This window comes from Candidatus Saccharibacteria bacterium (genome assembly GCA_034521515.1).
Lineage (GTDB): Bacteria > Patescibacteriota > Saccharimonadia > Saccharimonadales > JAXHMH01 > JAXHMH01.
This window is the reverse complement of record JAXHMH010000002.1, coordinates 401,925-513,715: the sequence shown is the minus strand read 5'-3', so window position 1 is coordinate 513,715 and position 111,791 is coordinate 401,925. Positions and strand designations below refer to the sequence as shown.

The 111,791-nt window shown below is 44.8% G+C and carries 130 protein-coding genes and 4 tRNA genes (2 of these 134 cut by a window edge); 61 read left to right on the top strand and 73 right to left on the bottom strand.

Translation table 11 applies throughout. The features are described from left to right. The 3 genes from rny to tsaE all read right to left on the bottom strand — a co-directional run. Window positions 1-672, bottom strand: the 5' portion of a protein-coding gene (gene rny / locus U5K77_02695; protein ID MDZ7744647.1) for a ribonuclease Y. It extends 843 nt beyond the left edge of the window; only the first 672 of its 1,515 coding nucleotides appear in the window; it begins with the start codon at window positions 670-672; its stop codon lies beyond the left edge, outside the window. Between the two features lie 181 nt (window positions 673-853). Continuing rightward, complete coding sequence (gene tsaB / locus U5K77_02690; GenBank protein ID MDZ7744646.1) at window positions 854-1,246, bottom strand: tRNA (adenosine(37)-N6)-threonylcarbamoyltransferase complex dimerization subunit type 1 TsaB; 393 nt, start codon at window positions 1,244-1,246, stop codon at window positions 854-856. Continuing rightward, the gene (gene tsaE, locus U5K77_02685) at window positions 1,243-1,695 is read right to left on the bottom strand and encodes a tRNA (adenosine(37)-N6)-threonylcarbamoyltransferase complex ATPase subunit type 1 TsaE (GenBank protein MDZ7744645.1); all 453 of its coding nucleotides are present in this window, start codon (window positions 1,693-1,695) and stop codon (window positions 1,243-1,245) included. Before tsaE ends, tsaB begins: the two co-directional genes overlap by 4 nt. Before the next feature lie 52 nt (window positions 1,696-1,747). Between tsaE and U5K77_02680 the strand changes: the two genes are divergently transcribed. Beyond that, window positions 1,748-2,281 (top strand): hypothetical protein, encoded by a 534-nt coding sequence (locus U5K77_02680; GenBank protein ID MDZ7744644.1) that lies wholly within the window; start codon window positions 1,748-1,750, stop codon window positions 2,279-2,281. A gap of 167 nt (window positions 2,282-2,448) precedes the next feature. Here U5K77_02680 and U5K77_02675 read toward each other — a convergent pair whose 3' ends face one another. The 4 genes from U5K77_02675 to recA are packed head-to-tail and all read right to left on the bottom strand — an operon-like array spanning window position 2,449 to window position 4,769. After that, window positions 2,449-3,045, bottom strand: coding sequence for a RecX family transcriptional regulator (locus tag U5K77_02675; protein MDZ7744643.1), 597 nt, complete (start codon window positions 3,043-3,045; stop codon window positions 2,449-2,451). After that, complete coding sequence (locus tag U5K77_02670) at window positions 3,042-3,560, bottom strand: NUDIX domain-containing protein (protein MDZ7744642.1); 519 nt, start codon at window positions 3,558-3,560, stop codon at window positions 3,042-3,044. Before U5K77_02670 ends, U5K77_02675 begins: the two co-directional genes overlap by 4 nt. A gap of 28 nt (window positions 3,561-3,588) precedes the next feature. Then, window positions 3,589-3,735 carry a hypothetical protein gene (locus U5K77_02665; protein ID MDZ7744641.1) on the bottom strand — a complete coding sequence of 49 codons (147 nt, stop codon included), beginning with the start codon at window positions 3,733-3,735 and terminating at the stop codon, window positions 3,589-3,591. A gap of 2 nt (window positions 3,736-3,737) precedes the next feature. Next, window positions 3,738-4,769, bottom strand: a complete 1,032-nt coding sequence (gene recA, locus U5K77_02660) for a recombinase RecA (protein ID MDZ7744640.1) — start codon at window positions 4,767-4,769, stop codon at window positions 3,738-3,740. 118 nt (window positions 4,770-4,887) lie between these two features. Here recA and U5K77_02655 point away from each other — a divergent pair, with 118 nt between their 5' ends. The 7 genes from U5K77_02655 to U5K77_02625 all read left to right on the top strand — a co-directional run bounded on the left by U5K77_02655 (window position 4,888) and on the right by U5K77_02625 (window position 11,214). Next, complete coding sequence (locus U5K77_02655; protein MDZ7744639.1) at window positions 4,888-6,642, top strand: GspE/PulE family protein; 1,755 nt, start codon at window positions 4,888-4,890, stop codon at window positions 6,640-6,642. 4 nt (window positions 6,643-6,646) lie between these two features. After that, window positions 6,647-7,873 (top strand): type II secretion system F family protein, encoded by a 1,227-nt coding sequence (locus U5K77_02650; protein ID MDZ7744638.1) that lies wholly within the window; start codon window positions 6,647-6,649, stop codon window positions 7,871-7,873. A gap of 106 nt (window positions 7,874-7,979) precedes the next feature. Continuing rightward, window positions 7,980-8,483 carry a prepilin-type N-terminal cleavage/methylation domain-containing protein gene (locus tag U5K77_02645; GenBank protein MDZ7744637.1) on the top strand — a complete coding sequence of 168 codons (504 nt, stop codon included), beginning with the start codon at window positions 7,980-7,982 and terminating at the stop codon, window positions 8,481-8,483. Between the two features lie 141 nt (window positions 8,484-8,624). Further along, window positions 8,625-9,686 carry a type IV pilus assembly protein PilM gene (gene pilM, locus U5K77_02640; protein MDZ7744636.1) on the top strand — a complete coding sequence of 354 codons (1,062 nt, stop codon included), beginning with the start codon at window positions 8,625-8,627 and terminating at the stop codon, window positions 9,684-9,686. Further along, entirely contained in the window at window positions 9,683-10,279 is a 597-nt protein-coding gene (locus tag U5K77_02635; protein MDZ7744635.1) for a hypothetical protein, read from the top strand. The genes pilM and U5K77_02635 overlap by 4 nt, the downstream gene beginning before the upstream one ends. After that, the gene (locus U5K77_02630) at window positions 10,276-10,875 is read left to right on the top strand and encodes a hypothetical protein (GenBank protein ID MDZ7744634.1); all 600 of its coding nucleotides are present in this window, start codon (window positions 10,276-10,278) and stop codon (window positions 10,873-10,875) included. The genes U5K77_02635 and U5K77_02630 overlap by 4 nt, the downstream gene beginning before the upstream one ends. A gap of 42 nt (window positions 10,876-10,917) precedes the next feature. After that, window positions 10,918-11,214, top strand: a complete 297-nt coding sequence (locus tag U5K77_02625) for a hypothetical protein (protein ID MDZ7744633.1) — start codon at window positions 10,918-10,920, stop codon at window positions 11,212-11,214. Between the two features lie 15 nt (window positions 11,215-11,229). Here the strand turns inward: U5K77_02625 and ruvB are convergent, their stop codons facing one another. Together ruvB and ruvA are read right to left on the bottom strand one after the other, a co-directional pair. Next, a complete protein-coding gene (ruvB, locus tag U5K77_02620) occupies window positions 11,230-12,267 on the bottom strand; it encodes a Holliday junction branch migration DNA helicase RuvB (protein ID MDZ7744632.1) in 1,038 nt (345 codons plus the stop codon). Next, window positions 12,264-12,845 carry a Holliday junction branch migration protein RuvA gene (ruvA, locus tag U5K77_02615; GenBank protein ID MDZ7744631.1) on the bottom strand — a complete coding sequence of 194 codons (582 nt, stop codon included), beginning with the start codon at window positions 12,843-12,845 and terminating at the stop codon, window positions 12,264-12,266. Before ruvA ends, ruvB begins: the two co-directional genes overlap by 4 nt. A 76-nt stretch (window positions 12,846-12,921) precedes the next feature. Here ruvA and U5K77_02610 point away from each other — a divergent pair, with 76 nt between their 5' ends. Next, window positions 12,922-13,533, top strand: coding sequence for a transposase (locus U5K77_02610; GenBank protein MDZ7744630.1), 612 nt, complete (start codon window positions 12,922-12,924; stop codon window positions 13,531-13,533). A gap of 79 nt (window positions 13,534-13,612) precedes the next feature. Here U5K77_02610 and ruvC read toward each other — a convergent pair whose 3' ends face one another. Both ruvC and U5K77_02600 read right to left on the bottom strand, forming a co-directional pair. After that, entirely contained in the window at window positions 13,613-14,104 is a 492-nt protein-coding gene (gene ruvC, locus U5K77_02605) for a crossover junction endodeoxyribonuclease RuvC (protein ID MDZ7744629.1), read from the bottom strand. Continuing rightward, a complete protein-coding gene (locus tag U5K77_02600) occupies window positions 14,094-14,825 on the bottom strand; it encodes a YebC/PmpR family DNA-binding transcriptional regulator (protein MDZ7744628.1) in 732 nt (243 codons plus the stop codon). The genes ruvC and U5K77_02600 overlap by 11 nt, the downstream gene beginning before the upstream one ends. A gap of 312 nt (window positions 14,826-15,137) precedes the next feature. Here U5K77_02600 and U5K77_02595 point away from each other — a divergent pair. From U5K77_02595 to U5K77_02585, 3 genes are all read left to right on the top strand, one after another. Continuing rightward, a tRNA-Lys gene (locus U5K77_02595) sits at window positions 15,138-15,214 on the top strand. A gap of 325 nt (window positions 15,215-15,539) precedes the next feature. Continuing rightward, on the top strand, window positions 15,540-15,776 hold the full coding sequence (locus U5K77_02590) for a GIY-YIG nuclease family protein (protein MDZ7744627.1): 237 nt from the start codon (window positions 15,540-15,542) through the stop codon (window positions 15,774-15,776). A gap of 114 nt (window positions 15,777-15,890) precedes the next feature. After that, a complete protein-coding gene (locus U5K77_02585; GenBank protein ID MDZ7744626.1) occupies window positions 15,891-16,493 on the top strand; it encodes an HAD family phosphatase in 603 nt (200 codons plus the stop codon). Window positions 16,494-16,532: 39 nt separating this feature from the next. On the opposite strand, the gene U5K77_02580 is transcribed toward U5K77_02585, so the two are convergent. From U5K77_02580 to tilS, 15 genes are all read right to left on the bottom strand, one after another. Beyond that, window positions 16,533-17,015 carry a hypothetical protein gene (locus U5K77_02580; protein MDZ7744625.1) on the bottom strand — a complete coding sequence of 161 codons (483 nt, stop codon included), beginning with the start codon at window positions 17,013-17,015 and terminating at the stop codon, window positions 16,533-16,535. Window positions 17,016-17,038: 23 nt separating this feature from the next. Further along, on the bottom strand, window positions 17,039-17,506 hold the full coding sequence (locus U5K77_02575) for a DUF192 domain-containing protein (protein MDZ7744624.1): 468 nt from the start codon (window positions 17,504-17,506) through the stop codon (window positions 17,039-17,041). A 45-nt stretch (window positions 17,507-17,551) separates the two neighbouring features. After that, window positions 17,552-18,466, bottom strand: a complete 915-nt coding sequence (locus tag U5K77_02570) for a RimK family alpha-L-glutamate ligase (protein ID MDZ7744623.1) — start codon at window positions 18,464-18,466, stop codon at window positions 17,552-17,554. 10 nt (window positions 18,467-18,476) lie between these two features. Then, complete coding sequence (locus U5K77_02565) at window positions 18,477-18,893, bottom strand: RimK/LysX family protein (protein MDZ7744622.1); 417 nt, start codon at window positions 18,891-18,893, stop codon at window positions 18,477-18,479. 542 nt (window positions 18,894-19,435) lie between these two features. Further along, window positions 19,436-20,545 (bottom strand): molecular chaperone DnaJ, encoded by a 1,110-nt coding sequence (gene dnaJ, locus U5K77_02560; protein ID MDZ7744621.1) that lies wholly within the window; start codon window positions 20,543-20,545, stop codon window positions 19,436-19,438. Window positions 20,546-20,650: 105 nt separating this feature from the next. Beyond that, the gene (locus U5K77_02555; protein ID MDZ7744620.1) at window positions 20,651-20,908 is read right to left on the bottom strand and encodes a hypothetical protein; all 258 of its coding nucleotides are present in this window, start codon (window positions 20,906-20,908) and stop codon (window positions 20,651-20,653) included. A 3-nt stretch (window positions 20,909-20,911) separates the two neighbouring features. Next, window positions 20,912-21,037, bottom strand: coding sequence for a hypothetical protein (locus tag U5K77_02550; GenBank protein ID MDZ7744619.1), 126 nt, complete (start codon window positions 21,035-21,037; stop codon window positions 20,912-20,914). Between the two features lie 112 nt (window positions 21,038-21,149). Then, window positions 21,150-23,087, bottom strand: coding sequence for a molecular chaperone DnaK (gene dnaK / locus U5K77_02545; protein ID MDZ7744618.1), 1,938 nt, complete (start codon window positions 23,085-23,087; stop codon window positions 21,150-21,152). 62 nt (window positions 23,088-23,149) lie between these two features. Beyond that, window positions 23,150-23,722: a nucleotide exchange factor GrpE gene (locus tag U5K77_02540; protein ID MDZ7744617.1), complete on the bottom strand. Its 573-nt coding sequence runs from the start codon at window positions 23,720-23,722 to the stop codon at window positions 23,150-23,152. A 19-nt stretch (window positions 23,723-23,741) separates the two neighbouring features. After that, entirely contained in the window at window positions 23,742-24,455 is a 714-nt protein-coding gene (locus U5K77_02535; protein MDZ7744616.1) for an HTH domain-containing protein, read from the bottom strand. Window positions 24,456-24,896: 441 nt separating this feature from the next. Next, window positions 24,897-25,631, bottom strand: a complete 735-nt coding sequence (locus U5K77_02530; protein ID MDZ7744615.1) for a hypothetical protein — start codon at window positions 25,629-25,631, stop codon at window positions 24,897-24,899. Window positions 25,632-25,669: 38 nt separating this feature from the next. After that, window positions 25,670-27,490 (bottom strand): translation elongation factor 4, encoded by a 1,821-nt coding sequence (gene lepA / locus U5K77_02525; GenBank protein MDZ7744614.1) that lies wholly within the window; start codon window positions 27,488-27,490, stop codon window positions 25,670-25,672. A gap of 39 nt (window positions 27,491-27,529) precedes the next feature. Next, a complete protein-coding gene (locus U5K77_02520) occupies window positions 27,530-29,116 on the bottom strand; it encodes a lipid II flippase MurJ (protein ID MDZ7744613.1) in 1,587 nt (528 codons plus the stop codon). A gap of 166 nt (window positions 29,117-29,282) precedes the next feature. Continuing rightward, window positions 29,283-31,154 carry an ATP-dependent zinc metalloprotease FtsH gene (ftsH, locus tag U5K77_02515; GenBank protein MDZ7744612.1) on the bottom strand — a complete coding sequence of 624 codons (1,872 nt, stop codon included), beginning with the start codon at window positions 31,152-31,154 and terminating at the stop codon, window positions 29,283-29,285. Window positions 31,155-31,190: 36 nt separating this feature from the next. Then, the gene (tilS, locus tag U5K77_02510; protein ID MDZ7744611.1) at window positions 31,191-32,183 is read right to left on the bottom strand and encodes a tRNA lysidine(34) synthetase TilS; all 993 of its coding nucleotides are present in this window, start codon (window positions 32,181-32,183) and stop codon (window positions 31,191-31,193) included. 17 nt (window positions 32,184-32,200) lie between these two features. Between tilS and U5K77_02505 the strand changes: the two genes are divergently transcribed. Further along, window positions 32,201-32,755 carry a non-canonical purine NTP pyrophosphatase gene (locus U5K77_02505; GenBank protein MDZ7744610.1) on the top strand — a complete coding sequence of 185 codons (555 nt, stop codon included), beginning with the start codon at window positions 32,201-32,203 and terminating at the stop codon, window positions 32,753-32,755. On the opposite strand, the gene U5K77_02500 is transcribed toward U5K77_02505, so the two are convergent. Continuing rightward, window positions 32,745-32,966, bottom strand: coding sequence for a hypothetical protein (locus U5K77_02500; GenBank protein MDZ7744609.1), 222 nt, complete (start codon window positions 32,964-32,966; stop codon window positions 32,745-32,747). The two genes, U5K77_02505 and U5K77_02500, sit on opposite strands and share 11 nt — an antisense overlap. Window positions 32,967-33,110: 144 nt before the next feature. On the opposite strand from U5K77_02500, the gene U5K77_02495 reads away from it, so the two are divergent. Then, the gene (locus tag U5K77_02495) at window positions 33,111-33,734 is read left to right on the top strand and encodes an HD domain-containing protein (protein ID MDZ7744608.1); all 624 of its coding nucleotides are present in this window, start codon (window positions 33,111-33,113) and stop codon (window positions 33,732-33,734) included. Between the two features lie 224 nt (window positions 33,735-33,958). On the opposite strand, the gene U5K77_02490 is transcribed toward U5K77_02495, so the two are convergent. Beyond that, a complete protein-coding gene (locus U5K77_02490) occupies window positions 33,959-34,363 on the bottom strand; it encodes a hypothetical protein (protein ID MDZ7744607.1) in 405 nt (134 codons plus the stop codon). A 59-nt stretch (window positions 34,364-34,422) separates the two neighbouring features. On the opposite strand from U5K77_02490, the gene U5K77_02485 reads away from it, so the two are divergent. The 3 genes from U5K77_02485 to U5K77_02475 all read left to right on the top strand — a co-directional run bounded on the left by U5K77_02485 (window position 34,423) and on the right by U5K77_02475 (window position 36,676). Then, entirely contained in the window at window positions 34,423-35,229 is an 807-nt protein-coding gene (locus U5K77_02485) for a hypothetical protein (protein MDZ7744606.1), read from the top strand. A gap of 283 nt (window positions 35,230-35,512) precedes the next feature. Next, window positions 35,513-36,265 (top strand): hypothetical protein, encoded by a 753-nt coding sequence (locus tag U5K77_02480; protein MDZ7744605.1) that lies wholly within the window; start codon window positions 35,513-35,515, stop codon window positions 36,263-36,265. Window positions 36,266-36,277: 12 nt separating this feature from the next. Next, on the top strand, window positions 36,278-36,676 hold the full coding sequence (locus tag U5K77_02475; GenBank protein ID MDZ7744604.1) for a hypothetical protein: 399 nt from the start codon (window positions 36,278-36,280) through the stop codon (window positions 36,674-36,676). Here U5K77_02475 and U5K77_02470 read toward each other — a convergent pair. From U5K77_02470 to U5K77_02460, 3 genes are all read right to left on the bottom strand, one after another. Continuing rightward, complete coding sequence (locus tag U5K77_02470; protein ID MDZ7744603.1) at window positions 36,659-37,000, bottom strand: hypothetical protein; 342 nt, start codon at window positions 36,998-37,000, stop codon at window positions 36,659-36,661. The genes U5K77_02475 and U5K77_02470 overlap by 18 nt on opposite strands. After that, window positions 36,978-37,304: a hypothetical protein gene (locus U5K77_02465; GenBank protein ID MDZ7744602.1), complete on the bottom strand. Its 327-nt coding sequence runs from the start codon at window positions 37,302-37,304 to the stop codon at window positions 36,978-36,980. The genes U5K77_02470 and U5K77_02465 overlap by 23 nt, the downstream gene beginning before the upstream one ends. 2,035 nt (window positions 37,305-39,339) lie before the next feature. Next, window positions 39,340-39,414, bottom strand: a tRNA-Met gene (locus U5K77_02460). A 163-nt stretch (window positions 39,415-39,577) separates the two neighbouring features. Between U5K77_02460 and U5K77_02455 the strand changes: the two genes are divergently transcribed. Then, on the top strand, window positions 39,578-40,255 hold the full coding sequence (locus U5K77_02455; protein MDZ7744601.1) for an RNA polymerase sigma factor: 678 nt from the start codon (window positions 39,578-39,580) through the stop codon (window positions 40,253-40,255). 46 nt (window positions 40,256-40,301) lie between these two features. Here U5K77_02455 and U5K77_02450 read toward each other — a convergent pair whose 3' ends face one another. Next, window positions 40,302-40,604, bottom strand: coding sequence for an RNA-binding protein (locus U5K77_02450; GenBank protein MDZ7744600.1), 303 nt, complete (start codon window positions 40,602-40,604; stop codon window positions 40,302-40,304). A gap of 701 nt (window positions 40,605-41,305) precedes the next feature. On the opposite strand from U5K77_02450, the gene U5K77_02445 reads away from it, so the two are divergent. The 3 genes from U5K77_02445 to U5K77_02435 all read left to right on the top strand — a co-directional run bounded on the left by U5K77_02445 (window position 41,306) and on the right by U5K77_02435 (window position 42,680). Next, window positions 41,306-41,382: transfer RNA gene (locus tag U5K77_02445), tRNA-Met, on the top strand. A 294-nt stretch (window positions 41,383-41,676) separates the two neighbouring features. Then, complete coding sequence (locus U5K77_02440; protein MDZ7744599.1) at window positions 41,677-42,105, top strand: hypothetical protein; 429 nt, start codon at window positions 41,677-41,679, stop codon at window positions 42,103-42,105. 326 nt (window positions 42,106-42,431) lie between these two features. Beyond that, window positions 42,432-42,680 carry a hypothetical protein gene (locus tag U5K77_02435; GenBank protein ID MDZ7744598.1) on the top strand — a complete coding sequence of 83 codons (249 nt, stop codon included), beginning with the start codon at window positions 42,432-42,434 and terminating at the stop codon, window positions 42,678-42,680. Here U5K77_02435 and U5K77_02430 read toward each other — a convergent pair. Next, a complete protein-coding gene (locus U5K77_02430) occupies window positions 42,634-44,382 on the bottom strand; it encodes a hypothetical protein (GenBank protein MDZ7744597.1) in 1,749 nt (582 codons plus the stop codon). The two genes, U5K77_02435 and U5K77_02430, sit on opposite strands and share 47 nt — an antisense overlap. A 313-nt stretch (window positions 44,383-44,695) precedes the next feature. Here U5K77_02430 and U5K77_02425 point away from each other — a divergent pair, with 313 nt between their 5' ends. After that, window positions 44,696-45,202 carry a hypothetical protein gene (locus U5K77_02425; GenBank protein MDZ7744596.1) on the top strand — a complete coding sequence of 169 codons (507 nt, stop codon included), beginning with the start codon at window positions 44,696-44,698 and terminating at the stop codon, window positions 45,200-45,202. Between the two features lie 150 nt (window positions 45,203-45,352). Here the strand turns inward: U5K77_02425 and U5K77_02420 are convergent, their stop codons facing one another. Beyond that, entirely contained in the window at window positions 45,353-45,682 is a 330-nt protein-coding gene (locus tag U5K77_02420) for a DUF2752 domain-containing protein (GenBank protein ID MDZ7744595.1), read from the bottom strand. Further along, window positions 45,654-45,902 carry a TM2 domain-containing protein gene (locus tag U5K77_02415; protein MDZ7744594.1) on the bottom strand — a complete coding sequence of 83 codons (249 nt, stop codon included), beginning with the start codon at window positions 45,900-45,902 and terminating at the stop codon, window positions 45,654-45,656. The genes U5K77_02420 and U5K77_02415 overlap by 29 nt, the downstream gene beginning before the upstream one ends. Before the next feature lie 191 nt (window positions 45,903-46,093). On the opposite strand from U5K77_02415, the gene U5K77_02410 reads away from it, so the two are divergent. Beyond that, entirely contained in the window at window positions 46,094-46,816 is a 723-nt protein-coding gene (locus U5K77_02410) for an HDIG domain-containing protein (GenBank protein MDZ7744593.1), read from the top strand. A gap of 51 nt (window positions 46,817-46,867) precedes the next feature. After that, window positions 46,868-47,410 carry a hypothetical protein gene (locus U5K77_02405; protein ID MDZ7744592.1) on the top strand — a complete coding sequence of 181 codons (543 nt, stop codon included), beginning with the start codon at window positions 46,868-46,870 and terminating at the stop codon, window positions 47,408-47,410. Window position 47,411: 1 nt separating this feature from the next. Here the strand turns inward: U5K77_02405 and U5K77_02400 are convergent, their stop codons facing one another. Then, on the bottom strand, window positions 47,412-47,588 hold the full coding sequence (locus U5K77_02400; GenBank protein ID MDZ7744591.1) for an AbrB/MazE/SpoVT family DNA-binding domain-containing protein: 177 nt from the start codon (window positions 47,586-47,588) through the stop codon (window positions 47,412-47,414). A 149-nt stretch (window positions 47,589-47,737) separates the two neighbouring features. Between U5K77_02400 and U5K77_02395 the strand changes: the two genes are divergently transcribed. From U5K77_02395 to U5K77_02350, 10 genes are all read left to right on the top strand, one after another. After that, entirely contained in the window at window positions 47,738-49,135 is a 1,398-nt protein-coding gene (locus U5K77_02395) for a serine hydrolase domain-containing protein (GenBank protein MDZ7744590.1), read from the top strand. After that, window positions 49,132-50,082: a prolyl aminopeptidase gene (gene pip, locus U5K77_02390; protein MDZ7744589.1), complete on the top strand. Its 951-nt coding sequence runs from the start codon at window positions 49,132-49,134 to the stop codon at window positions 50,080-50,082. The genes U5K77_02395 and pip overlap by 4 nt, the downstream gene beginning before the upstream one ends. A gap of 87 nt (window positions 50,083-50,169) precedes the next feature. Continuing rightward, window positions 50,170-50,544, top strand: a complete 375-nt coding sequence (locus tag U5K77_02385) for a hypothetical protein (GenBank protein MDZ7744588.1) — start codon at window positions 50,170-50,172, stop codon at window positions 50,542-50,544. 39 nt (window positions 50,545-50,583) lie between these two features. Further along, entirely contained in the window at window positions 50,584-50,970 is a 387-nt protein-coding gene (locus U5K77_02380; protein MDZ7744587.1) for a hypothetical protein, read from the top strand. Between the two features lie 105 nt (window positions 50,971-51,075). Continuing rightward, entirely contained in the window at window positions 51,076-51,576 is a 501-nt protein-coding gene (locus U5K77_02375) for a metalloregulator ArsR/SmtB family transcription factor (protein MDZ7744586.1), read from the top strand. 1 nt (window position 51,577) lies between these two features. Next, window positions 51,578-53,629, top strand: coding sequence for a heavy metal translocating P-type ATPase (locus U5K77_02370; protein MDZ7744585.1), 2,052 nt, complete (start codon window positions 51,578-51,580; stop codon window positions 53,627-53,629). Between the two features lie 27 nt (window positions 53,630-53,656). Continuing rightward, window positions 53,657-54,250, top strand: a complete 594-nt coding sequence (locus U5K77_02365; protein MDZ7744584.1) for a DNA-3-methyladenine glycosylase — start codon at window positions 53,657-53,659, stop codon at window positions 54,248-54,250. Between the two features lie 97 nt (window positions 54,251-54,347). Continuing rightward, window positions 54,348-54,914, top strand: a complete 567-nt coding sequence (locus U5K77_02360) for a hypothetical protein (GenBank protein MDZ7744583.1) — start codon at window positions 54,348-54,350, stop codon at window positions 54,912-54,914. An 89-nt stretch (window positions 54,915-55,003) separates the two neighbouring features. Further along, a complete protein-coding gene (locus tag U5K77_02355; GenBank protein MDZ7744582.1) occupies window positions 55,004-56,206 on the top strand; it encodes a serine hydrolase in 1,203 nt (400 codons plus the stop codon). 85 nt (window positions 56,207-56,291) lie between these two features. Further along, complete coding sequence (locus U5K77_02350) at window positions 56,292-56,945, top strand: Crp/Fnr family transcriptional regulator (GenBank protein MDZ7744581.1); 654 nt, start codon at window positions 56,292-56,294, stop codon at window positions 56,943-56,945. A 15-nt stretch (window positions 56,946-56,960) separates the two neighbouring features. Here the strand turns inward: U5K77_02350 and U5K77_02345 are convergent, their stop codons facing one another. Further along, entirely contained in the window at window positions 56,961-57,446 is a 486-nt protein-coding gene (locus U5K77_02345; GenBank protein ID MDZ7744580.1) for a pyridoxamine 5'-phosphate oxidase family protein, read from the bottom strand. A gap of 148 nt (window positions 57,447-57,594) precedes the next feature. Between U5K77_02345 and U5K77_02340 the strand changes: the two genes are divergently transcribed. From U5K77_02340 to U5K77_02325, 4 genes are all read left to right on the top strand, one after another. Further along, window positions 57,595-58,155 carry a PH domain-containing protein gene (locus tag U5K77_02340; GenBank protein ID MDZ7744579.1) on the top strand — a complete coding sequence of 187 codons (561 nt, stop codon included), beginning with the start codon at window positions 57,595-57,597 and terminating at the stop codon, window positions 58,153-58,155. Between the two features lie 52 nt (window positions 58,156-58,207). Beyond that, entirely contained in the window at window positions 58,208-58,549 is a 342-nt protein-coding gene (locus tag U5K77_02335) for a potassium channel family protein (GenBank protein MDZ7744578.1), read from the top strand. A gap of 131 nt (window positions 58,550-58,680) precedes the next feature. After that, window positions 58,681-59,319 (top strand): hypothetical protein, encoded by a 639-nt coding sequence (locus U5K77_02330; protein MDZ7744577.1) that lies wholly within the window; start codon window positions 58,681-58,683, stop codon window positions 59,317-59,319. 178 nt (window positions 59,320-59,497) lie between these two features. Beyond that, window positions 59,498-60,238: a TIGR00730 family Rossman fold protein gene (locus tag U5K77_02325; GenBank protein ID MDZ7744576.1), complete on the top strand. Its 741-nt coding sequence runs from the start codon at window positions 59,498-59,500 to the stop codon at window positions 60,236-60,238. A 15-nt stretch (window positions 60,239-60,253) separates the two neighbouring features. Here U5K77_02325 and U5K77_02320 read toward each other — a convergent pair whose 3' ends face one another. From U5K77_02320 to U5K77_02290, 7 genes are all read right to left on the bottom strand, one after another. Continuing rightward, window positions 60,254-60,730, bottom strand: a complete 477-nt coding sequence (locus U5K77_02320) for a septum formation initiator family protein (GenBank protein MDZ7744575.1) — start codon at window positions 60,728-60,730, stop codon at window positions 60,254-60,256. Window positions 60,731-60,829: 99 nt separating this feature from the next. Then, window positions 60,830-60,905 (bottom strand) — tRNA-Ile (locus tag U5K77_02315). A 99-nt stretch (window positions 60,906-61,004) separates the two neighbouring features. Continuing rightward, entirely contained in the window at window positions 61,005-61,532 is a 528-nt protein-coding gene (locus U5K77_02310) for a hypothetical protein (GenBank protein MDZ7744574.1), read from the bottom strand. A 27-nt stretch (window positions 61,533-61,559) separates the two neighbouring features. Beyond that, on the bottom strand, window positions 61,560-61,829 hold the full coding sequence (locus U5K77_02305; protein MDZ7744573.1) for a WhiB family transcriptional regulator: 270 nt from the start codon (window positions 61,827-61,829) through the stop codon (window positions 61,560-61,562). Between the two features lie 48 nt (window positions 61,830-61,877). Beyond that, window positions 61,878-62,912: a tRNA-dihydrouridine synthase gene (locus U5K77_02300; protein MDZ7744572.1), complete on the bottom strand. Its 1,035-nt coding sequence runs from the start codon at window positions 62,910-62,912 to the stop codon at window positions 61,878-61,880. Next, window positions 62,913-63,629, bottom strand: a complete 717-nt coding sequence (locus U5K77_02295) for a hypothetical protein (GenBank protein ID MDZ7744571.1) — start codon at window positions 63,627-63,629, stop codon at window positions 62,913-62,915. A 37-nt stretch (window positions 63,630-63,666) separates the two neighbouring features. Next, the gene (locus U5K77_02290) at window positions 63,667-64,023 is read right to left on the bottom strand and encodes a hypothetical protein (GenBank protein ID MDZ7744570.1); all 357 of its coding nucleotides are present in this window, start codon (window positions 64,021-64,023) and stop codon (window positions 63,667-63,669) included. A gap of 108 nt (window positions 64,024-64,131) precedes the next feature. On the opposite strand from U5K77_02290, the gene U5K77_02285 reads away from it, so the two are divergent. Further along, on the top strand, window positions 64,132-64,815 hold the full coding sequence (locus tag U5K77_02285) for a carotenoid biosynthesis protein (protein ID MDZ7744569.1): 684 nt from the start codon (window positions 64,132-64,134) through the stop codon (window positions 64,813-64,815). Here U5K77_02285 and U5K77_02280 read toward each other — a convergent pair. The 4 genes from U5K77_02280 to U5K77_02265 form a co-directional block, all read right to left on the bottom strand. Beyond that, window positions 64,812-65,432 (bottom strand): hypothetical protein, encoded by a 621-nt coding sequence (locus U5K77_02280; protein ID MDZ7744568.1) that lies wholly within the window; start codon window positions 65,430-65,432, stop codon window positions 64,812-64,814. The genes U5K77_02285 and U5K77_02280 overlap by 4 nt on opposite strands. 477 nt (window positions 65,433-65,909) lie before the next feature. Then, window positions 65,910-67,010: an ABC transporter permease gene (locus U5K77_02275; GenBank protein ID MDZ7744567.1), complete on the bottom strand. Its 1,101-nt coding sequence runs from the start codon at window positions 67,008-67,010 to the stop codon at window positions 65,910-65,912. Window positions 67,011-67,014: 4 nt separating this feature from the next. After that, window positions 67,015-67,773, bottom strand: a complete 759-nt coding sequence (locus U5K77_02270) for an ATP-binding cassette domain-containing protein (protein ID MDZ7744566.1) — start codon at window positions 67,771-67,773, stop codon at window positions 67,015-67,017. A gap of 82 nt (window positions 67,774-67,855) precedes the next feature. Beyond that, window positions 67,856-68,050, bottom strand: a complete 195-nt coding sequence (locus U5K77_02265; GenBank protein MDZ7744565.1) for a hypothetical protein — start codon at window positions 68,048-68,050, stop codon at window positions 67,856-67,858. 240 nt (window positions 68,051-68,290) lie between these two features. On the opposite strand from U5K77_02265, the gene U5K77_02260 reads away from it, so the two are divergent. Then, window positions 68,291-69,037, top strand: a complete 747-nt coding sequence (locus tag U5K77_02260; protein MDZ7744564.1) for a hypothetical protein — start codon at window positions 68,291-68,293, stop codon at window positions 69,035-69,037. A 122-nt stretch (window positions 69,038-69,159) separates the two neighbouring features. Here U5K77_02260 and U5K77_02255 read toward each other — a convergent pair whose 3' ends face one another. Together U5K77_02255 and U5K77_02250 are read right to left on the bottom strand one after the other, a co-directional pair. Further along, window positions 69,160-69,786 (bottom strand): hypothetical protein, encoded by a 627-nt coding sequence (locus U5K77_02255; protein MDZ7744563.1) that lies wholly within the window; start codon window positions 69,784-69,786, stop codon window positions 69,160-69,162. Window positions 69,787-69,798: 12 nt separating this feature from the next. Next, the gene (locus tag U5K77_02250) at window positions 69,799-71,010 is read right to left on the bottom strand and encodes an MFS transporter (GenBank protein MDZ7744562.1); all 1,212 of its coding nucleotides are present in this window, start codon (window positions 71,008-71,010) and stop codon (window positions 69,799-69,801) included. 514 nt (window positions 71,011-71,524) lie between these two features. On the opposite strand from U5K77_02250, the gene U5K77_02245 reads away from it, so the two are divergent. Further along, window positions 71,525-72,820 (top strand): Mur ligase domain-containing protein, encoded by a 1,296-nt coding sequence (locus U5K77_02245; protein MDZ7744561.1) that lies wholly within the window; start codon window positions 71,525-71,527, stop codon window positions 72,818-72,820. A gap of 31 nt (window positions 72,821-72,851) precedes the next feature. On the opposite strand, the gene U5K77_02240 is transcribed toward U5K77_02245, so the two are convergent. Genes U5K77_02240 through U5K77_02230 form a run of 3 tightly spaced genes read right to left on the bottom strand, consistent with a single transcriptional unit; the run spans window position 72,852 to window position 74,228 of the window. Next, on the bottom strand, window positions 72,852-73,301 hold the full coding sequence (locus tag U5K77_02240) for an NUDIX domain-containing protein (GenBank protein MDZ7744560.1): 450 nt from the start codon (window positions 73,299-73,301) through the stop codon (window positions 72,852-72,854). Then, on the bottom strand, window positions 73,298-73,639 hold the full coding sequence (locus U5K77_02235; protein ID MDZ7744559.1) for a nucleoside triphosphate pyrophosphohydrolase family protein: 342 nt from the start codon (window positions 73,637-73,639) through the stop codon (window positions 73,298-73,300). Before U5K77_02235 ends, U5K77_02240 begins: the two co-directional genes overlap by 4 nt. Beyond that, window positions 73,626-74,228 (bottom strand): L-threonylcarbamoyladenylate synthase, encoded by a 603-nt coding sequence (locus U5K77_02230; GenBank protein ID MDZ7744558.1) that lies wholly within the window; start codon window positions 74,226-74,228, stop codon window positions 73,626-73,628. The genes U5K77_02235 and U5K77_02230 overlap by 14 nt, the downstream gene beginning before the upstream one ends. A 57-nt stretch (window positions 74,229-74,285) precedes the next feature. Between U5K77_02230 and U5K77_02225 the strand changes: the two genes are divergently transcribed. After that, complete coding sequence (locus tag U5K77_02225; protein MDZ7744557.1) at window positions 74,286-75,131, top strand: mechanosensitive ion channel family protein; 846 nt, start codon at window positions 74,286-74,288, stop codon at window positions 75,129-75,131. Window positions 75,132-75,237: 106 nt separating this feature from the next. Here the strand turns inward: U5K77_02225 and U5K77_02220 are convergent, their stop codons facing one another. Next, window positions 75,238-75,891, bottom strand: coding sequence for a hypothetical protein (locus U5K77_02220; protein ID MDZ7744556.1), 654 nt, complete (start codon window positions 75,889-75,891; stop codon window positions 75,238-75,240). 3 nt (window positions 75,892-75,894) lie between these two features. After that, complete coding sequence (locus tag U5K77_02215; GenBank protein ID MDZ7744555.1) at window positions 75,895-76,587, bottom strand: hypothetical protein; 693 nt, start codon at window positions 76,585-76,587, stop codon at window positions 75,895-75,897. A 164-nt stretch (window positions 76,588-76,751) separates the two neighbouring features. On the opposite strand from U5K77_02215, the gene U5K77_02210 reads away from it, so the two are divergent. The 3 genes from U5K77_02210 to U5K77_02200 all read left to right on the top strand — a co-directional run bounded on the left by U5K77_02210 (window position 76,752) and on the right by U5K77_02200 (window position 78,760). Further along, complete coding sequence (locus tag U5K77_02210) at window positions 76,752-77,585, top strand: LssY C-terminal domain-containing protein (GenBank protein MDZ7744554.1); 834 nt, start codon at window positions 76,752-76,754, stop codon at window positions 77,583-77,585. A 69-nt stretch (window positions 77,586-77,654) separates the two neighbouring features. After that, window positions 77,655-78,104, top strand: coding sequence for an SRPBCC family protein (locus U5K77_02205; GenBank protein ID MDZ7744553.1), 450 nt, complete (start codon window positions 77,655-77,657; stop codon window positions 78,102-78,104). A gap of 203 nt (window positions 78,105-78,307) precedes the next feature. After that, complete coding sequence (locus U5K77_02200; GenBank protein ID MDZ7744552.1) at window positions 78,308-78,760, top strand: type II toxin-antitoxin system death-on-curing family toxin; 453 nt, start codon at window positions 78,308-78,310, stop codon at window positions 78,758-78,760. Window positions 78,761-78,885: 125 nt separating this feature from the next. Here the strand turns inward: U5K77_02200 and U5K77_02195 are convergent, their stop codons facing one another. Together U5K77_02195 and U5K77_02190 are read right to left on the bottom strand one after the other, a co-directional pair. Continuing rightward, window positions 78,886-79,584: a type I restriction enzyme HsdR N-terminal domain-containing protein gene (locus tag U5K77_02195; GenBank protein MDZ7744551.1), complete on the bottom strand. Its 699-nt coding sequence runs from the start codon at window positions 79,582-79,584 to the stop codon at window positions 78,886-78,888. Window positions 79,585-80,139: 555 nt separating this feature from the next. Further along, window positions 80,140-82,368: a hypothetical protein gene (locus tag U5K77_02190; protein MDZ7744550.1), complete on the bottom strand. Its 2,229-nt coding sequence runs from the start codon at window positions 82,366-82,368 to the stop codon at window positions 80,140-80,142. Between the two features lie 65 nt (window positions 82,369-82,433). Between U5K77_02190 and U5K77_02185 the strand changes: the two genes are divergently transcribed. After that, window positions 82,434-82,625, top strand: a complete 192-nt coding sequence (locus U5K77_02185) for a hypothetical protein (protein ID MDZ7744549.1) — start codon at window positions 82,434-82,436, stop codon at window positions 82,623-82,625. Window positions 82,626-82,639: 14 nt separating this feature from the next. Here U5K77_02185 and U5K77_02180 read toward each other — a convergent pair whose 3' ends face one another. The 4 genes from U5K77_02180 to U5K77_02165 all read right to left on the bottom strand — a co-directional run bounded on the left by U5K77_02180 (window position 82,640) and on the right by U5K77_02165 (window position 86,828). Next, window positions 82,640-83,179 (bottom strand): hypothetical protein, encoded by a 540-nt coding sequence (locus tag U5K77_02180; GenBank protein MDZ7744548.1) that lies wholly within the window; start codon window positions 83,177-83,179, stop codon window positions 82,640-82,642. A gap of 408 nt (window positions 83,180-83,587) precedes the next feature. Next, a complete protein-coding gene (locus tag U5K77_02175) occupies window positions 83,588-84,253 on the bottom strand; it encodes a GDSL-type esterase/lipase family protein (GenBank protein MDZ7744547.1) in 666 nt (221 codons plus the stop codon). Continuing rightward, window positions 84,253-85,560 carry an aspartate--tRNA(Asn) ligase gene (gene aspS / locus U5K77_02170; GenBank protein ID MDZ7744546.1) on the bottom strand — a complete coding sequence of 436 codons (1,308 nt, stop codon included), beginning with the start codon at window positions 85,558-85,560 and terminating at the stop codon, window positions 84,253-84,255. The genes U5K77_02175 and aspS overlap by 1 nt, the downstream gene beginning before the upstream one ends. 197 nt (window positions 85,561-85,757) lie before the next feature. After that, complete coding sequence (locus U5K77_02165; protein MDZ7744545.1) at window positions 85,758-86,828, bottom strand: CBS domain-containing protein; 1,071 nt, start codon at window positions 86,826-86,828, stop codon at window positions 85,758-85,760. A 59-nt stretch (window positions 86,829-86,887) separates the two neighbouring features. On the opposite strand from U5K77_02165, the gene U5K77_02160 reads away from it, so the two are divergent. From U5K77_02160 to U5K77_02150, 3 genes are all read left to right on the top strand, one after another. Beyond that, window positions 86,888-87,517, top strand: a complete 630-nt coding sequence (locus U5K77_02160; GenBank protein MDZ7744544.1) for a thioredoxin domain-containing protein — start codon at window positions 86,888-86,890, stop codon at window positions 87,515-87,517. A 48-nt stretch (window positions 87,518-87,565) separates the two neighbouring features. Next, entirely contained in the window at window positions 87,566-87,925 is a 360-nt protein-coding gene (locus tag U5K77_02155; GenBank protein ID MDZ7744543.1) for a four helix bundle protein, read from the top strand. A gap of 398 nt (window positions 87,926-88,323) precedes the next feature. Continuing rightward, window positions 88,324-90,018 (top strand): cation:proton antiporter, encoded by a 1,695-nt coding sequence (locus U5K77_02150; GenBank protein ID MDZ7744542.1) that lies wholly within the window; start codon window positions 88,324-88,326, stop codon window positions 90,016-90,018. Here the strand turns inward: U5K77_02150 and U5K77_02145 are convergent. Together U5K77_02145 and U5K77_02140 are read right to left on the bottom strand one after the other, a co-directional pair. Next, a complete protein-coding gene (locus U5K77_02145) occupies window positions 89,991-90,593 on the bottom strand; it encodes a nicotinate-nicotinamide nucleotide adenylyltransferase (protein MDZ7744541.1) in 603 nt (200 codons plus the stop codon). The two genes, U5K77_02150 and U5K77_02145, sit on opposite strands and share 28 nt — an antisense overlap. A gap of 411 nt (window positions 90,594-91,004) precedes the next feature. Next, complete coding sequence (locus tag U5K77_02140; GenBank protein ID MDZ7744540.1) at window positions 91,005-92,324, bottom strand: hypothetical protein; 1,320 nt, start codon at window positions 92,322-92,324, stop codon at window positions 91,005-91,007. A gap of 280 nt (window positions 92,325-92,604) precedes the next feature. Here U5K77_02140 and U5K77_02135 point away from each other — a divergent pair, with 280 nt between their 5' ends. The 3 genes from U5K77_02135 (at window position 92,605) to U5K77_02125 (ending at window position 94,224) form a co-directional block, all read left to right on the top strand. Further along, complete coding sequence (locus tag U5K77_02135) at window positions 92,605-93,615, top strand: hypothetical protein (protein ID MDZ7744539.1); 1,011 nt, start codon at window positions 92,605-92,607, stop codon at window positions 93,613-93,615. Between the two features lie 63 nt (window positions 93,616-93,678). After that, on the top strand, window positions 93,679-93,882 hold the full coding sequence (locus tag U5K77_02130; protein ID MDZ7744538.1) for a hypothetical protein: 204 nt from the start codon (window positions 93,679-93,681) through the stop codon (window positions 93,880-93,882). Then, entirely contained in the window at window positions 93,883-94,224 is a 342-nt protein-coding gene (locus U5K77_02125) for a sortase (GenBank protein ID MDZ7744537.1), read from the top strand. Between the two features lie 384 nt (window positions 94,225-94,608). Here the strand turns inward: U5K77_02125 and uppP are convergent, their stop codons facing one another. After that, complete coding sequence (gene uppP, locus U5K77_02120; GenBank protein ID MDZ7744536.1) at window positions 94,609-95,400, bottom strand: undecaprenyl-diphosphatase UppP; 792 nt, start codon at window positions 95,398-95,400, stop codon at window positions 94,609-94,611. Window positions 95,401-95,574: 174 nt separating this feature from the next. Between uppP and U5K77_02115 the strand changes: the two genes are divergently transcribed. Both U5K77_02115 and U5K77_02110 read left to right on the top strand, forming a co-directional pair. Then, window positions 95,575-96,480, top strand: coding sequence for an ABC transporter ATP-binding protein (locus tag U5K77_02115; protein MDZ7744535.1), 906 nt, complete (start codon window positions 95,575-95,577; stop codon window positions 96,478-96,480). Then, entirely contained in the window at window positions 96,480-98,180 is a 1,701-nt protein-coding gene (locus U5K77_02110; protein MDZ7744534.1) for an anibiotic ABC transporter, read from the top strand. The genes U5K77_02115 and U5K77_02110 overlap by 1 nt, the downstream gene beginning before the upstream one ends. A gap of 1 nt (window position 98,181) precedes the next feature. Here the strand turns inward: U5K77_02110 and U5K77_02105 are convergent, their stop codons facing one another. Next, the gene (locus U5K77_02105; GenBank protein ID MDZ7744533.1) at window positions 98,182-98,664 is read right to left on the bottom strand and encodes a hypothetical protein; all 483 of its coding nucleotides are present in this window, start codon (window positions 98,662-98,664) and stop codon (window positions 98,182-98,184) included. 44 nt (window positions 98,665-98,708) lie between these two features. Beyond that, complete coding sequence (locus U5K77_02100; GenBank protein ID MDZ7744532.1) at window positions 98,709-99,173, bottom strand: GtrA family protein; 465 nt, start codon at window positions 99,171-99,173, stop codon at window positions 98,709-98,711. Window positions 99,174-99,485: 312 nt separating this feature from the next. Here U5K77_02100 and U5K77_02095 point away from each other — a divergent pair, with 312 nt between their 5' ends. From U5K77_02095 to U5K77_02085, 3 genes are read left to right on the top strand one after another with little or no spacing between them, the layout of a single operon-like run. After that, window positions 99,486-100,907 (top strand): sugar transferase, encoded by a 1,422-nt coding sequence (locus tag U5K77_02095; protein MDZ7744531.1) that lies wholly within the window; start codon window positions 99,486-99,488, stop codon window positions 100,905-100,907. 22 nt (window positions 100,908-100,929) lie between these two features. After that, window positions 100,930-101,298: a four helix bundle protein gene (locus tag U5K77_02090; protein MDZ7744530.1), complete on the top strand. Its 369-nt coding sequence runs from the start codon at window positions 100,930-100,932 to the stop codon at window positions 101,296-101,298. Next, entirely contained in the window at window positions 101,253-102,440 is a 1,188-nt protein-coding gene (locus U5K77_02085) for a glycosyltransferase (protein ID MDZ7744529.1), read from the top strand. The genes U5K77_02090 and U5K77_02085 overlap by 46 nt, the downstream gene beginning before the upstream one ends. Before the next feature lie 10 nt (window positions 102,441-102,450). On the opposite strand, the gene U5K77_02080 is transcribed toward U5K77_02085, so the two are convergent. The 7 genes from U5K77_02080 to U5K77_02050 all read right to left on the bottom strand — a co-directional run bounded on the left by U5K77_02080 (window position 102,451) and on the right by U5K77_02050 (window position 108,585). Further along, complete coding sequence (locus U5K77_02080) at window positions 102,451-103,761, bottom strand: cohesin domain-containing protein (protein MDZ7744528.1); 1,311 nt, start codon at window positions 103,759-103,761, stop codon at window positions 102,451-102,453. After that, window positions 103,758-105,269 carry a S8 family serine peptidase gene (locus U5K77_02075; GenBank protein MDZ7744527.1) on the bottom strand — a complete coding sequence of 504 codons (1,512 nt, stop codon included), beginning with the start codon at window positions 105,267-105,269 and terminating at the stop codon, window positions 103,758-103,760. Before U5K77_02075 ends, U5K77_02080 begins: the two co-directional genes overlap by 4 nt. Window positions 105,270-105,356: 87 nt before the next feature. Beyond that, entirely contained in the window at window positions 105,357-105,749 is a 393-nt protein-coding gene (locus tag U5K77_02070; protein ID MDZ7744526.1) for a type II toxin-antitoxin system VapC family toxin, read from the bottom strand. 1 nt (window position 105,750) lies between these two features. Further along, a complete protein-coding gene (locus U5K77_02065; GenBank protein ID MDZ7744525.1) occupies window positions 105,751-106,023 on the bottom strand; it encodes a hypothetical protein in 273 nt (90 codons plus the stop codon). 132 nt (window positions 106,024-106,155) lie between these two features. Further along, window positions 106,156-106,659 carry a phosphoheptose isomerase gene (locus U5K77_02060; GenBank protein ID MDZ7744524.1) on the bottom strand — a complete coding sequence of 168 codons (504 nt, stop codon included), beginning with the start codon at window positions 106,657-106,659 and terminating at the stop codon, window positions 106,156-106,158. After that, complete coding sequence (locus tag U5K77_02055; protein MDZ7744523.1) at window positions 106,656-107,411, bottom strand: HAD-IIB family hydrolase; 756 nt, start codon at window positions 107,409-107,411, stop codon at window positions 106,656-106,658. Before U5K77_02055 ends, U5K77_02060 begins: the two co-directional genes overlap by 4 nt. A 124-nt stretch (window positions 107,412-107,535) precedes the next feature. Continuing rightward, window positions 107,536-108,585 (bottom strand): mannose-1-phosphate guanylyltransferase, encoded by a 1,050-nt coding sequence (locus tag U5K77_02050; GenBank protein ID MDZ7744522.1) that lies wholly within the window; start codon window positions 108,583-108,585, stop codon window positions 107,536-107,538. 123 nt (window positions 108,586-108,708) lie between these two features. Between U5K77_02050 and U5K77_02045 the strand changes: the two genes are divergently transcribed. From U5K77_02045 to U5K77_02030, 4 genes are all read left to right on the top strand, one after another. Continuing rightward, window positions 108,709-108,939: a hypothetical protein gene (locus U5K77_02045; protein ID MDZ7744521.1), complete on the top strand. Its 231-nt coding sequence runs from the start codon at window positions 108,709-108,711 to the stop codon at window positions 108,937-108,939. Between the two features lie 12 nt (window positions 108,940-108,951). Next, a complete protein-coding gene (locus U5K77_02040; GenBank protein ID MDZ7744520.1) occupies window positions 108,952-109,197 on the top strand; it encodes a hypothetical protein in 246 nt (81 codons plus the stop codon). A 71-nt stretch (window positions 109,198-109,268) separates the two neighbouring features. Further along, on the top strand, window positions 109,269-110,624 hold the full coding sequence (locus U5K77_02035; protein MDZ7744519.1) for a UDP-glucose/GDP-mannose dehydrogenase family protein: 1,356 nt from the start codon (window positions 109,269-109,271) through the stop codon (window positions 110,622-110,624). Window positions 110,625-110,629: 5 nt separating this feature from the next. Beyond that, on the top strand, window positions 110,630-111,791 hold the 5' portion of the coding sequence (locus U5K77_02030; protein ID MDZ7744518.1) for an SLC13 family permease. 599 nt of this gene lie beyond the right edge of the window; the window shows 1,162 of its 1,761 coding nt (coding positions 1-1,162); its start codon is at window positions 110,630-110,632; its stop codon lies beyond the right edge, outside the window.

Here is a 111,791-nt window from a genome sequence, read left to right as displayed (position 1 = left end):
AGTAGCTCGCTGCAGCGCCTGGATGTTTCGGCCTTCTTTACCGATAATCCGACCCTTCATTTCTTCGTCTTCTAGCTTAATGGCGGACACGGTGCGTTCGGCCGTTACTTCACTGGCCATTCGTTCCATAGCACCAACTAAAATTGCACCGGCCTTTTCTTCCGCCAGATCCTTGGTATCATTTTGAATCTTGGAAACTAATCCGGTCAGATCGTCACGAATATCTCGTTCGGTCATCTTCATGAGTTTTTCCGACGCATCGGCTTTACTCAACTTGGCAATCTTCTCCAGTTTTTCTTGCTGACGAGTGCGTATATCACGAATCTCGTTCTTGAGCTCCTCAACTTCCGACTCGCCTTTGCGTAGAGCCTCGGCACGCTTGTCAATATCGTCTAGCTTCTTATCAAGGGCTTCTTCACGCCCAAGCAATCTTTGCTCAACCTCTTTAATTTCTTTACGTCGCGAAGTTTCTTCTTTACGCGCGGCTTCAGAGAGCTGTGCCGCTTCTTCGCGAGCTTCGTTGACTGCCTTTTCGGCTTCTTTCTTAGCTTTTTTTAATTCTTTATCGGCAGCTGCTTCGGCCGAGCCTAAGCGACGTTTTGTAACAATATTACTTGCACCAAAACCAACAACAGTACCTGCAGCCAAAAGCCCCAAGGTGATTGGATCCATAGTTTTTACCTTTCTATCGGTCTAAAGCCTTTTCTAGCAATCACTATCACTTCATTAGCTAAACAACGGCTCTAGGAAATCAAAAATTAATATAAATTGATCGGATGCTGCTCCCAAAAAATGACACGCTAGCAAATCCTGTATCTAATTATACGCCGGTTTTTCACGCTCGGTCAACGAGTTATTTTTTTGGTGTAGTAGTGCGAGCTGGTTGACCGTACTGTGGTTTGGCATACGAGCTGGTTCTAGTTGAAGCTAGGATATTAAAGCCAGTTGTTCGCCAATTATCGCCTGACGCGCCAACAACCGGAACCTGCAAACTGTAGGCAAGTGCATTGGCTACGCTAAAACCGATGCGTAAACCCGTGAAACTGCCTGGGCCTTCAAACACCACAATCGCTTGAATATCCGACCAATCTTTACTATGCTTTTGCAAAAGATTTGCAATTTTGCTGTGCAACGTTTCGGCTAACTGACGATGTGCCTGCCATAACTGATAGCCTAGTTCTTTCTCATCCTCGTACAAGCCAATTTCGGCTTCTGGTTTATCGGTGCGCATGGTCAAAATAATCATAGCTCCTCCATCAGGTACGCGAGTTGTTTGGGATACTCCAGAGTTATTACCCTAGAGTTATCACCAGAATTATCCAGAGTAATTTTAAGGCGTTTTTCTGGCAGAACGTGGGCGACCACTTCGCTCCACTCGACCACAACCACACCGCTTTCATCCTCTAACGAATCATCTAACTCGTGCGCGATAAGACCAGCCTCGTCCAATCTGTACAAGTCATAGTGGTAAATGCAAACTGATGGCGTATCGTACTGTTTGCTTATCGTAAACGTTGGGCTGGCAACCATGTCTGAGCTGCCGGCTCCACGAGCCAAGCCGCGCACAAATGTGGTTTTACCGCCACCTAAGTCGCTGCTTAGTTCAATGATTTCACCGCCACGCAATTGTTTGCCTATTTTCTCGGCAAGCTGCTCGGTATCTTGAGCCTTGTGGCTTTTAACCCGTTTTTGCATATTGTTATGATACCGCGTTTTTATTACGTGAACGAGAAGTTATACTAGATTTATGCTACGTCTTAGCAATACACTACTCAATAAACCCGTCATGAGCTTGCGTACCGGAGGTCAAGTGGCGACCGCAATCGAGCCAATCATTAATCCCAATAATCTAAAGATTGAGGGCTTTTATTGCCAAGACAACTTCAGCAAAAATAAGCTAGTGCTGCTCAGCCAAGATATACGTGACGTACTACCTCAGGGGTTTGCCGTAAACGACCACGAAGTTTTATCGGAGCCAGTTGAACTCATTCGCCTTAAAGAAACAATGGAGATTGACTTTAAACTGCTTGGCAAGCCTGTCGCAACAGTTCATAAAAAACGGATCGGTAAAGTAAATGATTATGCTGTTGAGGTAGAGACTATGTTTATTCAAAAACTCTATGTTTCGCAATCGATTCTAAAGTCACTTAATAATGGACAGCTGAGCGTTGATCGCAACCGGATTGTAGAGATAACCGGACGTAAAATTATTATAAAAGACCCTCTGGAGCCGATTAAGTCTGGCTCGCGAGCACCTGCCACAACGCCGGCAACTTCTTAAATTGACTTGGTTCTCCTCTATCCATTTTCGTCAAGGACAGTTTTGATGTCGTCGTAGTTGAAGCCTTGGCGGGCGAGGTATTGCATGCGGCTGCGCCTTATGAGAGGGGATATTCCCCTCTCATCGCGCCGAGCGCGGAATGAATCCGCGTCTCGGGCTGCTCTCCCCTAACTCATTTCCTCAAGGACAGTTTTGATGTCGTCGTAGTTGAAGCCTTGGCGGGCGAGGTATTGCATGAGTTTTAGTTTGTCGGGGTAGCGATCTCGTTTTTTGTCTACAATTTGCCGCAAGACCTCGCGTTCGTCGGTTTCGTCTTCTGATAATACTTCGTCGATGATGCTGCTGTTAATACGTTTTTGTTGTAATTCTTGGCGCAGTTTACGTTTGCTGGTGCTTTTAAGCAAACGGCGACTCTCTATCCAACGTCGGGCAAAGTCCATATCGTCTACATAACCTAAATTACTTAACTTGTTAAGTATTATGTCTATCGTTTCTTGATCGTTATCTTTGCGCTTTAGGTAATCCCTAAGCTCCCACTCGCTACGCGGGCGGCGTGACAATAAATCTAGAGTACGCATATAGGCTTTATCCTGCTGGGAGCTGCGTTTTAAATCCTGAACTTCTGATTCGGTAACTTCTTGCCCAACGCGCAAACCCAAATTTAACAGCTCGCTATCAGAAAACGAGCAAGCATACTTCTCGTCTACATAGACTGAGTACCTGTCATTTCTTTTAACCTGTTGTTTTATATCGGTAATTTTCATTTTGAGTAATACCGTTGTATTACGTCAGACAATCCGTCGGTGACTGAGTTTGGGTTTTTATTAATAAGTTGTTTGATTTTGTTGAGCGTAAACCAGCGAACTTCTGACACTTCTGCTTGGTTAATAGTAAATTTAGTGTCTTTCGATGCTGTAGCTTCATAGACCATATTGAATCGTTTCACGATTATCGAGCCATCTTGCTTGCCTTCAGTGTAATATTTTCCCAGTTCTTTGAGTTCTACATCCTTAAGACCTATTTCTTCACTCATTTCTCTTTTGGCAGCCGTCAAGTAATCCTCGCCTTCATCAACGTGCCCGGCGGCGGAATTATCCCATGCGCCTGGATACACTCGGCTATCCGCTGCGCGTTTCTGGAGTAGTATATCGCCATCAGAGCTGAGCACCATAACCCTGACAATCTGGTGAATCAACCCCTGTTCGTACACCTCATCAATCGGGACTGCTCCGAGGATTTTATCCTGCTCATCAACAATCTGTACAGGTGGCTGCGGCATACAATATACCCTCTACAAAATCCTTGCCTTAGTTTTCCCCAAGGATGATGTTATCTTCGCTGTCCCATATTTTGTCTTGGGGAGAGCTGTCTGGATCTGGAGCGTCAACCTCTTTAGACTGCGGTGTTTCAAATTCTTCCCCAGACCCTTGTGTAATTTTTTTCTCTTCATTCATAATTACTCCTCCTTTTCGGATTCCTTGATGACTTTATCGGCAATCTCTTTTAGGACTTTAGGATTTTCCTCAAGGTAGGTCTTGGCGGCTTCACGGCCCTGGCTAATCTTTTCACCGTTGTAGCTAAACCAGGCGCCGGATTTTTCCACGATACCTTTGTTTGTAGCAAGATCTAAAATATCACCGCTGGCACTGATGCCTTTGTTATACATGATATCGAACTCTGCCTGCCTAAACGGGGGTGCGACCTTGTTTTTGACTACTTTGACACGGGTTCGGTTGCCGATTATTTCTTCACCCTGCTTAATTTGGCTGGTTCGTCGGATGTCCATACGCACACTGGAGTAGAACTTCAACGCATTACCACCGGTTGTAGTTTCAGGATTTCCAAACATTACGCCAATCTTCATACGTATCTGGTTAATGAATATCACAGTGGTGTGCGAACGACTAATGACACCTGTCAGCTTACGTAACGCCTGGCTCATAAGCCGAGCTTGTAAGCCCATATGGCTGTCACCCATATCGCCTTCTATTTCTGCTCGTGGCACTAAAGCCGCGACTGAATCGACCACAATCAGATCAACTGCATTGGAACGTACCAGCGTCTCGGTAATCTCCAATGCCTGTTCGCCGTTATCAGGTTGCGATAAAAGCAAGTTTTCAGTGTCAACACCGATTCGACGCGCATAAGCCGGATCTAAAGCATGCTCTGCATCAATGAATGCCGCCGTACCACCTTGTTTTTGAATCTCTGCGATAGCATGTAGCGTAAGTGTTGTTTTGCCGGAGCTTTCCGGTCCGTAGACCTCAATAATACGGCCTTTGGGGATACCACCGCCCAGTGCTATATCCAGGCTGATTGATCCGGTCGGGATACAGTCAACCTCGGCCTTGTGTGCTTCGCCGAGCTTCATAATAGAACCCTTGCCGTACTGTTTCTCTATTGTCTCTAGAGCCAGCCCAAGTGCTTTACTCTTACCTTCTTGCGCTTTATCTTGTGCAGTAGTTTTTGCGGTATGCTTCGCAGACATATATATGTACCCTCCAACAATTAGTATCTACCAGTATAGACAACTATGCCTCAATATGACAATCGAAGGTTGGCTATAGTCTTTATGCTTTTATACCGTTATAATCAAGACTCAGATTATGCGAGTATCAGACGCTTTCGTTGAACAACTATTACGAGACACTAGTCGGGCAACAGACAGCCAGTTGTCTGATTTACGGGAGCGTGAAAAAAACGAGAAAAAACCAATGCAGGACTTAGCGATCGCTTCAAACCTTATATCGGAAAGCGACCTAACTAAAGCTTATGCCGAGGATATCGACGTACCGTTTGTTGAAATTGACCCAAAAACGCTTAAGAAAGAGGTTCTATACCTGATACCTGAACGAATTGCCCGGCAGTATAACGCCGTTGTGTTTGAAATTGACAAGGACGGTATCAAACACTTAGCACTGTCTGATCCAGATGATGTCCAAGCTATTAACTTTCTTCAAAAACAGCTTGGACCAGATCTTAAGATTTTTGTGGCTACCAAGACCAACATACTCGCCGCACTTGATCAATACCGCGGAAATATCAGCAACGAGATCAGTAAAGTAGTCTCTGAGGGCGGAGAAGGTGGTGAACTCGAAGAAGAAATTAGTGAAGAGGACTTGACCGAAGACTCGCCAATTGCACAAACCGTCAACCTAATCATTGAATACGCGGTAAAATCTGGGGCAAGTGACATTCATATCGAACCGCGCGATAAATACGTTCAAATCCGCTACCGAATCGACGGTGTACTACGTGAAGCCAACAAGTTACCAAAGCGCACTTTGGCTGCGCTAGTATCACGGATTAAAATCTTGTCCAACCTTAAGATTGATGAACGTCGAGCCCCGCAAGACGGACGTTTTAAAATTAACATGAACGGCCGTATATTTGCTTTCCGCGTTTCTACGTTACCTTTAACCGAGGGTGAGAAGGTAGTTATGCGAGTACTTGATGAATCAAGCGAACCACTATCACTCAAGCAGCTTGGATTCTGGGGTCTGGCTCTAGACAACATTAATAACGCCATAACTCAACCGCACGGTATGTTACTGGTTACTGGCCCGACCGGATCTGGTAAATCGACCACGCTGCACAGCGTTTTGAATATTCTCAATAAACCCGATGTCAACATCTCGACTGTTGAAGACCCGGTTGAATACCGCCTAGAGGGCGTGAATCAGACACAGGTTAACCCGATTGCCGGCATGACATTTGTCAACGGCTTACGCGCTCTTCTCCGTCAGGATCCTAATATTATTATGGTTGGCGAGATACGCGATAGCGATACCGCCGGTCTCGGCGTACAGGCAGCCTTGACCGGACACTTGGTCTTTAGCACCCTTCACACCAATAACGCAGCTACCTGCTTGCCTCGTTTACTTGATATGAATATAGAGCCGTTTTTGATTGCCAGTGTGGTACGAGCAGTGGTGGGTCAGCGCCTGGTTCGACGTTTAGTCCAAGAAGAGTGCGAAGAATACACGCCTGACGAAAAGGAGCGTAAAGAATTAGAAAGAGCCTTTGGTATTGAGGGTAATGACGGATGGAAACGAGTCATGACTCTTGCCGATCAAGCACGAGAGGTGTTTGATAAACCAAAAACCAACAAACTAACATTGTGGCGTCCAAAGAAAGACCTTGCCGAGGGACACAGCGGTTATCGGGGTCGGATGGGTATCTACGAGGTGCTGGATGTATCACCAGAAATCCAAAAGATGCTCGTTGCCAACGCCACCAGCGAGCAGATTCAAGAACAAGCCATTAAGGAAGGCATGATCACTATGCAATTGGATGGGTTAATAAAGGCCATGTTGGGTATGACTACGATTGAAGAAATATTACGAGTGACAAGAGAGTAGTTTGATGGCATCTTTTGAATACGTTGCAATCGACAAAACCGGCAAACGCGCTGCCGGTATTATTGAAGCTCAAGATAATGAGCAAGCTACACTACAATTACAACAGCGTGGGCTGCGCCCCGTTAAAGTAGCTGCTTCAAAAACAAGTCCTGACATACTGGCTAAGCTTGGTATAGGAGCAGGCAACAAAAAAATAAAGCTTAAAGATATGGTGATCTTCACTAGACAGCTCGCCACTATGATAAATGCTGGTGTACCGCTCGTTCGGTCTCTGGCGACTTTACAAACTCAAACAGAAAACCCCAACTTCAAACGCACAGTTAGTGATGTTACCAAAGACGTTGAGGGAGGTATGACGTTCGCTGACGCTCTAGAAAAGCATCCGCACGTATTTTCACCGGTATACATCAACATGGTTAGGGCTGGTGAAGCCGGAGGTATATTGGATGCGATACTAAAAAAACTCGCTACCCAACAAGAGAAAGATGCCGAGATACGCGGCAAGTTCAAAAGTGCACTTACCTATCCAACTATCTTGCTTACTATTACGTTTTCGGTGTTTATGATATTGATGATTTTTGTCATGCCCGGTATTGGCGAGATTATACTGGATCTTGGTGGCGAAAACGCCGAACTTCCGCCACTAACCGAGGTGATGCTTGGTATTAGTGATTTTATGGTCAATCAATGGTACGTAGTCCTGGGTGTCATATTTGGTGGTGGATTTATACTGCGCAAATACACCAAAACACCAGCTGGACGCATGAAGAAAGATAAATTTTTGCTACGCACGCCCATCTTAAAAACAATTGTCCGAAAAGTAGCAATTGCTCGTTTTGCCCGTATATTTGCCAGCCTTATGAGTGCCGGAGTTACTGTAATTGAATCTATCAACATCACTGCCAAGGCCATTGGTAACGCTGTTATTGAGGAAGAATTGACCGATGCTGCCAAAGAAGTCGCCAATGGCAAGCAACTTTCCACAAGTCTTAGCGAAAGCTCTGTGTTCCCGCCCATTGTCAGTCAAATGCTTGCCATAGGTGAAGAAACCGGCCAAACTGATGAGATTCTCGTAAAAGTTGCTGATTTTTACGAAGCAGAGGTTGACGCAACCGTTGATGCACTTAGCTCCATATTGGAACCAATTATGATTGTTATATTAGGTACCATGGTCGGATTGATTGCAATTAGTGTTATCGGCCCAATTAGCGACCTATCTAGCCAAATCTAAAAGTAGCCATAAAAACTATTGCACCAAGTGTAAGTTGTGCTACTGTATAAGCATAAGCCAAAGAGGCTTTACTAAGTCAAAAAATCTAAGGAGGGTGGGCATACCTATGTTCAAAACACTCAAAACAGTACAAAAAGGCTTCACGATTATCGAACTATTGATTGTGATTGCCATTATCGCCATTTTGGCGGGAATAGTTCTTAACAGCGTTCAAGGCGCACAGGCTAAGGCTCGTGATGCGCAGCGTGTTTCTAAAATTGGCAACATACAAACACACCTTGAGCAATACTACAATGAGGAAGGAGCCTACGTGGCACCGACCAACACGGAGCTTAACGATCCAAGTGATCTCTTTCCTGGCATCGATGCAGAAACTTTTGTTGACGCAGACGGTGATCTAATCACAGTCACTAATGTTGCTGACGAAGCTGCAGCCAACACTGCTATTGCCGGTGCTAATGCGCCAACCAATGATGATGAGTTTCAGCTCGTACTTTGGGATGATACATGTGTAACTAATTGTACTGGCTACTTGCTCGGAACCTACATAGAAGCACCCGGAGATGGTGGTTCAAATGTGGAAATTAAATCTGGTCTAAACAACGACTAATCAGATGTAACCAAACAACATTAAAACTCCGCCTGAAAACGGCGGAGTTTTAATTGTAAATACATACACGCCTTACGGTAGTCTTTGCTATACTAGACTATAATCGCTTATGCTTATAGATATATATTTGAACAACTAATTATGAATACACCTCTACTTTATAAAGACAAACCAATATTTGGCATTGACATCGGTTTTAGTAGCGTCAAAGTCATGCAACTAAGAACCCATGGCAAAAACCGAACAGTTACCGGTTACGGCGTGGCTCAATTTGACGAAAACGCAATAAAAGACGGTGTTATAACCGATCCTGAATCCATAGCAAAAAGCACGTTGAATTTGTTCAAAAACAAGATTGTTGGAGATATAACAAGCCATCGCGTTACCGTATCAATTCCGGCCACCAAAGCCTTTAGCCGCACGATGCAACTACCTAAACTTTCTCCAAAGGAGCTTGCTGAAGCTGTACGTTCCGAAGCTGAACAGTATATACCGCTACCAATAAACGATTTATACATTGACCATGAGATTACTCGCCGTAGAAGCGACGGTGTTGAACTGCTGGTTGTGGCGGTACCTAAAAAAGTGGTTGATTCTTACACGTTTCTAATGAGATTGCTTGGGTTAGAGGTTGTGGCTATTGAAACTACAATTGGATCCGGTAGCAGACTGTTTCTGGAGGCGGAAAAAAGTGATGTTCCGACGGTGTTGCTTGATTATGGTTCTATATCATCCGATATTACGATATTCGATAAAAGTTTAATAGTCACCGGTACCGTACCTGGCGGTGGCGATAGTTTTACTCACTTGATTGCCGATAAACTGGGTGTTACTAAACAGGAAGCTCACGTTATAAAGACTAAATACGGTCTTGGTGTCAGCAAAAAACAAAAAGAAATTATTAGCTGCCTCAAGCCACTTCTTGATCAACTTATTAAAGAAGTTAGACGCAACGTCCGGTACTATGAAGAGCGCGCGGAGAATGATAAAAAAATTGGCCAAATCGTAACTATGGGCGGCGGAGCTAACATGCCGGGTCTGTCTGATTATATGACCGACCAACTGCGCTTACCGGTACGTATGTGCGATCCCTGGGACAAAATTACCTTCGATAAGTTGCAGCCACCGCATGAAGTAGAGCGATCAATGTACATTACTGCGGCAGGCTTAGCGCTCATTAAACCGCAGGAGATATTTGCATGATAAACCTACTTCCTCCCGACTTACGAGAGAGTATTGCTTATGCACGTAAGAATTATTTCTTACTGCGTTGGTCAATCGCGACTTTTATCGGGTTTGTAGGAATCTTGGTTGTTATATCTGCTGGCTACTTTTATATGAATGTCCAAACTGATGCGTATGCTGCGCAAGTGGAACAAGGTAAAGATAACTTAACTCGTCAAGATCTCACCGAGACACAAGAACGAGTCCAAGAGATTGACAGTAGCATTCAACTTGCCCTACAGGTGTTATCACGTGAGATTCAATTTTCACAGCTTCTTCGCGCCATTGGCGGGATTATTCCATCCGGAGCAGCTCTACAAAGCTTAAGTATTAGTAACGTAGAGGGCGGACTTGACCTGCAAGTCGTTGCAGTAGACTTTCAGACCGCCACACAAGTTCAGGTTAACTTAGAAGATCCCAATAACCAGGTATTCTCTCAAGCTGACATCAATAATGTCAGTTGTTCAGAAAATCAGGACAGCCAGTACCCTTGCCAAGTGAGTGTCCGCGCTCTGTTTTCAGATGATAGTCCGTTTCTGTTTAGTAATGTCTCGGATGGGAGAAACGAATGACGAGTAAACGCTTGTATATGCTCCTTCTTGTTTTGTTGGCTATCCTTGGTGTTCTCAGTGTAAGTGGGGCTGTATACGGTAATGACTGGCTTAAGGAGCAGTCCGAGGAACTAAATACACTAAAAGCTCAAAGTGAAATGTTTGATGAGCAGCTTGTTTCGCTTGTACAAGCCAAACAAGACGTACAAACATACAGCGACCTTGAGACAGTAGCTCGTACGGTAGTTCCGCAAGAGAAGGATCAAGCGAGAACCGTCAGAGAAATAATTGCTTTAGCCGACAGTGCCGATGTTGGCATTGCCAGCATATCCTTTCCATCCTCAGAACTTGGATCCGATGACGCTCCAACCTCAAGTTCCGATGATGTTAGTATCACCCAACTTGAAAAGGTCGACGGAATCCCAAACCTATATCATATGAATATCAGCGTTCAGGGGGCAAATAGTGTTCCCTATGAAAGATTGTTAAATTTCTTAGAAAAGCTTGAACAGAACCGCCGTACTGCACAAGTAACCAACATTACCGTGAATCCGTCTACCGAAAACCGTAATAATGTTAATTTTAGTATTACACTGCAGGTCTATATAAAGCCATGATAAATTTACGCCGCATAATCACCAGTCCAGAAAGGTCAACTTATGAAGCTTGATATTTCTACAATACTCAACAAACTCACGCCTGTCATAGACATATTTAAGCGATACCATATGTTTCTGTTCATTATATGTTTTTTGGGCATATACACGTTTCTTGTTATGCAAATCAACACGCTTGTCCACAGCGATCCGCCAGCTCAGACCGCAACAGAGGCGGAATCGATAAAAAGACTGCAAGTTGACGAGGATGCCATTGAGCGAATTTTGGAACTTGAAGAACAAAACATAGAGATTCAAACACTTTTTGAGCAAGCACGCGAAAATCCGTTCAACGAATAGTCCTGCTTTGTCTGCTTAGTCTTCGAGTAAAGAGGCTTGCTCTGAGTCCTTTGGCTTTTTAATGCCTAGGTGTTTATAAGCTCGGTGAGTAACCTGTCGGCCGCGTGGCGTCCGCTCAAGTAGGCCGGACTGCATAAGAAAAGGTTCGTAAAAATCCTCTATTGTAGTGGTTTCGTCTCCGGTAAGTGCGGCAAGTGTGTTGAGTCCGACTGGTTTATTACCGTAATTTTCTATTATTTTACCAAGCAGATGCCTGTCTGCCGGATCAAGACCGAGTTCGTCTATTTCAAGCAAATTTAACGCTGCATTAGTAGTTGATTCATCAATTATACCGTCACCGTTTACATCAGCGTAATCTCGCACACGTTTAAGCAGCCGGTTGGCGACTCGCGGAGTCAAGCGAGCTCTGGTTGATAGTAGTGTTGCAGCTTCTGGATGGATTTTACTTTCTAGGATTTTGGCCGCTCTGGCTATAATTTGAGAAATCTGCTCTGGTGTATAAAATTCCAGCCGATGAATCATACCAAAACGATCGCGGAGCGGCGCAGCTAATGCACCGGTTCGGGTCGTAGCACCAATCAATGTAAACTTTGGAACATCCAGCCTTAAACTTCGGGCGCTTGGCCCCTTACCGAGCATGATGTCTATTTTGTAATCTTCCATAGCACTGTATAGAACTTCTTCGACGCTTCGATGAAGCCGGTGTATTTCATCAATAAACAGTACATCACCATCGGCCAAATTGGTCAGCAAGCTCGCCAGATCGCCTGCCCGCTCAATTGCCGGACCGCTAGTCACCCGTAAATTAGCCCCCATCTCGTTAGCGATCACTGTTGCCATAGTCGTTTTACCAAGGCCTGGCGGGCCATAAAGCAACACGTGATCGAGCGGTTCGCTGCGCTTTTTAGCAGCATCAATTGCCAGCTGTAGATTTTGCTTAAGTCTTTCTTGACCTACGTAACTAGCAAAGTCTCGCGGCCTCAGATTATTCTCTAGCTCCTGCTGCTCTGCATCACTTGTATCCGCCGTAGTATTGGTAATTCTCTCGATCATTTTTGACCTTTCAATGCCTGTTTAACCTTGTCTTCGGTCGGCAGGGAACTGTCAACTCCTTTAAGCGCAGCGACTGCGTCCTGCACGTCGTAGCCAAGTGCCATTAAGGCTTGCACCGCCTCGTCCTGTTCCGCTGTTGCCGTGCCGATAAACAAACTGTCTTCATTAGCCGTACTAAGTAGACCAACCTTGTTTTTTAACTCAATTACAATCCGTTCTGCAACTCGCTTACCTACCCCTTGTGCCGTTGTAATAAACTTAGTATCTCCAGCAGCAATTGCTTGCCTAACGTCATCAGCCGAGCCAATGCCCATAATTCCTAGAGCCATTTTGGGGCCTACACCGTTCACACCCAAAAGCTGCTCAAACAGCCGCATGGTGTCCATACTTGTAAAACCGAACAAATCATGAGCGGCTTCACGAATATGCTCATAAATATAAACCTTTATCTCGTCACCCTTGTTAAGCTTAGCGTAATCTTCTAGCGCAACCAGAACCCCATAGCCTACACCAGAAACGTCTATTACTATTTTATCCGAAAATTTTTCTGTAATCTTTCCTCTAAGTGTCGCAATCATAATTTCATTATCTCATCTTTTCCCCAATTCCAAGACCTGGTCTTGGAATTGGGGTTTTTATTGTATAATTGTGTTAATGGCTAGCCGGAATTCTCGAAAAATCTACATAGAAAATACGCATTACCATGTTTATAACAGAGGGGTTGATAAGCGGAAGATATTTTTAGACGACGAAGACTACTCAGTTTTTTTAAATCTACTCAAACGTTATCTTTCGAGGGAACCAGCAAAAGATACAAAGGGTCGACAATATCCGTGGCTTTATAACGATATTGAACTATTGGCTTTTTGCCTTATGCCAAACCATTTCCACCTGCTTGTTTACCAGCTAGAGGAGAATGCCCTGAAAAATCTGATAAAAAATGTTTGTGGTAGCTACACCTCGTATTTTAATAAAAAACATAAACGTGTCGGTCCTCTTTTTCAAGATAGGTTTAAGGCCAGTATGATCACTTCTGATGAGTATTTACACCATATTTCTCGTTATATACACCTCAATCCGGTTGCTTACAAAGAGTGGCCGTATTCAAGTCTTCCCCACTATCTTGGGTATAAGTCTGTCGAGTGGATACAGCCAACCCGAATTTTGGAACTGTTTACGGATGCTCACGATTATCTGAAATTTGTTGAAGACTATAAGGAACACAAGGATATGTTAACGGAGATCGAGCACTCGCTAGCAAGCTAAACCTATGATTTATTTTTGTATGTATACCATAATTCCTGCTATTCCAAGACCTGGTCTTGGAAACCGAGGAAATGTGGTCTTATAGGTTTAGTTTGCGGTGCATGGTGTGGCAAAGGGCGGTAGCCAATGCATCAGCACAGTCATCAGGCTTTGGTACATCTTTTAGGCTGAGAAGTACGCGCACCATTTCTTGGATTTGTTTCTTATCAGCGCGGCCGTATCCTGTTAGCGCCTGTTTGATTTGCAGGGGAGTGTACTCACTCAGAGGAAGTTCACTTTTTTCACCCGCTAAAAGTACAACTCCCCTAGCCTGAGCCACCGTCATTGCCGTAGTCACATTTTGTGCAAAAAAGAGCTTCTCTACCGCCATGCATGTAGGATTAGTCTGAGCTATGATTTCTGATAATTCATCATAAATAATTAGCAATCGCTCACTATCAGGCTGATTGGGTTTAGTTCTTATGACGCCGGCGTCAACCAAACTTGCCTTACCTCGACTGTCTATATCAATAAGCCCGAAACCGAGTATGCCGGTGCCGGGATCAATACCCAAGATACGATCAGTTCGCAAGAAGTTCCTCCGCTATATCAAAGTTTGTATGCGTCGTCGTAACGTCATCAAGCTCCTCTAGCGCGTTCATCATGCGCATGATTTTACCAGCCGTAGACTCATCTGTAACCTCTACCGTATTGTTTGGGACAAAAGTTAACTCCGCCTCAGTGACCTCTAGCCCGACATCTTTGAGTGTGTCACGAACTTTTGCAAACTCTTTTGGGGCAGTATAAACAATCGATTCGTTATCCTCTTCCTGCACGTCTTCAGCTCCTGCCTCTAACAACTTCATCATGAGGTCATCGCCCGTTCCTTTGACACGAATCATCCCTTTTTGTTCGAACTGAAAGGCTACGGCGCCTTTTTCTGCAATATTACCGCCGTGTTTAGAAAACGCTAATCGAACCTCCGGATAAGTCCGGTTTAAGTTATCCGTCGCCGCTTCTACAAGCACCGCCACGCCACCTGGACCGTACCCTTCGTATAAAACTTCTTGGATTTGTTCGCCACCGAGTTTTCCAGAGCCACGGTCAATAGAGCGCTGTATGTTTACTGAAGGCATATTGGCCGCCTTGGCGCGGTCTATCGCCAGGCGCAAAGCAAAGTTCATATCCGGATCAGTACCACTTTTTGCGGCTACGGCAATGGCGTTTCCTAGCTTGGTAAAAATGGCGCCACGCTTAGCATCATTTGCACCTTTTTGCCGTTTGATGGTTGACCATTTACTATGTCCAGACACAATTACTCCTCTGCTAACTCATTTTCATCTGTTATTGTAACACGGGATTGTACCGCTAACAGATGCACATCAGATTGACTTTTTATGTAAAATCAGCATAATGTTAGAAGTTATTTCCCTGTTAGGGTTAAATCACGGACCTCCAGATTTTTGCACTTGTATGAAGTGCACGGCGCCGGTGAGGAGCGACCGGAGACGTAGTTTAGCTACGTTGAGGACGCACCACAAGCCAGGCAACACAGCAGTTCGCCAAGAGTGTCGGCGGAGTTCTGGCTTTGCCAGAAGCAGTGACAACACGGTGCAAAGATCTGGGGGCCCATAGCTCAGCCGGTTAGAGCACCTGCCTTTTAAGCAGGGTGTCCTGGGTTCGAGTCCCAGTGGGCCCTCCAAAGAAAAGACCCTACCCTTTAGTGGTGGGGTTTTTTCTTTGATGCCCTCCGGGCACGAGAACCCAGGTCTTTTGCCCAAAAGCAAAAGTGGGTTCGGTGCAGCGAGTGAAGCCCAGAGAAAGCGTCGTAGGCATTTTCTCTGGCGAGCGAGCGGAAGAGGACGAAGTCCGCTGTCCCAGCCTGCCCGTTCTGTCTAACAGACAGGCAGGATGGCCCTCCACACTTCGCATAAAGCTTCGTGTGGCAGGCCAAGTTGGTCTGTCACACTTTTTATTTGCGATGTGTGCCCCTCGTAGCTTTAACGTAGTGGGGCTAAAATTAATCTATGTATTATGTATATCTATTAAAGCTCGGTGATGGCTCTATATATACGGGCTCAACAAATGACTTACAAAAACGTGTAAGCAAACACTCTAAGGGTGACGTTCTTGCCACGAAAGGTAAAAGACCGGTCGAGCTAATTTATTATTGTTCTTTTGTGGCAAAGTCAAAGGCTTTGGAATTTGAAAAATATCTGAAAACCGAATCAGGGCAAGCTTTTCGCAATAAGCGTTTGATTTAGTTATTGTGCGGAGAAGCGACCGAACGAACTGAGGGGAAGCGCTGTCCCAGTGAATCATTACTTTGAGAATCTCATTCTGAGATTTCAAGCCCAGCAGTTTGTTATAGTCATTGCATGATCTACAAAGCTATCGGATTTGATTGGGGTGGAGTATTAAACGGAAAGCCGGGTAAACATTTAGGTCAAGAAATTTCTAGGCTGTTGGGTATTAGCGCCGACAGCTATCTGGAGGCATACTACACCCATAATAAAAAATTCAATCGCGGAGATATTACGCGTGAAGAGTTGTGGCCGTTGATTCTCGCCGATTTAAACAAACTTGATAAGGTTGATGCCGTTATGAAGCTAAGTTTGGACTTTGGGGATTATAATCCAAATTATCATGTCCTAAAGCTAGCAGACCAACTCCGCACTAAAGGCTACAAAGTAGGTCTACTTAGTAATAATTCTCAAGAAAAAGCCGACATGATGCGGCAAAAAGGTCTTGATAAGCACTTTGATGTTTTTCACATATCCGCCGAAACAGGTTTTGTGAAACCCGAACCAGAAGCGTTTAATATTTTTGCTAAAGATCTGGGGGTCGAGTTAAAAGAGCTGATATTTATTGATGATTCAGAAAAAAGCTTGAGTACAGCCAATGTCTGCGGCTACACTCCTATTTTATTTGACTCGTATCAGCAGCTGGTACTTTATTTAAAGGAAAAAGACGTACTTTAAGGCCAGGAATAAACTGTTAGCTTAGACCAGTCTACTGAGCTACTTCTTCTTGCCGTGTTTATCTGAGCCACGGTTAAACAACCATAGTGCAACCAACTGCAGAAATATCATTACACCGACAATGAAGTTAATACTATCGTTTAACATGTTGCCATAATGAGTTGAAGTAACTTGAGCTTGAACCGACTCGGGTAATAGCGGTAAAGCAAAGGCCGCGAACACCACGCCCGTAATAACTAGCGGCAGCATGTGTAGTAGCGTCTTGTTTTTACCGATCGTCCGGCGCAAAAAGATTGCAGTCAGCACCATAGGTATGACCAAGATAGCGAAGCCGAGCCATTGCAAAACGCTTTCGTTGCGAACTACCGTACTAAGTGCGAGCTCGGCGTCTTCTTTAAAATAGCGTTCTAATAACTCGCCCGCTAGCAGCGATAAAAACAGGTGAGGCGTCGCTACGCGGGAAAATACCCCCAGCAGAAGCGGCGCAACAAGCATGGCTATAAGCAATATATAAGCTGACATTACCTGCCTATCATATCAAACTGCTAAAGATTGGGTACATCAAGCACCGTTTCGCCAGAGACGCCCAGTGCCTCAGCTTGGCCTTCAAGCAGCTCTACAGCGTATTGTGCGGGCTCTGAAGGGCAAAATGAGGCCGGATACGTATCTGGAGCAACCGAGTCCTCTACGTGCACTAAACGCTTATCGGCATCGAACCACAATATATCAATTGCGTAATCTACATCCTTCATCCAAAAGCACTCAAAATCAGGCTTATCAAACACAAATAACATACCTTCACCCGGTTCAAGTTGCGGCCTGCCACCCAAACCTTGGAGTCTTAACTCGTTTGTATCTGCCACCAGCAAATCAAACGACGCACCTTCTAATTGTCCGCGAACGATTCGCATTTCATCATTTAGAGTGCGCACAACATCGTCTAGAGCAAAAGCCAACAGACACGCTAAAAGTATAGCTCCAACAATAATAAACCATTTATAATAGCGTTTCATATAACGCTTATTGTAACAGTAGCCGAGTACAGCTAGATTTAAAGGCTAAGCACCTACGCGGTCTCGTTTGCGTTTACCGCGAGCATTTTGTTCAACATAGTCAATAATTTTACCGGCAACATTGCGACCAGTTACGTGTTCTATGCCAAGACCGGGGCTTGGATTAACCTCCAATATTAACGGCCCTTTATCGGAACGCATCATATCAACGCCACATATAGATAACCCGAGAGATTTAGCCGCTTTCTGAGCGGTTTTCTTTTCTTCGTCAGTCAACTTAACGGGTTTACCTTCACCCCCTTGGTGTAGGTTCGATCTAAAATCATCGTCCAAACTTTGTCTCTGCATACTAGCAACAACTTTGCCACCAACAATAAACGCTCGGATGTCAGTACCAGCAGATTCAGCGATAAATTCTTGCAGTAAAATATTAGTGCCATCATCATCCATAACGTAAAAGGCCTGCAGTACAGACTTAGCAGCCTTTTTGGTTTCCGCGAGAACAACACCATTGCCGTGAGTACCACGAGCTAACTTAATAATCACAGGTGTTCCACCAATATCATCGATTAACTCATCAATGTCTGTAGTTACACCGCGCGAGAAGACTGTTTTAGGTATTCCCACACCAGCACGCGCTAACACCTGCATACTTCGCAATTTATCACGTGAACGAGTAAGCGCAATAGAACTAGTAGTAGTAAACACGTTGCGCATCTCAAACTGACGTACAATTGCACTACCATAACGCGTATAAGACGACCCAATTCGTGGGATGATTACGTCCAAGTCATTGAGATCTAACCCCTCATAGCTAACGATTGGATTGCTCTTTTCGATCGTCGCGAAACACTTGGTATAATCAACTACTAAAACTTCATGACCTCGATCAACAGACTCTTGCATAAACCGTTTGACTGAGTAGTTACCCGGGCCTCGTGATAATATTGCTATCTTCATAGGATTGACCTTACTTTTTTCCTCTATTAACGTCAACTAAGAAATTATACTTCTGTAAAAACCTACGACCAATCAAGACCTCATATCTCATCTCGGCTCTATCGGCTAAACTGATGGTAATCGGGTATATCACACCCTGTAACTTAATCTTAGTTTTAATAAAATAGCGTTCCTGTTTACTGCCATTGCTACTTTTGACGTCCTTTGCACTAAACTTTCGTGTCTCCATAACTATTTCCGGATGGTCAAATGGTGAGAATTTAAGTACAGCTCTCCCTTTACTGTCTTTCTCCTCAAAGACTTTAGTGCAATGCAGCGCGCCGGTGTAAGCGCCAGTGTCGATTTTTGCGCATGCAGTATAATTATTAAATTCAGTAAATAAGATGGTCTCAAATGAACCAACTACCTTGCGCTTATCTTTAGGCATTTTGGTACCTTGCGATCTCTGGCTCAGAGTCTACAATAGCTTCGATATATTGGATTTTTTCAATAGGAGATAAGGCTTCTAATGACATTTGTATATTATAGCACTTACGATTTACTCTGTCAATCTTTCGTTCCCTATTTTGCACCTAAAGCTGGGCGTTATAAACACGCATGAAAGCGAGAATAAACGCCGCGACTAGAATCACTAGCATGACGACGACCATCGTAATAAACCCGTTCTGGTTTTGTTTGAGCTTCATCTATGCGCAATTATGGCATTAACTCTAGTGTTTTGTACAGAGTATTTATCTGTTTTTAGATTGGGTCTTTTCTTCGTACATGTCCTCGTCAGCAGTTGCTGCAAGAGTCTGCCTTACCTCAAGGTCTATTTCTCGCAGACTTTTTCTTTGTTCGAAAGTTTCTATACCTAAACTACGTTTAAAATCCTCAAAAGCCACTCTGTTCCCCGCCGTAAAGCAATAACAATCCTAGTTAATCATATTGATTGCCATGATTTTGCAAATTTAGAAATGCTCATGCTTGCTATGCAAAGAAAGGACGTTTACCAGATTCCTCTTTAAGTTGTTCTAGTAGCTCTTTTTGTTTTTTGGTGAGCTTGGTTGGGGTTTCTACGTGGATGGTGACGATATGTGCGCCGCGAGTATCACGCTTTAGATGCGGTACGCCGTGATTTGATAACTTGAAGTCCGTGCCGCTTTGTGTGCCGGCTGGTATCTTCATTTTCACCGGGCCATCAATAGTATCGACCTCAATAGTTGTACCGAGCGCCGCATCAGCCATACTAACCGTCTCATCACTCAAAATTAGATCACCTTCCCTAATGAACTTCTTGTGTGGCTTAACCCTTACATTTACGTATAAATCACCTTTTGGACCATTAGCTACCGCCTCGCCATGTTCACGCAAACGAATCGTAGCACCATCATCTACGCCGGCCGGTATTTTAAGCCCGATAGATTGCTTCTTTTCCTGTGTACCTTTACCGCGACATACCGAGCAAACTTTTTCGGGAACTTTGCCCCGTCCCTCACATTTCGGGCATACCGTTGCTTGTTGGATGTTACCAAACACGGTGCGCATTACCCGGACTGTTTGACCGGAACCCTTACATTCATCGCATGTTTTTAGTTCGTGCCCCGGTTCAACTGTGTCGCCCTTGCAATGATCACAGGTGTCATCAAGGGTTACGCTCAAATCTACTTCAGTGCCAAAAACAGCGTCTTCAAAGCTAATTTCAAGAGATGTCTCCACGTCACGACCGCGATTTTTACGCCGGCGTCGTTGTTGTCCGCCACCAAAGAAGCTGCCAAAAATATCGCCTAAATCGCCCTCACCAAAATCAAAGTTAACATTCTGACCTTGACCGCCGAACCCACCAAAACCAGCAAATGGATCGCCGCCACCGCCGCCATTACCTCCAACACCAGCATGGCCAAACTGATCATAGCGCTGTTTTTTGGATGAATCTTTTAGAACTTCATAAGCTTCATTGACTTCTTTGAATTTGGCTTCATCACCACCTTCTTTATCTGGATGAAACTCAACGGCCTTCTTTCGATAAGCCTTTTTAATCTCATCAGCAGAAGCGTTTTTTGAAACACCCAAAACCTCGTAGTAATCTCTCTTACTCATATACCCATCCTAGTATTTTGCTTACCCCACATCAAATCCTGAGCAAAGCAGCCTGCAATCAGATTATGACGCTTCAAGATTTTGATACTGAGGTAGTAATCTCGCTTAGCCATTATTCATTCTCTCCTCTATTTCCTGCTCACACAATTCATGAGCTCGGAGCGCACCTTCACGCCCAATCTGATACCGTTCAGCGACATCTTCTAGTATATCGTCGTGATCAACATCTTCTAAGAAGTGTTGGGATACTTCGTACGTATCACCCAATAGTAGCCATTCTAGGGATCCTCGAAGACGTCTATCTTGTGCGGCTTCGTGTATGGCAATCTCCTGGAAAGCAGCTTCGGTACCACGGTCTGTCACGACTTACTCTTTGTCCTTGGCTAGAGTTTCGAGGAGTTGGTTGGTTTTTTCGGTATTTTCAGCAATTGTGTTCAAGCTGCGGTTCATTTGATCCAAAGCCGCCCGTAAATCTTCAATAAGTTCCTGCATTTTGTGCCTCCTCGATTTGCTACTGCTTACATTCTATTGGTACGGGTGACGGACGAGCTGTTCAATAATTACCTAAAAGTTTACGAACATTCGCCCGTCATATTACCCTATATTAATTCTTCTTGTCTTTTTTCCCGTCTTCTTCGGAGTCTTCGTCAACAACTTCAGCTTCTTCGGGTTCTTCTTTCGCTTTCTCTCCGTCCTTCGCTGAAGCTTCGGAGGATTCGTCGGCCTTTCCGGCCTCCTCATAAAGTTTCGCTCCAATCGGCATGATTTTATCGTTCAACTCCTTGGCAGCTGCTTCAAGTGCGTCTTTATCGGCCTTTTCATCTGCCACAACTTTCTTAGCTGTTTCAACCGCTTCATCGAGGGTTTTCTTGTCATCATCTGACAGTTTCTCTTCGTTATCGCCTTTTAGCTTCTCTGCCTGGTAGATCGTGCTATCTAGCACGTTGCGCGCATCTATTGCTTCGCGCTTTTTCTTATCTTCATCAGCGTGAGCCTCAGCATCTTTAGCCATCTTATCGACTTCTTCTTTAGACAAACCGGAACTGTTTTGGATAGTAATGCTTTGCTCTTTACCGGAACCTTTGTCCTTAGCGCTGACGTTTAAGATACCGTTGGCATCCAGATTAAATGTTACCTCAACTTGAGGTACGCCACGCGGTGCCGGCGGAATGCCATCTAAGATAAAACGGCCAAGTGATTTATTATCAGCCACCATTTCGCGCTCACCCTGTACCACATGGATTTCTACTTGTGGCTGGTTGTCGGCGGCGGTAGAGAATGTTTCGCTCTTACTGGTCGGAATAGTAGTATTGCGTTCAATCAACTTGGTAGCCACGCCGCCAAGCGTCTCGATGCCAAGGCTTAATGGCGTAACATCCAGCAGTAGCACATCTTTAACGTCGCCCTGCAGCACGCCTCCTTGAATAGCAGCACCGATGGCTACAACCTCGTCTGGGTTTACACCTTTCATCGGATCCTTGTTAAAGATCTTTTTGACTTTCTCCTGTACTGCTGGCATTCGGGTCATACCGCCAACCAATACAACAGCATCAATGTCGCTGGCTTTGACACCGGCGTCTTTGAGTGCTTTATCACACGGTGCAGCTGTCTTTTCAATTAGCTCACTAACCAAACTTTCAAGTTTGGCGCGTGTCAGCTTGTGCTCAAAGTGTTTTGGACCATCGGCATCAGCGGTCAAAAACGGCAGGTTAATATCCACTTCATTAGTAGTAGATAGCTCAATCTTAGCCTTTTCTGCCTCATCGCGCAGACGCTGCATAGCAGCTCTGTCATCGCCAATATCAATGCCGTGTTCCTTCTTGAACTCATCAGCAAAGTAGTTGACGACGATGCGGTCAAAATCAGCGCCACCTAGGTGTGTGTCACCGTTGGTTGCTTTAACCTCAAACACGCCATCACCCAGTTCTAGAATAGATACGTCAAACGTACCGCCGCCAAGGTCATATACGGCAATCTTCTCATCTTTTTTAGCTTCTTTATCAAGACCGTAAGCAAGTGCTGCAGCTGTTGGTTCATTGATAATGCGCTTAACCTCAAGGCCGGCAATCTTACCAGCATCTTTAGTAGCTTGCCTCTGAGAATCATCAAAATAAGCCGGCACGGTAATGACTGCTTCGGTTACTTTGTCACCCAAAAAACTCTCGGCGTCGGCCTTAAGTTTTCCGAGCACCATAGCACTGACCTCTTCTGGACTGTACTCTTTATCGCCCATTTTGACTTTAACGCCGTTACCACTCTTAACAATTTCGTAACCCATAAGCTTGATGTCTCGCTGGACTTCTTTGTCTTCCCAGCGGCGACCAATCAGACGCTTGACTTCATAAATTGTGTTTTTAGAGTTAGTGACCTGTTGACGACGAGCCACCTGGCCAACCAAACGCTCTTTATTCTTATTCACCGCCACTACACTTGGTGTGGTGCGGTTACCTTCGCTGTTGGCAATAATTTCTGGCTTACCAGCCTGCATTACCGCCATCGCGCTGTTAGTTGTTCCTAAATCTATTCCTATTATCTTTCCCATTGCTTTACTCCTTTCAGTTGCCTAATTTTCAATGCTCAATTTACAATTGTTGTTTACCAAAATCATGTCGCTTCGCCCTCCTTTTGCTTATTGCTTTTTGCATCTTCCGGTGCGGATTCCATCCGCACTTTCACCATGGCGTGGCGGATAACTTCGTTACCAAGTGCGTAACCTGACTGAAGTTCCTCGCAAATAACTTCAACCACTTGCCCTGAGCTTGTCGAAGGGTCGCCGTCTTCCACGCTTATCGCCTCATGTAACCGGGGGTCAAAAACTTCACCCACGGTTTTGATGCGCGTTACACCGATATCGCCCAGCGTCTTTTCAAACTGCTTAACTATACCCTGAACTCCTTTTACATAATCGTTGTTTTGGAGCTCTTTTGGAACATGCCTCAGTGAACGGTCAAAATTATCGATAATCGGCAATAAATCCCGTACCACACCAGCTTTCACCACATTCTTTAGATTAGAAAGTTCGTCAGCATGATGACGCCTAATGTTATCAGCATCTGCCCGTTCGCGTTGTAATGCTTCAGTAAGCTCATAGACTTGAGCGGCGAGCTGCGAGACTTGCTGCTCTAAATCTTTGGTAGTTTGCTTCTTTGCATTCTTGTCTTTTTTATCATGACTCATAACTCAATACTCCTTACTCTTACGCGTATAGCGATTCCTCTAGTGATTGTCCGGCGTGGCGTACCAACCCTATAACGTCACGGTAACTTTGACGGGTTGGGCCAAGTACACCGATATAGCTTTGATCACTATACGGGCTGCGGAATTTGCTGATAATTAAGCTGCATCCTGCAGTCCGCCCAATGGGATTCTCGGCGCCAATATAAACATTCAGCGGCTCATTAGGTGCCACCTCTTTGAGCCATGGTTCAAGATTGTCCAGCAACCTCGCAACTTGCTGGACTTGCCCTTTGTGCATGAACTCTGGTTGACCAAAAAGGTTAGATAAACCGCTCATATATAGTTGGTCGCCAAGTGTCGCCATACCGAGATTGTGAGTCAGTTCTACTAACGTATCGACGGCATTGCGAATCATGCGATCCGGCACACCACCGTGACCAACCCTTACGCTCAATGCCTTTTCGGCACGTTTTTCGGCGGCGGATTCTTCACCGATACTTAAATTGTTAACGTAAAAACGATACCCTATATCAGTTGGTACGCGCCCCGCACTGGTATGGGGCTGGCTTATGTAGCCTAGCTGTTCAAGCTCGGCCATATCGGCACGAATGGTAGCTGATGACACGTCAAAAAGTTTCGCGAGCAAACTAGACCCAACCGGGCTAGCGACCTCTGCATATTGCTCAACGATCGCTCGTAATATTCCTTCTTGTCGTGATGTCATAGCACTCATAGCGTAACACTGCCAGTTTATAAATTTAGCAGTCTCATGTCAAGAGTGCCAACTGACTTTATTGTCCGGCACCGACTGGGCATGCCTAGCTTGGTAGTTCTCTTTGAAGACCAGAGCAAGGTGTAGTTGTTGCTACAGCGTAGCTGGACTGGAAAAGAAACTGGCAAGATAGGCGTGCAACAGGCGGTGCTGGTAGTGAACGTTATGTTGGTAGTCTTGGCATGGTCAAGAGTGCCAACTGACTTTGTTGTCCAGAGTTGACTGAGCATGTGCAGAGTGTAAGTTCTCTTCGAGGACTAAAGCAAAGCGTAGCCTTAACTACGCCGCTAATAGCACGCCAAAAATAACATCTATACCACATTTCTCCGATTTCCAAGACCTGGTCTTGGAATAGAAGAGAATGTGGTGTAATAATGCAAGCGATCAGAGGTAATTGAAACTTTACTGGAAATCTAGGTAAGCTTTGGTTTGGATGTATAGCTGTTCAGCTAAGTTGCGGCCGCTTTTTTGTGTTGCCGGGTCAGTCACACCCATTTTGGCTAACTGATGAATCTGAGATATTGCTTCTTCGACAGTATCGTTAATCACGAATGTATAATACGGCTGTTTTATTGCCTCACTCAACTCATCACACGCGCTCTGCAAACGCCGCCGCACTTCTTCGGAGCTCATTTCGCCACGATGCCTGAGCCTGTGTTGCCATTCCTCAAAACTTGGCGGCAACACAAAAATCGGGTAGGTGTTACTCGGTATAGACATGATATGCTTAACCCCTTCTACCTCGATATCGGTAATTGCAATTTTATTCTCCCGGGATGCTCGAGAAAGTTCACGCATACTTATACCCGAAACTTGTTGACTATGAATAACTGCCGCCTCTAGATATTTACCTGCTTTTAAGTCCAATAAGACATCTTCTTCGCTTTTAAACCAGTACTCAACGCCGTTTTTTTCCGCAACGCCATCATTGGTACGAGGGCGACGTGTCGTATCGGAAACAATAAAATGATAATCACCGGTCTTAATCAGCTCTCTGATAATAGTGTTGCGTCCAGCTGAAGTTGGTGCAACCAACAGCACTAAGTTGGTCTCTCGTAATATTTGTTTGCTTTCTGGTGACATAGAGTAGTCAGCCAGTATTTTTTTAAATTCGTCTAAGTGACGCAGTTTATTCATAGCATATTTATAGCAGAAAACAGGGGTAATTACCAGTTTTAATCGCGTTTTATAAGCACAGTAAAGGCCTCGTTGGGAATATCGACCTTTCCAAAACGTTTCAGTCGTTTTTTACCTTTGGCTTGTTTGGCTAGAACTTTCTTTTTACGGCTTACATCGCCGCCATATAGTCCAGTCGTAACGTCCTTTCGGTACGCTGATATATCTTCGCGAGCTATAAACTTACCACCGATGGCGGCCTGCAATGAAACCTGAAAATTCTGACGCGGTATAACGTCTTTGAGTTTATTAACAGTCTCACGCCCAAGTGATTGCGCTTCACTACGGTGCACCATAAGACTCAACGCTTCAATACACTCCCCAGCAACATAAAAATCAAGCCGCACCAGATCTTCTACCCGATAATCAGCCAGCTCATAATTAAACGATCCGTAGCCGCTGGTCAGGCTCTTTAACTGATCATAAAAATCTGTAAGTAGGTTTGCCAATGGCGCATCAAACGTAATCACCGCAATACGAGCATCGACAAAGGATATATTCTTATGCAAGCCCCGTTTACCGGCTATAAGTTGCACTACAGCACCTACATATTCTTTTGGTACAACCACCTCTCCTTTAATCCAAGGTTCCCTGATTTCGGCAATTTTCGCCGGATCCGGCAGCTCGGCGGCTGATTTTATCGCAATTTCTTCACCACTTATCAATGCTACTTTGTAATCAGTTGAAGGGTTAGTAACTACTAAATCTAGGTTATACTCCCTTTCTAATCGTTCCCGCACAATATCCATGTGGAGCAACCCCAGAAACCCAATCCGCATACCAAACCCTAAGACTGGCGAATTTTCTGGAGTAAACTGTATTGCGGAATCACTGAGCGATAATTTTTCTATAGCATCTTTTAGCGGCTGGTAGTTTTCGTTGCTGTCCGGGAAAAATCCGGCATAGACAAATGGCCGAACATCGCGATAACCAGGTAGTGCTTTAGTCGCTGTCCTATCTTTATCAGTAATAGTATCGCCAACTTTCGCCTCACGCGTACTTCGTAAATTCGTCACGATGTAACCAATTTCTCCTGAAGTTAATTCACTAGCTGGTGACATATCAGGGCGCAACGAACCAACCTCTAAGGCGATTCCTTCTCCGTCTGCAGCAACAGTGCGTATGCGAGAATTCTTCTTAATTAGACCGTCAACAACTCGCACATACAATATAACCCCGCGATAATCATCGTAGTAACTGTCAAAAATAAGCGCTCGTGGAGCATGGTTTGGAGTTCCTGATGGCGGCGGTATTTGGTTAACCACCTTATCAAGAACTGCTTCGACACCTTGACCAGTCTTAGCAGAAATATGCAAAATATCTTCTTTTTTACAACCCAATAAACTAATAATTTCGGCGCTTACTCGTTCGGTGTCAGCTGCCGGTAAGTCAATCTTATTAAGCACTGGGATAATTTCTAACTCCGCCTCCATAGCCAGATAAACGTTAGCGAGAGTTTGTGCTTGAATGCCTTGCGAGGCATCAACGACCAGCACCGCTCCCTCGCAAGCTTCTAGGCTACGGCTCACCTCGTAGCTAAAATCAACGTGACCAGGTGTATCGATAAGATTTAACTCAACACCCTTATAGGTCATACGCACCGGTGCTAGCTTGATGGTAATACCTTTTTCTCGCTCCAGCTCCATTTTGTCCAAAAGCTGTTCTTTCATCTGGCGCTTTTCTACCGTGCTGGTGATTTCCAAAAAACGGTCGGCCAGAGTCGACTTACCGTGATCAATGTGAGCAATGATGCAAAAATTTCTAATAGAGGCCTGCTCCTTACCGGAGCCATCAGCTGCTTGTTTGCTATGTAATTCCATCGTCTACAGAGTATAACAGAGGTGACGCAGGTTTTCGAACTAGACTTTAACCGGGCGCCATATAAACTGTTTGGCTTTGGTTAACACATTTTTTGCCTCTTCAAGTCCAAACAACGCTGAAATTGAGGTATGCACAAGTAGGGTTGAGAGACCTATAAGCCCTAGCTTGGAGCCGAGTGTGACGATACCTCTGTCTGCAGTGGTAAGCGGAAAGAACGATACCATAACGTAAGCTGTCACTATACTAAACCCGGTAACAGACAATATTTTAACGATACCGCCCCAGAATTTAGCATCAAACAACTTAAAGTCGCGAGAAAGTATTATCAAGAATAAAATACCTACTTCTGTGGCCGCAGTAATTGATTGCGCCATTGCCAAACCAGCAATCCCGTATGCATCAGCTCGTGCCAAGGTAAATGCCAAATATATATTAAGTCCGATTGCAAACACCGATACAAACAGTGGTGTCTTGGTGTCTTTATGCGCATAAAAGTAGCGCGATAGCATGCTGTAAATAATTCGGAAAAATATCGAGGCAGTCAGGTAACCAAATATTAAAGCAACTTCAGGTGCTACGTCACCGAAAATAAGACGTGCAAGATAACCTCTTGAGAAATATCCAACCACAACAACCGGCATGGTCATCCAAATCATTGCTCGTAATATCTGCAGGAAGTCTTTTCTGAATAAATCAGGCCTGCCCTGGCTTAAACGCTCCGTCAGGCGAGGAAACGCAGCAATAGCAATCGCATTACCAACCAGCATAATCGGTACATTCTGCAGCGTCAGCGCAAAATTATAAAAACTTACCGGACCTACTCCAAGTGCCTGAGCACGATTCACCTCTACAATACTATTGACTTGGTCAATCCCTTGATCAAGTGATCTAGGCGGTAGCTGGCGAACCATGTGCCGAAAATTGGCGTTCTTCCAGGCAATTGTTGGTTTATACCTAAACCCAAGCCCAATTAAACCTAAACAGGCAACAGATAACTGTAATATACCGCCAAATAAAGCTCCGATTCCAAGCCCGATTATCCCAATATTATCTCTAAACACATACACACTGATAATAATCGACACGTTGTAAAACAGCGGTGCCATAGCGTAGAAGAAAAATCGTCCAAATGTTTGCTGGACACTGGTTAATATGCCGGACAAGGCGAACAATAATGGGTTAAAAGCGATAATTCTCATAATCGTCACCGCTTGGTTAAAATTCTCTTGTGGTAGATCCGGCGCAAGCGCACCCATTAGCGGCTCAGCAAATAACAAAATAATAATACTAACGGCACCCATAACCAGCAGCAGCACGTTGAGTAGACTACTTGCCAGTTGCCAGACGCCTTTTTTGTCGCCATTTGCTAAACGGTCAGATAAAAAAGGTATAAATGCGACGCCAAGCGCACCCGCAGAAATGGTATAAAAGAAAAAGTCCGGTATCTGAAACGCGGCAAAAAAGGCATCAGAACTCCCTGGATCAACTACGGTAAAGTTCGTGCTAATAAGCCTGTTACGCAAGAACCCCAGTGCCTGCCCCATCAGCGCCACACCAATTAATAGTGCTGCAGCACCGCCAAGGGAGGCTCGTTTTGGGGTGGAGCTAAATAGCCTATTTACCACACCAGACTCCCAGCAGACAACGTACCCTTTATGCGCACGTACTTAGAAATACAGTTTATTGATAATCTGTAGCAATTCATTTGCTTTAGATTATAGAGGATGAACGTGAGAACTTAGAACGTTTTTTATAGTTTTATGAAAATTGTACTTTTAATAGTCTACGCGCTTAATATAATGCGGCCTCTTTTGGCATCTTGGCGTCTTTAAGCAAGTCTTTGACGACCTCCGCCTCGACAGTCTCCTGCTCGATCAAAGACTGCTTCAGTGTTTCAAGTTTATCGCGATTTGCCTTAATAACCGCCCGAGCACGTTTGGCTGCTTCGCTTATCAGATCCTCGACTTCATCATCAATAATTTTTGCGGTTTCATCTGAGTATTGCTTTTCGTGTACCATGCGTTCAATCATCATGCCTTCTTCGACATGAAATACTTGATCGCGCAGCTTTTTGCCCATACCTTGATTGACAATCATGTCTCTAGCCAGTTCGGCTGCTTTCTGTAAATCAGACCCAGCGCCAGTCGTTACTCTATCTAACCCATAAATAACTTCCTCGGCTATACGGCCACCAAGCATACGAGCCAGCACATCTTTATACTCAATAATGCTATGATAACTTTTGTCCTCTGGCGGTATAAACCAGGTGACTCCACCCGTACCGCCACGTGGAATAATCGTTACTTTGTGTACCATATCGCTATCAGGCAGTACGTGTCCAACAATAGCATGGCCAGCCTCGTGGTAGGCGGTCAGCTCCTTTTCTTTTTCGCTCATAATCTTGTTCTTGCGCTCCGGCCCAATAGCGACCTTTTCAAAAGCTTCAGTTACATCGTCTTGGTTGATTTCTTTGCGGCTCTTTCGCGCTGCAACAATTGCCGACTCATTTGCAATATTCTGCAGATCTGCACCGCTACTACCAGCTGTCTTAGCCGCTAGTGCATCTAGGTCAACGTTTTTAGCAAGGGGCTTTTTATCAAAATGTACTTTCAAAATGGCTTCGCGATCTTTTCTATCCGGTAATGAAATATTAACGCGGCGATCAAACCGCCCAGGTCGCAGTAGCGCCGGATCAAGTACGTCACCGCGGTTTGTTGCCGCCAGAACAATGACGTTCGTACCCTGTTCAAACCCGTCCATCTCCACTAATATCTGGTTTAAAGTTTGTTCACGTTCATCATGCCCGCCGCCCATGCCGCTTCCACGGCGCCGACCAACTGCATCAATTTCATCAATAAATATAATGCACGGAGCGTTTTTCTTAGCTTTAGCAAAAAGATCTCGAACTCGTGAGGCACCAACACCTACAAACATCTCCACAAACTCCGAACCGCTAATACTGAAGAAGGGCGCATCTGCCTCGCCGGCAACCGCTCGAGCAAGCATAGTTTTACCGGTTCCCGGAGGGCCGGCTAGCAATACGCCTTTTGGTATACGAGCACCTATATTTTCAAACTTCTTTGGATACTTCAAAAACTCAACAACTTCTTGTAAATCTTGTTTAGATTCATCGGAGCCAGCGATATCCTTAAACATCACCTTTTCTTTCTCGTTTCCATAAAGCCTGGCTTTTGACTTGCCAAAGCTCATCGCCTGATTACCCTGACCTTGAGCACTTCGCAACATAAAGAATAAAAAGCCACCGATTAACAATACCGGTAGTAAGTTGAGTCCTATCATGCCCCAAGTCTGTCCGGCAGTCGATGCTTCTTCGTTAACTACTTCAACTTGTCCATAATCTACACCCTCTTCACGTAGACTTGCCTGAGGATCTTTACGTGAACTTAGGGTTGCTTCTTCTTCACCCTCCTCAAAAATTTCCAATTCATCGCCACGTACAACAATCTTGTCATATTCGCCAGCGTTAGCTTCAGAAATAACCTGCGATAGCGGAACTTCATCTAACTCCTCAGACTGGCCAAAACTAGAAAAAATAATCAAGCCAAAAAGGATTATTAGGGCAATAAAGCCAATGTTTTTCATGTTTCGCCGATTGTTCGGCGAACCACCTCCGGGTGTTTTACTAAACGATTTTTTATCCATACAAACCGCCATTATAGCGATGAAGTTTCCTGATTACTAGTGTGAGCGCGGTATAAAAGTCGCTTTATTGTGCGTGAGTTTAATCTGCCATCTGGCGTTAACGTCAAAAACCTTGCCAGCTGGCAACACCTTTACTGCCCTAACCATCCGTTCTAAAAAAGGTTGGCCAAAATCTCGAATGTTGTTTTGCCTAAGCCAAGCTGCAGCAACTTCACGAGCAATTACATGCGGCAACATTATAAAATCACCCCGTTTTAAGCCAGAGGGCAGTAATATTTGTCTTAATAGATCCTCGACTTGTTCGTCAATCTGCTGATTAATACTGCGCATATCTTTTAAGATTGTCAGTAGTCTGGCCTTTCCAGCTGGTCCAAGCTTAGGTAGAACGTTATGACGTATATTATTACGAGCAAACCTAGTATCTTCATTGGTGCTGTCTTCACGCCAAGCAATATTGTGTTGTTTAGCATAATCAATCAGCTGTTTTTTAGGTGTATCAAGCAATGGCCGCTCTAGAAACTCAGAGCTCGCCAGCGATGTTAGACCTTTGCGATTAGTACCTCGCATCAAGTTATAAATCGCCGTCTCTAGCCAATCATCCTGATGATGAGCTGTGATAACCGCTCGCGCTTGGCTAACTTTTTGCACACGACGCAAAAAGTCATAACGAGCCTGCCTTGCGGTTTGCTCACTAGCATCGGAGCCAAGTTGCGCCCGATCATAAACAAAAGGAATTCCGTAGCGTAATGCTGCCTCTTGCACAAGCCGCCTATCTAAGTGGGAGTCCTCTCGAATACCGTGATCAAAATGAGCAACAATGAATCGATAACGATTCATTGAGTCGAAAGTTTCAAAGTTATCAAGTTCTAAAGTACTTTCTACTTTCAACTTTCTACCTTGAAGCTCACTAGTTCCTGTTTCCTGTTTCCTGTTTACATACTTTTGCATCAGCAAATGCAAAAGCACCATTGAGTCGACTCCGCCGCTGGCGGCCACTACATATGTTCCTGGCTTTAACTCAATATCCACTCTATAATTCTACCTTAATGAAAGAATTGGTTTTCGCGACAGGTAATACAGACAAGTTTAACGCTGCTAAAACGGTACTTAATTCGCATGGTTTTAAGCTGATACAAAAACCGGTAGAGGTAGACGAAATACAGGGTGAGGACGAGCTGATAATCACGCGTGATAAAGCTGAAAAAATTTATCGTAAGCTGCAGCACCCCGTCCTAGTAAACGACGATAGCTGGGCAATCACAGCATTAAATGGATTCCCAGGTGCTTATATGAAGTCGGTGATTCATTGGTTCAAACCAGAAGATTTTATTCGCCTAATGCAAGGTGTAAAAGACCGGGGCGTAATCTTAACTCAAGTAACCGTATACCAAGACAAAGAAGTTCAAAAAATATTCACCAAACAAATTCCAGGCACTATTTTGCTAAAACCCACTGATTACCCAGGCCCTTCTTGGGCTAATATCTGCACCCTCACAAAAGACAAGCGGAGCATGGCAGAAGTTCGTAACACTACGCCAGACCAACTGGTGAAAGAACACGACACCGTCTGGAACGACGTCGCCATCTGGCTCAAACAATAATATCTTTAGGGCTCGTAACTTCTGCCTTAACAGCCTCTCGAGCAACATGCTGCGCCCAAAACGCCGCATAATATACTGCTTCAGGTGTATCAAACCTACCACTGGAATAATCTTCACAACCGCGCCTATATAATGCCGCCTCTGCTTCTACCGTGTCAGCTCCTAAAACGTATGCCATTTCTTCCGGATCGCTGTCTGGTTTATTCTCCATAAACATAAGTGCTCCTTTTTGCATTAAAAAACGGCCTATCGGCCGCCCCTGGTTCTGTTTCTGGTGAGTTATCTAGTATTGCCATACTAGAGTTTTATTGTAGCTCTTTTGCTATATAAAGTGCAAATCAATTACTATTACGGTATGCCCAAGCAACGTCCATCTATCGACCGTATTGCTGAACTCCAACAGCTTATCGCTGATTTTGCGTGCATTGAGCGAGTACTCAACCTCGCTGATAAAAATCGTCCCGAGAATGATGTTGACCATAGTTACGGGCTTGCGCTAACCGTCTGGTTTCTTGCACCAAAGCTGGCGCCCGAACTCAGTCAAGAAAAGGTGTTAAAGTATGCGCTGGCTCACGATATTGTCGAGCTCCATGCGGGCGATACATTTGTTTTCGCACCCGAGGATCAGCTATCCACTAAAAACGACCGGGAAGATAAAGCACTCAAACAGCTTGCCAAAGAATGGCCAGATTTTCCAGAGCTCATAGACTACGCGAGGGGTTACAAAGACAAGCGCGACGAGGAAGCGAAGTTCGTATATGCGGTTGATAAAATTTTGCCACCGATCCTTATAAATCTTGGTGAGAAGTCTGATTACTGGCGCAAACACAAAATCACCAAACAGATGCATAATGATAAAAAACGCACCATTTTAGTCTCTAAGCACCTTAAGCCGTACTATCAAATGCTACTCGACTGGACAGACAGCCCCAACTATTTTCATAATCCTGAGCAAGAAAAAAGCTCCACCAAAAAGTGAAGCATTTTTCTTGGTAGCCCAAGTACATTCACATTGGAACGACATCTGTTCAGAAATATTACGCTGGGGGCAGGTATTAGGGGTAGAACTCCTTCAAGCTAAAGATGAGCTGGGACTAGAACTAACCGAGTGTAACGAGGTGTTCTATCCCAGCAACCCCCTTCCCTTAACAGTAGGAGTCATCGCCATACTCAAAAGAGCCTAAGCTTAACTAGGGCTAATCACTAAAGTCTCCAAGCACGCTTTAATAAGTCATAGTATTGCATCAAGCCACGTCTCTTTAGTTCTTCGAGATATAAATGGCGAGGCGGGATATTGCTGTAGTAAGGACTAGGGCCTGCGTATAATCCGCCACCTGGACCAGTATACAGTCCACCACCTGGGCCGGTAGATAGTCCACCACCTGGGCCGGTAGATAGTCCACCACCTGGGCCGGTAGATAGTCCACCACCTGGGCCGGTAGATAGTCCACCACCCTGGCCTGGTATACATACTGCTTCCAACCTGCCCGCAGATGCACCTCCGCCTGGGCCTGGCAGGATGCACCTCTGCCTGGCCTTATACATACCGCTTCGTGCCGGACAGGATCCTTCACCGTAACCAGTGTAGCTATTTCGTGGCCATCCCATAGTAAAGATTATATAGGAATTCGGTGAAATGCAGTGATAACACTATAATTATTTTATATATGCCAAGTTCTAGTGAAAGTATATTCAAGACACATCTAAATTATGTACGTTGTATTGCTGGGCAGTACGCGGGGCTCTCGCTTACTACGCCTCTTACTCCCACTTCTGCACTATCTACAACAAACATAAATAGATTCAAAAAGCTTGCTGACCTTACTTCAAAAAGCATTGAAATCGAGTTAAAGGCTGGTTCGATTGATCACGAATATGCTCAAATAATAGTCGGCTGGATACCAGTTAAATGCTATTACAGAATCTACTACCTTGAGAGCATTATGGTCTACCTATTGAATGGTAATTCGATTGGCTTTGGTAGAGGAGGCCATAAAGGGGTTCGCAGGGCTTTGAGTATACTCATAAATAATAATCAACTAGCATTCTCAAACGTTAATATCTCTACACAGTCGACTATTGCAATGATTCGTACACATAAGATTGCATCTGGAGCAAACCTCTCGCCAACTTATTACCTCACTGATGATTGTGTACATTCGGTTCGTAAGAAAATATCGGAATACCAGGAACAAGACTGGAAAGCAGGAAGAAAAATCAAGACCTATAGCACGGCCGCAAGCAGATCTAGTAGGGACAATTATTATGCGACCAGTACGCTTAACCTGACCGATTTCTTTTATTGGATGAGAATAAAGGTTAACTACAAAGACCTAGATTTCTTAGATTTTCCTAGTGCTGGCAGTCCTGATGATGCATATGAATATGTAAAAAATTACATCGATGGTCACCAGGCTTACTCGTCCGCTTTAGAGGCAATTATATTACAGCTGAAAGCAATGAGAAATATGTAGCCAATCTCACCCAGTAAACAAGTTCTTTGGCTTATGTTTTCTGAATAGTTTTTTTACATGGATCTCTCTCGGTGACTAGGGCTTATGTTCGGCGGTAGTATCCCGCCTTTCGCATGTTGACGTTATATAGGGGCTGCATGAAAAGAAAATACTATCCAGTCAGCAGTACAAAAGTAGCCCCACCCCCCCAATTCTAAAAGATACTATGCGGTATATATATCTTTGTGGATGGGTATAGACCCTAGCGTGTCTTCCTATTCCAACAATCCCTTATAATGTAAATATGGCAAAATCAAACAGCAAGTCTGATAAAAATCTGCTCAAGCGTTCGGGATTCGCACTCATTGACAGCACTGCGTCAGTCTTACCTGGACTTGCTCAGGCATGGGCATTAAGTAAAGCCCTGTTTGGCAATGCACTTCAACTTAGACAGCAGCGAGCGTTGGAGTGGGTCGAAGCAATATCAAACAACCCCACTATATTTAATGAGAGGCTTGTTAACTCTGACGAATTCCAAGATGGTTTTGTCGTAGCACTAGAAGACTATATAAAGCTCAGAGACTTCCTGAAGAGGCGTGTAGCACTCAAAGCATTTGAGGAGTTTGCGGCTTGCGATGATAAGGTAGAGTTCCCGCTAGAAAGGTACAACGACACGCTTAGAAAAATATCACCAGTTAGCCTGAGGGCATTGGCATTTGTGAAGAATAGCGTACTACCAGAAATGGAGATTAGGATTAAATCAGAGCTTGAGCAAAAAAACTTAGGCACTGAGCAACCGTTTGAATGGTGGTATCAGAAAGAGCTTAACTCCAAGCCCTTTTCTAAATATGATAGTACTGGTAACCTCGGTAAAATGAATGATCAACTTAATGAACTCGAGTTTCTCGGCCTGGTCAGGCGAGTGTCTGCTATTAATGGTGGTTGGGGATTTTCAAGTGCTGGACAGATTACTGGGTGGGCGTTAACAGACTTTGCTAAAGAATTTATAAAGTTCATAGAGGCTGATGTGAAGACTGAAGGCAATTCACGACTTTAATTAAGAATTACCATGAATATCTACCTAGACATTGACGGTGTACTTCTTGCAGATATGGCAACACCTGCAAAACATGCAGATGAGTTTCTACAAACAGTGCTTACCAAGTACCCAGACAATACTTATTGGCTAACCACTCATGTTTGGAATGGCGAGAATATGATAGATCAAACCCTAGCACCTTACCTAAAACCTGAAACCCAAGCCCTGCTTGGCTGTATAAAGCCTACTGAGTGGGGGCAAGCAAAGACGGATGCAATTGACTTTAGCCAGCCATTCCTATGGTTTGATGACGACCTATACGATGATGAACGCACAGCCTTAGGGCAGCACAGCAAACTTTCCAGCAGGATTGAGGTTGATCTGCACAAGAATCCGGAGCAGCTTAAAGAACTAGTCAGCCTGCTCTAGTCTTGTGCAATCAGCAGCAACAGCCTTAAACTTGTTGTTGTATTCATTGGTAGCCTTGTAGCGGTCGTATGCCTCTAGCATCGCCTGCTCTCCCATGGTGTCGTATAGACAAACACAGAAAGCGGCTGATTCTGGGTCAGTCACACAATCCTGCATAAAGCCTGCACGTGTAGCTGCTGACTGTGCCGCACGCTGGTTACCACGCTGCACACCTTTTATTCCGCCATTTATGCCTATGACTAGCAGTAGCCCTATCACCACCCAAAGACCAATCCTACGCTTGGGCTTCTTTGATGCTTGATTATCTTGGGAAGTACCACTCACCGTTTTCTCCTTCTTTACATACTGTTTCACCGTCTACAGGTATCTGCTTACATATAATTTCTGGCTGGCTTCGTGCTAGTAAATAACCTGCAAGAATTACGCCTGCACAAATAGCGGCTATCAGTAAAAGACCTTTGATAATATCAATACCCTCCCTAGCAATCTTCATGGCTTTACTGGGACGCTTGTGCTGAGCTGGTTCATAGTTTTCTTTAACGCTACTAAATATGTCTTCAGTACTCAGAGTTGTCTTAAGCTCGTCAAACTTCTCATCGACTGATTTACTATGCTTTTTACTGCTCACAGGATCACCTTTCTGTCTTAATGCATATGCCCCGTTAACAAAAAGGACAGCCGCAATTGGACTGTCTAGGTCTACAGCAAACGCGGTTACGCCTACTGCTTACGGCTGCCCTTATTGGGCATAACCGTAATTGCAAGCAATACTTGCTGCGTGAACTGTAAACCTAGACCCTGTGATTGTATCATTTTAGGGTTAAGTATGGTATAATGTACGTCAGCACAACGGTGCAGAAAGGGGCTCTATTGAGCCAAGCAAAGCCTTTTTGCACCTTTTTTATTTGAGGCTTTTCCTTGGCTTGATAGACCAAATCTATCAACTAATAGGACGAGGTCTTTGTCTTGGTCGAGATTGTATCCGTTGCAAAAGCTAGACGTATCTTGGGGTCAACCGCAAGCTCACTTTCTGATGACCAAGTAAAAAAACTTATCCATACATTACATCTGTTAGCAAAAGAACAACTGTGCTATAATGGTTCCAAAGCTGATGAATAGTCTAGGTCAACCACCAGCACAGAAGAAAGCAGTCGCATACGTTCGTATCTCAAGCATGCGGCAGATTAATAATGAGAGCCCTGCGACACAGAGGCAGGCTATACAAGCGTACGCCGATGCCCAAGGAATAGAGATAGTCGAATGGTTTGAGGACATTGCAAGGTCTGGCAAGAACGCTAATAGAACTGGCCTACAAGACTTACTGAAGTACTGTTCGAAGAATAAAGGGAAAATACAGCACTGGATTGTCTATAACATGAAGCGTGCATCTCGTGACATAGACAGCTATTCAAATCACGTAGGAACAATATTAAAGGCACTAGGCATTACGGTTCGTTCCGCAACCGAGCCAGCGGTTGATGATACGAGAGAGGGGCGGTTTATGGAGACCCTGCTTGTAGCACTAGGTCAACTAGACAATGAGGGTAAGTCTGATGTCACGAAAGACAATATGCGTAACCTCGCTTTACAAGGATGGTGGCAGCACCCACCTATACTTGGGTATGATGCCTTCAAGAAACCTAATGACATGGGTAAGCCCCGCCCAACGCTAAAGCCGAATACAATGGCACCGTATGTAAAACAGATGCTAGAACGCTTCTCTCAAGGCGATATAAGCAAAGCTGAGCTTGCAAGATATGCTGCCACCATAGGGCTTCGTAGTCGATACGGAAAGAAAGTAGGCGAAGATAGTATCAATCGCATGCTTAAGCATCCCGTGTATGCGGGCTATGTTGCCGACAATCATACTGACTGGCAGCTCGTAGAGGGTCAGCATGAGGCATTAATCTCAAAGGACACATACCAGCTCAACCAAACGCTATTACATGGCAAGAACACTCGTCTTGGAGAAGTACACCAATCGCTTAACCCAGATTATCCTTTGAAAGGCCTGGTGCTTTGTTCGCACTGTACAAAGCCACTGTACGCTTCTGCTCCTAGGACTGGATCGGGTGGTAAGTCGCCCCGCTATCACTGCTCTCGTTCATCCTGTAAGGGCTTGAGCAAGTCTGTGAAGGCTTCTGTTATACACGAAGACTTTACTACTATGCTCGAAAGACTTAAGCCTGAAGATAGATTAATAGAGCTCTACAAAGAGATATTAATTACAGAGGCTGCTACACAACTCGGTAAGCTCAACGGAAAGATAAAAAGAGAACGCAACAGACTGAGTTCAATAGCGGATGACCGCCTTTCTGCTATCAGGAAGTTCAACGCGGATCAGCTTACTGCAGAGGAAAAGACTGATCTCATAGCAGCCCTAGATGAAGAAAAGCTCACCCTCACAGAAGAGCTCCAGAAGCTCGAAAAGCAACAGAACATTAGAGAGTCTGACATAACCTTGGCTTTAGATGTAATGCGTAATATTGACCAGCAATGGACGGTTGCTTCGCCTCAATCAAAGCAAAGGTTCCAAAGCATATTGTTCCCAAGGGGTGTGGTCTATGACAGCAACAGCCGCAGGTTTGGAACCAAAGAAATTAGCTCGCTTTACAGAGTGATAGAAAATAAAAAAGACCTTCCAGAACCTGAAAAGTCTTTCTTGGTAGCGGGGGGAGGACTCGAACCTCCGACCTTGTGGTTATGAGCCACACGAGCTGCCGCTGCTCTACCCCGCGTTATTGCCAGAAAGGGAAGCATCCACTTTCTGGCTAGTCCTCACTTAACCCAGGATGGGAAAAGTGTAGGCTGTTTGGCAAGTTGTTACTATAGCAGGTTGGTATCTGTTATGCAAGAACTAGTAATTGCGATAGCATGCGGGTAATTATATAATATGTAACTATGTCGGAAGCTTATAACTACGGAGACGTGGAGTTAACTCCAGAAGAAGAGTATCAGGCTCGAGTTAGTAAGTTAGTGGATGCTGTTCAAGCTGATCTAAAGTTAGCAGACGATGAATCATCTGTTTATCACATAGCCGCGCAACGGAAATTTGAAGATATCGTAAGGCTTACGTCCGGACACGCCTACAGTACTGCCCGCCGTTTTACGCATGACGCGGAAGGTGCCAGCGAGGTTGTTCAGGAAAGTTATCTTCGCGCGTGGCGTGGTTTACCTGGTTTTCGCGGCGAGTCCAGCTTTACGACATGGTTTCACCGGATAACTGTTAATGCTGCCAATACGTACATTGAAAAACGTAAGAAACTTCAGGATAAATTAGCTATCAATAGGGACGAGGATGAAACTAAAGAATACGTGGCAAAACATTCAGACTATGACGTTGAGCATCGTGTAGAAAATGCCGAATTACGAGATGAACTGAGGTCTGCGATAGAGCAATTATCGCCAATAATGAGGTCTGTGGTAGTTTTGCGAGATGTCTATGATTTGCCGCATGATGTTATTGCCCAAAAGCTTGGTATATCAGAGACTGCATCTAAGGTGCGATTGCACAGGGCAAGAAGACGGTTACGTGAACTTGTATTCCCAGACAAGGAGTCAACAATAGAAGAAGTATAAAAAACACCCCGTTTTACCGGGGTGTTTGCTTGCGCAGTGGTATTAACTACCAGCCGCGGTTGCCGCCGTTGTCGCGATTGTTGAAATCGCGGCGTGGACGTTCTTCACGAGGACGAGCCTCGTTAACAGTGATGGAGCGGCCACCCATATCAGACCCATTAAGAGCCTTCTCTGCAGCTTTACCTTCTTCGTCATTTTCGAACTCGACAAAACCGAAGCCTTTGCTACGGCCGGTGTCGCGGTCTTTGATGACAACAGCAGAAGCTACTGTGCCGTGCTCGCCAAATGATTGTGCGAGCTCATCGTCTGTGGTGGAAAAAGGTAATCCACCTACGAATAATTTGTACATGTGTTGTTTCCTAATTAAAGAACTTGTTGCGAGGTACGACCCCTTTCTGTCTCTGGCATTGAACTGTCAAACGGTGTTCTTTAATCAAAAAACAAACGACCTTCTCATGCGAACAACAGATAAGAACCTGCACGCCAAGTAAAGCACAAATCTATGGATCCTACAATAGGCATATTTACAGATGAGGTATTCAGGGCTACTCACTCGGATGGATAGCACGGCGACAGAGCAGCGCGCAGAGAGACGTATTCTAATACGTTGAACGAGCACTACAGCTGTCAACAAAGCTAGCCGCCAAGAGGTGTGTAGTACTGAAGTTGACAAAAAAGCAAAAGCATGTATAATGTGTAGTGTTAGTCGACTAAAACAAACAACACAAAATAAACATTGAAAGGACTGGTGTATGGCGCTTAAATTTGCGTATGAGTTTGCTCCAACCAAAAATTCGGGCATCCTCAAGGTAGACAAATTGCTAAACCGACTTTGATTAATTAAGCGGTCAGTCAAAAAGCCGGGTGTGCACGCCCGGCTTTTCTTAATGTAGTGGATATGATATATTGACCTCTGTTCCAATGCTAGAACCCAAAAGACCAAACCAAGCAGTTTGTCTGCTGTTTGGGATTTTGACAGGAAGAAGCGACTAGAAGGTGAAACAAAAGTCATAAGCGACTTTTGTGGAAGCTGACCGTCGGTTCTGACGGGGCGGCGTAGCTCAGCTGGTTAGAGCGCCGGACTCATAAGCCGGAGGTCACAAGTTCAAGTCTTGTCGCCGCTACCAAGAAAAGAGTCCCACTTCAAGTGGGACTCTTTTCTTGATTCTGGGTCGGGTTCTTCATAATGCAAGGACGGTGGAGGAATACGACATATTTGATATATTTATAAATGCATGGTATAAAGAAACTATCCTCTGTTGAGCTAACTCCAGAGGTGTTATTTGACAAGCAGGCGTACACCACAAGATGGGAAGCAAGCGCATTTACTAGTGCTTTTGCTCCTCATCTTGTGTGTTACAGGATACACATACTCGCTTTGCGAGAGGCATCTTCGCCACTGTGAGGAGAAAGGGTTACCTATGTCTAGGGCGATTTCTACAGGGACAGGAACCGGGGCTGGGATCGCTACTGGCTTTGCGACTTTGATGCTTGGAGGGCATCTTGCAGTCTGGTTTTTATCCTCTAATGAGAGTGGTAAGAGCTTTAACGCTCAAACCGAGGCTTGGCCAGAATGGATAGAGGCGGTGATTGGGCTTGGTCTACTTCTAGCAATAGTCGTAGCTGGGTACGCCGTCGGCGGCATCACAAAAGTATACGTGGATGAGCGGATTGCTCAACAATCTGGGCATGCCGGACCCGGGAGTCTTGCGATAGCAGGCCTTGGCTGGATAGCGGTCGCTGCATCGGTATTTCTCATCGCCATTGCGTTGATCATTGTTTACATCTTTTTCATTGCATTTGCAGCAATGATTGGACTCATCGGCCTATTCGCCATCACTTCAGATTGAACCATTTCGGGTACATGGCGAGCAGGATATGGATGGGTTAAATAGGACGTTCGGGCCTCGTACCCTTGCTACCTTCCTGTTCATATCCCTGCTTGTCATCCCCGATTTCGTTAATGTGAAACCGTGTTAATAATCGTGCGTTCGCCCTCCCCCTTAATTCACATTTTTCATCTATAAATAGCCAGCTTTTACTACAATTTAAACGCGCCAGTCGAGTGGCGCATTTATAAATTATGACTTGCGGTGGACAGCACAAGTCTATATATACTATCTAAACTATACGGGTACCTTTCTAATTTATACTTATTCTATATAATAAGTACCTAATGAACCCTGAAAGAGACGAACGACCACCCCTAACGGACAATCAGAATGAAGCTGCCACAGTTCTGATTGAAGTGTGCGGGCTGGATGAAGTTGCTGACGTAAGCCTGGAATGGGACGGTCAGAAAGGTTCTGTTTTTTGGGGTCTTGGCCGATGCGCTCACCATCTCGCTGACATGACGCCTAGTGAAGTAAAAGAAATGGTTATGTCCAAGCTGGAACAGCAAGGTCAAATTGAACCTGGGTCTTAGGTGAGACATTTGCTCCGTAGACTAGTGGCCTACTCATTCGAACAAGAATATATCTACTGATTTGCTTGAGTCGTTTAATTTTTTGCTGTAAAGCTTGTGAATAATGAGCCAACAAGGTAGACGCTGTTGCAACCCTATACTCATTTGTTCCTCGATTATTTAGCTCTTCGATTGAAATATGCTCAGTTTCAGGATCGCCCGTTTTTATAGAAACATCTAATAAATCACGGGCTATTTCATTGGCAAGAGGCTCACTTAATTCAACGCCCATAAGCCCGAAAAGCTCTATACATAACAGCTCTAATTGCTTATCAGCACCCTCACCTATATGAGTTTCAGTCTTTGACTTAACCAACTTAATAAACTCCGACAATTCTTCAAGTTTTTTTGTGACTTTAATTTTTGACTCAATTTTTTCAACATCGTAAGGCATAGTTTCAGCAGTCGCAGCCAAATTATCACCGGCTTCATCAACCTTATCTATATGCTCGCTTTTATCCGAGTTTTCACCATCTAAGGCATTAAAAAGAGCTAGGTCTGTAAACGCCTCTTCAGAGCCGTGACTGTCTGCGCTCAACCAGTCTTCAATCATAGTTTCAAAGGTAGCTATTTGTTCTAGATCTTGTTGCTCCAAATTAAATCTTTCTGCGCCCAGACCAAATGCGTCATATATGTCACCCCCCTCTTCCAGGTTAGTTATTTCTGTTGCAACATCATGTGTCTCTATATCTGGTTGGGTAGTCTGGTTCAGTGAAGACTCTTGAGCCGGCTCGGTACGCGGCTCGCTGTATACAGAGGCTGTATTACTGGTGGTATCGAGATCATCTTCCTCTGTTTCGTTTGATTCTTCTAAGCTCTCTACGGCTGTTAATGTAGTTATCGGCGCCTCTTTATTGCGAGAGGGTTTTTCGTGATTGGCACTAATTGTGTCGTTTGTCATAGAGGGTGGGTCTACTTTGACTGTTTCCTTGTTAAAGGCTCCACGATTTTTCCTATTCTGCTGATGACTTGTGCGGTCGCCCTCTGCTGTTTTTTGCCGTTCTTTGCCGTCCGGCTCTTTTCTAGCTGGGCTGCCTTCAGTAGTTTTTGATTCATAAGGTTGACTCAAAAACTTCTCGACTAACTGTTCTTGCTGTATCGCAGCTTCCAGTGCGTTGTTTCGTAATTCGGTTGATTTGACAGGTGTTTTGGTTTTATTTATTTCCTCAGTGTTCATCAAAACTTCTTTTTTATCATGCTCTGGCTGTGATTTTTTAGCAGGTGTTTTGTCAACTTCATCACTTATATCTACCTCGCTAGCCTCCTGAGAAGCAGACGGTTCTTCGGGCTTCGCTTGCTTCTGTTCCTGCCGTTTTTCGGCTAATATCTCGCCTATAGTTTTGCCCCTATCGGGGTTTCGTTCTTCATTTTGTATGCTCTCGGCAAGTTTCAACCCCGCTGCTCCCATAGGTCCGATAAAGGGACACTTAGATGGATCGCCACCGTAACGATTTTTGTGAGCCTCAATCCCGCCTTCTTTTTGTATAGTTGCAGCGGCTTCATCAAAATATTGAACAGATTCAGGCGTATCTTCCGCTTCTGCGGAAAATGGATTGTCGGCGATGTCTTGATTAATGGATGCAGCCTCGGATTCATATTCGCCAACTTTAAGTTGAATACCTATTGGCGCATCATTCTCCTGGCTGATGATTCTGTTAGTCATACTGCTTATGTTACTCTACACCGGCCTCAGTCCACAACAACGCCATTAAGCTAATGTGTTTTCTTTTCATAAAACTGCCGTGCTGTAGTATGCTCGTTTGGATGAGCGAACGCATGCCAAAACTATGGAGTGATTTTGACGGTACTGCTGTTGGACTTGCTCGAAAAGTCGATCCCCGCAACTGGTCTAAATATCCTTTACCTGACCTGCCCGGGTGTACCATTTTTTTAAAAAATAGGTTAATTAATCAAAACTTTTTGGGCGTACTCACGTTCATTTATTTGAAGAGAACGTCCTTGGTACTCATACAGACATGAAGACGCTTAACATTATCGGCGCAAGTTGGGGGCTGGCTGGAATTACGTTAATTATTGGCGCCGCAATAGTACGCCTTTCAGTGCATGTAATAAACTCCCTTAGTTTTAGTTTTAACGGTGTTGAGTGGCTTATATTAATCGCTTGGTGCAGTTTTATGCTTATTGGTGAAGGGTACTATGGGTTCCAAAAAAAGTTTTCACCCAGGGTCGCTGATCGATTACGGCATCTGCTACACTACGGACAGACCAAAGATATTATATTCGCACCACTTTATTGCATGAGCTACTTCAATGCGGCCAGAAAGCGCATTATCACCAGCTGGTTACTTACTGCAGGGATACTAGTATTAGTTTTTTCTACAAAACAACTACCTCAACCATTGCAAGGAATTATAGATGTGGGCGTTGTACTTGGATTACTATACGGACTAGTTTGGATATATATTTTCACGTTCAAGACATTCGTGCATCCGCAGGGGTCTGGCAATTCCACCGGCCAGTAAGTTTATTACCCATATAGCCCCTGTACCCTGCTTAAATACCGCTCCAAGTCTGGTGTATCATTTCTTCTTGTAGTCAAAACCATTAAATATTGGTGAAGTTCTTGATAAGTGCATTGATACATAGCACCCCTGACTTATCTGTTATACCGACTAAATCTGCTTCTTGCGCATAAGCTTGGTGATGTCAATAATTACTATCCCAAGCACTATGGCGACAACCGGAAAAATAAGCCAGTTCATCTGCCAGGCTCCACTTACATCACCGTTTATTAGCAACCGAAAGGCTCGGGTCAATCCTATAGATGGCGCATTAATCCCAAGGTACTTATACAATGACAAGTTCGGGATCCAGGTGATCCTAAAAACACTGGTGACATACACAAACGCAGTTACAGCCGCAAATGCCACGAGACGCCCAGCAGGCGTTTGTAACCCCACCACATTAAGTAGCTTACTTTTGAAGCGGTTGGCCGTCTGCATCTTTTAGATTATCTGTTGCGATAAGTATGACATCAATCAACCACCATATGCCGCAACCGCCAAGTGTAATGAGTTTTAAGATTCCCGTCCCAATATAGCCCATATAAAAGCGATCGATGCCAAGCTCTCCTATGAGCACTGATAAAAGTAGCGCAGCCAGCCATTGACGTTGTTGTTTAGGTTGAGCTTGGTTTGGAGTTGTTTGATTGTTTTCTGCCATCTGTCATATCCTTTATATTTATTACTATCATTGTAGCAAGAAGCTCCAAGCTTTTTGTCGCACCTTGGTTATTAGCCGATGTAATACTGCTTGGTGAATTATTTATACATATGACTTTTTGTTTCCTAGTGCTATTGACACCCAGGAGTATAATTAACAACAGAGATACTTAAATATAAAGAAAAACCAACATGTCCGTCCTAGAAACTCGCGAGTTCCCACAAGAAACCCATGAAACAATAGCTGAAAAAAACTATGCGGAGCTGCTGGATGATTCTAGATCACTGGCTATTGAAATTGGTGTTGATCAACATACCTACGTTACTACGTTTGAACTTCTGGAAAAACTACGACAATTTGATGAACAAACAGCACGCGAAAGTCTCCAAACGTTGCCATTAGCCCTCAAGACAGCTCAGGCGATACATGATGTATTCCCAGACGCTGAGGTTGATTTAGCCGCTATTTGGTCATCTTCTCTACTCCACGATATTGGCAAAATAGAAGTGAGCCAAGACTTAATTGCCAAAAGTAACGAAGGAACAGATTGGGGACTTAAGGATCATACCCAAATTATCCCGCACGCCTGGCTAGGCGGCCAAATCGCTCGACAGTATGGTTTATCTGATACTATTGCCCGAGCCATAGAAGAACATCACCATAAACAAGACAGTGTCTTGGCTTATGGTGTAGACGAAGAACTTTCAGATAGCGAGAGAATTACCCGTGATTGCCTGACAACTGCTGACTTCACAGATGCCATGCTTACTAGGACGAACACCAGGAACGAACATTTATCATATGGGGAGCGGCTCGAGGCAGTCTGGAACCATATTTGCTTTGTTTTCAACGACTACAACTCTCGTGATTATCTTGCTACTACGGTCTACAAAAACCTCGCCCTCGCCACCTAACCCTTTTCCCTCATGCTTGCAAAACTTCGTGAGTTGGAATATAAAGTTATTATGAGCGGCTTGGGATCAGAATTTTCTAAAGAAGTCGAGGCGTTGCATGAACGTGCCCGGCAAGAAGCAGTAATAAACACACACAGGCAAATTGAGCGCGCTTCTCGTAATACCCATGTACTTAAAGTAGCTAGAGCTTTAGGCCCGATTGCGTCACGTCACCTTAATGAATACGACCACTTAACCCGACTAGAAACGATAAGACCAAAGATTCCTGGCATGTGGGCTAAAAATAAGGAAGTTGTCGTCGCTAGTGGCTGGCTTGTAGCCGCTAAGAATAAGAGTCAGTATCAAGAACCAGCTGTAAACAACATGAATAACAGTGCGTACTACAAAAACCACGCTGTACTTCTTACCCCTCATGGCTCATTAATGTACTTCTGGGGCTTTTCCCATGATTCATACATGGTGGGTACTCCTAACGGAAACGTGGATTGTGCGCAATACTCTCACATATCTGATGCGTCTGAAATTGAATTTTCGGCTAAAGATATCTATGACGGAATGGTTACGTTCGCTGCACGAACGAATATACCAACCTAATTCAATCTTTCCAGTCTTCAATAACCAGTTTGTCGCCTTTTAGGGTGACGGTGACTTTTTGCCGCCGCTGCCACCGCAATTTCCGAACCATGGCGATTGGCAAGGAAACCGTATACGACCCGCTGTTATTTTGCATGATGCTCCGGATATGTTGCTCTTCACTTGTACGTACACCCATATAAACTTCCTTTTTATATTTAATTTACCCTATCTTCATATTAACAAATGTAAATATGATATGAATATGATTTAAATCATATTTCTAATAATTTCAACAATACTTATGTTAGATACTATGTATATTCCGTATCTGTTATTATAAATATAATGAAACAAGAAGCCTTAGATAAATCGGTTACATTCATTAAGTCCTGGTTGGCCTACCGCTACGAGCACGAGGAAACTCCTGGCTTTGTAGTTGCCATATCGCACAAAGGCAAAATTGTCATGAACGAGGCCTATGGTTTTGCCGACCTAGAGAATAATACCAAGATGACCAGCAATCACATTTTCCGTATAGCTTCACACTCCAAGTCTTTTACCTCAACAGCGCTTATGCAGCTCCAGGAGCAAGGGAAACTACGCATTGATGATTATGTGACTGACTTCTTGCCGTGGCTTAAGAGCCACAAAGACAAACGATGGCAAAAGATAACTATACGTCAAATTATGTCGCATGGTGCTGGAATAGTCCGCGATGGCAATAAGGCTGATTATTGGCAGCTAGAACGTCCGTTCCCAGATAAAGCACAACTTAAGAAGGAAATTATGGATGCTAGTCTCGTTATCGACAACAACATTAAGATGAAGTATTCCAACTACGGCTACTCGCTACTCGGCCTGTTAATCGAGGCGGTTGCCGGTATTTCGTATAACAAATACGTTACCAAACACATCGTCAAGCCACTCGGTCTGAAAAACACTGGGCCGGAGTACACTCCGGAGCTTGATGACAGACTCGTTACCGGATACAGCCGCCGCGAAGCGGATAAGAAACGGCTGCCCATCGCTCATACTGAAACTCAAGCCATGGCTCCAGCAACCGGTTTTTACGCCACGGCTGATGATTTGTGTGCGTACTTTACTGCCCACTTCGTCGGTTCTGGTCAACTTTTAGATGACGAATCCAAGAAAGAGATGCAGCGGGTTCATTTCCACGCCAAAACGCCTGGCCAAGAAAATGACGAAGATTATGGTCTGGGACTCGTGATCGAGAATTTAAAAAAACGCACTACCGTCGGTCATGGTGGCGGTTTTCCGGGTCAAATAACTATGACTGTTGCCGATCCAAAAGACGAGCTTGTTGTTGTGGTGCTAACTAATTGCATTGGTGGGCCTGCCGAGAACACCGCCAAAGGTATATACGGGATTTTTGATTACTTCAACGACAACATGACTAGCTCTAAACCAAAGCATGATCTTGCCAAGTTTGAAGGTCGATTTGCCGGACTGTGGGGTGTTAGCGAAATGGTCGCTGTTGGCGATAAGCTTGTTTCTATACACCCGGGTGCATGGCAACCGTTTTCAAGCCTAGAAGAGCTAGAGTACGTAGACGGTAAAACACTCAGAGTTACTAATGCTAGTAGCTTCAGCTCGGAAGACGAGCTTGTTGTCTTTAATTTCGATAATAACAAGATTAAATCCGTAAATCATACGGGTTCTACCCTGTGGCCAGAAGAAGTCTGGAAGAAAAAGCAGCAATCCAGAAAGCGTGTGGAACTGTGAGTAAAGCTATTGATCTGCACGTAAGAAAGTCTGGGCACTTGGATGTTGGCGACGGGCACAAGTTGTATTGGGAGGATTGGGGCAACCCAAGCGGCTTCCCTGTCATGCATTTCCATGGCGGGCCGGGCGGAGGCTTTAGCGATAGCAATAAACTGATGTTTGATCCAAAAAAGCACCGGGTGATATTTTTTGACCAGCGTGGGTCGGGCAAAAGTACGCCGTTTGCAAGCCTAAAGCAAAACACCACTCAAAAGTTAGTAGAAGATACCGAAAAATTACGAAAACATCTTGGGATAGAGCAAATGCATCTCGTCGGCGGCTCTTGGGGCTCAACCATGGTGCTAGCCTACGCCATTGCCTACCCAAGCCGAGTTAAGGCCATGCTTGCTTGGGGGATTTATCTTGGCAGCAAATTTGAGACGAGTCTTATTTCCGAAGGTCACGCTCGCTACACCTATCCTGAGGCCTGGGAGCGTTTTATTTCTCATGTGCCAGAAAAATGGCGAAAAAATGGCGAAGCAATCACCAAGTACTATGCTCAACAATTCGAGTCTAAGGATAAGAAAACTGCTCAAAAATACGCCGACGAGTGGACACTGTGGGAACTTTCCAACATGAGTGTTGGCTACAATCTTAAAAAGTTAGAACAAGATGTACTCGGTGACGAAAACAACCTGCCGTTGGCTAAAATTGAGGCGCACTATTTTTTGAACGACTGTTTTATGCCAGAAAATTACATCCTAGATAACGTAGATAAAATCAAACACCTGCCACTATATGTAGTGCAAGGTAGATTTGATAATTGCACTCCACCAGTAACCGCCCATAAACTAGCAAAAGCATACGGTAAAAATATGACCCTACAGATGGTAAACGCCGGCCATCGTCGCTCTGACCCCGAGCAATTTGCTGCCCTAACAGCTGCCAGTAATTTATTATTTACGTGATGGTTTGTTACGTAACTTTACAAGCCGCTCAAGCTTGAGTTTTGTGCCCAAACAAGCTTTTATATAATAAGTTAACTGGAGAACAAGATGCCCGGAAGCCCTGAAAGACTTTGCTGGGACTGCCCAAACCGTAGAGGAATATCAAAAGCCATTGGAAACATTGTCGGACTTGCTCTTAAGATTGTTGCCTGGCCAGACACGGCACGGGAAAAGTGCCAAGGACCTAAGCTTGCCCTCTTAATGGTAGAGCCTGATCCAGCTGTAGACCTTACTAATGAAGGAGACCGAATTGTAAGGTTTAAAAATCACTACAGTGAACAATGCGGCAGTGACCCCAACACGCCTGACGAAACAGTCCCAATAGATGTTCAAGCAGCCTACAAACAATATCCAACGCAAAAAACCTATACATCAAGCGAGGTTGAAGAAATTGTTTGGCCGACGGCAAGCCTAAGAGACTAGCCTAATTTCACTACAGAAAATATACGCTTTTGTGTAATAATGAAGCGCGTGGAACATCATAAACAACTCAAAAACTACAAGCTACTGTCTGTTTTGCTTGGCGTAACGGTATTAATATTATCTTTAATAATCGTGTTTCTGCTTACCAAACCTGCGCAGGCACCGGAAAATGATAACACGTCATCGCCAGACACCAACCAGGAAGTACCGAATCCATCTGAGCCTAACGGCGAAGACCAAGACAGAGTCAATGCCTACATTGGGCTTAGTGAAGAAGAGGCTATATCGCGAGCCGAACAAGATGGGTACACTTATCGTATTGTTGCACGGGACGGTGAAAGGTTCCCGGTTACTATGGATTACAACCCCAGCCGAGTAAACTTTACTATCGTGGATGGCATCGTAACCGACGCTTACTTAGGCTAAAACTACCAAACATACTCGTTTCGCAACTTATCTTTAGAGAGGTTAGTATAGAATACTATATATTCAAGTATTCTAATACTTGAATATATATGTTAAGCTTTTTCCATGTACGAAAAATTGTTTGAACTCCAAGAGGACGTCTTTAAGGTTATTGCCAATCAAAAGCGCCTAGAGATAATTCAACTCCTTACCCACAAAGAAATGTCAGTATCTGAGATGGTTAGTATGCTTGGTATATCCCAATCCAACGTTTCACAGCACCTGAGCTTGCTCAGACAAGTAGGCATTGTATCCACACGGAAAACCGGAACTTCCGTATACTACTCCCTTAAAGATGAGCGCATAGCCGAAGCTTGCAGCCTCATCCGTAAATTCTTGGCTAACCAAAACAAGTTATCTAATCTTAGCTTCCAGGATACTGATCTTGAATCGCTATATCCTCTGGTGCAAGATCCGGTCTGCGGTATGCGCATGGGTGTGACCGAGGCTTCAGAACAAGTAACTCACGGTAAAGATACTTACTTTTTCTGCGCCAGTGGCTGTAAGCACACCTTCGAGAAGAACCCCAAGCAATACATAAAACATAAAACGTCCAGAGGAGCCTAACATGCAAGACCACAGCTGTTGCGATACAAATAGCACTCCAAAACCACAAAAACCGTCACATCAAGAAGGTAACGACTCACACGATCACGACAAGCATGCCGGTCATAATCCCGATATGTTCAAGAAAAAGTTCTGGTTGAGTTTACTGCTAAGCTTGATAGTCGTCGCCTACTCCCCATTTATTATGGAGTGGCTTGGCTATAACTTGCCGATGTTTACGGGCAGTACCTTGATATCGCCTGTTATAGGCACCTTTATATTTTTCTACGGTGGCTTAGTGTTTTTAAAAAGTGCCCGCTCAGAAATAAAAAACCGCCAGCCCGGCATGATGACTCTTATTTCACTTGCGATAACTGTAGCCTTTGCGTACAGTTTGGCCGTTTCTTTGAACCTACTTGCGGGCGTGGATTTCTGGTGGGAACTAGCAACACTTATAACAATTATGTTGCTAGGTCACTGGTTAGAGATGGCCTCTGTTATGAACGCTCAGGGCGCACTGCAAGAACTTGCAAAATTATTACCAGATGAAGCCGAAGTTCTCACCAATGCAGGCACGAAAACTATACCGATTAGCGAGCTGAGAGTCGGTGATAAAGTACTGGTACGCCCCGGATCAAACGTTCCAGTCGATGGTACGGTCACAAAAGGACAATCTGACGTGAATGAAGCAATGCTCACTGGGGAGTCAAAGCCAGTCAAAAAGGACATCGGGTCTGGAGTAATAGCCGGAACTGTCAACGACAGCGGCTCGCTCACGATTAAAGTAACTAAACTAGGCGACGACACCGCACTGGCGGGCATAATGAAGCTCGTTAGCGAGGCACAAAGCAGTAAATCAAAAACACAGGTTCTAGCAGATAAAGCCGCTTTTTATCTTACTTTTGTCGCACTAGGTGCAGCGCTGCTTACTGCAATGGGCTGGGGGGTGTTTAGCGATCAATCAGGCGCATTTGTCATCCAGCGGGTCGTAACGGTACTTATAATTGCCTGTCCGCACGCGCTTGGCTTGGCTATTCCACTGGTGACAGCTATTTCAACCACCAAGGCTGCTAACAGCGGCTTGCTTATCCGCGAGCGCCTGGCGCTAGAGTCTGCTCGGAACCTCGACGTCGTGCTGTTTGATAAAACCGGCACACTTACCACCGGTAAACAGGGCGTTATCGACGTTATAACGAAAGAGGACGAGACTGCGTTGCTTACCACCGCGGCGGCAGTTGAAAATGAATCAGAACACCCGATTGCTCGGGCAATCGTGACCTACGCCAAGGACAAAAACATACAGATTAAAGCAGCCAAAAATTTCAAGGCTCTTGCGGGACGTGGTGCCCAGGCCAGCATTGCCGGAAAGACAGTTCATGTAGGCGGCTCACAACTGCTAACCAAACAAAGTGTTACAATCCCCGACTACCTAAAAGAGGCTGCTGCTACCGCCGCCAAAAACGGGAAAACCGTCGTGTACGTACTGCGCGACAATAAAGTAATCGGAGCTATTACACTCGCCGATGTCATCCGACCGGAATCCAAACAGTCAGTAGCTGACTTACAGCGCGCTGGTAAACGGGTTGCAATTATAACCGGAGATTCTGACGGCGTTGCGGCCTGGGTGTCTAATGAGCTGGGTGTCGACGAGTACTTTGCCGAAGTATTGCCTCAGCATAAAGCGGACGTCGTCAAGAAGCTGCAGGCTAATGGCGATAAAGTAGCTATGGTTGGTGATGGTGTCAATGACGCGCCCGCTCTAACACAGGCAGACGTGGGTATAGCGATTGGAGCAGGCACGGATGTTGCCATTGAATCAGCCGGAATCGTGCTGGCCAGCAGCGATCCGCGCGGTGTAACAAAAGTCGTTACCTTATCTAAGGCCACCTATCGCAAGATGGTACAAAACCTGGTTTGGGCTACAGGCTACAACGCCGTAGCAATCCCGCTTGCAGCCGGCGTAACCGCCTCGCTCGGTTTTGTGCTTTCGCCGGCTATCGGAGCTGTACTAATGTCACTATCGACAATTATTGTCGCTGTGAATGCGCAGTTCCTCCGCCGTCTCCAGCTGTAGTACCTACTTCTGTTATGATGATTTGGTATGGAACAATTACTAAAAACGGCTGAACCTATCTTGATTAAACAAGACCCTGTGCTTGGCGAGCTCATCAAGTCACAGACCTTAAACTTGCGCGCACCAAGAAAAGACTACTTTACCTCACTTTGTCGTAGCATTGTTGGGCAGCAAGTTTCTGTAGCGGCAGCTACAGCCATATTCGGTCGTCTGTTGGCCGCCACCGGCATAAAACCCGCAAAAGTCTTGCAGCTTAGCGATGAAGAGATTCGCGCCATAGGTTTATCTAAACAAAAAGTTGGCTACATACGCGACCTTGCCGCGCACTTCGCCAACAATCCAGATGTATATAATCATCTAGGTCAGCGAACTGATGAACAAGTTATTACTGAACTGACAGAAATTAAAGGTATCGGTGTCTGGACAGCACAGATGTTCTTAATATTTACACTTGGTCGAGCGGACGTGTTTGCACCGGATGACTTAGGGCTACAAAACGCCATGAAAAAGCTCTACGGTTGGGATAAAGTACCTCCCAAAAAAGAGCTTACTGCAATCGCTGAAAACTGGGCACCCTACCGTACGATTGCCAGTTTACACTTATGGCAATCGCTTAAATAATCCGCCCCGGGCTCCTAACTGACAGGGGTTACGGCTTAACAAGTATCAAAATACATGTTAAGCTTATATACAGAGCAAACTAATTAAGGAGGAGCTCATGTTATCAAAAATTATTACCGAAACAACCGACGCGGTATCCGCTGCTGTTAAGGGTGTAGACAATATCCTTGACGCAATTACCGGAACCGTCAAAGATCAAGTCGTTAACGTATTAAAAGGAACCGGAGAAGTTGCCGGTAGCGGCGTCGAGGCAATCGCTTCGGTAGCCAGCGGTGCAGTCCGGGGTGCCGGACAAGTCGGAACTTCGCTAACCGATACCGCATTTAACACCATGAGTGGTGTCATAAATGGCGCTAGCCAAGTTGGAGGCGATGTTATCGAGGCTGTTCGTGGCGGTGCGCAAGGAATTGTTCAGGCAACTGCCGAAACCGGTGGTGATGTCGGCTCTGCAGCCGTATCAGCCGTACAGGGAGCCATAAAATCAGCTGGAGATGTAGGTGCAGACACTTCTGAAGCTGCAAAATCAGCAGTAGGCGGTGCACTTGATGCAGCAACTGAAGTCGGCGGTGGAGCCGTAGATACGGTACGTGATGCACTGCTCTCAACAGCCGCTCTACCAAAAGATGTGATTGAGTCAGCTATCAAAGGCCGCGAAGATAAATAGGTTACTAAAAGTAGGTTAGACAGCGGGTAGCAACTACGCTATCATGCTATCTAGCATATGATAGATTTGATACTTTTAACCGTGGCGCAATGAAGAAAATTGCCCTACGCGTAGCACTGAGCATTATTGTACTGTTGCCAACAACGGCCGTTGTGTATGTATTGTTTTTTCAATCAATGCCCACCCTGGAGGCAACCTACAATAACTTGCCAGCCAGTGAGCCAGCCGTGGTTTCTGTACCATGGCCAGATGAAGGTGTCGCAACTATTGGCGCGGTTGGCTATGGTCTACTCGATGATTCCGGCAATGCTGATGAAGTTGTTCCGATCGCCAGCATTACAAAGCTGTTTACCGCTCTCGCCATAATGGAGCAAAAGCCGTTTGAGCAAGGCCAAGACGGCGAAACTATTACCTTTGGGCAGGCCGATCAACAACTATACACTGACTATATTGCACGAGAAGGTTCTGCATATCCGATCAATGCTGGGGATAGCTTAACCCAAGCCGAAGCAATGCATGCCCTACTTATCCCGTCCGCAAATAATTTGGCCGATAGCCTGTCACGTTGGGCGTTTGGCTCGGAAGAAAACTTCTTACGTTACGTAAATGACATGGCGGCTGATATGGGTCTAGAAAACACCACCATAGCTGATACCAGCGGGTTTTCACCCGAGTCTGTTAGCACGCCCCGCGAGCTGATGGTTGTCGCCGAACGAGTTCTGCAAGACCCTGTGTTATCAGAAATAGTTAGCAAACCATCAACTGTAATCGACCCAGCCGTCGGAACAATTTATAACACCAATCCGTTGTTGCTAGACCAGTACGTAGTCGGTGTAAAAACCGGCACAACCGATGAAGCTGGCTCAAACTTGATATTTGCAGCTGACTTCCCGCTGACCGAAACCGCCTCGACGACAATCATCGGCATGGTACTCGGCCAGCCAGACCGCCAGACTGTTATTAATCAATCACGATCAATATTACAATCCGGGCAAAAAGGACTTGGCTTTATAGAAGTAGTCGAACCTGAAACCGTTGTTGGCCGCTATGAAGTCCCCTGGGCAGAAGAAGTAGAACTCGTCACAAACGGTGGTATTATGGTCGGCGCATGGGTTGGCGAAGCATATCAACCACAAGTAGAAGCCGAGCGAGTTGAACCGGGCGTACAGGCACAGACTGAAGTCGGAACGCTGAGTGTCGATCACGGTTCGGATACCACGAGCGTACCAATAACCACAACCGACCCTATTGAACCCCCTTCGTTTTGGTGGCGTCTGCTAAATATTTTTTAGTTAGTAGATATTAGTTTTTGGCTGCCAGACTGTCGTACCTTAGCTAATCAAGTTATACTATGGAAGTAGTGTGACAGGAGTCGACATGCCGGTAAATAAAATTGACACAAAAGTTGCAGCGTTTTTCAAGCAATACCCTATGCGTTCGTATAGCAAAAAACAAGTTCTCATACATAACGGCGACCAACCTCAACATGTATTCTACCTGGAAAAAGGAACTGTCCGGCAGTATGATATCTCTTATCGCGGCGACGAAGTAGTTGTTAACGTATTTAAACCCGGCTCATTTTTTCCGATGATATGGGCAATAACCGATGTACCTAATAAGTTCTTTTTTGATGCAGTAGAAGATATTCAAGTTTACATAGCACCACGTAGTGACGTAGTTTCGTTTTTAAAAAATAACACCGACGTTATGTTTAACCTGCTATCGCGTGTATACATTGGAGTAGACGGTTTACTAGGGAGAATGGTGCAACTGATGTCTGGAAGTGCGAGGAATCGGCTGTTATACGAACTTGCTACAGAATGTCGGCGCTTCGGCAGCCCACAAGCAGATAAATCATGTTCAATCACAATCAACGAGGACGAACTAGCAGCTCGCGTAGGTCTCACACGTGAGACGATTAGCCGCGAACTGCAAAAAGCTCAAAAATCCGGCTTACTCCGTAAACAGCGCAGCCAAATTGTTGTCACCGATCTTGCAAAACTTGAAGCAGACCTCCTACAAGCAATTTAGCCGTCACGATCGTTATTAAAGCTCAGCTACTTCAAATGTTTGCTCATATTTACCATTGTGCTTTTCGGTGAATGTAGCCATACGCACATCAGACGGTGTAACGCGAAAAGCTGTGTAATCACCCGCGTTGAGTTTAGCTATTGGAGGAACAGCCATGTTGCTAGTGTGAAGCGATGATCTAAGGGCGTGTCGAAAAGCTTGATGAGCTTCGTTCATATCAGATAACTCTTCTGCTTGACCGGTAATCTGAACGACTGCTTGCGTAGCCGGGTCAAATACAGTCATCATCGCGTGTTTATTATGCCGTAAGTTATCGCTTTTTTTGGTGTCGTATTTGGTAAGGAAAGTAATCGATAAATCGTCAGCGACTGCGATATAAATAACCACGGCATGCGGACGATTATTGGGGTCGACAGTTGCTAATACAGCGGTTTCGTGCTCTCTTAAAAAGTTTATAATCTTTTGGTTTACTGGCCTTGTTTTTGAAGTTGTTGCAGTCATAGATATTTCCTTTCTTGGTTTCCGCTAATTAGTCTCTACCAGGTTCGCAAAATAGTCGGTGACACATATCACGACCATTTTGTGATTCAACTCACAGACTGACTGCATCAAGGTTTGGTTAACTATAACTCGAGGGAGGAATAAGGTCATGTACCAATCACTCGTCGCACAAAACATCATCCGTCAACAATCTGCCATACGCCGGGTGCCGCTGCCGCAATACTCCAAAACGCCGACGACTCCACCTCACGCCCACGATGAAAATAATCCGCAAGACAAAAAGAAGCGTGTGTTTGATGAACTAAAATCCGTTGGGATGGGATGGTATGGTCTGGCGCATGCCGAAGCTCAGGCTCTACCAAATATTATTCATGACTATGAACATATAACCGGTGTCGTTTACGGTCGCCATGCGGAGGGATTTGCAATGTTAATAGCCACCGATAGGCGCGCCTTTTTCTTAGATAAAAAACCACTGTTTATTAAGACTGATGAGATCTCTTACGACATTGTTGGTGGCGTGAGTTACGGCAAAGCCGGAGTTTTTGCCAATGTTACACTCTACACTCGAATCGGAGACTATACCATTGGCACTATGAACGATACCAGCGCCCGTAAATTTGTAAGTTATATTGAATCACGTTGTCTTGAGCACTCAGCAATTGACGACTTTCGATATCGACGCGCCGTACACAATAAAGCAACATAGACATCTATAACCCCGTATCACTTTCTATGCTATAACTGTTATACTTAGCCACATGCGTCAAGGACTAACAGAAAAATCAACTTACCGACTACTATTGCTAGCAACTGTTTTAGTCATCGGTTTTGGCATGGTATTTTTTCGGGCGGTCGAAGGCTGGAGCTGGATAGATTCTTACTATTTTAGCGTTATTTCACTAGCTACTGTTGGGTATGGTGACATCTATCCTATAACGACCATCGGTAAAATAATGACTACTGTTTTTGTGTTTATAGGGGTTGGTATCCTTGCTTCATTCATCCAGGTATTTGCACGGCATCACGGCAAAAGAATTGTCGAAAGCCACAAAAAGCATTTGTCTGATCTTCACTCCCGCGATCAAAATAAAGAACAGTAAACCAGATCATCACTGAAGTATCACAAAGAAACTAAGCATATTTGATAAATTCAGAGTAATAACCGTTTTTAGCAGCTACTAAAACAGTTCTGTAATTGACAGTTTCAAAATAATTATCTATAACCATAAACATGAAGCGTGCAGTCGTTATCGGCGGATACGGTGAATCTGAGTGCCAGTTAGAACCGATTGCCGAAGCTGCCTGTGAAGCTTTCAACGTCAATGATGCTGCTATTTTTACTTTGGTTAATGCCGATAAAAATCCAAACGCATTAATAAAAGCGGTTGAGGATGCAGCGGTTAACACGCATTCCTTGGGGGTAAGCAAGGTTCCGCTGACCGCTAATCCAGAGCTACTTATGGTGTTTAATGGCCCGGAGCCCCACCGAATCGGATCATTGTTTTTATCGGCTGGACAGATTGCACTTAAACACGCTCAACATGCCATTATTGGCTCCAATTTCACACGTAACATCACTACAGCACGCGACACACTAGGTCAACTAGCCAGCCATCCCTTAGAGCACTTGTCCTATATCCCTGGTGTCGCAAATTTCTCAAGCACCAGAAGAGTCGCACGTATGGCTGAATCAGGGCTTAACGTTAAACTGGTGGCCGCAGAAGACGACGAGTTTTTTGCGCCACTTAGCTACATTTCGGCAGCCCGAAAAATATTACCAAGAATAGTAGATCTGCAAATTATCCCAGGCAACCATACAACCTTACTTAGAAGACCGGGTGAGGTTTTTGCCAGAACTCTATTCCAGTAACCCTGCTGTATATCAGCAACTGTATACTAGGTAAACTAACTACTTTTGTTTTTTAGGCTTTTTTACTTCGCGCTTGGGTCTATCTTTTGACATATTATCTCTTCCTTCATATTGTTATTGCTTATTGTAGCACCCCTCCTTGGGTTGTTGGTAAAAATACGGTACTCTATAACCAGTTATGTTTAAAAAAATCAAAAAGTATATAAGAAGATTTAATCATTCCAGCCTACGCTATATCTCCCACCAAGAGCGGCGCCATGCCGCGGGCACGATTACCGAAGCTAGTGTCAACGCCCGTATGAAGCGCGTCAACAAAGAGTTCAAAAAAGGCTTCAAGCTGCTAATGAACCACCCTGACACAGTTACTTTTTTTGGCTCCGCAAGATTTACAGAAGATAACGAATACTACGAACAAGCCCGAGAGTTGGCCGGACGCATCGTGCGAGAAATTGGTTCTACCGTTGTTACCGGAGGTGGAGGCGGTATAATGGAGGCCGCTAATAGAGGCGCCGCCGAAGCCCAGGGTAAATCTATAGGCATGACAATTCAATTGCCACACGAGCAAATAACCAATCAATATGTCAGTTACTCGGTAGATTTTTATTACTTTTTCAGCCGTAAGGTCGCCTTATCATTCACCGCTCGTGCCTATGTTTACTTTCCTGGCGGTTTTGGTACCATGGACGAATTCTTTGAGATATTAACCCTAAAACAAACCGAGCGCATAGACCCGATTCCTATCATTTTATTTGGTAGTGAGTTCTGGAAACCTTTAATGGAGTACGTCCAGAAAGTGCTCCTCAATCAATCACACACTATTAGCCCAAAGGACTTACATTTATTTCATATCACGGACGATGTAGATGATGCTCTCCGAATTATCTCGCGTTCAAAACCCCGCATATCTAAAAAAAGCTAGACCCCGATTTAACCCTTACTGATCGACCAAATCACGACGGAAAAAGAATTCCATCCAGGCTTCAAAATTTTCTTGGTAGACAGGTTTCGCTGGTGTCGATAGTGGCATTTCCTCAGTATCTTGGTTTGGTAAGTTCGGCGCATATTCGAGTGCGGTTTCTTCCGGTACAAGAAGTAGTGTCTCGCCCGGTGCCGCCCGATTGAACTGGCGGCGAGCCTGCAGTTCCAGATAATGATCGGTTTCGTAATATTGGTTACGTAGACGTAAATTCTCGTTCTCTAGTTGACGTAAATCATTTTCTTGCTGCAAGCGAGCAATGCGTTGCTGTAGTTCATAGTTATTCTGGATAACACCTACTGAGCTCCAGGTTACAAGCAGCGCGACCAAAGCAAACACCAACAACCCTACCACCCGCACATCACGTAGCTGTTTGATAATCGGCAAAATTTTCGCCGATGCGTTATTGATTGATTGCCTTGCTTTATTTAGCATAGCTTTATTGTAGCAAGCACCCTGTATTACTTCTAAAATACCTTAAAAAATAAACGCGCCAGTCGACTGGCGCGTTTAGCAAAACTAGGGAAATACATTTGGTGGGGGTGGCAGGACTTGAACCTGCGACCAATCGGTTATGAGCCGACTGCTCTGACCACTGAGCTACACCCCCAAGTGTGACATACGTGGCTAACAGATGAGATTATAGCAGAATATCGTTAAACTCATATACGACCCTGTTAGCATAAATTACTTAGCTCAACTTGTAGCGCTACAAGACTATCATGATGGTCGCCATCAAAAACATTGATAGGTTTTCTATCAGACTCACTTTTGACAACGGTAACTTTATAACCGTACCAAGAAATGCACTCATTATGTTTGACTGGTTGCGTAACTCTTGCCAGGCACCGTACGCAGCCAAGCCGGTTAAAGTCATAACTATCAGGTTGAGCGGTGTGTAATCGTGATACAACAGATAAGCAACACCTAATACACCTTCAATAAACGGCAATGCAAACGCCCATACACGAAACTTCTTGGCAAGCACATCATAATCTCTATAAGTAGATACAAACTCATCAAGGTTCACAAACTTAAAGGCGGCAAAGGTAATAAAAAACACCGCCATAAAATCACCTATAAACCGCTGCAACTCAAAGCCGCGCGCCCAAGCTAAAAACAGCACAAGAATAAGCACGCCGCCAAAAACACTGGACAACTTAGCGTATTCCCGTGGAGACTCCTCAATTCCATCATCTATGTGGATATGGTCTACATCGCCATGGTTACGTTTCATGACTTTATTATAACTAGTATTTTTGGTTTATCTAATATTCGGGTTTCTTGCGTAACGACGATCATACTCTGAAAGACCGGCTATTGTGCCTATTGCCATAGACATATTTGTTGAGGCTAAATCATCTCGGCAATGTTCTATGACAACGCATCTACTACAGATACCTTTAGCTATTGTAACTGAATCTGCATCTTGCTCTATCATAATATCGGAGTCTTGAGGTAACTCCTTAGCACACTGGCTTTCTTGATACCAATAGACCCAGGTTGCTTGATCATCGGTGACGAACTCACTCATAATCTATATTATGACACAATACTTGCTACTTCAAACATACAGGTCGAGTTAGGCTTTTATTAATAAACCTAGTAACTCTTGGGTTGTTTTGGCGTTCATAAGTTTTTCGCGGAGTTCCTTGGCGCCATCAAAATGATTAATATAAATTTTGCAGAATTTGTTGAGTGTTTGGATAGGTCTTTCTCTGTTATTCCAAGTGCTAGCGAATAGCTCAACATGTTTTTTGTATAAATCTATACGATCCTGTTTGCTCATATTGAGCCACGGTGATTTTTTTGAAAATACGTACGGATCACTAAACACACCACGCCCAATCATTATGCCGTCCAGTCCATACTGTTGGGTTAATTCAACACCTTGACTACGGCTCATAACATCACCATTACCCACAATTAGTGTTTCTGAAGCAAAGTTGTCGCGTAGTTTTCGGATACGGCCGAGAGCATCCCAATTCGCCGGTACCTTGCTCATCTGCTTTTTAGTCCTGCCATGAACCGTTAGCATATCTAGGTTATAACCAAGCAAAAACTCGTGCCATGTGTAATCAATTTCGTTAAATCCAAGCCGCGTTTTCACGCTAACCGGTAAAAAAATCTGACGGCCGTTAGATTTATTTATGCTGGCTCCTTTTTGTGTAGCTTCAATTACTTCACCGGCCAGTTTTCTATCATTAATAAAGGCAGCGCAGCAACCGTTTTTAACAATTTTTTTGTCCGGACAGCCCATATTCAAGTCAATTCCAGCAAAATTTAATGGTTTTTGTTTAGTATTTTTGTCATGATTATTAAGCGCGTTTGCCTCTTGAGCGAGGGATCCATCAGCAATTTGCTGCGCAGTTTTGTAATAATTTTCAGGATTTTTACCCCAAATTTGTGCAATAATTGGCCGTTCTTGAGCGGTAAATTGCAGTTTTTTAAGCAAGTTTTTGCGTCCCGAGCTTTGCAATCCATCGACATTTACGAACTCTGTAAAGTAAATATCTGGGACGGCACACTCATCAACAACTCGCCTAAATACCGTATCTGTCACATCATCCATCGGCGCCAACACAAAAAATGGCTTGGGTAAATCAGTTAAAGACATCTATTTTTTATCCGAGCTACTGTCATACAATTTGCTTAAACCTTCCTGAGCTATATTCCTAAGAGAGGGGTAGTGTTCCTCGATTTCTATCAATCGTTCTATCCAAAACTCAAATCTTTGTGTTTCATGTTCCTGGGCTAGAGAGATTTTACGACGGACTTGCTGTACACGCCAGCTTTCCATAGCTTCGGCGAGATAGAACATAATACCGCCATTGCTATTTGTATACTCTACTTTTTGTGGGTCATAGCCAATATTATTAAATCCCTTATCAAGTCGCATTTGCGACAAATCATACCAACGCATAAATGACAGCAGCCCCTCCTGCGTAGGCTTAAATACCCTGTTGAGTCGTAACTCTGGGTTTATTTCTTCATTGATGGCTTCGTCCAGGGTTTGCAGAGTATCAAAGCTTGCCTTGGCGTCAAATGCCCATGTAGCGTATTCACGCGTTACACTTCTGGTAGTTCTAGAAGGATCTTCCATATTTGTTTTATTTTGATGTATTGCAATTTCGGCTAAGTGTTTGGCTGCACCGCCACGCTTTGAACTAAAACTTTGCAAACTCAGTGCTTCTACTTGTTCCCTTTTAGTTGTTGGCAGAAAGCCTTCAATATTACTCAACACTTCTATGCGCTGAAACCGGTCAATTTGCTGGTTGCCCATTTCTGGCAACCGTAACTGCTCATGTTCGGACAACGGTATACTGTCGGGCATCTAACGAACCTCCACTTAAGCTGTCAAAGATTAACGGCTATGATTTATCATCGCCTTTACTTAAGGCTTCACGGGCGGCAATAATACCAGCGGGTGCTGCAGCTCGCTCTTCATCAGTCATACGCCACTCTGAAGGTGCTTCATGCGTTCCACGCTGAGGCTGCACTGTAGTCTCTTGAGTCACATCTACTGCAGGCTCTTCTCCCCGAGAAAGGTCTCCATCCACGCCGGCCCTTATCCCGCCCCCAACCCCACTTCGATCTAGACGCTGCTGAGCACGAGTATTCGGGTCATACTCAGTTGCATTTTCAGCAATATGCTCAGCTACCGCATCGGCATCAAATTCCGGCGGTGTCGGTTCTGAATCCATCGGTAGATTAAGTTGTTCTGTCATTCTATTATTATATCATGCTTATGCAAGATTTGCAATGTTACGAAAGATTTTTTGAGTTTTAACAAATAGGATTTTTTAAACAGACTGGCTCATGTAATAATTATACGAATGAACGAAGCCTACCAGTCCATTAGCGCTATTGCTCCTATTGTGGTGATGAGCCTGTTTGCTCTACCGGCTTTTATTGGGGTCTTAAAGCAGCGCGGTTTTTTGCTCGGAACAGTAATCTTGCTTGTACTGGCTGGTTTTACGCTGGCTTATGAAACGCTTGCGCTCAAAACCGGTTTACCACAAGGAACTTTTAGTTATGCAGACGGCCTCGGCCCTAAACTGCTTGAGACTACACCCTGGACGGTTATATTTGTATACCCACCGATCTTGCTCGGCGCGTTTTGGTTTGCCAGCAAGTTTACTAAAGGGTTTGGCCGAGTAATCTTGGCTGCAATATTTGCTACGGTTATTAGTCTAGTACTTGACCCTGCGCACGTAAAACTGCAGCTGTGGCAATGGGAGACCGCTGGCCCATTTTACGGGGTGCCGATTATCAATTATATCGGTTGGTTTATAAAAGGTTTCATTGGCGGCTGGTTACTCCACCTGTTATGGGGTAAGCATCACGCAGTAAAAGCCTCTATTGCTTACAGTGTTTTGGCAGTATTGCTATTTTGGACGGGAGTCAACATCGGTATCGATCAATGGATTCCTGTCGGCGTTGGTGCATTGGCTAGCCTGGTATTGCTTATTGTACTCATTCTGGAAAAACGTCAGTTACGCCGCGAGAGCCACACCTAAACTTTTGGTTTGCGCAGACGTCTGGAGTGAATATATACAAGTGACGCCAGTAAAGTCGCGCCGTAAAAATACCAAACGCCGAGATACCAGCCACTGACAAGCTGGCTACCGAGCCGTAACGCATGCAAGTAAATGAGAAGGATTGCCACATCGCTCGCATAGCTTATAAACCGCCACCATGACCTCTGACCAAACCAATGACGAAATTCATACAGTAAAAAGGCACCGAGCGCCACGTAGCCAAGTGTGATAGATAACCCCATAGCCTGACCAACATAATCATAAAAACTATCCGGCGGTCTGCCTAGGCCATCTTCTACTAACTGGTACGCCAGGAGACCCGGGTGTAACAAAATAGCAATCAGCACCACTACGCTGGTACTATCAAAGTAACGCTTGAGCACAGTAGGCTCGATTTTATTGTGTTGCCGGACAACACTAGCTACGTAGTGCGCCCACATAAGGCTAAAAGCAATCAGACCCAAAAGCGGGAACCATTGATACGGAGTCATATCATTAATTTGCCACCGAAAATCCTGCCCCCATGCCAAAATAGCCAGCAAAACCGACCCGACACTAATACCCCACGCAAAAAACTGCAGTTGCTTCTCACTCATGCCCTGTATCATATACATCTTAATCGCAAATAACCAGATTATGGGGCATATAAAATACATGGTTTGTGTAAATATGATTTAAATCATATTTACACATAAACAAGTGGGTACTTAAGGTAACTTAAGGTAAAAACGGTTAAGGCGTGGCGCCGGCCTAAAAATTCCATTTTTCCGACGTGTAACGCGCACAAATGACTGGAGCAATTATGCTGAAAATGTGGGTTGCAGCATTATCCGATAAATCGGCTTTAGTGATTTCCGAGCCAAAGAGCACACAAAACCCATCGGCCGAGCGAGAACCTAGGATAAAAGTGAGTCCAGCTATGTGAAGCCACTTCTTGCATTAATTAAATCCGCTACAAGTCCGAACTTGTTTCGGATTTGTAGCGTTAGTAACGGGAGGAGAGCAGCCGGAGCGCCCGGATTCATTCCGGCGCCCCGCGCGTTGAGAGGAGGAATCACCTCCTCTCAAAGCGGCTACTCCCACCGAAACACCCAAAAAGCTATAGCATAAATTACTACTACCCAGGCCGCCAACAAACCAACTTCTGTACCTATCTGCAAGATTGTCTGACCTTCGGTAATAATTTGTCGTAAACCGTCAATAAACGGCGTCAGTGGCAAAAATTGCGTAATAGAAGCCAGCCAATCTGGCATCAAAAATCGCGGGAAGAACACCCCTGACAAGAACATCATCGGGAATGCAATAAGGTTTGCCAACGGAGCCGCTTGATTTTCGTTTTTCGCCCAACCCCCAGCCGCCAAACCAACTCCAAACATCACGACGGTTCCAAGAACAGTCAACAATACCAGACTTAGGTAATCACCGCGCATGCTAACATCAAAGATCAGCATAGCTGCGATAAACATAAAGGCCACTGCCAAAATACCGACAAATGAGTTTGATATTACGTTTCCAGCAAAGTACTGCCATACCCGTATTGGCGTAGTGTGATACCGCCGTAGAATACCGCGCTCTTTTAGGCGCGGAAAAACTGTGGTCGGACCAAATACGCCGAGCGAAAGAATAGAAAAGCCCAGCAAGCCCGAAAATAGAAAATCTAAGCCGGATAACCCCTCGGCTTCAGTTGGTTGTACTTGTAAGGTAAACGGCTCATCTACCGGAACGAGACCAGCGTTAATATCAGCGAATATACTCTCTAATATTGAGCCTAACGTAATACCGCCTTGCTCGTTACCTCGGTCATAAACTACCTGTGCTTGACCGCGCGGTATGCCTTCTGATATATCACCAAAATCATCCGGCAATATAATTGTAGCGTCTACTTCACCGCGGCTCATTCTCTCTTCGGCGTCACCAATGTTAGCAACATCTTCATCAATACTAAAAATGTCATTATCTCTAATTTGTTGTTCAAATTCCGTCGCAAACTGGCTATCTGATTTATTGATAAACGCCAAATTAAATGAAACGTCATCACGCCCAAACAAGCTACCAAAAACAAGTAAGAATATCAGCGGGAAGACAAAGATAAAAAAGATTGCTACCTTATCGCGGAACAATCGACGGATATCGATCTTGGCGTAAGTTAGTATTGGCTGTAGTTGTTTTTTCACTGCGTTATTCCCTTAGCTCCCGGCCAGTCAAATCGATAAACACATCTTCTAAATCTGCCTGTTCGACATGCTGTTTTTTCTTGAAACCTTTATTAAGCAAGTTCTTTACGAGCTGTTTGGGTGAATCAAGTGCGATAATTTTGCCATTGTCCATAATTGCAACTCGGTCACATAACACTTCTGCTTCTTCCATGTAGTGCGTAGTCAAAATAACCGTAACAGCTTGTTTACGAATGCTTTCTACTAAATCCCATAAATTTCGTCGAGCTTGTGGATCAAGTCCGGTAGTCGGTTCATCCAAAAACAATACTTTCGGATTATTAACCAGAGCCGTAGCAATAGAAAAACGTTGCTTCTGGCCACCAGAAAGTTTTTCGGCGTAACTGTGGTATTTATCTGAAAGCTGAACATCGTCTAACAACTTACGAGCGTCAACCTTGCGGCCGTATGTCGCAGCAAATAACTCAAGCAACTCTGTTAATTTGGTCTTTTCTTCAAAGGCCGGCGTTTGAGGTTGCACGCCGATAATTTCTTTAATCTCCCATGGATTTTTGGCAACATCAATACCGTTGATGGTTGCCTGGCCTTCGTCAATCGGACGCATCGCTTCTAGCATTTCAAGCGTAGTCGTCTTACCAGCACCATTTGGCCCAAGAATTCCAAATATTTCACCCTTTTTTACGCTAAAACTTACCTTATCAACAACGGTTGAGCCACTATAGTGTTTGACAAGTTTTTTAGCTTCTACAAGAGTGTTTTTCATCTCAAAGGTTAGTGTAGCAAAATAAAAACACCCAAGCTATACCTGGGTGTTTAAATATTTTTATATCTGGTTTTAAAACAAACTAGCTCTTTTTAACAGTCAAGAAGCCGTTGCGTGGGTTTTCGTTTACTGTGTAACCATCAGGCAAATCTGTTGCCTCTGGACGTTGATCTTTACTGAAATAGTAAATTCTCTGCTGCTTTCCACCGCGTAGTGTTACGTCCTTAGAATTTAAGTAGTACGTTACACCCTTGGAGTTTGTGTGCTTGTATGCCATTGCTATAACATCTCCCTCTCTTATTTAGTAATGGTATCTTTACCATACTCTTGGGTGTTTCCTCTTGTCAACAGCTTTTACACCTTGCAACCACGTGCATAAGAACGACTAACAGGGGTAGTATCGCAGTTATTAACACAACTGTATGACCACGGCAATAAGACAGTTGCACGGTAATACGCTTATGTATTACACTAAGCTCTGTAAGTAAGCAATAAATAAAGAAGGTGGATTCTATAAATGGATTTTATGAACCGTGGCAATAGGCCAAACCCATCAGCTCACTCGCCAAATCCGGCTCAACAACAAAGCGGAAACGGGAGTATGCATAGTGACAATAACCAAAACAGCCAAGATGGCGGCAAACGAAGAGGCAATATCTTTACATCAAAAGGTCTCCAGCTGGCATCTATTATTTTGCTGTTTTCTTCGACAGTACTGATTGTTGCCGTACTTGGATTTATGGTTTTCGGCGGATCACGCGGTGAAGCACGCTTTGTAAATGACAAACAGATGCAAGCCGTCTTCCTCAATGGCGGCCAGGTATACTTTGGTACCATTGACGACATCAATAAGCAGTATATGCGCCTTAGCAGTATCTTCTACCTACGAGTGAACCAACAGGTGCAACCAGAACAAACTGGCCAAACGCAACAGCCAGCAGGTGATGATATATCCCTAGTAAAGCTTGGTTGTGAGTTACATAGACCAACCAACGAGATGGTCATTAACCGCGATCAGATTCTATTTTGGGAGAACCTAAAAGATGATGATAGCCCAAGCTCAGTTCCCGGTGCTGTTAAAGAATACGTAAGACAGTTCCCAGAAGGACAAGATTGTGAAGAGGAAACTTCTCAACAATCAGTAAATGGCAACACTAACAACAGCCAAGAGACTGAACCAGCTGGTTCTGAGACAGTACAAGATCCAACTCAAGGAGACACAACACCGGTCTTGCCTGAGACAGAAGGCGAAACCACTCCGTAGTTGACAACCAACACCGATTATCGGTACTAAGGATTAAAAACACCCGGAAATATGCCCGGGTGTTTTTAGTTTATGACGTCTCTCTTTGATTAACCTTGTGTTTTAGACGAGACCCTACAATCTTATAGGTGATTGTGCAGCTGGTACCGCAACCATCGCTCAAGTGTGAAACGAACCGTAAACAGAGTAAAAAACAGTACTGCTAGAACAATACTCCACCCTGCCAAATCTGGCGACCAGACCGGTGAAACAAAAGCAAATTGATACAACTCTTTTGGAACTTTGACCTCTTCCTTCTCTTCTAAGCTGTTTTGGGTAATGTACGTTTCTACGCACTGCACCCGCTGATCCAAAGAGCCGGGTCCATGTCGATTTTCACAAACAGTTGCTGCTCGTTTGGCAACTTGGCGATTGTGCTGAGCAACCTCCTCATTATCATTCTTATCTTTAAGACGTTCGTAGGTATGACGTAATTGGAGTGGTGGATAAATTGACGTGTCATCGCCGCTCAAATCAGCGTTCATGTGAGAGTGGACGTGTTGCCGCAGTTCTGCGAGTGCTTCATCTACGCCTTCGCCTGCTTCATCAGCAGCAATAACTTCATCACGCAGTTCAATCATCTTTAGGTTATTTTCACGCAGAGCCCAAACTGCAATACCCGTAAACAGTAAACAGGCTATCAAAAAGTACCATGCATTAATTGGCTTGAGTTTAATCCACAAATGATGAAGTAATCGTTTATTTGCCATATAGGTAGCTTACTATTTTTTTACATTCAAAGCTGGGAATTTTTCTAGCGTGATACCGTATGAAGCAATTGCCGCTAACCCGAAAGCAGCAACAAACACACTAAATGAACTGAAACTAAGCGCCAAAATTGCCAGCAACCCGTAGAATGCTGCTCTAACAATACAGCTAAGAGCTTCTAGCGAAACAATATAGACAATTCTGTGCCCCTCTAGCTCATCGGCTCGATCATACATACCTTTTATATACGGTAAGCGGAAAGATGTAGTCAAAATCTCGTGAATAAAGTTTACTGACAGCGCGAGCCCAAACGAACTGACCATTGGCCGTAGTCCATGTAGAATTATATTTGCCCGTGAGCCAATTCTTAGTAAACGCCTACCTTTTTTATTATCAACCGTTTGACCGATAACTCGGGCAAGAATCACCGACACAATAACAGCAAATGAAGTTAGGGCGCCAATCTGAAGATAAATATTGTCAACAAACACAAATAGCGCTAGAAACAACGGCCAGATAGCAATATGGGTACTGTTTTCGACACTAAGTGACGCGTGCGAGATAAAATCCTGTTTAAGCTTCTTGATAGGTAGCCCTCGGTAGTCTAGATGCTGCCTGGTCTTGACCGGCTCTGCAGTAAAAAATAATGGGATTAAAGCGGTCATAAAAAACAATGTGGCGGCTAAAAAGGTGTACTGTGCTCCAAACAATGCGGCCACAACGCCACCGGTAATTGGCCCTAACGTAGCTCCAAGTCGCTCCATTATAGTTAAGACCCCCAGCTCTTTACCACCGTGTTTTTTGTGCTTCACCTTAGAAAAATCAACATGAAATGCAATGAAGAACAGGCTGCCGCTAATACCCCACACGACTGCTAGTAAGTAAATTGGCCAATTGAATTGTTCGTAGCTTGTAAAAAGTGATAACGCAATGACATAGGCTATGTAACTTAAAAACATAGTGTGTTTAGGGCCAAATTTGGCTACACAATAACCTGTAATAAAATCTGCCGGTATGCGTGTTAGAAACATAACCACGTAAAACGACAATATAATCGGCAGACTAAACCCAAGTTCGTATAGGTATATCGGTATAAATATACCGACCAAGCTTAGAGCCAGGTTTCTAAACATCATGCTCGTATATAGCTCACTGAGCTCATCAAACCCAATGTTACGCCAGTAGTGATGGCGGCGAAATATACGTGAAATTAGTGTTTTTAGCATACTTTTTATGTTTAGTTTTACTCATGTCAAGTGTAGCACAGTGTTGGAGACGGGAGACGGAAATTGATAGGTGATAGTTGATAGGTAATAGATAAAGGATGGAGCTGCGCTCAGTACCTAGTACTTAGTACTTGATACTGGATAATAATGCTGGAGCCTGCCAGCGCACAGCACCCCCCAACTCCTATCTACTAGCTACCAACTGCCAACTCGCTGGACAGCAGACCGCTGTGATGCGAAACTCGGCCACGAGGTTCGCACTTGAGTGCAGGACGGATGAAGCGATGAAACACGGACATGGTTGTCGCAACACTTGATACTTTCTACTTACCTGCAGCCAGCCTAAGTTTCGCACTTGAGTGCAGTGTGGTCGGTCAAGCGAAGCGCGGACAGAGGCGTATATGCAATACGCCGAAGGAGCACTGGAGCATGAGCGGCCGCAATGTGCCAAGAACAGCGGTGGAGTGGCCAGCTTCAGCTGGACAGCAGACCGCTGTGATGCGAAACTTAGAGCATGCATATTTTCTTTAGTGGGATAGGTGGGACAGCCATCGGCCCCCTAGCCCTCATAGCCAAACAAGCTGGGCACGAAGTATCTGGCTCCGACAAGCAAGATTCTCAGTATATCCACTACTTACGAAGTAAGGGTATTGTCAATATTCACATCGGCCAAGAGCGTGACGAAATCGAACACGTCCACCAAGAAGACCCAATTGACTGGTACGTTTATTCTTCAGCCGTAGCAATTGAAAACCCAAACGCTCCAGAGCTTACTTACTGCCGCGAGCAAAATATCAAGATGAGCAAGCGTGACGAGCTACTTAATTACATCATCTCCGAAAAACATCTCAAGCTAATTGCTGTGGCTGGCACCCACGGCAAGACAACAACCACCGCTATGACAGTGTGGCTATTCAAACAGCTCGGCATCCCACTGAGTTATTCCGTTGGGGCAAAAATACCGTTTGGCGATATGGGTCAATATAAAGCAAGTTCCAAATATTTTGTTCTAGAATGTGATGAGTTTGACCGTAATTTTTTGTCGTATAACTCTCATACTAGCCTAATTACAGGTGTTACATGGGATCATCATGAGATATTCCCCACCCGTGAGGATTACCAACAAGCCTTTCAGGAGTTTATTTCTCAAAGCCAACACACCTATTTATGGCAAGAAGATGCAGATTATCTAAGCCTAGCGCCACGTGACGGACTAGAAATCCTAGATAGCAGCCACAAACATATTGATGATATTAAACTGGCTGGTTTGTATAACCGGCTAGACGCTTGGCTGGCTATACAATCAGCTCATAAAATAACCAAAACTCCGGTTGCAGACCTAGTGGAACACATGAACAAGTTCCCTGGCCTCCAGCGTCGCATGGAGGAGCTGGTGCCTAATCTCTACACTGATTACGCCCACACGCCAGAAAAAATCCGTGGCGCCATGAGCGTAGCGCTTGAGATGTCCGGAGATAACAAACTTGTCGTGATATACGAACCTTTAACCAATCGCCGCCAGCACTACATGATAGATGACTACAAAGATTGTTTTGATGGTGCCAACAAAGTCTACTGGATTCCGAGCTACTTAGCACGCGAGGATCCTGATCAACGCGTTATTCCGCCTGCCGAAATGATTACCCACCTCAGTAATCCAGCTATAGCAGAGCCCTTGGAGCGCGACGAAAAGCTCAAAGAAGTTATCCAAAAACATCTAGATTCTGGCGACATGGTAGTGGCCATGGCTGGCGGCGGCGGCGATAGCTTAGACGAATGGCTTAGAGAGAACTTCGTTCGCAGTAGTTAGTAGTTGGCAAAAAGTAGTTGGCAAGTGGTGCTTAAAAACCGTACTCGGTAAAGTTCTCATCATTTTGGATGGCTTCAAGTGCTGCACGAACACTTGGGATAATATTTTCTGGTAATTCATCAGATGAGAACCAAGCGAGTTCATCGTGCATGTGAGGTTCGGAATTGCGAACATCACCCTCCCATTCGTCTGCTTCAAAGTAAAAGTCCACCCACTCTGGGTATTTATCATTTTTTTCATGACGATGCATTGTTAACACGTGACGTAATTTTTCTTGCTTTATTTTTACGTCGACTTCTTCCTCTACTTCACGGGTTGCAGCTACCGTTGCTGATTCATTTTTATCAATCTTTCCAGAGGGCAAGCCATAGTATCCAGACATCCAGCCACACCCTTCACCCCGAAGAACGAAGGCATTTTTCCCGTTTTTGTTAAGTAAAACGTAGCTTGCTGCGTACGGTTGTGAAGAATCTAAACTCATCTGTTATCTCCGCTACCGGTGAGTTTATTGCGTTTTTGGCGTGAGGCTAGCTTTTCTACATTACGTGTGGCAACTTCATCCATTGGTACGCCCAAATTATCGGCCATCAGCGCGATATACCATAGAACATCGCCAAGTTCTTTGACGAACATCTGCTTGTCTTCTTCGCTTAGCTCACCCTGCTTGTCGCGCAGGATTTTCTTGACCTTTTCAGCTATCTCGGCACTTTCGCCTACTAGGCCAAGTACCTTATCCATAAAACCAATACTCAAAACCTCATCAGCAGCCGGCGTAAGATTGGTTTTTTTAGCGGCCGCTTGGTATTCATCGAATGTCATTTTTTATAATCCTCCCAGTAGTTTCATCTATTTTAACAGCTCCTTGGCGCAAAACTTCTACCGCATCGTCGATAATCCTGATAACTGTTGACGGCTTACGGCCAGACAAATCACCGCCGTCCACATAAAAGTCGACACTGTCACCAAAATAAGCTTTGGCTTCATCGATAGTTTCAGACTCAGGCTTACCGGGATGATTAGCACTACTAGTAAGCAGTGGTCCTGTTTGCTCAAGCAAAGCCTTTAATTCACCGTCAGCTGTTATCCGAACAGCCAGACTATGTTTACCAAGGTGTAGATATTTTAAATCATGACCAAGTGGCAACACTACACTGACTGGACCCGGCCAAAACTGCTCCCCGGCATTCACGTAGCGATATTTAAACCCTAGCTCTACTAGTTGAGCAACGTTTGCGGCAATCACGGTACCAGGCTTATTCTCTCTTTGTTTTTGTGAGTACAGTCGAGATACTGCCTGCTTATCTTGTGCGCGGCAAACCAGACCATACACTGTATCGGTAGGCATGACTCCAACTCTGCCTAGATTCATCAAAATACGAGCCGCTTCTCCCCGGGTAACTGTTTTCATTACCTATCAGTTTATCACTGTGGTCATACTGGGGTATCATTGATATACTAAAAGCCAATGGATAAGCTAGAGAATTTATTTCACGCTCACTGGTTACAAGTTGTCTTAATTCTTGCTTCGGCTTACTTAGCACGTAAGTTTGCCATGATTATCATTGAGCGTCTGATTCGTAAGGCTGTACGTTCTGATAGCCATCAATCTCACTCCGCCGAAAAACAACGCGAAGATACGCTTATTACTATTGTCGATGCGTTAATAAGAGCGATGGTCTGGGTTGTCGCTACTATGTTGCTTCTCTCAATGTTTGGAGTTGATATCGCACCGCTTATTGCCGGTGCAGGTATCGCCGGCGTAGCTCTTGGTTTTGGCGCCCAATCTATGGTTAAGGACTTTTTGGCTGGATTTTTTATTATCATCGAAAATCAATACCGTGTTGGTGATGTCGTTCAAATTAATCAAGGTGTCGCCGGTGTTGTAGAACATTTAACGCTTCGACAAACTGTACTGCGCGATCTTGATGGTATGGTTCACAACGTACCTAACGGTAATATCGAGGTTGCAACTAATATGACTATGGAGTTCGCCAACGTGAACCTAGATGTTGGTGTTGATTACAGCTCAGACATAGACAAGGTTGAAAAAATCATCAATGCAGTTGGTAAAGATATTGCAGGTGATGAGGCATGGAAATCCAAAATTGTAGAACCACCTGAAATGCTACGAGTCGAGGACTTTGCCGACTCAGCGATTATCGTCAAGATCGTTGGTAAAACCGCACCGATGCAGCAGTGGGCAGTGACTGGTGAGCTACGTAAGCGCCTCAAGCGTGAATTTGATAAAAACGGTATTTCCATACCGTTCCCACAACGCGTCATGCATAACGCCAAAAAGTCATCTGATTAGATATTTACATATCATTCAGCTGACGACAGTGGTTACTCTCACTGTCGTGTCACACATTATTTTTTATCGGATCTACCTACGCGATAATAAAAGTATGCGTGCTTTCCTATAGGCCGAGTGATTCGTCGGTTAGCTCTTCTTCCGGAAAGTCTGATTCATCATCAAGACCTTCAACAGATTGATCGATTTCTTCGGTCAGTGAATCTATTTCGTCTACAGCCTCGGTTGAAGATGTCGCAGTAGTATCTTGCTTGATAACAGTAGAACTACCCTCTTCTGCCGGCTGCTCATTCAGGTATACCATCACCGCTACAGCTGAAAGACCCAGCGCAACAATAACAGCTGCAATTACTATAAAGACTGGCTTTTTGGTTTTATTTTTATGAGGTTTATTGTTTTTTGGCTGCTCTTTACTTTCTGGCTGGTTGGCGGCTTTATTCGGTTCGGTATTATCTCGATCTTGTGGCGAACTTTGCTGGTTTTCAGGCTGTTCTTGATCTGACTGAGGCTGTGGTTGTGGCGGTGTTGCCGCTTGCTTTGTAGGTTGAGGCTGAGCTGGTGTTGCATTTGGTTGGTTTACCGGCTCAGGCGGTTGTGGAGCAGCTGGTTGCTGAGCTGGCGATTGCGTCGGTTGCGCTGGCGCCTTAATGTCTGGAGAGAAAGCTTTACTTTGATCGACTGCTGGTTGCGAACTGCCTGCTGATTGATTTGGCGGTTTTACATCCATGGGTTTTGGTGGCTGTGCTTTATTTGGATCCATGATCTATTCAGCCTCGCTTTGGTCTGAAATTTGCTGCCGCAGTGACAACAATATTGGTCTTATATCTTCCTGAAATGCTTGTCGTAGTGTTCGTGATTGCTCACGCAGCTCACCCTGGCTTTCGCGAGCAGCTTCAAGCGAAGCCCAGAACCCTTCGGGGTCTTCAGTACAATCCATATCCGTCATGTCGGATATTGCCTGGATGTGCTCATCCATCAATTCTGTAAAGCTCTCTAGGTCGGTACTGAGTGTTTCAAGCTCTCCATCTAACGCTGTTGTGTCTAACTCTGTTGCACTAATTATATCCGACAAATTAACAAGCCTCCTATGAATAGTTTCATAAACTCGATTACGCTGCGTTTGTACTCCATCAATTCTGGCCTTTACCGAACGCAGTTGACCCTGTGCGGTATTACAACGACCTTGTATCCTTGCCCGGTCTACTTCATTTAGCTGTATCTGCCGGTTGGTTTTACGTTGTTCAAGCCGTTGCTCAAGCCGCTCTCTAACATCATCCGGCATCGCGTCACCACCTCCGGGCTCATTATCGACATTATTACTAACAGGCTCATCAGGATCGGATGTATCATTTTGGGCTAATACGTAATTCACCGAAAACGCAGCACTAATTGCTGCTAAGAAAATTCCTACAACCAAAAAGCTTAGTTTTTTATGTAAGTTTTGTCGTTTTATCATTATTTTATTTTATCATAAGCACGTTATTGTATTTTTACAATTTACTCTGGTTTAAGAGCTTAGACTACTTATACAAGTAGCTATCGCTATCGCTAATGTTGTTTGCCTTTGATCCATTGATTCTGGTTAGGTTTCACCATTTAACAGTTGTATCCTAGTTGTATATGGTTAGTATATTGGTCAGATTTTTTAAACGTTTTGCTGTGTTGATACCAGGTTTGGCGGTTGCCTACTTTGTTACTGTGGGCGTTTACCCGTTTTTAGACCGCAATACACCTACTGCCTTCGCAGTTTTGGTGGCCTACATTATTGCGGCATATATATTTATACCGTTGTTGCTGCGTGTTATACGGTTTTTTATCCGGCCAAAACACATCCCGCTTTATTGCGTAACACCCGATGGATTTGCTTCTGACCCAATAAATATTGGTATTGAGGGTACTCGCGAACAAATAATTAAGGCAATGACGGAAGCCGGTTGGCATCTAGCCGATAAACGCACCGTAAGAACTGTTGGTAAAATGGTTATCAGTTACATATTAAAGCGACCATACCTTAATGCTCCGTTTAGCAACTTGTTCTTGTTTGGTCGCCGCCAAGATATTGGGTTTCAACTCCCAGTAAAAAATCAGCCTAACCATCGCCATCACGTTCGTTTTTGGGCAAACCAACCCAAACTCCCAAAAGACGTAGAGGCAGACCTTAAGTTCTGGCAAAAACACACACCCGGTAATGCTCCGTCAAAACCTGTACTGTGGGTCGGTGCCGCATCCCGTGACGTAGGCTTGGCGATCATTAGGCACAATGCTCAATTCACTCACATGATAGACCCTGACACTAATGCCGAGCGGAACCTCATCGCAAAACATCTCAAGCAAACTAATTTGGTCAAAGAAACCCGCAGCGTCAAGTTAGGTGAACCGTACAGCTTGGTCAACCGAGTACTCCGTGGCAAACTCCACGCCGATGGAAAAATGACTATTCTCACCCTGAAGTGAGAAATAGTTGATAATTGATAGGTAATAGCTGATTGCTAGTACTTCATGTTCTTTTGGTATTATTAATTTATGAAAGTACAAGAACTAATCACAATTAATGCCCCGCTCAATAAGACATTTGCTGTATTTACAGATTTTGGGCAAATGGCAGATCGCGTTGAGGGTATTAAACAACTCCGAGTGCTCGCTGGTAAAAAACCTCAAGCCGGATTCAAGTGGGCAGAAACCAGACAAATGGGAAATAAAGTTGGCGAAGCTAAGTTTGAAATAACAGATTTCACCAAGAACACCGACTTTACCGCCGTTGGCGAACACAGCGGCATGCGCTTCATCACTACCCAAGCATTTAAGACTAAGGGCAACAAAACAATAGTCACAGCCACCACCTTAACTCAAGCAACCACTGTAGGCATGAGAATAGTTCTAGCCCTATTTGACTGGGTCATGAAAAAAGAAATGCAAAAAACCGTCCAATCCGACCTCCAAGACCTCAAAAAAGCCACCGAAAGTAGCGTTTAATATAGAGGTGTCAAAAGCGATAATACTAGTATTACTTCGCCATGACACTTGGCGTAAGCCTTTTGTGGTAAAATAGACACATGAAAAAGCGGCAAGTAAATTTTGTATATGTTAATAAAGCAGACAAGAAGGCGGTCAAGAAAATCGCCGAGTCGATGAAGCCTGCGCTTGTTTCCCTTGCCAAGAAATAGAACAAAAACAGTATGAAAAACATCAACATACCCTCCAAAGAGGTAATTTTGTCGCTTCATGATGTTGTTCTGGAAATTTCCGGTGGCTTACCTGGCGTCAGAGATATGAATGTAGTAACGGCAGCATGTCAGCGGCCTCACACGTACCAAGGATACGCTGATAATTATGACGTGCACACGGCTGGTGCTCTGCTGCTTGATTCTCTGGCCAGGAACCACGCCTTCGTGGAAGGCAATAAACGAACTGCACTCGTAACCGTTCTTTTAACGTACACGGTAAACGGCATTTACCTAAAAATGCCACTTTTTATGAACAATGAATTTGAGGAGCTCGTACTCTGGGTCGTAAACCAGAAACCGAGTATCGATGAGATAGATAAAAGACTGCGCTCGTTGGTCAAGAAGTATCAGGAGAGCGGCTTTCAGGCAATTATCGACAAACTAAAAGCACGTTTTTTTCGGTGACTAATTACCAAAACCAGTACACCGTGCTGCACCGAAATAACAGATGCAATGGATTGGAAGATGGTAGGTGGTAGGTAGTGGTTGGATTTTGCGTTACCGAGATAACTTCACTAGTAATTCTAGAATTATTTATTTTTCTTACGAAGGCGAGGCTTAGGGAACTCAACCTTATTGGTAATGAGCTCGTGCAACGACGTAGCAACGTCTTCAAGCTGAAAGTAGATACCTGTTTCCTGCTTTAAGTCGTTGCGAAGACGTTTAACAACCTCTTCCGAGTAAAGAAGTTTTGCTAGGTTTTCCACCTGAAGAGCATCTGAGCGTTTCCAGAATTCTTCAAGTTCCCCTCTTTCCACTGCCTTTTTAGTAATGTACCAGAGCATATTAGGACATTTTTTAAAGTCGTCTTTGTCAAGTAAATCAAGTGCATAAATCAAGGTAGTACTAATGGGTTTACCAAAATTAACACGGTACAACTCAATCTGCCTACCGTTCAGGAGGAGAATCCAATCAATACCTTCATTTGCAGCATAATTAAGGCTCTGTCGTAGATGCTTGTCGTGGAGATCCAGCTGAATTGCCTTAACTTCGACGACTAAATGCTTCTTTCTCTTTAGCTGCACAACATAATCGGCGTATTCTCCACGGATTCTATACTCGGTCTTGATTTCTTCTAGCTCTTTATAACCAAGAACATCTGTTAAGAAACTGTTAGTCATGATCCTAGTGCCGGACTCATCAATCTCGCTAAACTCTTTTCTCAAATACTTTCTCTTATACGTTTTTAGCTTTTCTTTTAGTTCTTTCAGCTGATTTTCAGTAGCCATTCTCATACCTTATCTAATTAAATACTTCATCTAAGCTTACCACTTTGTATATTTATTTGCGTATCACTTATATTGTGCAGAAATCACCTGGCAGGATTTTCATCGACAACTCCTACATGTCATAAAAATACTAAACCACATTGTTTATAGGCAGGAGTATTGTTCTTGCCGAGGAACGGACTATTCTCGAGCGTATTAGGGGCACACACTTGAGCGCAGAATCGTATTTCTCTTTGAGGAGTGGACTTATCAACTAGGATACCTAGAGCTTTGCATTTGAGTGCATAGCGGGATTTCTTTATGAGTAGCGGAGTCCGCGCGGCCTAGACCTACACATTTGGAGCCAGAATCGTCGTTCTTGCCGAGGAACGGACTATTCTCGAGCGTACTAGGGGCACACACTTGGATGGAGAATCGTATTTCTCTTTGAGGAGTGGACTGAGCCGTATAGGCGATACGGTGAAGGAACACCGGAGAAGAAAATGCGATTATACGCCAAGAGCATTGGCAGAGTTGGTGGCTCTGCCACCAAGCAGGCCAATGTGGTGTGTGTTCCTAATAGTGGTACCAGCGATCTATACCGGATGAGCTGGTAACATCAGTAATCTTCACCGCCTCACCCCCCAAAAGACTCACCGCATAATCCGCTGTCTCGGCTTCAGTATTGACGCGGAATATGATTGTAGAGTTATTAACCCAACGCAGCGGAGTTCGCAAGCCTGGCATAGTGAGTAACGTATCTTCATTGCCTTCTTCTATATCTCGTACAAGCAGCACCCCCTGACCATCACGGCGATCAATCCAGGCGCTATGGGTGCCGTCTGGGTTATCAGCATATACTCTCGAACGCGGATCGGCTGGCTCGCCATCCAGTTGGTCGAGCTCGCCGTTGCTAAAGTCATAGTCATACCACTCTTGGCTGGCCGATAATGTTACTTTTTCGTAATCAGAACGGAATATTGCCCAAACTTCTTTGTCTAATACAGTTTGATTGTCCGAGCCATCTGCTCTGATGCTTTGTAGCTTGACTGATTCTGACTGATAAGCGCTAGACGGTGCGTAATAAACCCTTTCACCTAACATACTCACATCGTTGAAGTAGTTACTCCGCGCTAGTTCGCTATAGTTAAGCGTATCGTAGTTAAAACCGATGATTCGATGCCGGCTCGGGTTAGCGGCACTGGCACCAGCGGCAATTCGTACATAAACCAGATGATCGTCGTGCCAACCAACGATCTGGATTCTTTCAGCCTCTGCAGCCTCATCAACTTCACCGGTCTCTATATCAATCACACTTAAAGTACTCATCAAAAAACCGTCGTCGTTACGGATATTATTACGTGTGCTAACCACCGCGACCATTTCTCTGTCCGGGTGAGGTACTACCACGATGTCATCGCGCTCACTGCCCGTACCCTCCAAAATCAGTTCCTCGTTTTGACCATCGGCATCAATCTTATAGACGTCGTATGTGCCACTACGATTGGATACAAATACGTGCTTGCGTGCCGGCACCATCGCAATGTCTTGCTCGGTATCATCATTAGCCGTAATAGTCACTTGCTCTTCGCTGTATTCCGGATGCTCTATAGAAACCTCAATCGATTCAATCGACGTATCATCAACCGTTAACAATATATAACCCTCTTCATCGCTATAGGCACTATATTCACCGCTAATTGCTTCGGCTTTTTCTATTGGCTCATCACTTAAAAAATCTGTCACATCAAAGGCATACTGCACACCTACTGGGCGTAGGTTGACTGATTCCAGCGGATTGCTACCCCAACCAATAGTGATGGTCTCGACAATTGGCGCAAAAGCTCGTCGTTCTATAACCAGCTCAGTTTTACCTAGTTTTAACTGGTTGAGTTCTACAAAGCCGTTTTCATCAGTTGTTTCGGATTGACCGCGTAAAGTTACCTCAACATTTCTCAACGGTTGCCGCGTACTTTCATCAAGTACTGTTATTGACGCACTACTTCGTACACCGACTAAGTTCAATAAGAAATAACGACTGATCGGCAGAGCAATTGCGGCAACCAAACCCAGTACTAGCAAGATAATAGTTATGTAGCGCGCCCACTTATTATTCCACCAGCCTCTAAAAAAGTTTGCTAGCTTGGTTTTCAAGCCCGGCTTCTCATCATCAAACGCAATCGCTACCTCTTCATCTTGCGCCTTCAACAATTCATCACTATCTTTTGCTTGAATATCTTTGACGGCTTCATCAGTTTCTCCGGTATCGTCTGATGGAGTTTCGGCTGCCTGTGTTGATGATTCTCCTGCAGAAGCTTCCGCGACGGTTTTCAAGTTTGGGTTATCCTCGTCATCAAGTTGTATTGCAACATCGTCATCATTTTCTGCCTGGGTTTTTGCTTGGTCATCATTTTCTGGTTGGTCTTCAGTCTCAGGAGCTGTTTCTTTACTTGCAGGTTCTTCCTTTTGGTCGCTTGATTCTGGCTCAGTTTCTTCGGATTCGTCTGCTTCAGGAGGAGTACTATTCTCTGGTTCAGTAGTGGACTCATCTTTGGACTCTCCGTCAGGCTTGTCATCGAAATCATCTTTGAGCGCAATTTTAATCGGCGCTTTCAGTGCTTCGTCAGAAACCTCCGGAGCTGTTTCCGGTGCTGTATCAGTCGGTTCATCTTTAATGACTTCAAACGGCGCTTTTTTAGGTTTCTTATCAGGAATACTCGGATCAAGCATCTGCTTAACACGTTCTTCTATTGCTTTTTCTTCAGCTGAAGAATCAGGTTCTTTGGGTGTTTTCTTTGGGCTCATAAATATACATGTTCTCTTTGATTACAGTATAACAAAAATTAACATAAGGAGTATACTTATGCGTGATGATTAAGCGAATTATCTGGGTTTGGCTTGGCGTACTCGTTATCGGCTTCTTTGTCATCGGTTTATATATTTACAGAAATAGTCATATCTCAGAGCCGCAACAACAATCAAACACTATACGTCAAGAGTCACTAGATATTCAAACATTTAACCCTCAACCGGCCGGCCAAAACATCCAGCCTCAGGATTAACTAGTCTAACTTTATTAGCGCTGTTTGCGTTTACGCTTGGCGCGTTTTGCTTTTTTGGTTTTTAGATTTCTCTTTGTCGGCACGGTTCCTGTTGCAGCTTGATCAGAGTTTTGGGTTTCGTTTGCTTGTTTATCGCCATAACCGGAAAATTTTGGTTGGTCGTTTGTTGGTAAATACTCAGTGCGTGAATGGCTACGGTATAAAATATATAGTGATATTAAACTTATAACAGCTATTGAGACTGCAAACCCGACAAACCATATGAGCCAGTTCAAACCTTCATCAGTGTTTTGTTGTTGAGACGTCTGTGTGGCGGGCTGACCGTTAGGAATGATTATTTTGCTATTACTCGTCAATAAATCCTGGGAGTTTTGAGTTTGTAGCCCGCCATGTTGTTGGGTCAAAGGTGTCTGGGCAGGTTGCGGGCTTTGAGTATCTGGGACAAAATTGGAAGTGGCTTGCTGAGCGGTCGCCATGGTGGGAAAAATCAAGCTCGCGCTAAGCAAAAAGGTGCTAAAAATTAGCATTATTTTAGTCATTTTTTGTACACTCACGATACATCCCACTATACCATGAGCCTAGCTATCGGGGACATCAGTTGTGCAACTTTTGTGCTCACTATTGAAATACTAGTTGAATCAGTTTTGGGTGCTGTATTGTTGCAATTTTTACTATAGTACAACGTTTTATTGACTTCTTAACATGTGGATAAATACTGTACTTACAGGGGTCGTTGTGTCACTTGACTTTCCTACAACACAGGCGTAGCTTTAGAGGTATGGTTATCTGTACTCTTCGGGCACTGGTGCTCGAGAGCCTCCCGTTTAACGGATGCTAAGAGTGTCGGATGCGTGAGGGCATAGAGGGCCACAAAAAGTAAAACCTCAAACAATACACCTCCTTACTTGCTTCGCAAAAGGAGGTGTATTTTATTTTAGTCTAACTATCGATATTCGAAAATTTTATAACTTGGCTTCGTACTGATTAATCAATTGTGCAATAGATGGCTCTACCTTGGCCGCGATAAATTTGTGGCCAGCGTCATTTGGATGAAGCCCGTCTGTCAACAATTCATGTCCTTGTTCAAGACCTGCCAAAAACGCGTCATGAATTGGAATAAATGGAACCTCGGCATATTCCGCAACTTGCTTGATAGTGTCTTCGAACAAGTTGATGCGGCTGTTCTTCCATTGATTGCCTGTCGTACTGTACGCCCAAGGATCGGTCTTGGATTCATCGACTGCCGTGAGACCAACAAACATAATATTATCCGAAAGCTTTTGCGCTTCGCTAAGGATTTTTTCTAGTTTTCCTTGAAACTCGTAGGCATCCATAGCCGGAGTATTTTTGCGTAGAATCGCATCGTTTATACCAATTGCAATAATTATAAAGTCATCGTCCTCCCAAAGCTGGCGAGCCTCAACTTCAGGCTTAATTCTATTTAAGACTCCGTCAGCTGTGTCGCCAGATGCGCCAAGCCCGTACACCATTATGGCGGATCCTTCCATGCCGGCTAGTCTGTTTTTTACTGCATGTCTATGATATTTAGCCGCAATACGCTCCGCCCAGCCGCCATGGCTGTCATAAAAACCCTGAGCGATACTGTCTCCAAAAATAAAAATTCTCATTATGGAGTCAACCTATTTATGTCACGTGGGAATAGCGTGGCTTCTTTAACATTGTTTAATCCAACTGTTTTTTGGACTAGCCGATCAATACCAAACCCACAGCCACCGTGTATCGGCAGACCGAACTTAAAGGCTTGCAGGTAATACTTAAACCCTGGGTGGTTAACGTCCATTCCGGCTTGCTTCATTTGTTCTACCATCTTTTGGTAGTTGTTTTCACGCAGAGGCACTGTAGCCAGTTCTAGGCCGCGGAACAATAGGTCGCCCCAAGCAACGGTGTCATCGTCATTAAACTTATGATAAAACTTACCGGCAACTCGCGGAAAATGCGTAGCATAAACCAAATCGCTGCCCAATTTCTTGCGGGCATAGTCCGATATCCAGCGTTCTTCGTCTGGCGTGAGGTCTTTCTCGTCAGTCGTGTCGGTCTTGTTGGCTTTGGTGTACATTTCGTGAATTTCGGCAATCGTAAAGCGTGGGACTTGGTCTTCTGTGAGCTTGAGCTCTGGTGCGTTGAGGGACTTGAGGTCATCGGCGTGCTCGTCATAGACTCGTTTAAGGACATTCTTGGTCATATCGGCCACTAAATCTAATACCTCGTCATGGCTGTCTACAAACCCCATCTCGATATCCAGCATGGTAAGTTCAGTCAGGTGACGCGTAGTTGCACTTGGCTCTGCCCGGTAGCTATGGCCAATCTCATACACCCGTTCAAATGCACCGACCATAATTTGCTTATAAAACTGAGGGCTTTGAGCTAACGTGGCTTCTTGATCAAAATAATCGAGCTTAAACACCTCTGCTCCGCCCTCAGTGGCTCCCGCAATCAATTTTGGTGTATCGATCTCTACAAACTCGCGCTCTTGCAAAAAGTCCCGAATATAGCGTGTCAGGCTGCCGCGGATTTTAAATATCTTTTGCTCCTGTAAGTTACGCACGTTCAGCACGCGGTATTCAAACAGTGTATCCAGGTGCTCAGGCTTGTGGCTGATTGGTTTGTCTATTTCTATTGGCGGCTCTTCTGTAACTGGTACTAAGACCTCTATTTTAGGCTCGTGTAGCTCAGCACCACCTGGGGCACGCGGCTCTTCGGTTACTGCCCCGGTAACTGCAACCACTGTACCAATCTGTAGACCACGGAGCTTTTCGACCTCGTCTTTATCTTCAATAACAGCCTGAACCAGGCCGCTGCGATCACGCACATTTATAAACGTTAGGCCGCCCAGCAGGCGCTTTTTATGAACCCATCCTTGGATGGATACTGTCTTCCCAGTTTGGTTTTTTAGGTCTCTTGCTAATGTTCTCATCCCGTTTGAAACAATCTTGGTGTGTCTTCCTGTATTAATTATTTATAACTGGATCCCGTTTTAGGTAGTTTCTAACGGGACTCATCAGGGTAAGTATAAATTACTTCTTAAAAATCTCTAAATCTGTGACTATAAGTTCCCTATTTAGCTAACAATGTAAAAAGTATACCCCCGTAAATTGGCTCAAACAAAAGCAGTTATTCGACTTCTATGGTGTCGTCTGGCTCGGGGCGAGCTTTAGTGGCGGTTTTTTCAGATTTTAAGTGAGCCTGATGCTCTTTATCTGCCAAGTTACGTGCCACGGCTCGCATGTCGTGGTGAGAGTCGAACTCATCAACTATTTGTTTGCCTAAGATTTTTTCCAGTACGTCTTCTATGCTAATAACACCGACGTATTCCTCAAACGTATTAACCACGATGTACAAATGATGATGAGTTCTTAGTATTGCGGACAATGCATCGTGCAACGGCTGATCTTCGTGTAGGTACAGTGCGGTTGGTACCATTTTACCCCGCACCTTACCGCCTGCCTTGGCGTTTACTAGGTCGCGCAAAAATAACGTACCGACAAACTTGTCTTTATCACCCTCAAATACCGGAAACCGGCTGTGGCCGCTTTTGTGCAGCTCAGTCATCAGAACCGGGCCAATTGTTTCTCCTGCTGATACGGTCTTAACTACCCTCCGCGGCGTCATGGCGTCACGAACCAACCTATTGCCAAACATCATAGCGTTTTTTGCAATTTCTAGTTCGGATTGTTCTATCCGATTATCAGCTTGGACTTCTTGTTTTTCAAGCAAATCTAATAGGTCGGCCTTTTCATATAGGCCAGTATGGACCCGTACAGGCCGGTGTCGCCGAATATACTCAACAACCCAGCTAATCGGTCGATGAGTATATTGTAATATCCAAGCAAAAACTGGTGCTAAAACGGCTGCCGTGCGTTGACTAATACTACTAACGTTGCTGGCGGGCAGCCATATAAAACCAAGCCATATAACGACACCGCTAGCGAAAACCGCGAACCACGTGGCAGTGCTTCTGGATACATAAACAAAAAATATCGCACCAAATATACCAACCAATATCCACAAAATTAACCTTAATGAATAACCGTAAGCTGCTGCCCGGTGCAAGGCCTCCGCCAACTCATCACCCTGTCGGGCACGCCGTTTTAACTCCCGTGACGGAACGTGAGCATAGGTTCTCTGCAAGCTGATTGTGAGCAAGAACAACCAACCAAGTAATATGGCGATAATAAATTCCATACCCTAATGTTACAATATTATGGTCAAACTATGAGAAAAAAGAGGGAGAAGTACTAATAATGAATAATAAGTTTTTGATTGTAATGGCTGTTTTGGTCATCGGATTTTTCGGATTTTTGTATTTTAATCGCGATACAGAAAACGGCAATAGTGGCGGTGAAGTTACCAGCCATACTTATGGCCAAGGTAACTCAGGCGTAACCGTAGTTGAATACGGTGATTTTGAATGCGCAGCCTGCAGCCAGTACTATCCGATATTCACCCAACTCAAGCAGGAATACGAAGAAACTGTAACCTTTCAATATCGTCACTTCCCCCTAGTAGCAATCCATCAGAACGCTATGGCAGCACACCGAGCAGCTGAAGCCGCAGGCCTACAGGGAATGTTTTGGGAGATGCACGACACTTTGTTCGAGCGTCAACGAACCTGGGAGACAAATGCAAGCAGCAATCCGGGAGAGATTTTTGAGGGCTATGCCGAAGAAATTGGCCTGGATATGGAGCAATTCAGCGAAGACGTCAGGAGTAGCGAAGTAAACGCCAGTATTCAAGCGGATCTAGATGCAGGACGCGACCTAGGTGTTAGCGGTACACCGACATTTGTTGTAAATGACGAAGTAATCGATACGCCTGGCAGCATAGACGAGTTCCGAGAAATCATAGACGAAGCAGTCGCCGAGCAACAATAGTTGCCAGCATGGAGATAAGAGTTTAGAGGTATGAGCGTGGAGTCAGCCATGAAGTCATTTCGCGATCTACGGGTCTGGCAGACCGCTCATGGGCTTGTCTTACTCACGTATAAGGCTACTAAGACATTTCCGAAAGAAGAATTGTTCGGGATTACTTCACAGATGAGACGAGCCGCAGTTTCAATAACGTCAAACATCGCTGAGGGTTTTGCGAGAAGCACCTCTAAAGATAGAGAACATTTCTATGTAATGGCCCTGGGTTCGCTATCGGAGCTAGAGAGTCAATACCAGATTTCTATCGACTTAACTTATATGGACGAAGAGGCCTGGCAACAAGCTGATGAGCAAATTCTGGTCTGCACCAAGCAACTGAAAGCATTATTAAAAGCCCATCGAGCTAAACAGTAGCTGTTGCTCTACGGACTCCTAATGTCTACACTCTAATATCTAGACTCTAACGTCTAATAGTGTAGGTACTGCTGCCACTTTGGGCGTTGAACTTTTACTTCCACCGCTTGCCCCTTCCGGTGATACGTTTTTATTTTGACGGTCTTCACGCCAAGAACCTCCTGTTTATTGCAAACGTAAACAAAACTCCATCTGCTTACACTGCATTTTTATTTTTACCCAGCAAAAACTTCACTAATGTTTTGAAGTTTATTGGGTTGTTTTTGTCTTCGTACGTAGCCGTAACTAGCTACAATGAAGTGGCTACAGTATGACATAGCACAAACCTGAAGCGCAAGCACTTTGCGAAAATTTTATACTTGTTGTAAGGTAATACGAAAAGGAACTGCAAAACAAAGATGACCGATCACGTTTTTACCGAAATTACGCTCCTCATAGCCGTAGCAACAGGTGTCGCATTGATAATGCGCGCCTTAAAACAACCACTAATTATTGGGCATATTCTGACCGGGCTTATTGTCGGACCTTCAATTTTAGGACTTGTTCAATCACCTGAAACGGTTGGTCTTATGGGCGAGTTTGGCATTGCCTTACTTTTATTTATTGTCGGACTGGGCTTAAACCCAAAAATTATCAAAGAAGTCGGTAAAGTATCGTTGCTTACTGGCCTTGGACAGGTAACCTTTACTGCTAGTTTTGCCCTGTTGCTAACCAATGCTCTCGGTTACGGTGGCATCGAATCACTGTATATCGCGGTCGCGCTGTCGTTTAGTAGTACGATTATCATCTTAAAGCTACTTAACGATAAAAAAGAGCAAAACAAGCTGTACGGCAAGATAAGTATCGGCTTTTTACTTGTTCAAGACGTGGTCGCCACCTTAGCGTTAGTCGTTGCTTCGGCAACCAGTCACGGTGGACTTAGCCTAGAAGACCTTGGCTGGCTTGCTGTAAAAGGTTTATTGCTCGGCTTAGCTATATTCTTGGTTGCCCGATTTATCCTAAAGCCGATGACCAACTTTCTGTCTCGTTCTCAAGAAATGCTGTTTTTATTTGCCATTGCTTGGGGCTTTGGTGTCGGCACCTTGTTTTATGAACTCGGGTTTTCACTAGAAGTTGGAGCACTTATTGCCGGTATTGCCCTTGCAAACTTGCCTTACGCTGCCGAAGTTGGCTCACGACTCAAACCACTGCGCGACTTCTTCTTGATTGTCTTTTTTATTGCCTTGGGTTCACGGTTAAATCTAGATAACTTCCAATCTTATATCGCTCCGGCTATGGCCATGTCGAGCCTGGTTCTGATCGGTAACCCAATAATCGTCATGACAATCATGGGATTGCTAGGTTACACCAAACGCAACAGCTTTAAAGCAGGTCTGACAGTCGCCCAAATTAGCGAGTTTTCTCTCATATTCTTGCTCCTAGGCCAGCGCGGCGGGCAAATCGATGAGTCAATCGTAACAGTTATCACGCTAGTAGCTCTTATTACAATCGCTGTTTCAACCTACATGATTACCTATGCGGACGGACTGTATAACAAATTCGAGCGTTACCTGACGCTGTTTGAACGACGAAAGGTCAAAAACAATCACGAAACCAAACACGTTTATGATGTGGTGATGTTTGGTTATAAAAAAGGTGGTAGCGAATTTATACGGGTGCTTCCCACCATAACAAAACGTTTTATCGTGGTTGATTATGACCCTGAGGTTATTGATAACCTAAGCCACAAAAACACACCATATTTATATGGAGACGTAACTGACCCAGAACTGCTCGAGGAGCTTGATCTGACAAAAACTAAATTAGTGATTTCACTGGTATCTGATCACGCTACTAACATATTTTTGCTACGCTACCTGGAGCAACACAATCCTAATTCAGTCGTTATTTGCCATGCCGACAGCACTGGAGAAGCTGCTGAGCTTTATGGGCTGGGCGCCAGCTACGTCATGATGCCGACTTATATTGGCAGCGAGAAGATTAGCTCATTTATCAAACGCAACGGCTTTAATAAAACCGAGTTCAAACACCACCGCGAAAAGCACATCCAGTATCTACAAAAACACTACGAAGCACCGCCAGTAGACGTATAGAGCTTGTTCTCGGCAATATATTCAGCTACGTCGGCGTGCAGACCTCTGGGCTTATGACCTCGCCGCAATGATAGTCTTGCCTTAGAAGAACTGTAATCCGATAAATCCGTGCTGAATACGCTGTAGTGGAATTCTAGGCCTTTGACCTTTTCTATTTCTTTTATGTGGTGATTTATATCGTTATGTTCACCTCGTACACCAATAATGAATTGCACGTTTTTTAGTAAATCCTCCACGTGTGGCCACTCCGCCATGTGCGTTAGCATATCTTCGCCAATTAGCATTGATAGCTCGGCGCCTTTAAACCTGGCTGTAAGCGGTGGTAGTGTTTCATGAGGAGTAAAACGAGCCTGATCCAGCACGATAACGCCCATCTTAGGCTCGTCGGCGATCGCCAGTTGCACCATGTTTACTCTGTGCTCAAAGGCCTTTACGCCCTGCTTACGACGCGGGCGTGGCTCTACCAAGAAGAACACTTTATCGAGGCTGCACCATTTAATTGCATCGTGTGCAAACTGCACATGACCCCTATGAACCGGATCAAAAGTGCCAGAAAATATACCGACTCGCTTCATAATATTATCCGTTGTGGTTTAGAAGTCTTAAACATCTAGAGGCATTCCCTCGCAACATTTGGTCGGCTGACGGCAAGCCGGGCAGACATAGTGCCCGTGCACCGGCTCAATTGGGTAGTGGCCACAGGCATCACAGAAAAGTTCGGGTGAACGCCTATCGGTTTGGTTTTGGTCTGTGCTGCTGGTTTTGTCCATCATAATTATTTTACTGTAATTTTGCGGTAGCGTGACACTTTGGGCAAATTATTTGCGTATCTGTCAGAATTGCATCCACGGTTTCAGTGCAAAACGGGCAACGCACGCATTTCATGAGATTTGGGTCTGCTTTTAACATGTCGTCTGTAATAACGCACTTATTATCACAATCATTAACCATTTGTTCGTATTGTTGTTTAGTTAATCCGGTTTTGTTCATGAGCTTTCAATCTTCCTGCATCCACAGCTGCCTGTGATGAGTTTCTTATTCTTCGAACTTCCAATTTTTTTAACTACAGTCTTTACGTTTTCTGCTTTACAAATTGGACATTTCTTTGACATAAACTCACAGTCTTTGTCATCACTACCTGGATCAGATTCTTCACCTTCTTTGAATAGTGGGCAAGAGCTATCGGTACTTTTGGTTTTTGCAATACTTAGATAGTTGTCCGCAACCTGAATGTCACCCTGCTCAAAAGCCCTGCGCGCCTGCTCTAAGTCTGCTATCGCCGCATGTCCAAACACGCGTATATCAATCGTATTATCTAGAGCGGCACGCTCAATACAATACTTGCTTGAAAGCTGATCTAGTCGCTCAATCGCATCATAAGGGCGCTTAAATGTATGCGCTTCGGCTAATAACTGGCGAGTGATTTTATCGACTAGACCGTCAAACTGCTGCTCGCGTGTCATACAAACCTCTCGGTAAGTGTAATAATCCTGGCTTGGTTTAGCTTCGCCAAAGAACGTCCCACCAATAATTCCATCGATCCTCTCAACAACGGTATGCACCCCGCTGGTTGCTGTTTTTGGTACAAGCATGACAAACGAAAGCGCCTCATTCTCGTCAAAATAGGCTTGCTCCATGCCTGCTTCTTCTAGTAGCTGCTTCACCGCACGCAAATCATGACGTGATGCATTCGGCGAAACCTTACCTGCTACCATTGCAGTCTCCATGTCAAAAGTGCTTTCGCCCGTCTTTTTTAGGTATTGAACTGACAATGAATCGGTATCAGTAAAGAAATTGTATTCTTGGCGAGTTTTGGTATCTGTCGGCGTAGCAGACATAACCACAACATCATGCTCTTCTAACAACCCAGCTGTATCCATTTCTTCAAACAAGAATATGTTGCCAAGCTCTCGGTGGGTTCGGTTTTGCATGATATTATTTAACGGCATGTGTTCTAAAGTGTTCTGGTGAATATGTGCCATTGGAACACCATTTTGTTCGAGCCCACGTTGTGTACGTTCAAGAGGTACGACCGTAATATGCCCAGATTTGAAGAGCCGCTCAGCCACATCTGTGCTGACATTTCTACGCACCCGCCGCAAAGCATCAGCCGAGCCGAGTGCCGCTTCCTGTGAATTAGCCAGCAGAGTTGTCGGGTTAGGTTCTTGTACCTCGCAAATCTCCGCGCTACCAGCCAGTGCAATGGAGCCAACCAGATGATTCCGTCGGTAGTCGGCGATCTCAATCAACTCTGGACACACATCGGATGCGAGTCTATGAGTATTTGTTAGTTCAAGTGTCTGCAATTTAAAACCCTCTGCGTTCCCGAGTAGACGAGCAGAGGGTCTTCATATCCTCAAAAAGACTTTGCTCCTGCTCGGGAGGCTTTTACTTCCGTGTCTGACTTATTCGCTCGTTGGCGACATCACAGTTGCGGCACAGTGCCTGGTTCTCACAGGCTTCCGGATTTGTATATTTAATTTACTAATCTTCTAGTAGTATAACGCAAAACCCTTACACCACATGTAGTATTTTTTGCCTATAGCATTATGTTTTACCGGCAAGGAGTATTACGCTATATATATCATGGAATATATCAGCAAACACGCCAGTCAGATGCAGGAAGATTTGCAGATGTGGGCGACAGAACACGCCAGAACTCGGTCTGATATTTTTGAGCTACTCCCCCACAATCCTGACAAATATGAATATCAAAGTACTTTTGCGCATACTATTAAGGGCAGTCCGCTAGATGGAGCTGTAACTGACCAAATTGCTACTGGAATTGATAATAGATACCCGAAGGTTGCCCAAGCTGTTGACGAGAACCATCAAGCACTAGAAAACATCGGGGCAACTTTAGATAGTCGTCAAAACGCCTTTGTTGCCACCGATCATGACGAACTAATTGACATAGCCCTGATTCTAGTAAGGTCTCGTTCTAATCTTTTAAGAAGCGGCCATGATTTTGACACGAGCCTAATAGCCAACAAGATGATTACTTACCTTGGCGTAAAACTACCGTCTGGAATTGTTCCAGCAACAGAAGTTATTGCCATGGCGACTGATGAAACCTATTTAAATATTCCGCGTCCGGCATCCGGAAAAGGCCGTTTATCAACACCACGCCATGCTATTTCCGAGTTTAATGAAATGATGGTGGAACACGGTCTTGAAAAACGGTTAAAACGTAGTGCAAAAATCGGCAAAGCAGCTTTGCTTTTTACCGCTATCAGTGGCACTGTCAATAAACCGCTCGATACAACACGCTATAGCTATTCTGAGTCTGGCTTATCCATCCCTGAAGAAGATCAGGAACGTACTATAGTCATAGGCAGAGCAAACGACGGCGTACTAAAATTCACACAAGAAGGATTAACATATGTTGGAAGCGCGAGGCTAGATCCAAACAATATTCAGGTTAAGTTATCGCCGAACCCTAGAAGCCTTCGTACAAACCCTGAACTGACCGATGCCATGCAAGCAATTAAAGCGCTCCAATCCGAAAACGATCCAAGCCATTATTATGTGTACGACGAACACGGTAAACTGCCGGTTATTCGCCCCGAAAATCAACAAACCAAAGAAATTTCATAAAAAATGAACTCTCCTTCACTTTTACCATACTTACAGAACTTTTCTCGCTACAACAAGTGACTATTGGTTGCCAATATTGTGGTCGCTTTGTTTATTTTTGTGTCGCCTTTTATTCCAGCGCTTACATATATGTGGCGGCAGCAGTTTAGCCAACCGGCCACTTACGGCGGGCGATTATCCGATGAGACAGAAAATACCGACCAACCGTCAGACAATATCCCCAGCGAAAATAGGCTAGTCATCCCATCTATCATGCTAGATAAATAAATACACGAGGGACCAACCAAGTCAACCTTAAGCGAAGGTGTCTGGCGCCGACCAAACACCGCCAACCCTACAGTTGCCAGCAACACCGTTTTGGCCGGGCACGTGTTTACCTATTCAACTCCAGCAGTTTTTTATAACCTAAACAAAGTAGAAATCGGTGAAAAACTAGCGATTTATTGGGAAGGAAGCGAATACCTTTATAAGATTGACGAAGTAAAAACTGTCAACGCTTCAGCCATAGAAGTAGAGGCACCGACAGAAAATCCCCGTTTAACGCTATATACGTGCACGCCACTCTGGAATCCGGTTAATCGATTGGTCGTTACTGCTGATTTACTGTAGGTAACCGAGTTATGAATTTGTCATTTACCATTTTACGTTTAATATTTAATTTTCATTTGCCAATTATCAAATGTTTTTCCGTGTCTGGGAAATGAACAATGGTATTTTAATGGCTAATGACAAATGGACAATGTTAAATATTTCCTATAAGGAAAATGTGTTATGAGTCCCGCAGTGAACCTCCAAGTTGCTTCGCAAATATGCCGTAGAGGTAAGCGCAGCTATAAAGAAGCAATCTGCCGACAATTTCTGTACAGTAAAAATGTAATTTCTTGGAGATCTACTACAGGATGAGTGAGAAAAAACGTTTCATCATTTTAGTAATAATTCTGGTACTGCAAATCGGTTTTATAATATTCAGCCGGCTGATTTACGAACGCGCGTTTAGATGAGAACCAGCAATAAGACAATACCGCCGAGCCCCATGCGATAGTACGCAAAAGTAGCGAGACTGTGCCTGGATAAAAAGCTCAGCAAAAACCGTATGGCAAATAAGCCGGTCAAAAATGCCACAATCACACCAATTATAAAAATGCCTGGGGTATCTGCAACCAAGCCCATACTGTACTCACTCAACATAACTTTAAGTGTGGCTCCCAACATGACAGGAATAGCTAGTAAAAATGAAAACCTGGTAGATGTTACTCTGTCTAGCCCGGCAAATAAACCGGCCGTAATAGTGCTACCGGAACGTGATGTGCCCGGAATAATTGCTATTGCTTGAGCTGTTCCAATAATCACTGCTTGACGCCAAGATACATGCTCAAGCGCATTTTTATTTTGATGCCGCACCGTCCAACGTTCCGCCACTAGCATCAAGACACCAACAAGTATCAGCATGATTGCCACGATTATTGGCGAACGAAAGGTTGTTTCAGCCGCTTCTTGTAATAATGTACCGGCAATCACCGCCGGCACTGTAGCAATCGCTAGCAAAATTGCCAGCCCGGTTTTTTCACTGCGCTTAAATAAGGCCTTGGTCAGCTCCACAATATCTCGGCGAAAAATTAGCAGTAATGAAAGTAGCGTGCCGATATGAAGAGCCACATCAAATGTTAAACCTATCTCTGATCCAAAGACATCCTGTATCAATAACAGGTGACCAGAGCTTGATACTGGCACAAACTCAGTAAGACCTTGGATTAAGCCGAGAATGATCGCTTCAATAATACTCACCCGCCCAGTATACAAGCTAGTAACACGCCCAACACCAATAAAATTTATATTCTAAGCCCAGCTCCGTCACACCTCCACCTTTGCAAGGTTAGACCTTGCAACAAGGTCTAACCTTGTTTGGGGTATGTGACTTGGATCATTGCCCTTTACTGGCCAATTTGACAAAATATATTCATGAGCAAAAGCACTATCATTGAAGTACGGGGGCTTACAAAGAAGTTTGACAAATTTAAGGCACTGGATAATCTCAATCTAACCGTTGAGCAAGGGCAAGTTCATGGGTTTTTGGGACCAAATGGCTCTGGAAAATCCACGACTATTCGCGTATTGCTTGGCTTACTGCGTAAAACATCGGGTACTGCCACGCTATTTGGGCAGGATCCGTGGGATAAAGCTGTCAACTTGCATAGTCGGCTAGCCTACGTACCAGGCGACGTTAATTTATGGCCTAACCTGTCTGGTGGCGAGGCGATCGACCTGATAGGGGCTTTACGGGGTGGTTTGGATAAAAAGCGTCGAGCTCATCTGATTGATGTTTTCCAGCTTGACCCAAAAAAGAAGTTCCGCACCTACTCTAAGGGTAACCGCCAAAAAGTAGCGCTGGTCGCTGGTTTGGCTTCAGACGTAGAACTCTACATTCTGGACGAACCAACATCCGGCCTTGACCCGCTTATGGAGTCAATTTTCCAGGAAGAAATCCAGTCCCTCAGACGCTCTGGAAAAACAGTGCTACTCTCGAGCCACATTTTGGCAGAAGTCGAAGCGCTATGTGACCGCGTCACCATCATCCGCGAAGGACGCACCGTAGAAACTGGCACGCTTGACCAACTTCGTCATTTACACCGCACCACTATCAAAGCTCAAACAGAAAAGCCTGTCACAGGACTTGAGAAAATCAAAGGGGTTCATAACTTGCGTAGCAAAAATAATCATGTTGAGTTTGAAGTTGAACCGGCAGATTTAGATAAAGCTCTGGAGAAACTAACCAAACTAAATATTCGAGCCATCACCAGCCACCCACCAACGCTTGAGGAATTATTCTTGCGCCATTACGATGACGAACCAGGGGTAAAAACCTAATGAGCTCTCGAGTTATGCGTCACACCGCCAGGTCGCGAACTCCGCTCGACGAGCAAAGTGATATGACGCATAAGTCGAGCCACATGAAGGGAACCTGGCGGTTAATCCGGTTAGCACTACGACGCGATCGCATCAAGCTCCCATTGTGGATTTTTATAATCTTGGCCATGGCTGGCGGCAGTATGCCAGCCTTAACAGAGTTCTATGCAACAGCAGAACAACGCTTGGAATACGCTGCGACGTCCGCACCAAGTGTTATTGCCCGTGCTTTTGGCGGGCCAGTTCAAGGACCAACACTCGGTTCTATCGCCATGGTAGAACTGTTTGTCTTTACAGCTATTCTGATTGCGTTTATGAGCACCCTTGCCATAGTGCGACATACCCGACAAAATGAAGAGCTTGGAGCCTCAGAGCTCATCGGCTCGGCCATAGTTGGCCGCTACGCGCAACTAACCGCAGCTCTAACCGTAGTTATTGGATTAAACGTTGTAGTTGGCCTGCTTCTTTTTGCAATTCTGACGGGCAGCAGCGACCTGCCTGTATCTGGTGTGTTTGGCATGACTGCGGGTTGGGTTTTAATTGGAGTATTCTTTGCCGGCGTTGCAGCGATTACTGCGCAAGTCGCTGAAACAACACGTGGAGCAAACGGCATGGCGGGCGGTACAATTGGCGCGTTTTTCTTGTTGCGCGCGGTCGGCGATGCGTTTGGCACTGCAAACCCTGACGGATTGAGCGCCAGTAGTAGTTGGCCGACCTGGCTATCGCCGTTTGGCTGGGGGACACTAGTAGAACCGTTTAGTGGACAACGTTGGTGGTTACTGGGTTTATTGGCTGTCAGTAGTCTTATATGCTTTGGTGTAGCAGTCCTTATCTTGCGACGCCGCGATGTCGGCTCCGGGCTGATCGCCACTCGCCCAGGTCTAGCCACTGCTAAGCAATGGCTGTCAAGCCCACTTGGGTTGGCCTGGCGACTGCAGCGTGGCGTTCTGTATGGCTGGCTAATCGGTTACATAGTATTTGGGTTGTTAGCCGGGTTTATGGCGGTAGAATTTAGCGACTTGCTGGCTGACAACGAGGCCTTTTTAGAATACCTAGGTTCGGCAGGTGGTAATGTGACGGACATATTCTTCTCATCTATGTTTAATATCGGAGCCTTAATCGCCGCTGGGTATACCCTGCAAGCACTACTGCGTCTACGGAGCGAGGAAACAAACGGCTATGCAGAATCACTATTCGGTGCGGCGACCGGTCGTATTCGCTGGTTGCTAAGCCACGTTACTGTTGCGCTAGTCGGTACTGTCCTGTTGTTGACGACTTTTGGTTTTTTGGCCGGCGTTTCGTTCATGATAGCTGGTGATGCAACTGCGTCAGACGTATGGCGACTGACTGCCTCTACCATGGTACAGATACCGGCGCTAGTAGCGTTTGGAGCATTCATGATATTGCTCTTCGGACTACTGCCACGATATGTTCTGGGAGTTACATGGGGCGTGTTTGTTATTTACCTTCTCATAAATCAGTTGGGCGTACTCTTAAAACTGCCCCAATGGGTAATAAACTTATCGCCGTTTACGCATGTACCACTAGCCCCATCAAACGATATTCAGTTCTTGCCGCTTATATGGTTACTTGTAGCAGGGTTTGTCATGGCTGCTGCCGGGATTATTGGCTTCACCCGTAGAGATATCTATACCAGATAGCCTATTCACCGAGCCGTTTTCTGACTGCTGTGAGTCGCGGCATAAAACTGTGCGCAGCCCCTTCCAATCCCAAGACTTTAAGCGCACCAATTAACACGTAGAGTTCGTCGATTTGCGCCTGCGTGAGCTGCCCGGAATTTTCCGCCTCATCAAAGAAATACTCGATTTTTTGTATGAGCCACTTTTCCTCTGCTGGTGCAACTGATTTGTTTTTGAGTTTGGGCTCATCGTCAACTGATTCAACCACTTCCAGTGAGCGAGCCGAACGATCGCGTTTATGCAGATGTCCACGTTTAATTAAGTTATTAACATGCAACGCCACCGTAGCAACAGAATTATAGTTGAGCGAACTCATAATCTCACGATAACTTGGGCTATAACCGTGCTCTTTAATAAATTCGTCAATAAACGTTAGCAACTCGCGCTGTTTTTTGGTTGGAAGCACTTTGCCATCAGATTTGTCTTGTGATTTATCATTTACCATATATCATCCCTGTGTACTGTGTACTGTGTACTGTGTACTCCCCATTATAACCTCACCACCATCTTCTTTTTCTTGGGCTTTGGTTTAATAATGTTCTTTTTACGAGCAAACACCCAAAACTTAAATATCAAATAGTTCCACAATGTAAAGAACCCGGCACTAACAAACTGCCCAAGATATGGGGTCAGACCTAGCTCGCGCAGACCGCCGACAATTCCCAAATCAATTAAAAAATTTACAAACATTAACGTGTAAAATTTTGTGGCTGATGTTTCAATCTGCTTTTTGGTGATTCCTTTGCGGCCAAATACCCAAAAACGTTGCAACCCATAATTAGCCGTGACACCGATAAAATAGGCCAGTGACTTATTTGGCCAAAACGGCATCCCAAGTAGGTCAAACAGCGCAAACGCCAAATACCCACTCCAAAACTGAGCACCACCGCCAATCATGTACTCGACAAAGCGTTTGGCTTCTTTTTTGTCTTTTTTACGCAAATGTATTCGCATGTTTATTTTCTTCTTTTGCTTGCCCTGTACACTTTCCGTAAACGAACAACGAGCAGTAGGGTTTTAAGTAAGAGCGAAATTGTACAGGGTTCAGTATATCAGATATGCTTTCTGCGGTGATACAATAGATACAGACATGATTAGAAAATACTCACTTGAATGCATGGACGTATTTCTCAATGAGCGGCGCACTGAACCATACAAACAGTACGGTGAGCAAGTAGCGCAATTGAAAATGTACTCAGGCATCAAGAATTACTGTGGCGCAACCTGCTCCGCAGGGCGGCAGACAAGAATGGTGAGTGGTTTCTAATGAAAAATAACGCCTCACTAGCCTACTCATTTTTGCTGATTATCGCTGACGCTGTTGCTATAACCGGTGCCTTTAGTGCCGCCTATATTCTCCGTGTCCGCTGGGATCCGCGCCCTCTCATCGAGCAAATCCCAGCCTTTAGTTTCCTGTATGCTTTTCTGGCAATATTGCCGTTATGGCTACTCGTCCATGCGTTTATTGGGCTTTATAACCAAAATGTCTACGAAAAACGCTTTACCGAGATTGGCCGTCTGCTTATCGGTTCGTTTCTGGGCATATTAGTAATCATTGGCTACGATTTTGTTCTCGAAGGAGAGTTCTTTCCAGCACGTCTAGTAGCAGTTTATGGTCTGGTGCTCAGCTTTGGCTTTTTGTTGGTTATACGCAGCTTGATGCGCATGTTCCGGCGGCTTTTGTTTAAGTATGGAATCGGCATCAGTAATGTACTTATTATTGGCAACACTGCTTCTAGCGAACACATAGCCGATACTATTAATGATACTCGTCATAGTGGTATGCGCGTGCTTGGTATTGTTGGACGCAAAGCCAGCGGTATCGCCTATTTTAGCTCGTTTGAAGAGGCGATTGAGGCTTTGCCAGAGTTGCCACACGGTCTTATTCAAACCGAACTATACAAAAACCAAAATAAAAACAACAAAATCATGGCCTTTGCTCAGCAAAATCACATAACCTATCGGTTTGTACCAGGTAATACTGATTTATTTGTTGGCAACATTACGGTTGACCTGTTTGCAGACCTGCCCATGATAGCCGTCCATCAGACACAGATTGTTGGCTGGGGTCGCATTGCCAAACGTTTATTTGACGTTTTTGCGAGCATCATGTTGATAATTATAACTTCCCCGCTCATGTTGTTGAGCCTGATTAGTTTACTTATTTTTGACCCCAAAGGCGGTTTTATCTTCCGGCAAACTCGTCTCACTAGGTTTAATCGTGAATTTACCTGCTACAAATTACGCACACACAAGCAAAAATATAGCGGTATGAGCCCCGAAAAGGCTTTTAAGGTTATGGGTAAACCTGAGCTCATTAAAATATACAGAGAGAACGGCGACTATATCCCGAGTGATCCGCGTACCTCAGCCTTTGGGCGATTCATGCGACGGGCGAGCTTAGACGAACTTCCTCAGCTTTTTAACGTTTTGCGCGGCGACATCAGTCTGGTTGGACCGCGTGCTTTAGTGCCACAAGAACTAAATACGTATGCTAAAAAACACGATATTCTAAGCGTAAAGGCAGGTTTAACCGGACTCGCCCAAATATCCGGCCGGCGCAATATAAGTTTTGAAGAACGACGCAAAATAGACATGTACTACGTACAGAACTGGAGCTTCTGGCTTGATATCAGCATTATTCTACGCACGCTCCGCGCAGTACTTACTAGCTCTGGAGCCAAATAAGATGGTAGATGGTAGTTAGTAGATGGTAGTTGGGAAATTAGCCTCATTCGAAGATTTAACGGTGTGGCAAGAATCGCAGACTCTTGCAGTTGAAAGCTATAACGTATGTAAAACCTTCCCGAAAGAAGAAGTTTTTGGACTCACGAGCCAACTTAAAAGATCCGTAACATCTGTGTCTGCTAATATCGCAGAGGGCTTTGGTAGGCAGACCAAGAAAGATAAATTGAACTTTTACACGATAGCGTATGGATCTTTGCTAGAGTCTAAGAATTTTTATTATCTTTCTCATAAACTTGACTACATCAATGACGGCGAGCTAGCAAAACTCCTAAGACAGACTGTCGTATGCCAAAAACTACTAAATGCCTTGATGAAATCGATACGTACATGAAAGACCAAACTACCAACTACCAGCTACCAACTACCAACTCACCTCGAGTTGCTATTGTTCATGACTGGCTCGTTGGCGGCGGTGCTGAACGGGTGGTGCTTGAACTGCACAGGATGTACCCCGATGCGCCGATTTACACTTCATACGCCACCAAAGAGTGGCGGAATAAGCTCGATAACAAAGTTATTACGGGATATTTGCAGCATTGGCCTTTTTCCAAGTTACGTAAATTTTTGCCTGTACTGCGGGCTCGGTGGTTTAAAAGTTTAAAACTAGACGGTTACGACCTAATCATTAGCAGCAAGGGCAATGGTGAAGCCAATTATATCTGTAGGCCAGAAGGCACTACGCACATCTGCTATTGTCACAGCCCGACCCAGTTTTACTGGCGTAAATACCATGGATACATCCAGGAACCGGGCTTTGGAATTTTCAATCCACTCGTTCGTATTGGTTTAAAAATACTGGTCAAGCCGCTCCGAGCTATGGATTATGCGGCAGCCCAAAAAGTTGATTATTTTATTGCGAACTCAACCAACATCCAAAGCGAAATTAAAAAATCCTACCAACGTGACAGTGTTGTAGTGCATCCCCCAGTAGATGTCGATCGCTTCCAGCTACCATCTTCCAGCTACCATCTTCCAAAAACCCGCAAGGGTTTTATCACCGTTGGTAGACAAGTACCCTATAAGCGAACCGATATTATCGTGCGAGTTTGCACAGAGCTTGATATACCTCTTGTCGTCATTGGCAGTGGATCCGAACACGACAAACTACTAAAACTAGCTGGCTCGAGCGTTACGTTTAGAACTAATGCCAATGATAAGGAAGTCGCCAGGGCGATGGCTTCAGCCGAAGCATTTATTTTTGCGGCTGACGACGATTTCGGTATCACGCCGGTAGAAGCCATGGCGGCAGGAACACCGGTGATTGCCTACCGTGCTGGTGGTGCGCTTGATTATGTTATTGAGGACAAAACTGGATTATTCTTTAACGAACAATCTGTGGAGTCACTTAAGACTGCAATTAAGAATTTCAAGCCCAGTGATTTCGACTCAAAAACTATTGCCAAACACGCACAAAAATTTAAGGCGTCAAGCTTTCGAGAAAGCCTTAAATCATTCATAGATAAACACGTATAAACAGTGTCGACTACGCTCGTTTATGAATATGCTGCAATCCAGATAATGTAAAGCTCTTAAAGCGTTTTACGCCAGTCCATAAAAAATGCCTGGCCGCACGGGTCTGCAAGACAAACATCAGCCCGGCTCCAGTAATTCCAGCTAACCCTACAATATCCCACCTAATCGTCGGTGTAGCCTGCTCAGTTTGCGCAAGTCCAAATGGCAGACGTACGGTTGCAGTTGAGCCAGTCTCGTCTTCGTTTTCACCAGCCGCCACAAGTGGCTGACCAACCTTAACCGGCTGGCGCATAGTTATACCATCTATCTCAAACACCAGCGTGTGTTTACCAGGCGTCACGTCTTCGAACGTGGCATAACCTGCATCATCTGTGGTTGCCTGTAACGGCTCAGAATGCAGTTCTACTGGATGATCCACAAGTGGTTGGTCGTCTTGGTCGAGTATTTTGACTTTAAAGGTTACTCCCTTAGTGCGCACACTAGCTGTTTTTGTGTCAGAGTGATTGCCATCTGTGTCGGTGAGTCTTATTTGCAACTTATATTTGGTTCCGGCCTGAAGCGGCTGGTCTTTACCTACCAGAAGTTCATGCTTTGTCTTTTCATCACGCTCCCAAACAATCTCTTGTTCGTCGTCTCCGGTAGCGTATCCTACTCGTAAGCTGCTTGGTTTGTCAGCTTCTAGCTTGACCAGGATTGTACCCTGGGTCTGCTCAAACTCCGGCTCACCAACAAATTTTGGTGGCTCAACTGGCTCTGGTGATGTTTGGGTTTGCTGCCCACCACTTGGTGAAGAACTGGTCGGCGGGCTGCTGGTCGTTGAATCACTCCCACCGGACGAACCACCGGACGAGTCTGAAGTTATTGATATCGAGCCGCCACTTGTAGATAGCGTAAAGCTTTCGCCGGCGTTGGCTACCTGGGCGTTGCTGATCGATAAACTAGCCGTACCGGTTGCAACTGCCTTCAACGTCACACTAAATATCAATTGGTTGCCAGATACAGTTGAGCCCAGCAAGGCTCCGGCATACTCAAAACTACTGCTGGTTTGGTTTGTAGCTACTGGAGTTGTAAATGCGCCGGATGAGTAGCTGACATATTGCAACCTGGAGCTATCAAAATTAAGCCGGGCTTGAGCAGTATTCATCGGATCTGTACCGCTATTGACCCTCACCTGTACGGTAATTTTGTCACCCTTCGTAACGCTGCTACTACTCGGAGACACGAATACACTGGCAGTTTCAGCCTGCGTTTTAGTTGGCATCAGCACGCTAGTTAGGAGTACTAAAATCGCCACCGCAGACAATAAGCGTTTAACCATCATAGTGATTCTCCCCAGCTACTCGCTAGCAACGATAAATCTAATAAATCTGTTATGCCGGCTCCATTAATATCGCTACGGCCGGTTCGTTCTATCTCCCACTGGCTAGCTAAATTTGATAAATCTAATAAATCCACCACTCCATCACAGTTAATATCCTCCGACAGACGCGGTTGAGAACAATTTTGGGCAAGTATTACCGCATCGGTCGGCTCTAACCGGCCAAATCCAAACTTATCTGTATGAGCCGCACCGCTCATATCACTTGGCTTGGTAGTGCTATCTATAAGCATTGATCGTATATCTTGCGGTTCAGCTTCTGGCAAAAGTCCCACCAACGAAGCTGCCATACCAGACATAATCGGTGCCGCAAACGAGGTTCCCGATATCGATCCGCTGTATGCACCCGATTCATCATTTTGATTATATAGAGTTGTTCGGATATTGCCGGTCGCTGGTGCTGCTATATCCATCATAGCTCCTTCGCTGCTAAAGCTAGCTTGCTGATCGCTTATGTCCGTGCCACCAACAGCTATAGTGAGCTCACTGGTTGCCGGAAAAAGCATTTGCCCACGGTAAGTACAGCCGTTATCTTCATAATTTGTGCCCCCACAATTACCGGCAGCTGCCACAACGATAATCCCAGCTTCTTGTGCATCCTCTAGCAAGCTTTCTATAACCGGATCTTCGGATGCTGTTCCTAAGCTCATATTAATAACATCTACCCCCATGTCTATGGCGTAAGCCAACCCCTCAGCTAACTCTACCGTCGTTGCACCACCATCATCATTAAATATTTGGATCGGTAAAATCTTGGTATTCCAGTTAACACTCGCTACGCCAACGCCATTATCTCCAGTGGCGCCAACCATGCCAGTTACCGCTGTTCCGTGACTGACTGCATCGCCATCAGGGTTAGTTGTACCGGCAGCCGGGTCATTATCATCATTCGCAAAATCCCAGCCACGCCAATCATCTACCAAGCCATTACCGCTATCATCAAGGTTGTTACAGCTTTTATCCAGCTCGAGCCCTCGGCTTGTACAGTTTGGTTCTGAGCCTTCAGATGCAGTGAGGCCGTATTCCGGTTCATTAATAAACCATCTGTCAATTAAATCCTCGTGCTCAAACGCCACGCCGGCGTCAAGAACTGCAACAGTTACTTGATCGCTGCCGGTTGTTTCTTCCCACAAACTGGCCGCATCAAGTAACGTCAGGTAATCTTGCGGTTCTAGCGGATCATCGGTCATGGAACGATACTGCTGCGCCGCGTATATTTGCTGAACTTTATTGGTTGCTTTTAAACTCTTGGCAATATTAGCTGTCACGGCATGATAATCCGTCTTACCAATCTGTTTATTGGAAGCCTCCGACAACTCGCCTTGCACAATAACTGTTTGCTCCTCAGCCAACCTAGGGGTTTGATTAGAATAGGCAACCCCGCCCATCAGAATGAACAGACTGCAGGCCAGACCAGCTATACTCGGTTTCCAGATTATTTTTCGTAGCATTTTTATTTTTTAACTACCGTAGCTATATAATACCACGTTAACTTACCCCGCAACAGGAACAACCTTGTGGAACTTACCAGTTCTTAGCTAGAGTATCTTAAGACGAGAGCCAAACTCGCTTCTTAGCACTTCAAAATCTTTGTCATAAGTCGCAAGGCTTAGGCCGTGCTCTTGAGCTAACGCTGCAATCCATAGGTCATTGTCTGACAATACCCTGCCAGACCTTCGGCAATAAGCAGCCAGCTCGGCATATAACTCGGTGGTTTTGTGCGAAATATACAATAACTCAACCGCTGTACTCGCAATAAACCGGTTCAGCTGCTCCTCGTTTTCAACCTGCTTAGTCCCGTACGCAAAGCCGTACCGTAGCTCCCCGACAACCACCACTGGCACATATATTGACTGCTGTGCACCTATAAGCCTGGCAGCCGCCTGGTGACCTTTGTTCAGCGCGCTATATACGTTTGTGTCAATCAGCATGTTACTTACCCTCGCTATCCCACTGTTTGCGTAGAGTTTGCTTTTGGTGAGCGTCCTTATCTTCAATGGCCTGTATGGAGGCATCTTCGATTGTGCCACTGCCAATAAACCAGTCCAGTGAATCCGCCAAACTTTCTGAAGGCATGCCAGCGCGTTCGGACAGTTCATCAATCACAACCTGGTTTAAGCTCTTGCCACTTAGCTGTGCACGCTTGCGTAGATATCTGTCAACTTTACTTGGGATATTTCGGACAGTGTATTGCTTTGTATTCATGCAGGCATGATAGCATGCATGCCTGCATTTTGTCAATCTAAACCCCACTGTACAAGGACGTTCTTTGTAACAACTTCCTGTCTCAAATAGCAATTATTATCTATCAACTATTCAATGAATGTCTGGCTAAACTTATGCGCGGCCGAAGTCATCGGCTAGGCGGACTATATCTGATTCGTCGGTTGGGTTGTCTGGGTCAGTGTGTTGCCAGATTTCGGCTACAACCACCCATTCACCCCCTTCTGGTGCTCCGGCGCGGTGACGCACACCAGCTCCGTAGGATAATTCTTCGCCGGCAGTATATTCTTTCCACTCACCCTCTTGGTCGGTATCAGAGATAGCTGCGGTTAATGTACCAGAGATAACCCGCCATATTTCAGCCCGTCTATGGTGATACTGCAGGCTCAGTTTTTTACCCGGTTCAAACACCAAAAACTTGGGGCTTAAACTGCCGCCTTGCCCTAGCTCCTCTACGGTTCTGCCTGGAAAATATTCTTCCACAAACTGCTCTGCACAATCATCAGCCAGCCGAAAATACGCCCCCCACGGCTTTTCCTCATCTACATCGGCAATGCGGTAGCCCTTCGCTTCAATAAGCTCAGTTTTTACTTGCTTTAGTTCTTCTTTGGACATCATCGCGTACTTTTGATTATTGTTTCAACTACCAACGCTGTATCTTCCCAGTCTTCAACCGCAATAGTCTCTATGCCGATAGTTTTAACTGGATAATCGTTTCCACCCTCTTCTAATTTGTCGCCCACAAATAATATTTCTTCTTTGCCCACTTCTAGTACATTCATAAGTTTTTCCATGCCATAAGCTTTATCAATGCCAGGTTTGGTGACGTCAATTGAAGTCGTGCCGCCAATCCGGACCTCGTAGTCCGTCAGCACCGGTGCAATTTTTTCACGTATCTTCATCCGTTTTTTCATGTCAGGATCCCAGGCATATTTCACTTTTGGTGGAGCTTGCTGGCCACAGGCAGAAAAGGTTATTTGGCTTTGGCGATCTTCTATAATCTCCCCGTACGGTTCCTTCTCTAGATAGCCGGTTTCTTCTGCTGCATAAAATAACGCGTCAATTATCCGCTTCTTGTCGGTTTCCGGTATATCCTCAGCATAGACACAGACCCATTCTTGCTTGATGTCGTTAAACCGATAATACCGTGTGCCACATGTCGGCATAAGGTGCATGTTAAGTAACAAGTGGTGCTCAATTGGCAAGTTGTCTACCACTTGTTTTTTAAATTGTTCGAAGTTGCCCCCAGAAATCACACAAACCTGATGCGTTTCTAATAATTCGCCCAGCAGCTCCGCCATTCGGTCAGTAATTGGTGATTTTGTGACTGCTAACGTATCGTCCAGATCAAACGCGATAACTTTCTTCATTTGCTTGATTCTCCCTTTCGCTTAGTGCTGCTTTTTTTACTCTTTTTCGTTATAATCCTTTTATCACCATTGCCAGATAGGCCTAAGGTTTCGACCGACCGCCGATGCTGGCTTTTTTTATACTTCAATCGGAATCTTTCTTGGCGATTCTTTTGGCTACTTCGCCGACTTTTTGGCCGAGGTCTTTGCGAGCAACCAACACACCGCTCTTGGTGTTAACCACCACTATATTGTCCAAACCAATAACTGCCACTGGCTTTTCTTCATGGTTCTCGATATATGAGTTTTCTACGCCTTCTAACTCTACCGAGCCGCTGCCCACATAATTGCCTTGTTTGTCGGCTCCGACTGCTTTATGTAAATCAGTAAACGAACCTACATCCATCCAGTCAAAAGTAGCCGGCACCACAAGTAAATCGTCTAGTTTTTCCATTAATGCGAACTCTATGGCATCATTATCAAAATCTAGATATATCTTTTCAAATTCGGCGCGATCTTTGGCTGACTTGAGTTTGGTTAAATTACTCTGCAAAACTGGAGAGGCTGCCTTTATTTTATTGCTGAACGTTTTAACGGAGCCGACAAAATACCCACAGTTCCATAGGTACTTACCACTCTTCATGAATTTAAGAGCCGTGTTATAGTCTGGCTTTTCCTTAAATGAGTGCACACTATAAACCAGACTGTCTTCGTCAAATATGCCGTCCTTCTGGATATAGCCAAACCCAGTTGCCGGGTGATCAGGCTCCACTCCGACCAGTACAATCCGGCCTTCTTTTTCAGAAACATCTGAAGCAACCTTAAAACTATGCGCAAACCCAACCGTGTCACGTATAAAGTGATCGGCAGAAAGCATAGCAATTGCCTCGTTTTCATCATGGCGTTTTTTTACATGGTTAATAGCCGCTAAGTAGCAGTTGGCTGTGCCGCGCCGTGCAGGTTCAATCACAAAGGCGTCATCATCAAGCTCCGGTAGCTGGTCTTTGATATGGTGGGCGTGCCCAGCCTCTGTAATCACATATACTTTGTTACTAATTGTTTTGGCACGCTCGTAGGTATGCTGCAAAAGAGATTTATCATCGCTATTAACATTCAGCAGGTGTTTTGGATAATCCGGCGTAGATAGCGGCCACAGCCTCGTTCCACTCCCTCCCGCGATGATGACAGTAATCATGATTTATATCATAGCAAAGCTAGCGAGTAATACCTATACTCCAGCCTAAGCCAAACCCCGCGCGTATGTCTGTTAATATCCGTGGCATTGACTACAGGTTAACGTTAAGTTAAACTTCGTGGCATGAGTAAGATGACACCCAACAACACAGTTAGCCTCAAAGAATTGCGGGAACAGTTCCCAAAATATATCGAGGCTATTGCCCAAGGCCAGAGCTTCACGGTAGTTAAACGATCTAAGCCGATATTTCAGATTAACCCGGTGGGCGACGAGGGAGATTGGCAAACTATTGCCGATTTTACACAACTCAACCCTGACGGCGTTCCAGCAGACGAAATACTAGCCAAACTTTAGGGCTTAATCTTCATGGTCGACAAAATAACAAAACTCCTCGCCAAACTGTCCCCTAAAGAACGCGAGCTTATCAAATTACTTATCTTGCGCTTAAAGCTAGACGATACAGAAGGTCTAGATATAAAACAGCTCAGAGGGCACTCTGATTTATTCCGTGTCCGTAAAGGGCGTCTACGTATTGTTTACCGCAAATCGGCCTCAAAAATGCATATTATTCGCATAGACCGCAGAAACGATAAAACTTACAAAGGCTTATAGCTACCTCGCCATCGACTGTAAAAAGTACACTGTATATTCGTGCCCCGCTGCATTAAGATGTATGTATAGATATGGCAAAAGCTGAAACTATTACAGTTATTGGGACAGGCTACGTTGGACTAACTACTGCAACTCTACTAGCAGAAGCTGGCTATACGGTGTACGCCCTGGACATTAATCAAGAGCGGCTTGATGCTATCCGCAAAGGCCGCTCATTCTTTTATGAGGCTGGTATAGATCCGCTCGTCAAGCACGCAGTAGATAGCGGCAAGCTAATACCGACCGATTCTTATGCAAAGGCGATTCCTTCTAGCGGCTACGTTTTCTCTTGTGTTGGCACGCCAGACAATCCGGATGGCAGCTCTAATCTCAGCTACGTATTTAGTGCCGCCGAAGAAGCCGCCAAACACATGCAGCCCGGTACGATTTACATCCAGAAAAGCACCGTGCCCGTCGGCACCGGCCAACAGGTAGAAAAGTTATTTAAAGAGCTTGGCAAACGCATAACCTACCTGTCAAACCCGGAGTTTTTGCGCGAAGGCACGGCAATCTCAGACACTCTGTGGTTTGACCGGATTGTGGTTGGCGGCGAGGACGCCAAAGCGGTTGAATCCGCCATGGATCTATACCGCACAATAGAAAAGCACCGCGACACCATAGCTAACCGCGCCGGGCTAACCGGCCCAGTTGACCACGATGGTCACTACATCGGCACCAACCGAAACAGTGCGGAGCTCATTAAGGTTACCTCCAACGCATTTTTGGCACTTAAAATATCTTTTGCTAACTCTATCGCCAAACTGGCCGATGAAACCGGAGCGGATGTTAACGAAGTAATGGATGCAGTTGGTGCCGACAAACGGATTGGTCGAGCGTTTTTGAGTGCTGGGCGTGGCTATGGCGGCGGATGTTTCCCTAAAGACGTGTCCGGGCTTATTAGCAGCGCCACTGATTATGGCGTAGATCTAGGCATCATGACTGCAGCTGCCGACCTTAATGAAACCATGCCCGGCTATATCGCCAACAAGGCGCAAGAAGCCCTTGGCGGCTCGCTTAAAGCTAAAAAAGTTGCGGTACTTGGCCTGGCTTTCAAGCCCGGTACCAGTGACGCTCGTAAATCCCCTGGCGTTAAATTGGCCAATATCCTCAGCAAAAATGGCGCAGATGTAAGAGCCTACGATCCTCAGGCAAACCAAGAAGCCAAAGACGACCTGCGCAAAGGAATTACGATTTGTAGCTCAGCAGAAGAGTGCGTTAAGCAAGTAGATGCCGTGTTTATCGCTACTGGCTGGCCAGAATTTATAGAATATGACCTGACGAAACTAGCCAAAAACATGAAGGGCAAGTTATTTGTAGACGCCGTAAACTCATTTGATACCAGGGCGATTAGTGGCGCGTCTCTTAAATATATCGGTGTCGGCAGGTAAATAATATGCAAGAACTCATAACCTTGCTTGTACTTGCGGGGATATTTATTAGCCTTTTAAGGGGTTTGGTCGCGCCATCAGTCGCATTCTTGATCGGCTTGGCTGCTTTGGTTATAACCGACATTGTATCTATTAACGAGGCTTTTGTTGGCTTTAGCAACCAGAGCCTTATCACCATTGCTTCGCTGTTTGTGATTGCCCGTGCCATAGAAAACACCGTCCAGGTAGATAAAATAACTGCTAAATTATTTGGTGCCTCAAAAAGCATCCGGCGCGGGTTAATTAGAATCATGGCTCCAGTAAGCATCAGCTCGGCGTTTGTTAATAATACGCCTGTGGTGGCTATGCTGATTAACCCCATTATCACCTGGTCTAAAAAGAACCACCTGCCATCATCTAAGTTTTTAATCCCGCTATCGTACGCAGCCATATTTGGCGGAGCATTGACACTAATTGGCACCTCCACCAACCTGGTCGTATCTGGTTTACTGACAGATTACGGGTTCGAGGGTTTTTCATTTTTTGAACTCACCGCCTACAGCCTGCCACTCGCAATCATTGGCATTGGTTTTATCGTGCTGTTTGCGCCCCGACTCATTCCGGAGCGGACACTGGCAGATATTGATGCAGCAGACATAGAAAAACGCTTTACCATAGACATGCTGCCTAAAAAAACCGTGATCGGCAAGAGCATCAACCAGGCTGGTCTGCGCAACCTAAAAGACGTGTTTTTGGTGGAGCTTATTCGGCAAAACGGCGATGTGCTCGCTCCGGTAAACCCCGCCACGACTATTCAGCCCGGTGATGTACTTCGATTTTCCGGCAACGCAGACTCACTAATTGAACTGGCTCATCATACAAGCTTAAAAGCAGTTGAAGATAAACACGCCAGTCGACTGGCGCATAAAACTAGCTACATAGAAGTAGTGGTTGGCCACAACAAATCACTGGTTGGCAGTACGCTGGCAGAAATTGGCTTCCGCTCCAAGTACCAAGCAGCTGTGTTGGCTATTTTCCGTGCCGGTGAAAAGATCAGCGGATCGCTGGGCAACGTAGCCCTTCGCCCTGGCGATAGCTTGCTTATCGTCAGTGACGAAGCGTTTATTCCTCGTTGGCAAGATCGCAGCGATTTCTTATACATGCGCTATGTCAGCAAAACAAAAACCA

Excerpts from the sequence above, each read along its gene's own strand:
- tsaB (MDZ7744646.1), bottom strand. The coding sequence starts at position 1,246 with ATGATTATTTTGACCATGCGCACCGATAAACCAGAAGCCGAAATTGGC.
- tsaE (MDZ7744645.1), bottom strand. The coding sequence starts at position 1,695 with ATGCAAAAACGGGTTAAAAGCCACAAGGCTCAAGATACCGAGCAGCTT.
- U5K77_02680 (MDZ7744644.1), top strand. The coding sequence starts at position 1,748 with ATGCTACGTCTTAGCAATACACTACTCAATAAACCCGTCATGAGCTTG.
- U5K77_02675 (MDZ7744643.1), bottom strand. The coding sequence starts at position 3,045 with ATGAAAATTACCGATATAAAACAACAGGTTAAAAGAAATGACAGGTAC.
- U5K77_02670 (MDZ7744642.1), bottom strand. The coding sequence starts at position 3,560 with ATGCCGCAGCCACCTGTACAGATTGTTGATGAGCAGGATAAAATCCTC.
- U5K77_02665 (MDZ7744641.1), bottom strand. The coding sequence starts at position 3,735 with ATGAATGAAGAGAAAAAAATTACACAAGGGTCTGGGGAAGAATTTGAA.
- recA (MDZ7744640.1), bottom strand. The coding sequence starts at position 4,769 with ATGTCTGCGAAGCATACCGCAAAAACTACTGCACAAGATAAAGCGCAA.
- U5K77_02655 (MDZ7744639.1), top strand. The coding sequence starts at position 4,888 with ATGCGAGTATCAGACGCTTTCGTTGAACAACTATTACGAGACACTAGT.
- U5K77_02650 (MDZ7744638.1), top strand. The coding sequence starts at position 6,647 with ATGGCATCTTTTGAATACGTTGCAATCGACAAAACCGGCAAACGCGCT.
- U5K77_02645 (MDZ7744637.1), top strand. The coding sequence starts at position 7,980 with ATGTTCAAAACACTCAAAACAGTACAAAAAGGCTTCACGATTATCGAA.
- pilM (MDZ7744636.1), top strand. The coding sequence starts at position 8,625 with ATGAATACACCTCTACTTTATAAAGACAAACCAATATTTGGCATTGAC.
- U5K77_02635 (MDZ7744635.1), top strand. The coding sequence starts at position 9,683 with ATGATAAACCTACTTCCTCCCGACTTACGAGAGAGTATTGCTTATGCA.
- U5K77_02630 (MDZ7744634.1), top strand. The coding sequence starts at position 10,276 with ATGACGAGTAAACGCTTGTATATGCTCCTTCTTGTTTTGTTGGCTATC.
- U5K77_02625 (MDZ7744633.1), top strand. The coding sequence starts at position 10,918 with ATGAAGCTTGATATTTCTACAATACTCAACAAACTCACGCCTGTCATA.
- ruvB (MDZ7744632.1), bottom strand. The coding sequence starts at position 12,267 with ATGATCGAGAGAATTACCAATACTACGGCGGATACAAGTGATGCAGAG.
- ruvA (MDZ7744631.1), bottom strand. The coding sequence starts at position 12,845 with ATGATTGCGACACTTAGAGGAAAGATTACAGAAAAATTTTCGGATAAA.
- U5K77_02610 (MDZ7744630.1), top strand. The coding sequence starts at position 12,922 with ATGGCTAGCCGGAATTCTCGAAAAATCTACATAGAAAATACGCATTAC.
- U5K77_02590 (MDZ7744627.1), top strand. The coding sequence starts at position 15,540 with ATGTATTATGTATATCTATTAAAGCTCGGTGATGGCTCTATATATACG.
- U5K77_02585 (MDZ7744626.1), top strand. The coding sequence starts at position 15,891 with ATGATCTACAAAGCTATCGGATTTGATTGGGGTGGAGTATTAAACGGA.
- U5K77_02580 (MDZ7744625.1), bottom strand. The coding sequence starts at position 17,015 with ATGTCAGCTTATATATTGCTTATAGCCATGCTTGTTGCGCCGCTTCTG.
- U5K77_02575 (MDZ7744624.1), bottom strand. The coding sequence starts at position 17,506 with ATGAAACGCTATTATAAATGGTTTATTATTGTTGGAGCTATACTTTTA.
- U5K77_02570 (MDZ7744623.1), bottom strand. The coding sequence starts at position 18,466 with ATGAAGATAGCAATATTATCACGAGGCCCGGGTAACTACTCAGTCAAA.
- U5K77_02565 (MDZ7744622.1), bottom strand. The coding sequence starts at position 18,893 with ATGCCTAAAGATAAGCGCAAGGTAGTTGGTTCATTTGAGACCATCTTA.
- dnaJ (MDZ7744621.1), bottom strand. The coding sequence starts at position 20,545 with ATGAGTAAGAGAGATTACTACGAGGTTTTGGGTGTTTCAAAAAACGCT.
- U5K77_02550 (MDZ7744619.1), bottom strand. The coding sequence starts at position 21,037 with ATGCAGGAACTTATTGAAGATTTACGGGCGGCTTTGGATCAAATGAAC.
- dnaK (MDZ7744618.1), bottom strand. The coding sequence starts at position 23,087 with ATGGGAAAGATAATAGGAATAGATTTAGGAACAACTAACAGCGCGATG.
- U5K77_02540 (MDZ7744617.1), bottom strand. The coding sequence starts at position 23,722 with ATGAGTCATGATAAAAAAGACAAGAATGCAAAGAAGCAAACTACCAAA.
- U5K77_02535 (MDZ7744616.1), bottom strand. The coding sequence starts at position 24,455 with ATGAGTGCTATGACATCACGACAAGAAGGAATATTACGAGCGATCGTT.
- U5K77_02530 (MDZ7744615.1), bottom strand. The coding sequence starts at position 25,631 with ATGAATAAACTGCGTCACTTAGACGAATTTAAAAAAATACTGGCTGAC.
- lepA (MDZ7744614.1), bottom strand. The coding sequence starts at position 27,490 with ATGGAATTACATAGCAAACAAGCAGCTGATGGCTCCGGTAAGGAGCAG.
- ftsH (MDZ7744612.1), bottom strand. The coding sequence starts at position 31,154 with ATGGATAAAAAATCGTTTAGTAAAACACCCGGAGGTGGTTCGCCGAAC.
- U5K77_02505 (MDZ7744610.1), top strand. The coding sequence starts at position 32,201 with ATGAAAGAATTGGTTTTCGCGACAGGTAATACAGACAAGTTTAACGCT.
- U5K77_02500 (MDZ7744609.1), bottom strand. The coding sequence starts at position 32,966 with ATGGAGAATAAACCAGACAGCGATCCGGAAGAAATGGCATACGTTTTA.
- U5K77_02495 (MDZ7744608.1), top strand. The coding sequence starts at position 33,111 with ATGCCCAAGCAACGTCCATCTATCGACCGTATTGCTGAACTCCAACAG.
- U5K77_02490 (MDZ7744607.1), bottom strand. The coding sequence starts at position 34,363 with ATGGGATGGCCACGAAATAGCTACACTGGTTACGGTGAAGGATCCTGT.
- U5K77_02485 (MDZ7744606.1), top strand. The coding sequence starts at position 34,423 with ATGCCAAGTTCTAGTGAAAGTATATTCAAGACACATCTAAATTATGTA.
- U5K77_02480 (MDZ7744605.1), top strand. The coding sequence starts at position 35,513 with ATGGCAAAATCAAACAGCAAGTCTGATAAAAATCTGCTCAAGCGTTCG.
- U5K77_02475 (MDZ7744604.1), top strand. The coding sequence starts at position 36,278 with ATGAATATCTACCTAGACATTGACGGTGTACTTCTTGCAGATATGGCA.
- U5K77_02455 (MDZ7744601.1), top strand. The coding sequence starts at position 39,578 with ATGTCGGAAGCTTATAACTACGGAGACGTGGAGTTAACTCCAGAAGAA.
- U5K77_02450 (MDZ7744600.1), bottom strand. The coding sequence starts at position 40,604 with ATGTACAAATTATTCGTAGGTGGATTACCTTTTTCCACCACAGACGAT.
- U5K77_02440 (MDZ7744599.1), top strand. The coding sequence starts at position 41,677 with ATGTCTAGGGCGATTTCTACAGGGACAGGAACCGGGGCTGGGATCGCT.
- U5K77_02435 (MDZ7744598.1), top strand. The coding sequence starts at position 42,432 with ATGAACCCTGAAAGAGACGAACGACCACCCCTAACGGACAATCAGAAT.
- U5K77_02430 (MDZ7744597.1), bottom strand. The coding sequence starts at position 44,382 with ATGACTAACAGAATCATCAGCCAGGAGAATGATGCGCCAATAGGTATT.
- U5K77_02425 (MDZ7744596.1), top strand. The coding sequence starts at position 44,696 with ATGAAGACGCTTAACATTATCGGCGCAAGTTGGGGGCTGGCTGGAATT.
- U5K77_02420 (MDZ7744595.1), bottom strand. The coding sequence starts at position 45,682 with ATGCAGACGGCCAACCGCTTCAAAAGTAAGCTACTTAATGTGGTGGGG.
- U5K77_02415 (MDZ7744594.1), bottom strand. The coding sequence starts at position 45,902 with ATGGCAGAAAACAATCAAACAACTCCAAACCAAGCTCAACCTAAACAA.
- U5K77_02410 (MDZ7744593.1), top strand. The coding sequence starts at position 46,094 with ATGTCCGTCCTAGAAACTCGCGAGTTCCCACAAGAAACCCATGAAACA.
- U5K77_02405 (MDZ7744592.1), top strand. The coding sequence starts at position 46,868 with ATGAGCGGCTTGGGATCAGAATTTTCTAAAGAAGTCGAGGCGTTGCAT.
- U5K77_02400 (MDZ7744591.1), bottom strand. The coding sequence starts at position 47,588 with ATGGGTGTACGTACAAGTGAAGAGCAACATATCCGGAGCATCATGCAA.
- U5K77_02395 (MDZ7744590.1), top strand. The coding sequence starts at position 47,738 with ATGAAACAAGAAGCCTTAGATAAATCGGTTACATTCATTAAGTCCTGG.
- U5K77_02385 (MDZ7744588.1), top strand. The coding sequence starts at position 50,170 with ATGCCCGGAAGCCCTGAAAGACTTTGCTGGGACTGCCCAAACCGTAGA.
- U5K77_02380 (MDZ7744587.1), top strand. The coding sequence starts at position 50,584 with ATGAAGCGCGTGGAACATCATAAACAACTCAAAAACTACAAGCTACTG.
- U5K77_02375 (MDZ7744586.1), top strand. The coding sequence starts at position 51,076 with ATGTACGAAAAATTGTTTGAACTCCAAGAGGACGTCTTTAAGGTTATT.
- U5K77_02370 (MDZ7744585.1), top strand. The coding sequence starts at position 51,578 with ATGCAAGACCACAGCTGTTGCGATACAAATAGCACTCCAAAACCACAA.
- U5K77_02365 (MDZ7744584.1), top strand. The coding sequence starts at position 53,657 with ATGGAACAATTACTAAAAACGGCTGAACCTATCTTGATTAAACAAGAC.
- U5K77_02360 (MDZ7744583.1), top strand. The coding sequence starts at position 54,348 with ATGTTATCAAAAATTATTACCGAAACAACCGACGCGGTATCCGCTGCT.
- U5K77_02355 (MDZ7744582.1), top strand. The coding sequence starts at position 55,004 with ATGAAGAAAATTGCCCTACGCGTAGCACTGAGCATTATTGTACTGTTG.
- U5K77_02350 (MDZ7744581.1), top strand. The coding sequence starts at position 56,292 with ATGCCGGTAAATAAAATTGACACAAAAGTTGCAGCGTTTTTCAAGCAA.
- U5K77_02345 (MDZ7744580.1), bottom strand. The coding sequence starts at position 57,446 with ATGACTGCAACAACTTCAAAAACAAGGCCAGTAAACCAAAAGATTATA.
- U5K77_02340 (MDZ7744579.1), top strand. The coding sequence starts at position 57,595 with ATGTACCAATCACTCGTCGCACAAAACATCATCCGTCAACAATCTGCC.
- U5K77_02335 (MDZ7744578.1), top strand. The coding sequence starts at position 58,208 with ATGCGTCAAGGACTAACAGAAAAATCAACTTACCGACTACTATTGCTA.
- U5K77_02330 (MDZ7744577.1), top strand. The coding sequence starts at position 58,681 with ATGAAGCGTGCAGTCGTTATCGGCGGATACGGTGAATCTGAGTGCCAG.
- U5K77_02325 (MDZ7744576.1), top strand. The coding sequence starts at position 59,498 with ATGTTTAAAAAAATCAAAAAGTATATAAGAAGATTTAATCATTCCAGC.
- U5K77_02320 (MDZ7744575.1), bottom strand. The coding sequence starts at position 60,730 with ATGCTAAATAAAGCAAGGCAATCAATCAATAACGCATCGGCGAAAATT.
- U5K77_02310 (MDZ7744574.1), bottom strand. The coding sequence starts at position 61,532 with ATGAAACGTAACCATGGCGATGTAGACCATATCCACATAGATGATGGA.
- U5K77_02305 (MDZ7744573.1), bottom strand. The coding sequence starts at position 61,829 with ATGAGTGAGTTCGTCACCGATGATCAAGCAACCTGGGTCTATTGGTAT.
- U5K77_02300 (MDZ7744572.1), bottom strand. The coding sequence starts at position 62,912 with ATGTCTTTAACTGATTTACCCAAGCCATTTTTTGTGTTGGCGCCGATG.
- U5K77_02295 (MDZ7744571.1), bottom strand. The coding sequence starts at position 63,629 with ATGCCCGACAGTATACCGTTGTCCGAACATGAGCAGTTACGGTTGCCA.
- U5K77_02290 (MDZ7744570.1), bottom strand. The coding sequence starts at position 64,023 with ATGACAGAACAACTTAATCTACCGATGGATTCAGAACCGACACCGCCG.
- U5K77_02285 (MDZ7744569.1), top strand. The coding sequence starts at position 64,132 with ATGAACGAAGCCTACCAGTCCATTAGCGCTATTGCTCCTATTGTGGTG.
- U5K77_02280 (MDZ7744568.1), bottom strand. The coding sequence starts at position 65,432 with ATGAGTGAGAAGCAACTGCAGTTTTTTGCGTGGGGTATTAGTGTCGGG.
- U5K77_02270 (MDZ7744566.1), bottom strand. The coding sequence starts at position 67,773 with ATGAAAAACACTCTTGTAGAAGCTAAAAAACTTGTCAAACACTATAGT.
- U5K77_02265 (MDZ7744565.1), bottom strand. The coding sequence starts at position 68,050 with ATGGCATACAAGCACACAAACTCCAAGGGTGTAACGTACTACTTAAAT.
- U5K77_02260 (MDZ7744564.1), top strand. The coding sequence starts at position 68,291 with ATGGATTTTATGAACCGTGGCAATAGGCCAAACCCATCAGCTCACTCG.
- U5K77_02255 (MDZ7744563.1), bottom strand. The coding sequence starts at position 69,786 with ATGGCAAATAAACGATTACTTCATCATTTGTGGATTAAACTCAAGCCA.
- U5K77_02250 (MDZ7744562.1), bottom strand. The coding sequence starts at position 71,010 with ATGCTAAAAACACTAATTTCACGTATATTTCGCCGCCATCACTACTGG.
- U5K77_02245 (MDZ7744561.1), top strand. The coding sequence starts at position 71,525 with ATGCATATTTTCTTTAGTGGGATAGGTGGGACAGCCATCGGCCCCCTA.
- U5K77_02240 (MDZ7744560.1), bottom strand. The coding sequence starts at position 73,301 with ATGAGTTTAGATTCTTCACAACCGTACGCAGCAAGCTACGTTTTACTT.
- U5K77_02235 (MDZ7744559.1), bottom strand. The coding sequence starts at position 73,639 with ATGACATTCGATGAATACCAAGCGGCCGCTAAAAAAACCAATCTTACG.
- U5K77_02230 (MDZ7744558.1), bottom strand. The coding sequence starts at position 74,228 with ATGAAAACAGTTACCCGGGGAGAAGCGGCTCGTATTTTGATGAATCTA.
- U5K77_02225 (MDZ7744557.1), top strand. The coding sequence starts at position 74,286 with ATGGATAAGCTAGAGAATTTATTTCACGCTCACTGGTTACAAGTTGTC.
- U5K77_02220 (MDZ7744556.1), bottom strand. The coding sequence starts at position 75,891 with ATGGATCCAAATAAAGCACAGCCACCAAAACCCATGGATGTAAAACCG.
- U5K77_02215 (MDZ7744555.1), bottom strand. The coding sequence starts at position 76,587 with ATGATAAAACGACAAAACTTACATAAAAAACTAAGCTTTTTGGTTGTA.
- U5K77_02210 (MDZ7744554.1), top strand. The coding sequence starts at position 76,752 with ATGGTTAGTATATTGGTCAGATTTTTTAAACGTTTTGCTGTGTTGATA.
- U5K77_02205 (MDZ7744553.1), top strand. The coding sequence starts at position 77,655 with ATGAAAGTACAAGAACTAATCACAATTAATGCCCCGCTCAATAAGACA.
- U5K77_02200 (MDZ7744552.1), top strand. The coding sequence starts at position 78,308 with ATGAAAAACATCAACATACCCTCCAAAGAGGTAATTTTGTCGCTTCAT.
- U5K77_02195 (MDZ7744551.1), bottom strand. The coding sequence starts at position 79,584 with ATGGCTACTGAAAATCAGCTGAAAGAACTAAAAGAAAAGCTAAAAACG.
- U5K77_02190 (MDZ7744550.1), bottom strand. The coding sequence starts at position 82,368 with ATGAGCCCAAAGAAAACACCCAAAGAACCTGATTCTTCAGCTGAAGAA.
- U5K77_02185 (MDZ7744549.1), top strand. The coding sequence starts at position 82,434 with ATGATTAAGCGAATTATCTGGGTTTGGCTTGGCGTACTCGTTATCGGC.
- U5K77_02175 (MDZ7744547.1), bottom strand. The coding sequence starts at position 84,253 with ATGAGAATTTTTATTTTTGGAGACAGTATCGCTCAGGGTTTTTATGAC.
- aspS (MDZ7744546.1), bottom strand. The coding sequence starts at position 85,560 with ATGAGAACATTAGCAAGAGACCTAAAAAACCAAACTGGGAAGACAGTA.
- U5K77_02165 (MDZ7744545.1), bottom strand. The coding sequence starts at position 86,828 with ATGGAATTTATTATCGCCATATTACTTGGTTGGTTGTTCTTGCTCACA.
- U5K77_02160 (MDZ7744544.1), top strand. The coding sequence starts at position 86,888 with ATGAATAATAAGTTTTTGATTGTAATGGCTGTTTTGGTCATCGGATTT.
- U5K77_02155 (MDZ7744543.1), top strand. The coding sequence starts at position 87,566 with ATGAAGTCATTTCGCGATCTACGGGTCTGGCAGACCGCTCATGGGCTT.
- U5K77_02150 (MDZ7744542.1), top strand. The coding sequence starts at position 88,324 with ATGACCGATCACGTTTTTACCGAAATTACGCTCCTCATAGCCGTAGCA.
- U5K77_02145 (MDZ7744541.1), bottom strand. The coding sequence starts at position 90,593 with ATGAAGCGAGTCGGTATATTTTCTGGCACTTTTGATCCGGTTCATAGG.
- U5K77_02135 (MDZ7744539.1), top strand. The coding sequence starts at position 92,605 with ATGGAATATATCAGCAAACACGCCAGTCAGATGCAGGAAGATTTGCAG.
- U5K77_02115 (MDZ7744535.1), top strand. The coding sequence starts at position 95,575 with ATGAGCAAAAGCACTATCATTGAAGTACGGGGGCTTACAAAGAAGTTT.
- U5K77_02110 (MDZ7744534.1), top strand. The coding sequence starts at position 96,480 with ATGAGCTCTCGAGTTATGCGTCACACCGCCAGGTCGCGAACTCCGCTC.
- U5K77_02105 (MDZ7744533.1), bottom strand. The coding sequence starts at position 98,664 with ATGGTAAATGATAAATCACAAGACAAATCTGATGGCAAAGTGCTTCCA.
- U5K77_02100 (MDZ7744532.1), bottom strand. The coding sequence starts at position 99,173 with ATGCGAATACATTTGCGTAAAAAAGACAAAAAAGAAGCCAAACGCTTT.
- U5K77_02095 (MDZ7744531.1), top strand. The coding sequence starts at position 99,486 with ATGAAAAATAACGCCTCACTAGCCTACTCATTTTTGCTGATTATCGCT.
- U5K77_02090 (MDZ7744530.1), top strand. The coding sequence starts at position 100,930 with ATGGTAGTTGGGAAATTAGCCTCATTCGAAGATTTAACGGTGTGGCAA.
- U5K77_02085 (MDZ7744529.1), top strand. The coding sequence starts at position 101,253 with ATGCCAAAAACTACTAAATGCCTTGATGAAATCGATACGTACATGAAA.
- U5K77_02080 (MDZ7744528.1), bottom strand. The coding sequence starts at position 103,761 with ATGATGGTTAAACGCTTATTGTCTGCGGTGGCGATTTTAGTACTCCTA.
- U5K77_02075 (MDZ7744527.1), bottom strand. The coding sequence starts at position 105,269 with ATGCTACGAAAAATAATCTGGAAACCGAGTATAGCTGGTCTGGCCTGC.
- U5K77_02070 (MDZ7744526.1), bottom strand. The coding sequence starts at position 105,749 with ATGCTGATTGACACAAACGTATATAGCGCGCTGAACAAAGGTCACCAG.
- U5K77_02065 (MDZ7744525.1), bottom strand. The coding sequence starts at position 106,023 with ATGAATACAAAGCAATACACTGTCCGAAATATCCCAAGTAAAGTTGAC.
- U5K77_02060 (MDZ7744524.1), bottom strand. The coding sequence starts at position 106,659 with ATGATGTCCAAAGAAGAACTAAAGCAAGTAAAAACTGAGCTTATTGAA.
- U5K77_02055 (MDZ7744523.1), bottom strand. The coding sequence starts at position 107,411 with ATGAAGAAAGTTATCGCGTTTGATCTGGACGATACGTTAGCAGTCACA.
- U5K77_02050 (MDZ7744522.1), bottom strand. The coding sequence starts at position 108,585 with ATGATTACTGTCATCATCGCGGGAGGGAGTGGAACGAGGCTGTGGCCG.
- U5K77_02045 (MDZ7744521.1), top strand. The coding sequence starts at position 108,709 with ATGAGTAAGATGACACCCAACAACACAGTTAGCCTCAAAGAATTGCGG.
- U5K77_02040 (MDZ7744520.1), top strand. The coding sequence starts at position 108,952 with ATGGTCGACAAAATAACAAAACTCCTCGCCAAACTGTCCCCTAAAGAA.
- U5K77_02035 (MDZ7744519.1), top strand. The coding sequence starts at position 109,269 with ATGGCAAAAGCTGAAACTATTACAGTTATTGGGACAGGCTACGTTGGA.